Origin of the sequence: Chitinophaga tropicalis, assembly GCF_009758205.1 — a bacterium.
Classification (GTDB): domain Bacteria; phylum Bacteroidota; class Bacteroidia; order Chitinophagales; family Chitinophagaceae; genus Chitinophaga; species Chitinophaga tropicalis.
On the sequence record NZ_WRXN01000004.1, the window covers coordinates 57,672 to 173,014 of the forward strand.

A 115,343-nucleotide genomic window follows, 5' to 3' on the forward strand; every position below is an offset into this window, starting at 1 on the left:
TGGATAAATATAAAGAGATGAGTCAAATATGATACTCAGAAGGAATAGATCACATTTACGAAAATATTTCTGCCCATTCGTGGAATACGGTTCCAATCAGCAAATGTTGTATAGTTCCTGTCTAACAGATTCTCTACTCCTGTTTTCAATCTTAAACGCTGTCCGGAGAAAGAAAAACTCTTACCCAGGGATGCGTTCACCGTATAATAAGCAGCGGCAGGAGTTTCACCGAATGCCGGACTATAATCAGCATATGCTGCAGATCCCTGAACATTTGCTTCTGCGGTAAAAGTCTGTTTACGAAAGATTACACCCAACAGATAGCTGAATGGCTGCATCATCGGGAGCTTATCTCCCTGCTTACTGCGCCCAAATTTATATGAAAACCCTGTATTAGCTTCAAACATTTCTCCTAACCGGTAATTAGCTTCCAGTCCCAGGCTCAGGATATCAGCGGCAGAAAGCTGCTCATATACCTTTACTCCCTGAGCTCCTATAGTCATAGGTGCAAATTCAGCATCTACCCTGCCAATGATATAATCAAGTATATGAAAATAGTTAGCCTGCATTTTAACCGTTAACCGGGAAGACCGGTAGTTTGAAGACAGGCCTGCTTCCAGCGATCTTTCGTTTTCCAGGAAGGGGTTGCCGATATAATCAAAGCGGTTAGCGCTATTGAACAGATAAAACCCATATCCTTCAGACACAGAGGGAGCCCGTTCACCATAGCCAATGCGGAGTGTATGTAACCAGGAAATGGTCTTACGGTTAATACTGAAAGACCAAGCAGGCAAAAAGCGGTTTTTCCCTTTGTCCATAGCCGGGTAAAAGATCCTGAGGCTGCTCAGTCCGAACTCACTTCTGACAGTATTACGTTGAAATCCCAGTCCGCCGGAGAACTCTGAGTACCATGCTGCTGACCATTGCAATCGATCTTCAACGAACAGGTTACCATATACTGTATTGACATCAGGCCAGGTAAGCATGAACATATCTTTTTCACCGGGAGTATCTGAGAACATTGTCATTTCAGCCAGCGAGCTATTGATATGTGCTGATACTCCTGTATTCCAGCTATGACGGCCAAAGCGCCCGTTTATCTTTGAATAGAAGCCCGTTGTTTTTGTCCAGCCAGGCATATCCATTCTGATGGGGACATCCGGTCTTTTGCTGTCATCCATAATATGCTTAACAGTATTATAGTAGATCTTTGTTTCCCATTCCGATATTATACTTTTTACCGGATGATAATAATACGAAAGAGAAGCGATCAGGGCCTGTGCCAGCGATACATCCATTGGCAAAGCGGGATAACCTACGTTGGTAGCTTTATCAAATATGAGGGAGGTCTCTATATGCCGGCTACTGTCCAGCTTATACCCTGTAGTTGCAGAGAGATTATATTTAGTGAACTGCGACCATGGTACTTCTTCTCCCCCGCCGGTTTTATAGTTACCGGCATCCCGGTAAATAAAGTCCAGGTCGCTGAAGAAGCGATTTGCTGAATGGTGGATGGAAGCGCCGGTAATTTTCTGCATATTGGAAGATTCCAATCCGGTAAAGATATTACCTGCCAGTGGCTCTTTATCAAACCCGGATTTCTTACGCATAAAGTCGATACTGCCTGCAATTGTGGCTCCGCTGGCAGCTCCGGCTTGTCCATGGCTTATTTTTGCCTGTGAAAGATTGGTAATGTCAACATAGGAAGTGACCGGGTCCATTTTATCGGTACAGGCGCCGTAGATGCGCATACCATCGATCGTGATCACGCTCCGTTCTGTGGTCATTCCGTTAAGCATTGGCTCCCAGGCGTAGGCCCCTCTCTTTACCATGTCTATACTGACAGATTCATCGAGATAATTATCGAGCGAGGACAGCACTCTCATTGTCTTCGCTTTGTTTGTGCTGAGCTGTCCGATAACCACCACTTCTTTGAGTTGTTGATTAGCGATGCTATCCTTATGTTCAGCATGCTGTCCCATGAGTTCTGTCATGCCTGTCAATAAACTAGTCAGCACCAATAAAAGATATTTCATTGTACTATTATATTGCCGCAGCCTCTTTCAAGGCTGCGGCGGGACATTAAAATTCAATTTCAAACCAGATGCTGCTGCTTTCGTTAGTCTCTGTAACCGGTTCTCCTTTCAGCAGGTTGCCCTGTGCATCTTCCAGCTGGAGGTTGATCTTCCAATAACCTGTCATAGTAAGGCTGAGCGCTCCTTTGTAAACCCCGCCGGTATTGCTCTGAGTAAGGGCCTTATTATTGGGAGAAGTATGATTGTTCATTCCCGGCATACGGGGATCTATCTTTATCCTGAAGTTGTCTGCTACCGTAAAGGCCGACATGCTCTCCATTTTATAAAGCACTGCTGTCATGGTATTCACTGCTACTTTGGGAACAGCAGGTTCAATCATAGCAAGGATATATTTTACTCCGTCAGTACCGGTGAATACATTCAAGGTCCTTTTTTCAGATTGGCTGACGTTAATCCGGCCCTGAACTGAAAAGTTCTTTCCACCGATAGTGTAATTGATGGTCAGCTCCCAATATTCTGATTCATTTCCTGCCATCTGGAAAATAATATAACCGCTGTAAAGGGTCTGTGTGCCTAGTACACGGGTTATTGCAGAATATGGACAGGAATGGCTCATGCTCATCATATGCATTACGGGATTCCATTCCAGGGAAGCGTTATTGATATATGTACCTGCGTTATCTTTAATCCTTACAAAGATCTCATTATAGCCGTTATTCAGCTGTCCATTACTGTTATATATTTCTACTTTGTGATTATTATTTATCAGGATGGTTACAAGTTCCAGGTTAGCAGTTTCATTTACATTCTGTTTATCTGTATCGTCTTTGCTGCAGGAAATGGTAAAGAGGCTGATAGAAAATACAATAAAAAGGCTGAGTATGTTACGTTTCATTATTCAATAATCAGGGAAATAAGATTCCGTTTGGCTGCCATGTAAAGCAGTCATTAAGCGGTTTTCAATGCATTATATAAGGTCAGATTTGCCGGGGTGGGCGGAAGATGCCTTTGGGAAATAAGAAGTAATATTTGCCTGTATTGTAACTACAATACTCTTTGATTACGGTAAGAGGATATAAGGATAACCAGCTTAAAACTGATGGGAAATATGGTATAAACAGATCTGTCCCGGACTTTTCGGTCTCTGCTTCTTTCTGTCTCTCCTGTTCTTCTGCAGTTGCCAGCTGCTTCTTTAAATGACAACGCCCCTTACAGGTATTGTTGGGAAGATCTCTTTTAACACAGAGATGCCTGGCAATATATTCCTGTTTAAGTTCAAAATCTATGCAGATGAATATCCTGTTGAAATTCTGGAGGAGAATTCCGGTGATTATGAGTATGAGGATAGGATGCTTCATCTACAGTGTACTGGCTTACGGGCCCGAAATTAGAAAATACGCAGATGAAAAAAGCTGATAAAAAACAGGATTGTTGATGATCTTATTACTTAATGTCTATTCTGTACGCAGGCTTTTTATTGGATTCGTTGTTGCCGCCCGTAGCGCATTCAGACAAACTACCAGCAATGCTAACAGCAGAACCAGGACGCCAACGGCAAAAAATGTCCAGGCACTGATGTCAACCCGGTAACTGTATTTCTCCAGCCAATTCTGCATAAGCCACCAGGTAAGCGGTACGGCCAGAATGAAGGAGATAGCCACCAATCTCAGGAATTGTGCAGATATCATAAGGAGTACCTGGTTTACTGTAGCTCCTAACACCTTCCTGATACCGATCTCCCTGAATCGTTTCTCTACCGTAAAAGAGGCCAGGCCAGCCAATCCTATACAACAGATGAAAATAGCGAGTCCGGCGAAAATATTAGTTATCTTACTGATCAACTCTTCACCCAGGAATTTCCTGCCAAATTCATCATCTGCAAACTGGTAGCTGAAAGGATAAGCCGGGTTGTATTTTTTAAAAACCGATTCAATGAAGGGTAATGCTTTCTGCGGCAGGATCCCCTCTCCCAGCCTTAGGGATATGATACCTGTAGCGCGTGGATTATAAAAGGTCAGCATGGGATCGACCGGCTGATAAGGCGACTCCATAATGATATTCTCTGTGATTCCTATCACATTGTATTTTTCATCGCCAAAACGCATTTCCATACCTATAGGATTTTTTAATCCCATGGCTTCTACAGCTGCACGATTTAGCAGAACGGAGGAGGAATCTGCCGGCAATCCCACAAAATCGTGTCCTTCAAGCAATTTTATGCCCATCGTCTTCGTGAAATCCACATCTGTACGAATACCCGAAATAATAAGGGACATATCTGCCGGCTTACCATTCCAGTCAGGAGCGCCCGATTTCCACCAAACCTGTGTAATAGGTGAACTGGAGCGGGTAACCGCCTGTACTAAACGGCTCCTTATCAGCTCATCTTTAATGATATTAAAGTTTTTCTCCGTATCATCTGTACCAGGTATCATGAGTAAATTATCTGGTTTGTAACCCATATCGCGGTTCTTCACATATTGTATCTGCTGGTATACAATAATGGTAGCAGAGATCAGCAAAATAGAAATGACAAACTGCCCTACTACCAGCACGTGCCTGGGCAGTACTGTAGACCTGCCTGACAATACGCCCTTCATAACTTTCACGGGGTTGAAGGCTGAAAGGTACAATGCGGGATAGCTACCGGCAATTATCCCGGTGAAGAGTATAATGACAAGAGCTCCCAGCCAGAGATAGGGTTGTCCTATATCGAAAGTCAGTTCTTTGTTAACTAATGTATTAAACGAGGGCAATAAAAAAAGAACCAGCATGATTGACAGTAAAAAAGCGAAGCATACCAGGATGGTGGATTCACTGAAAAACTGGAATATAAGTTGTATTCTTCCACTGCCTAAAGCTTTACGGATACCTACTTCCTTTGAGCGCTGCTCAGATCTGGCGGTAGAAAGGTTCATGAAATTCACACAGGCAATCAGCAGAATTATTACAGCTATGACAGCAAACAGCCTTACATATTCAATCATACCGCCAACATTTTTCCCGTCTTTGAATTCTCCGTACAAGCGCCACCTGCTCATCGGAAATGTAAAATAAGTACTGATCTTATCGTTGGGATCATGTTGTTTTTTAACAGCGTTAATGGTTTTATCGACCTGCCGTATGTCTGCTCCAGGTATGGTCTGTACATAAACACGCCAACTTGATGAGCTCCAGTTATCCATCATTCGCCTGGTATCTTCTTCCGAATAATTGAAAGGCCGTACAAAGTCAAACCGTAAACTGGAATTACCGGGAGGATCTGCAACAATGCCTGTTACTTTCAGCGCCCTGTTTTCCTCTACAATCCTGATAGTCTGATTAATGGGATCTTTCTTTCCAAATATGGCTTTAGCTGTTGACTCGGTAAGCACAATTGAAGAGGGGTCCCGGATAGCTGTAGCTGCGCTGCCCTGTATAAATTTCCAGGAGAACATATCAAAAAAATGTTCGCTCACAGTCATCCCATTTTTTTGAAACAGGATGTCGTTACTGCGCATAGTTATGTCGTAATCCTGCGTGGTAACCACCGCATTTTTTACTTGCGGACTGGCTTTCTCCAATGCTGCGGCAAGCGGTAATACCATGTTATAATCGGTGAATACCCTGTTATTAAAATCACGGTTAGCAATAACGACGTAGGTCTGATCATAGTTTACCTGGAACTTGTCATAATTAACTTCATCCCGCGCCCAAAGCAGATAAAAGAGTGCACAGGTCATACCGATGGTGAGACCCAATATGTTTGTAAGAGCGAACCCTTTACTTCTGAGCAGACTGCGCCAGGCTGTTTTTATGTAGTTACTGATCATAACTCCGGGATTAGTTGTGTTTGATGCAAACAACAAATCTGCCAGAAGGGAAATGCCTGTGGATGAAGGGATGTCTTTTAATGTCTGTACGATTCCGGACATTGTATTGTACGATTCTGAACGGCTATAAACGCCTTCCCTCTTCGGCTTTAACAAATCAATATAAGAATTATCTCTCATGTCATAATCACCTATCTATAAAGTCACAAATACCCCCTAAAACTGATATAGAGAAGTGCTAGCTTTATATAAAATCCATATCAATATGCCAGATATCCGTCATAAACTTCTTATAGAAGTCCCGGTTGAGAAGGTATACGATGCCGTCACTACCCAGAAAGGGTTAGCTGGCTGGTGGACGCCTGAAACAAAAGCAGAACCGGAACAAGGCAGTATTGCCCGTTTTCAATTTGGCCCTACTTACTTCAAGGAGATGAAAATTGATGAACTGATACCCAACAAGCGGGTTAAATGGACCTGTATCACCGGCGCTGAGGAATGGCTTGGAAGTACTGTCTCTTTTGACCTTCAGCCCCATGATAAAGGGACGATATTATTCTTTCATCATGATGGCTGGAAGGACTATACCACAGAGTTTGCCACCTGTAGTTATCATTGGGCGCTCTTCCTGAGAAGTATGAAGTTATTGTGTGAAACCGGCAAAGGGTTACCGTACCCGGATCACGAAAAATAAGATTGATCTGATTAAAGTAATTTTACTGCTGCATTTATTTCCGGCAGTTTAAAGGGTTAGTGATAAAATGTGACATTTAAATTAACCCTTTAAACTGTTGAAGCAGATCAGAGCTATTACATGTTATTAGCTATTTCAAACTTCTGTAAAGCTTCCTGAAACACCGCTTCTTTTTTATACACTTCATTATATAGCTTTTCTTTATTTACACCCAGCCGGTAGAGGCTATCCTGTGCTTTAAGCTTGATTTCCCCGTCAGGTCCGAAGCTGATAGTTTGTTGCTCAATTTCTTTCCGGGAGTAAGCTTCCAGTTCTTTAACTGCAGTATAGTAGTCAACTGCAGCATTTTTTAATTGCTCACCTTGCTTTACACCTTCTGTTGATAATATCTGTATATCCCTGATGAGACTATCCAGTGCCCGCTCTTCTTCATCAGTAGCCAGAGCAGCCCCCTTGAAATCATTTTCAACCAGGCTGTAACGCCGCTTTTCTGCCGGGCCTTCCTTTCCTACAATAATAGCAAAGGCAGTACGCTCTTTTTGCACAATTGCTTCCTTGAATTTAATTGCTTTTTTGGGTTTACAGGAAGAAAAACCAACCAGTACCAACACTATAAGAAAAGTATGCTGTTTCATTTCCTTTGCATTTATGCCTTTCTAAATTTAATAAATATAGCATCATTACATATAGCTGTAGCTCCATTGTAGACGTCTGTCTTTATTTTTGTAGTCTCCGTGTAGTAGCCCGATGTCACTTTACCAGGTGAAAGAAAGCGTATTTTTGTGATCTACACCGGAAAAAATGAGCAGAAAATGAGATTACTTTTTATCTATCTGATCTTTATAATCAGTACTTCCCGGCTATTTGCCCAGGCTGCAGACAGCTTATACTATTTCAGCAATCCAACTGATTCATTGGTGGGTGTTAAAACCGGTAGCGGCAAAATCATTATACCTGCCCGTTACAGGGATTTTGGGCTGACTGATGGTTCTTCTTCTATAAAAGACGATATCATAATTATGATGGACTTCAATAAGAATGATTCTTCAGCTGCCTATAGCTATGGTGATGCTTTCAACAGGCAAGGCACCTTCCTCTATCATCCTTTGTTTTTTGACAACGGACCGGACTACTTTTCAGAGGAGCTAGCCCGTTGTGTAACGGACGGTAAAATCGGCTTTGTGAACCACCAGGGTGAAATCATGATTAAACCGCAATGGGGCTGGGCTACACCATTTAACTATGGTTATGCACTGGTAGGCACCGGTTCCTATTACTGGGACCTGACCAAGGATGAAGAACATCCTCCATTAAGGCCCCGGGGAGCGACTGAAGAGTTTTATATCAATACAAAGGGTGAAAGAGTAACGCCTACTGATAAGCCTTCTTCCGATAAGGATCAATTGGCAGATGGAAAATACCTTCCTTATCCCTTCCACTATTCCCGTCATGAACAGCAGCTTGTTGACAGTTTCAACCGAGTGGAAATGCTCAGCAAAATAGCTTTTGCAAACTATGCCAGTCCACTGAAAGGCAGGGAGGCCCGGCTTCAGTTTGAAATAACCGGAAGACCTTCTGCGGGGTTTCCCTATTACAGACTCTTAGCCTATGACTGGAACAATGGTTATGATCCACATGATGATATGACCTTCCTGGTAAATGAAAAGGGAGAATGGTTTCACATAGATTTTTTTGATGAGATAAAGCCTTATCGCATATGGCTAAAGGAAAAACTGGAAGCATGCAGGGACTTCCTCACAGAACATCCGGATATGCCTAACCGGTTTAATGTGGAGGAATATCTCACCAAAGATGGTAATCTTACCCCAAAGTCTTTATAAAATTATCCAGGCTGTCGTCTTTTCCAAGTCCCAGTTTTTGCTTGAGCCTGTACCTGGCCATCCTGATGCTTTTAGGTTCAATATTAAGGCGTGTTGAGATCTCTTTATTGGATAATCCCATCAGGATGTATGAACAGTACTTCATATCCAGTCTCGTAAGCGTATCTCCTGCATGCTGCTGCAGTTGTTCGAAGAAAGCGGTATGGACTTCCACGAAGTCTGTCTTATGGTCTTCATATTCTTCATCCAGTTGTTGCTGACGTTTGATAAGCCGTCTGATCTGTTCGTTGCCGATAGTTTCCTTGTCTGCCAGCATTTCCATCAGCTGATTTTTTTCTTCTTTCCGGAGCTGTTCTGCCAGTAGTTCCTTCTCCAGGCGTTCCTGTCTTTCCCTTAACAATAACTGTTCTGCCAGTAACTGGCTGGTTTCAGCCTCTTTTAGTTTCACTTTCAGAATGACCTCTTCTTTTTCTTTATCTATCAGTTCCTGCTTACGCATAGACGATTTTAGTCTGTAATTATAGGACACGAGCAGGAAAGAGAGTGCGGCCACTCCTGTTATACCGAGACTTATGTAAAGGAGGTTACGTTTTTCACGGAAAGCTGCTTCCTGTTCCAGCAGGGCTATTTTCTGTTCCTGCTGTGCTGTCCGGTACCGTGCGTCGATCTTCCGGGCATTGCTGATCTTTTCCTGGCTAAAAGCCTCTTCGTTGTTTGATACATAGCTTTTCAGATACGCCAATGCTTTCTTTGTATCATTTCTCTGCTCTGCTACCCTGGCCAGCGCACCATATATACGGGATTTGGTCAGCGGCATCGTGACCTGGGAGATGTCAGCCTCACTGAGGGCCGTCAGCAGGATCTGTTCAGCTTCTTCCGCGTTATTGTTTCGCAATGCATACTCGCTACGCATGCCGTAACAATTGATCAGTATTTCCATTTGCCGGGTTTCGGTGGCAATTCGTTCTGCAATATCCAGGTAGTGGAACACACTGTCTTTGAAGGATGCAGGATAATGCTGAAAGTAGATGTTGGCAATATTCAGGGCAACGGCTGCCGTGTTGCTTCTTATCAATATGCGGCCCCGTTCACGGTCACTGAGTAAGATCGATCTACTGTAATAGGATAAGGCCGAATCCAGCAGATAATGTTGCTCCCTGCTTAGCTTATACCGGTCATAGAAATACTGTCCCATAGTATAATATCCTGTATTCAATACATCCGGCTCTCCATTTCTCAGCGCATGGGCATAACTTTTTTTTGCGTAATCTGCCTGGCGGCTGGTATCTGTGCCATAGGAATAGATACTGGCAAGATAATGACAGGTAAGTGCAGCATATGCACTGCCGTCATTTGTCTTAAAAAACTCCAGCGCTTTCAGCAATTTGGAAACGGCAAGGTCATTTTCATTGTCTATCAGGTCTAACCATCCGTTCCTTAGCCAGACCATCCCTCTTGCCAGGGGATCTTTAGCCATTCTTTCGCAGATCAGCGCACTATCCAGGGCAGCATACGCTGCCGGTTTGTTCTTCTTTTGTACAAGCAGGTGTACCCTGGTAGCATAGAGCCATGCTTTTGCATCTGCACCGGGAGCGTCGGCTGCTGCATCAGTAAGCGAGAGCGCCTTGTCAATGTTGGTTTCAAAACAGGCCCTGGTCAGTTTGCACTTCGCCACTACTTTTTCGTAAGCAGACAAGTTGGCGTGGCCTAGCCTTTCCTCAAGAGAGTCTATATATCGTTGCTGTGTAAACGCAAAAAGGGGAAAGAAGGTCAATAGTGATATGGTAAAAGCATTACGTAACATTATTCCAAAAATATGGAAAAGAATCTGTTTTTTAAAAAGATCAGAATATCAACAAATTAATAATCAAATCATTAGGCCTTGCGGTAGACGCTTTGTAGACGTCTGATGCTGTTATTGGTATTATTATCTTTCCTTAAAAAATAATAAATCAACACTTTAAAATGTAACTTCGTTGCAATTTAAGAAATTAAGTTATGGCAAAGGAAACCGGTAAACCGGAGTTTTGGGAATCAGCCTTTATAGAAAAGCAGGAAATGTGGGGCTTCGCTCCGGCCAACTCGGCAATATTGACAAAGGATCTTTTCCTTCAAAAATCTGTGAAGACTATTCTTATTCCCGGAATTGGCTACGGCCGGAATGCGAAAATTTTCAGGGATAATGGTATGGCGGTAACCGGGATTGAGATATCTAAAACTGCCATTGAAATGGCGGAAAAACATTATGGAACAGATATCACTATCTACCATGGTTCTGTCACTGATATGCCTTTCGATAATAATCAATATGAGGGGATATTCTGTTATGCCTTAATTCATTTGCTGGACAGCAACGAAAGGGCAAAACTGATACAGGACTGTTATAATCAGTTGACGAATGGCGGTTATATGGTATTTAGTGTTATTTCAAAGGCAGCTTCTACCTATGGTAAAGGGAAATTGGTGGGTAAGGACCGGTATGAAATGTTTGGTGGTGTTAATATGTTCTTTTACGACAGAGAGTCTATTGACGCAGAGTTTAGTAACGCCGGATTATTTGAAGTCACAGACATTACTGAGAATTACCCGTTTTTCTTAATTAAATGCAGAAAATAACTTTACCACTCAAAATTAAATTAATGGTTAATCCTGTGCATTTTACATAACTTATAGCGCTAAAACGAACCCAACAGCATGATACACTTAGATGAGATCAGTGCCCGGGAGATCATACCCGGTTTTTCTGCAAAATTTATTCATACCCCTTCTATGACCTTGAGTTACTGGGATGTAAAAAAGGGAGCGGTGTTACCGAATCATAAGCATGTTCATGAGCAGGTAACACAGGTAGAAGAAGGCGAATTTGAACTGACGGTTGGCGGTCAGACGAAAGTATACACCAAAGGAATGGTTGCTATTATACCTTCATGGGTAGAACATAGTGGTGTAGCGCTTACGGATTGTAAGATATGTGATATTTTCACTCCTGTGAGAGAGGATTATAAGGCGATGGGATAAAAGATGTTATGTATGCTATCCGGATAGTTGACCATATAACATACACAACATCTTCATAGTATTGTAAAGCGTTCTTTATAGCCCCTGCTGACGTAAATTAAGTAGCCTGATACATAAAGGTATAAGCCCAATTGAAACTGCGATAAAAATTGCTACCCTGATGTAATTGAGTGTTTGCCAAAGAGATGTCTTATCTACCAAACCTTCTGCCAATGTCTGCGTCTCAGCTATTTTCTGAAAATTTATAATGTTAGGTGCGAAAAAGGTAAGTGTCCAGACCCTTACTGCAAAGTGAATGGCAAATAAAATGAGCAACCAGTTCCTGGCAAAGCCAATTTTCCAGCAAAATATGATAGCAAGTATGAATGTAATTTCATGTAATGAATGGAAGATTATCCAGAAAAATTTCAGGCTTGCTCCATGTCTATCCAATAACAGTTTGAAATTCACCGGCGGGGCGTCTGTCCATTTAGGAACAAATACAAGGGTTTCAAATATCTGCGCCCCGTTCATCAGAAAATAGATCAATGTTGTGATGTATAGCCATAACTCGGCCCTGGTAAGGTAACTAGTTGTTATATTATCCATTTTAATCATTTTACTCTTTTATCGTTTTCGTTTTATTTTAAATTAATAAACATCTGTTCCGATGCAAAAATAGGGGTAAAATTGGTTTTAACAAGTTATTCCTTCTTTTTTCGCTACATTTACCTCGAATTCGATGTAAATTATGAGTGAACTTGTGAAACTAATCTCTGCCTGGGAAGAATACGCTCAGAAGAATACGGCAGTTTCTGCAACGGAATTTTGCATGTATTTTTTAGCAAAAGAAAGTAATAGTCAGTTGTTTAGCGGGCTTACTCCTCCTGACCTGAATACTGTATTTACAAAGCTGATTGGAAGGCTGGCAGGTATGCAGACGGCTTATTCAAAAATGGCTTTGCAGGATATACCGGGGTTTGAACTGGAGTGGTTCTACTTTCTAAGCTCCATCTACCATTTAAAAGAAGTAAAGAAAACACAGATCATACAATACAACTTCACAGAGCAAACTACCGGGATTGATATTCTTAACAGATTGAAAAGCCTGGGATATATAGCAGAGAGAAGTGACCCGGACGATAAGAGGGCGAAACTTGTCAGTATAACAGAAGCAGGGGAAAAAATCCTGTTCAGATTATACCAGCTTTTATACAAACCTACGCTGTTGATGTATAATGATATAGATCATAAAGACAAACAAGTTGTTATTAACATCCTTAAGGACACAGAACATAAACACCAGGAATTATTATCAAATTCCAGGAATAAATCTATAGATGATCTGCTTTTAGAGGTATTGGGAGAGGAAAAGATTGTCCAGATAGAACTAGAACAGAAAAATAGAATTGCTAAGTTTTCGGAGTCAAAACATCACAAGGATAATTCTTAAGATGGGAGGATCTGAGAGTGATAATTTATAAGTAAAATAAGAAGATGTATAACCTGAAAGAACTGCTCAAAAAGTAGGGTTTTGCCGAATGAAGGCAAAACCCTATTTTTTGAGAGAAGGCCGGTCTGCGGCCAGCCGGAGATAAAGGGAAAACCTTTTTTTAGAGGAAAGTTTAACCCGTCTACAGCTATTCTATTTTGACGTTAAATATAAATGTGACCTGGGCTTTTTTCCCTGTCTCATATTCATAAACCAGCGCCTGCCGGATGGTATATTTATCTCCAACAGCACTGTGCCCCGGATACTGCCCTATAGAGAAAACATGCGCGGAAGCATCATATTCGGAGAATACACGGGCATTGGTCCCCCAGCTTATGACATTTCCCTGTGCATCGAACCAATGACCATAACCATTTGCAGTTGTGGTGGCATTCAATGTTCCATTACTTTCAACAGCATAGAATTTAATTGAGCTGCCCATCAGTTCTGTGATCTTAGCAGGTTGCAGTACAAAAGCGGTAGCCAATTTTGCCTGATCGACGGAGACTGATTTTCCTGTGTAAGCATTCAGATCCAGGGGAAAGCTAACGTCAAAGACAAAACTGGTATCCTTAGGCGTTAAATTTCCATCCAGGTTAATGTAACCTAACAGATTAGTACGACTGAATTTTACCTTATATGGCCATTGCTCATCATTGCTCTCATTATCATCCCAGGCATGAGGGGAATAGGTTGCAGGAGCACCAGTTACGACGAACCATAATTTGCTGCAACCGGCAGGTACGGTGAATGAGGCAGTTCCTGATGTACCTTTAGACATACTACTATATACCCTTGTGCCATTTTCAAGTAAGGCTACGTAACCATAACGCCATCCCGCCTTAGCTGCATCGACCTGGTTGTAGCCTGCTGCATTGGGAAGCCCTGTAAAAGCAGCTGATATCTGGGTCCCTCCTGCCGGAACGTTTAAAGGAAGAACGTTATAGCCGGTTGTGCCCGGGCAATGATCGTAAGCTACCTGGAAACTGCCGTCTGACAGTTGGTTCATTTTATAAGTATGTTTGCCGATATAATCTTTGCCGTTCTGCCTGATGGCATCCATATCAAAAGTCGTTAACCTGGCAGCTGCATCATAAATCTCGTCGTTGAACTGCTCTGTTGTTATACCGTTCAGCCGCATATATGCCTGGGCAGGATCTTCCGGTTGCCTCGCTCCTCTCCAGAGTTTACCGATCATATCGATACCACGCTTATGGGTCCAGTAATAGTGTATGAAATAATTGGCATAACGGGGTAATTCATGAATGATATGACGATGGTAATTCTTTACATACTCCCCAAAATAATAGGATGTAAATGCTTCTTTTGGATAGCTCTGAAAGGACTGCCACTGTGCTGTTTGCTCCCAGAAGCCGTTACCGCCATTTCCACCGAAACCATACCGAAAACCGGCGCCATTTTTCAGATCGCAGTAGACCTGGTACTGGAAGCTATGTCCTATCTCATGGGCAATGGTAGATCCTACAGGCTGACATGTATTCGGGCTCACCCAAAGCGCCCCGATAACATCATCATAACCGGAGCCTGTAGCCAGCCATTGGTCCTGGTAGTACAGGAAGATCATCAGTTTATATTTGTCCAGGTTGGATTTTCCTGTGCCCACTTCCGCAAACTTGAGCTCTGTTACATTATGCTCGTAGAATGATTCGGCCTTAGCCAGCAGATCATCAATATTTACACGGTATGCAGCGGGAATGCTTGTAGATCCCGGGTCATAGTGCTGGTATTTTTTATCCCAGAAAACAATAAAGTGAGTTGACTGCCGGCTACGTTTGTAGCTCCAGGTGCTTGTGCTGTCATTGTAATCCATACTACCAAATTCATTCGGCTTGTAAATGGACAAAGCCTGCACTTCCAATTTCTTAGGTGCGCCGGAATCTTTAACCAGTGCATCTTTTTTACATGAAGTACAGAATAAAAAGAGGCAGGATAGCACAGCTAACAAACCATTACAGAGGAAACCATGCCCTCTCCGGTTGATAAAAACGAGGTTAGTTTTCATAAACATTAAATTGATAAGGGTTTTATATTAAATACTACAGTACGATCTTCCAGGTTTTTCCGGGGGATAACGATCCATTATTCACTATACATCCAGACAGATGTAACTACAGGTCTGTATTAATTAAATGTCACAACAACACTTGATAGGCATAAAAGTAAGAATATAAGGATATATCTGTCAGCCATTATTTTAACGCTTATCAACTATATCTTAACACTTTTCTGATAAAACGAAGAGGTAGTTTTTATGGTTCGATTGAATTTAAGAATGTTCTGGCAACAGCAGCAAAGCGTTCCGGTTGGTCCAGATGGAGGCTGTGGCCAGCGTCGGTGATCTGTTCAACCTGCAATCCAGGATTAAGATGTTGTAGTTCTTCAGCAACGGCAGGTGAGACCACGCCTTTATCACTGTTGCCTCCGGTCCTGGTATAGTGTATATTAATATTGTTTGTTTTGCAGATTGCTGTATTCCAGTGGGTCATTTATTGTTTTTTCCGGGTGTAAAATTCATGGTAAAGTTAATAGTTATGCAGAACTGTCATTTTTTCCATACCGCGATTTGTCCTATTATTACCTTGATCCTGTCATACATCTCCAGGAGGTAATTCGTTCCTTTGTAAGAAAATAAATTACTACGGAATAATGGGTAAAATAAGCCAAATCCCTATCCGCACTCTGGAGGAAAGAGGAAAGTCTACTTTTGAGATAAGCAGGATAGAACCTTGCGTTAGAGATTTTAGTATTTATCTTTCAAACATCAAGCACCGGGACGACTATTTTGCATTTATTTACCTGGAATCCGGGAAATGTACTATCACAGTAGACTTTCAAGCTATTACTTTAACACCCAGTTCTATTTTTTGCATTCAACCCGGACAGGTACATTCCGGCAATTTTACGCCTACTATTTCTGCGTGGATACTATTGGCAACAGCAGAATGGATTCCGGCAGAATTTCGCAATTTGCTGATGAACACAACTATTTTAAGCCGGCCTGTAGGCATAAGTACCGATACAGACGTGTTATTGTTCCGGGATGCCCTTCGTCTTCTTCAGACGTTTGAAGACCGAAATGATTTTTTGACAGAACAAGCAATCAGGTCAATGTTTGACGTCTGTCTCCAGCTGTTTATACAACTATTTCAACAGGCTACAGGCAATAGCTGCCAAAGTAATTTAAGACCGGTATTGATCACCCGACAGTTTAAAAGTTTATTATTCTCCAATTTCAGGCATATGAAAAGCCCTTCAGAATATGCATCCATCTTAAATATTACTCCTGCTTATCTTAACGAAGTTGTAAAAGGAACAACCGGATTTCCAGTTAGCCATTGGATACACCAGGAAATTATTTTAGAAGCCAGAAGGTCTCTTTTTTATACCAATACCACGGTAAAAGAAATCGCTTACGCATTAGGATATTCAGATCCTGCATACTTTATAAGACTGTTTAAGAGGGTTACGGGTATTTCACCTTTACAGTTCCGTCAAAAGTACCTCAAATAGTCCTGTTATTCCCCCTATCCTACCATTGTTTACCCTTCCGGTTCCTGGTTTCTTTGTAAAAGAAAATTCAGGAATCAGATGGAAGGTAAAAATACCAATTCAAAAAAGTGGATCCTTGTCATTACAGCAATGGCCTGTTCTTTAATGGAATTGATTGATACGACAATTGTCAATGTCTCTCTAAGAGAGATCAGCGGTAACATAGGTGCAAGCGTTGCTGAAATAGGATGGGTTTCTACTGCCTATGGTATAGGAAACGTGATCGTAATCCCACTTTCAGCCATGTTGGCCACCTTATTTGGGAGAAAGCGCTACTATGCTGTTTCTGTGCTTGTATTCACCATTGCTTCGCTGATGTGCGGCATATCATCGGGGCTTTCAGAGCTTATTTTGTGGCGTTTTATCCAAGGTGTGGCAGGTGGTGGATTGCTGGCTACCTCTATGTCGATTGTGCTGGGTGCTTTTCCTCCGGAAGAAGCGAAGACAGCGATGCTGATTTTCGTTCTTGGTGTTTTGTTAGGCCCTATTTTCGGGCCGGTACTTGGTGGTTTCATAACAGATACATTGTCCTGGCATTGGATATTTTTTGTTAATGTTCCAATTGGTATCGTATGTACATGGCTGGCATGGACTTCTGTTTCCGACCTGGAAGATGCAAAGAGGCCGCCAAAAATTGACTGGGCAGGGATCTTGTTCGTTGCGATTGCATTGGGATGCTTACAATTCGTTCTGGAAGAAGGCCCCTTACATGATTGGTTTGACAGCAGGAAAATATGTTTCTTCTTTACCGTATCCATGTTGGGTTTTGTTGCTTTTATATGGCGCGAACTAACAACGGATTACCCTGCAGTTGATCTGAAGCTTTATAAGAATTTCAATCTCTCGATGGGAAACATCATCGGATTGCTTTATGGTATTATTGCTAACAGTACCTTGTTCATTTTTCCTTTGCTGGCTCAGCAATCCTTAGGGTGGACAGCTACAAAAACCGGTGCATTTATGATATCGGGAGGTATTGCCGGGGCACTTACAATGATCATAGGCAAAAAGCTGTTCCCTGATGCTAATCCAAAGATACTTATCACATCAGGGCTTATATTGATAGTTGTCTCATTAATCCCCATGGGGTATATTTCCCCGGATGCCAACGAGACGCATTTTTTCTGGTTGTTTATTATACGGAATGCAGGTGCATCACTTCTTGCTCCGAACATGATGAGTCTTTCCGTCGGTACTTTACGGGGAAAAGAACTTGCGCAGGCATCAGCGCTTTCCACTATGACCAGACAACTGGGAGGTGCGCTGGGCATCGCAATTATCAGCATTTACACAACCATCAACAGTGCCACAGTTCGCTATCCTCTGGTTGAAAATGTAACGGAATATAACTGGATGGTACAAGAGCGTCTGGTTTATCTTGAACAAAGTTTTGCAGATGCCGGAATGTCTTCTGACGGCGCTCAGCTGGCAGCCCATCAGATGCTTGAAAATACTGTGGCAGGTCAGCAGATTTTCGTTACTTATATCAATGGTTTTTTGGGTATGGCATTTTTATTCATCTTCTGTATCCCGGTGATTTTTTTAATAAAGACGCCGAAAAAGGATAAAGAAAATGTTGCAGCCGATGCGCATTAAATGCGAATGATAAATTTAGCGAAGACCGGTAACTATACCAGGCTGAGGCAGCAGAAAATCCAGTAACTGATATAAATATTAGCTGCTAACCTTTAGGTAACAACTCATATTCTGTAAGTAAATATGGGCTAATATTGCTATTACAATTGAGCATTTTCTAAAGTATAAAACAAAGAATCATGACACTGGAAATCTTAAAGACCAAAGAAGAATTAAGGAATTTAATAGATGCCTATGCATATTTAGGCGATGAAAAGAAAATCTCTGAACAAATGGGGTTATTTACACCGGATGCTGTATATAAAGTTTATATGAACGACTTTTTAGCAGCAAATGTTTCCGGAACAGATACCCTGGAAAAAGAGTTTAGCGGGCATGCTTCCCTGGTAAAAACTTATTTTACCCTGAATGGCCAGCATACAGTAAAAATAGATGGGGATACTGCAACAGGCGTTTCTTTTTCCCAAATCAAAATGATAAGAGAGTCTGAAGGAAAGAATATTCTTACGGACTATAGCGTCAAATATGATGACAAATACGTTCACCAAAATGGGAAATGGTTAATAAAAGAACGTATTGGTTATTTTTTAATTGTAGAGGCAAGACCGCTGAATAATTAGAGTGACTATTAATTAAGCGCGCCCTATCTAAGCAGTAGTTCTCTTTCTATCGTATCTGTAGGCATCTCCTGCAGATACGATAATTGTACACTGGGTATAAGGGAACCAGAATTACCAAAGCTTACGATTCAGATTGGGATGAGCGCCCGGAAAATGCTCCACTTCTGATCTTCTGACGATGCTGAATGCCCCATTTGGTCATTGCGCCTACGACTTCCTCAAGTGTTTGACTGTAAGGTAATAATTGATATTCGATCAGTACAGGATATCCGATCGATACTTTCTTTTCAAGAAAACCAAGTAGCTCAAGTTCTTTCAGCTCACTGGAAAGTACTCTTGCAGAAATACCTTTAACCTTTTTTTGAATATCAGTAAATCTATTATTCCCTCTTGCGATGGCAATAATTATCATTAATTTCCATTTGCCCCCGATAGCATATAAAGCATCACTGACAGCAGACAATATCTTTGTGCATTCATCAGTAAATTCTTTGTTGGTTTCTGCTTTTTTGCTTACCTCTTTCATATACCCAGTTTTATGAAATTAGCTGCCAGCCTTCAGACAACAGCTAATAAATTGTAATCAAATGTAACATAATTCCGTCTTCAATTAAAATAACAAGCCATCTTCCCGGCTGTGGCAGGGTTTTATTGGTGTAAAGCATAAATACTCTTACTTTAGACGAATTAATTCAATAAAATGAAAAAGGTTGGAATTATCGGTTGCGGCTGGCTTGGTTTCAGAATTGCCAAAATATTGTCGGAAAAATTCCTGATTTATACTACAACAACTACTACAGAAGGGAGTGAGCGATTGAGAGCTGCAGGGTACCACCCCACCGTTGTCAACTTTTCGGATCACCAGTTGCCAGGACAATCTTCTAAATGGGAACTAATTGACGATATTGATGCATTGATCATAACTATTCCAATTTCAGAGAAGAATTGTGATGCCAGTTCCCTGTATAACAGAATTCAAAATTTAGCTTCATTTATAGGTGATTTCAAAGGACAGATGTTTCTAATGAATTCAACCGGTGTTTATCCTGATGCAGAAAAAGAATATTCAGAAGAGGACCTTTCCATTGATAACGTTTCGGGAGAAAGAATGATGAAAAACAGATATCAGCAGGTAAATATTCTGAGATTAGCGGGGTTAATGGGTGATGGGAGACTTTTGAGCAAATATAATGTTTCAAACCTGGATGCTGTGGTTAATCACGTTCATTACCTTGATATTGCTGCTATAATAATGAAAATGATGGAGCTAGGTTTGGAAGGTAAACTTTACAATGTGGTTGCTCCACTTCATCCTACAAAAGCAGCAGTGATCAATGCCCAAAAAAACATTCCGTATTCTGAAGAGGGTTTACCTGAAGGAAGAAGAATTTCATCAGCTAAATTGATTTCAGAATTAGGCTTCGTGTTTAAATATCCCGATCCCAGATACTTTCATTTAACAGATGGATTTGAACCGGGAGCAGGGGGAAATAAATAGAGGAAAACTCAAAAGTAAAAATAAGCGCTGAGAATCGCTTAAATGGCTACCCGACTCCATCAGGTACCCGAATAAAAAGAGCCTGTATCGAACTTATGATACAGGCTCTTATTTCATTTCAGTTGTGCAATGCCGGATATTTCCACAGAAGCACCGACAGGCAAATCAGTAACAGCAATACAGGTCCTTGTCGGGTATGTGCCGTTAAAATAGCTGCCATATACATTATTCAGCTCAGTATATTGCTTCATATCCTTTAGATATATTACCGTGCTAACCAGGTCCTGAAAAGAGAGGCCATGCGCTTTCAACTCTGTCAGCAGATTATCCATTACCTGTCTTAACTCAGACTCAAAACTTTCATTTTTAAGTTTTGAGATGGCCGGATCAATACCCACTTGTCCGGAGATAAATAGAAGATCGTTTGTTTTTAACGAAGGACTGTACGGAATTTTGTTACTCATGTTTCCCTGTGCTTTAGATGAAGAACTTTAATTGTAATGAAATGAACTGCTTTTTTGCAGCTGCACGTAATTTGTTCTTCAAAATTACGGACATGGTTTCATTAGACACAGATACAGATAAGTGTTTGTCTCAGGGTACAGATGAAGAACCCTAATCAAGACTGATCATTGCTTTTACAATACCTGCATCAGCAATCAGAGAAGGAAACCTTTCCACTGTATCATCAAAATGTATTTTATGAGTAATGTAGCTATCCGGGCTTATCCTGCCGGTCCGAATATTCTCAAGCACGTGATCAAAGTCTTCTCTGGTAGCATTGCGGCTGCTTAACAACGTCCCTTCCCGCTTATGGAACTCCGGGTGACTGAATTCTATTGTTCCTTTCTGTAATCCCACCAGCACATATCTGCCTGCATGCGCCATATAGCGGAAAGCATTATTAATTGCATTCCGGTTACCAGTGGCATCAATGACAACAGCAGGCATATCTCCATTCGTTACTTCCCTGAGTTGTTCCTCCAGGTGATCATCCAAGGCATTGAGGACAATTTTCACCCCGGCAATCTTCTTTGCCCAGGCAAGCCGGTTGTCATTTACATCGATGGCCAGCACATTCGCCCCTGCAATTGAGGCCATCTCCATTGTAGCCAGTCCAATGGGGCCAGCGCCAACAACCAGAACATTTTCACCGGGGAGGGCTGCAGCGCGTCTGACCGCATGTGCTGCAATTGCGAAGGGCTCCACCAATGCTAACCTGTCAGGATCCAGTCCTGCCGCTGGCAGCAAAAGGTGGGAAGGAACCATCAGAAATTCTGCCATTCCACCGTCAATATGCACCCCTATGACCTTCATGTTCTGGCAGCAATTGGTATGACCTCCGCGGCAGGCGATACAACTGCCGCAATATTGATAAGGAGTAACGGTAACAATATCTCCTTTACGTAATTGCTCTGCATCACCTTCCACAAATTCTGCGGCTAATTCATGCCCCAGGACCCTCGGATAACTAAAATAAGGCTGTGTTCCTCCAAAAGCATGGATATCTGTTCCACAGATACCAATGCGGCGTATTTTTATAATGGAATGGCCAGGGAGGCATACCGGTTTTGGAACATCTCTATATTCGAGTTTTCCCGGTTCAATACAAGAAATAATCTTCATGACTCTTTATTATGTAACATCTCTAATAGACCAGTATAAATGAACTTTTATTCCTGGTGTAATGCAACTTTTCAATTGACATTCTCTATCAAAAGTACATATAGCATCATTTTCAGACTTTCCTTATATCGATAAAAAAAATGCACTTTATCGATATTTATTCCTTAGGCATATCCGATATCTTCAACCGCTCCTTTAAAAGGAGGCCGGGAAGATCTTCACAGCATAAAGGAAGTACACCGTCAACATTTAATTTGCTGTAATTGCTTTTAAGCTGCATTACTATCTGACCACTGGTGAATAGTATTCAGGGGACACACCACGGTCACGCAAAACCAGCGTATCTGCCGAGGTAATTTGCATCATAGGATGATCGATGGTATATGACAGATAAATAGCATCCCTGTCCTGCGCGCCCCAGCTGTTCTTCTCTCCTCTTTTCACGAACTTTCCTGTACCGGAAGCTGTATACCCGCTGCCTGCGGCTGAAATACTGCATGTATTGTCCTTTGGATCAAATGTCAGCAACAGGTTCATCGGAATATTACCGCCACTACTGTTTGTAAATACCAGTGGCAGCTCTACTACACTTAATGACCTGGTGGTCATTCCTTTTACCTCGTCCTGTTCAACGTATATCTTTCTCCTGAAAACTGTACGGTCAAGCTCAGTGTAACCGGGTTTGCCCACAATGACATCTTTCCCCCTGCGAAGGTATGAACCATGCCATGGGTTTACGTACTTTACGGCATAAGCAATAAAGTCCCTGGGTTTCACCGTCCAATGCGCATCTATGCAACGGTTAGGATTACTGACCGACGGAGTTCCACGCAGAATAGAATCTGCGTTTTCCACGTTCTTCATTGTTAGCGGAATCACATAGGTATTGACAAGCGACAGCGGATCAGCAAAAAAAGCGTCAGTCAGCTGCACCTCCACTCCTCCGAGAATACTGCCGGCAGGAATGGTGATCTTATCAGATACCAGTTTATAGTAGGCTGATGGCATAGGGACCACTTTAGGCCCTGTGCCTGAAAAATAGAGGTTGCTGCAAAGAGATTCATCAACCTCAAAGTTTATTATAACGTCTTTCCTGTTATCACGGGTACCTCCTATGGTTGCTTTTATATTTACTTTATGTTCGTTATCCAGTGAGTTGTCAATCATAAGATCTTCACCCAATACTATGGTCCTCACAGGAAACTGGCTGGCAAAATAAACGGTCTGATAGTCGAAATCAGGATAAGCAACATCCTTATTCTTAGTACAGGAAATAAGCATAGCGGTCATTAACAGACCTGCAAATATTTTCTTCATATTATGTATGATAAATAGTTTTAGAAATCAATCCAGGAATTACCTCCACCCTTTGTTCTGCACCAGGTTACTATATTTCAGCACCTCTGAAAAGGGGACCGGCCCGTAATACATGTAGTTTTCATAAGACCGGTTCTCTACGTCGAAAGGGCGGTACACACCGGCATTTACATCCATACCACGAACCGTTTCCCTGAGGTTCGCCTTCCAGCGGCGGAGGTCCCAGAAACGGAAGCTTTCGAAGCAGAGCTCCAGACGCCGTTCATTACGGATCAATTCACGCATCTTCTCTTTATCGGTCTTACATTCTTCCAGATAAGGATCTCCATTGCCCAGACCAAGACCGGCTCTTTTGCGAATGACCTTAATAACATCATAAGCAGAATAAGGATGGCCGCCAGCTCCCATGGGGCCCCATGCTTCATTGGCAGCCTCTGCATAGGAAAGGAATATTTCGGTATAGCGTATACGTGGTATATAATGATTCTTGCCCGTTGTAGAAGCAGGATTACGGTTTACATCCATACGGAGACGCTTTTTCATATAGTAGCCTGTCCTGGTGGAAGTTGATCTTACATTGATCCCGTTATCGCTGCCAGATGCGCTACCGGTGTATATCACCTGGTTACCAACACCTGCCGTACTTCCGTTATAAATGATATAGCGGGCAAAGCGGGGGTCTCTTCCAACGTAGGGATTTGCAGCATCATAATTGCTGTTTGCATTGCTGACCGGATATCCATTTGCCATAGGGAAAGCGTCTACCAGATTCTGTGTTGGGTTCATATATCCGTTACCGAATAGTGTTGGCGGGAAATTCTGGGCTTCCTGGTCACCGTTGCTGGTAAGGATATTTTCTCTCCAGATGATCTCATTGGGATTGTTGCCCCCGCTTAATCCGTCAATCTCACTATTGTTATCATAGAAAGTACTTCCATTTGCGGGAAGCGTGCTTATGCCTCCTTTATAGTCAATCACAGCTGCCGCAAAGTCTGCTGCATTGGCCCAGGTGGTGGTATTGGAGGCATCCTGAAAAGCAGGACTGGCAGCCAGCAAACCAACCCTTGCACGGAAAGAGCGAGCTATCAGCCCATTATACAACTGCCGGGAGTACTGGCCCATCACACGGTTATAAACTTCCGGTCTTTGTGTGGCTATTCTGAACCGTTCAGGGATCTGGCTGGCGGAACTTACGTCTGTGTATTCCAACGGTAAATTAAATTCAGCACTGTCCAGGTCTCTGAATACCTGTTTTACACAGGCATCAAAGCTGGCGCGGGGTAGGTTTACATCTGAATTGATTGTCTGGAATTCTGTGATGATGGGAACTCCTGCAAGCTTGCCGTCGTCTGTAAATCCAGCATGTGCACGAAGCAGAAAATACATGTAGAGGGCTCTCAAACCATAGGCTTCGCCTTTCATTCTCATATTGAACAGCTTTGCTGCTTCCGGATCTGCAGCCCACTTTACCTTTTCCGCGTTTTCCAGAAAGAGGTTGATATACTGGATGGCGCCATAAGCCGGGTTCCATACTGAAACAGGGTTGTTCGCGGCCGTCCATGAACCTGTAGCCATCTGTAAGTAGCCATTATTCAACTGGTTGGTCACAGCGTCATCTGTAGCATAATCGGTATTATCATAATAGCCGGGAATGGACCGGTATGCATTTATAAGAAAGCCCTGTGCATAATTCGCATCTTTATACATCTGGTCGATCGTCTTCAGGTTTTCTTCGTCGGGTGATAATATCTTCCTGCAACCGGCTGCAAGAAGGAGCACTATCCCTATAATTAAATAGTTTATCCTCATAAATAATGTTCTTTATTGGTTCATTTAAAAAGAAGCCCTGGCGCCAATATTAAAATAGCGGTATTGAGGGGCTGTCCCTATATTGGTTTCCATGAGCTTGCGTTCTTTGGATATAACAAGCAGGTTATCGCCCAAAAGGTAAATGCTCAGGCCATGAACAAATGAGTTCCTGAAAATATGCTGGTCAAAATCGTATGTAAGCTGTACCCTGGTAAGGTTAAACCTGCTATTTCTGTACATCCAGAAAGTGGAGTTCTGGAAATTATTATTGCCGGCAGTGGTGGTAAGGCGTGGATATGTGGCCGTATTCTTTGTAGCCTCTGTCCAACGGCCCTTTACCACATCTGAATATTTGCCGGCACCTCTCACCCAGAAGTAAGAGCTGTTTTTGAAAGCGATAGCGCCGGCTTGTCCGTTCCCCATAGCAAAAAGGGTGAAGTGTTTCCACTTTAATGTAAGATTAAGGCCGTATGTGAATGGAGCTGCGGCCCAACCGTTACGTCCCAGGTCGACCTGGTCCCTGCTGTCAATAATGCCGTCATTGTTAATGTCTTTATACCTGATATCTCCCGGCCTGACCGTGCCACCAAATGTTTGCCTGGCATGGCGGTCAATATCATCCTGGCTTTGGAAGAATCCTTCGCTGATATATCCCCAGTATGCGTCAAGGTTACGGCCCGTTCTGTACTGGTATTGTTCTGCCTGGACTTCGTCCCTGCGTGTGGCTTTTGAGGAGAAGAACATACCACAGGCCCCAATGGAGTATTCTACCTGTCCTATTTTGTTGTTCAGGTTCACTGAAAAGTCAGCTCCTGAACGTCTGTCGTTATTGAAATTCAGCCAGGGGCGGAAATCACCTGAACCCGTAAAATAGGAAGGATAAATGGTAGTTCCCCTGGTAAGCAGCCCTTTGGTATCCTGTAAAAAGTAATTGGCTTCCAGGGTTATCAAACGGTTAAACATTGATGCATCTATCCCTGTCCTGTATTCCTGCCGCTGAATGAAGGTGAGATAAGGATTATCTCCCTGCCCTGAAAGTGTTGTCCATCCTCCGGCAGCACCATCGCGCCATTGATACCATCCGCCTAACGTACTATTGTTGCCATAATACCCCTGGTATAAATAATAGTCGGTAGGTGTACTACTATTAGGTCTGACACCGGTAATATCCAGGTCTTGCTTTATGGATGCGTAAGAGGCTGAAATCTTCAGGTTGTCAATGAAAGAAATATTCTTCTTAAAAAAATCTTCATCACTGAGGCGCCAGCCCAGTGTGACAGCAGGCGATATGGCCTTACGCTTCCCGGGAGGGAGTTTAGCGGAATGGACCAATGCAGCGGAAAAGTCGAGATAATATTTCCTGCGGTAGTCATATCCGGCCTGGAACCCGAGGTTTGTGTTCCTGATGGGATGGTAATCGCTTCCGCCCTCATTATCGGGGTCGCTGGAGATCTGTGTGAGGTACCACCATCCCAGTAAGGCTGCTGTCACATGGTGATCACTCGCAAATGTTCTTTTATAATTGAACTGTGCCCTGGACGACATTGTTTGCGTGTAGGTAGTTCTTCCGATGGTTTCATTGGTGGAATTGAGATCATTATTGAACTTTTGCAGATCGGTGATCATGTCCTGTCCGTTTACTGTTGACCAGGCAGGTCTGTAAACTGCATAAGGTAGCTGATACGCCTCGGAATAAACAGCAGTATAATCCATGCTGAATGCTGTCCTGAAGGATAATCCTTTCATAATGTTTCCCAGATCAGCTCCTGCATTCATATTATACATAAAGGTGCGGTACTTTGTTTTAATGTATCCGGCTGCCAGCATATCTGAAAAAACATTGGTTAGATTGGTAGACTGACCGCCAAGCAGGTACTTTCCATCAATGACATGATTACTGTTGTTCACATATGTTTGCAGGTTCTTATTAGCCGGGTCAAACATGCTGATGGGAATGAGCGGGGAAAACCTGTTAAAGTTGGGTGCTATCGTTGAGGATGCTCCCCAGAAATCGCCCCGTCCTGCGTAATTGTCGGAAACATTAACCGCCACATCGCTGGAGGCGGTGAGCCAGCTGTTCAGGTTCATATCCACATTGCCTCTTATGCTGAAACCGAAGTCGTTGTTCTTTTTCTGTTCCCCATAATTCATGATGCTGTTATTATAGGCCAGGCCTATGTTGGTATAATAGCGGGCACGTTCATTACCGCCGGAAATTTCAGTTGTAATATCCGACCTTGAGTATGCTTTTTTCAGATAACCTGAGCTGAAAAAATCAATATCCGGATACCTGAAAGGGTTTGTTCCTGCTCTTGTATTATCAATTTCCTGCTGGCTGTATCCTGCACCGCTGGTAGAAATGCCATCATTGCCCAAGGCCTCGTTGTATAAGGTCATGTAATCAGCCGCATTCAGGTAGCCGGGATATCGCCTGGGAAAGTGAAGACCTGTGTTGGCACGTACGTCAATGCTTAATGGCTTTATGCTTCCCCGTTTGGTAGTAATGAGGATAACACCTTTGGCGGCATTGCTTCCGTATAATACCACTGCGCTGGCACCTTTCAGTACAGTGACAGATCCTATTTCCACCAACCGGACATCGGAAGCACGGCGGGGTATGCCATCTACCAGGACAAGCGCTTCCTGGCCCCAGATATTGCCTGTGTATCCACCTACGAAACTCTGAAGATTATCCAGGCTATAGGTCCCGTAGCTTTTTTTCAGTAAACCGGAAACGTTGACAGTGGAAATACCACCCAACAAATCTTCTCTGGCAACTGTTCCGAAAGCGACGTTTATAAGACTGTCATTTTTTTCCTGTGCCGCTAATCCTGTTGAGATGAGTACAGAAATGACCAAAAGAACACAGGAGAACATTATATTTTTTCTCTTCATTTTTTAAAATTTTAATGGTTTACCAACCTGGGTTCTGTTTAAACTCCCTGTACATATTTACATCGCTTAAGAGGAATGGAAACCAGTAATGCCGTTGTCCGAGCTGCCTTTCAAATAAAACAGTCTCTCTGAAGTTCTTAACATGACCGTTCTTAGGATCTGCATATAAGACACTGTTGGGTACATCTCCTGCGCGGTCAAACTCTACGGCTTTCTTTAATGTATAGGGCCGTTCTGTCAATAGCAACCATCTGCGCAGGTCAGTAAAACGATGGCCTTCAAATGCCAGTTCCACGGCGCGTTCCCGTCTTACTTCACTCATAAAGACATCTGTACCTGTAAGGAACTTTGCAGCTACATCTCCTACTCCCGCTCTTTTGCGCACTTTGTTGACGGCTTCTTCTGCAGAGAGGGTATACCCTTCGGCCCTGCTTTGAGGCGAGCCATAACCTGTTGCCGTAGCTTCGGCATATAACAGGTAAACATCTGCCAGCCGCATGAGGCTTAATACCAGGGTATTGTTCTCTTTATAGCCATCAAAATCATTCATTAGTTTGGAAACGAATTTGGAATTCATATAGCCTGTCCACACCTTTTTGTTTCCATTAGCAGTTCTGTACAATCCGTTGGTGTAAAGGCTTGCATATTGCCGGTATTGGTCATTGCCGACCCTTGAAATGTCCAGTACACATTTTTCGCCGTCTATTACAATATCGTGGTAGAAGCGCGGGTCCCTGTTTTTCCAGGGATATTCGGGATCATATCCTGATTCAGGGTCAGGTTTTTCAGGATCTGTAATGGGCAGTCCGTTGGCCATGCCGTAGTAATCCACATAATTGGCAGTGGGATAAACCTTAATGCCGGAACCGTTGATGGTCATTGGCCGGTAATCGTTCACCTGGTTCCAGCGCCAGCGGCCGGCTGCTTCTGCCAGGTTCTCCATAAAAATGGATTCTTTCAGTCCCGGAAGCCGGCCGTTCTGGTTAAAGGTGTAGAACAACCGGGTATATTGTGAGAACGGGGCTAACTCGTAGCGGCCGGTAGATTCAGTGATCTGTAAGGCCTGAGCAAAGGCGTCAGCGGCTTTTTTGCAATAGTCTGCATTGTAGGAACTGTTACCTGTAGATTCCCTGTTCATTAAAGGGCTACCGGCCCAGAGAAGATTTTTCCCGAGGTAGGCCAGGGCCATGATCTTATTGATGCGCAGGTTATTGTTCCCTATTGTTTGTTGTCCGACGAGGGTCTGGTCCCAATCAACAGGAAGCAGGTCTGCCGCTTTCTGTAAGTCAGCCGTTACTTTATCGGCCGTAGCATGATAATTTAACCGGGGCAGTTTAAGGGATTTATCTGAGGGTAATACCTGGTCAATGTAAGGCAGTCCGCCCCAATATTCCATCAATACAAAATGAAAGTACCCTCTGAAGAAATACAGTTGGCCAGCTATCAGGTCCTTTTCTTCGTCTGTAGCTTCTGTAAGCAGGTCCAGGTTGGCCAGTCCGATGTTTGCTTTGCGGATGGCGTACCAGGACAATCCCCATAGTTTCCCTTTATCGGTACGGCTTGCGGTGGATGCATTGCCACCCGGTTTGAAAAAGTTGTAAAAAGCGCCATTCCAGGCCCAGTAATCCCCCTGGTCAACATTATAGGAAAACAGGCGGGTTTCACCTACTTCCCAGAATTCGTCTTCACCCAGGTTAAAGCAGTTATGAAATTCTACTGCACTGATCAAAGGAATGCAGTTGTACAATTCCTCTGTAAATCCCTGGAAGTTCCTGAAGTTCTTGAAGGCGTCCCCTTCTGCTATGTCAGCAAGCGGCGATCTCTCCAGGTACTTCCTGCAGGAGCTCAGCCACAGGGTGGCTAATACTATTGTTAAAGGCAACAATATGTTCAGAAAAAATCTCTTCATCTCCCGATAATTTTATAAGGTGATATCAATGCCTAAGTTGAAACGCCTGACCGTGGGATAGGCTCCCAGGCTGGAACCACCACTGAAATTAGATTCACGGTCATCCGGCATCTTTGTCCACAACAACAGGTTGTTACCGTTTACGTATATTTTACACGTCTTTATGCCCATCTTTTTTACAACGCCGCCAGACAGCGTGTAGCCTATTTCTGCATTTTTTAACCGTGTGTAAGATCCGTCAAACAGGTAGCGCGTGCCATTGCCGCCGCCACCTTCCAGGTTTGACCAGCGGGGCAAGGGAACATCCCCGCCACCATTTTGTTTCAGCCAGTAAGCGCCTTCCACATAAGCTACATTGGATGATGAATGGAAGGTGGGAAATGTAACTTCGCGGGTTACGTTGTTCACACCATAGAACTGCAGGAACAGGCTCAGTCCCCTCCAATCTATTCCGAGGCTGGCGTTGTAAGTATTTTGCGGAGTGCCGGCGTATCCGTAAGGGGCGGTGTCGTTACCATCAATAATGCCGTCACCATTAAAGTCAATAATGTTGTAATCTCCCGGAAGCTTGTTCTGGTTATTGGTTGAACGTTGGGTACTGCCGTAAATATCATCCCAGCTCTGCAGGTATCCATAGTCAAGGTATGTCCTGGTCTGACCGATTGAGTATCCGGCCTGTTTCTGATAGGCAAGCCGCAGTTCGGGATCGTCACGGAAGATGGTTTTATTCGTAGCATGAGTCATGTTGGTATTAGCCCAGATATGGATCCCGTTTTTGAATGTATGGTCCAGTCTGAGCTCAATTTCATAACCTTTGCTGGTTACCCTGCCAAGATTGGCGCTGGGAGCGCTTACCCCGAAATAGGAAGGGATGGCGCGTGAAGCCCCATTGATAATGATATCGGTCCTGTTGTCGCTGAACACATCTACGCTACCTGCAATTTTTCCCTGCAGGAAAGAGTAATCAATGCCCAGGTTACGTTTTTCCACTTTTTCCCAGGAGATATTAGGATTACCGAGGCTACTGACCCTGTAAAATGTATAAGGCGTATTAGCCGGAGGGCTTCCCATCTGCGCATTGCCGCCAAATGCCCATTGGTCTCTGAAGGGCCAGCGGCCAACAGCTACGGCATCGTCACCGATCTTTCCCCATGAGGCGCGTATTTTCAGGACATCGAGAAAATTCAGGCTGCTCATCAGGTTTTCATTGCTCAGCATCCAGCCTGCGGAGAAAGAAGGAAAGAAGGCAAAGCGGTAATCGGGGCCAAACTGCTCGGAGCCATTATAGGCGCCGTTGGTCTCAAAAAAGTATCTTGTGTCATAATTATATGTGGCACGAAAAACCCAGTCTTCACGGTAACGGGCAAACTGACTGCCTGTAGCTACTTTTTCGCGTTGCAATAGTCCCATGGCTGTTACGTCATGTTTCCCGAAACGGCGGTCATAGTTTAACTGGAACATGTAGTTCTGCCGCCGGTAGGTTGCGTCTCTGTCTACTGATCCTGGCTGGCCTGACCAGCGGATGCCATCAGAATAGTCCAGCTGTGTTCCGGAGTTGATCGGGTATTCAAGGAATACTGTACCTGTTTCCGGATCTACCCATTTGCGCTGGGCATAATTGAAAGCATCGTTGATACCCCGTTGTGTTTCCCTGAACGTATTGTCTAACGAAATACTGCCTCTGACGCTGAGACCTCTTGTGATCATATCCAGTTGTTGCTGAAGAATGAAGTCTGTAGTAAGCTGTGTATTTGTCCGTTTCTCTATGCCGGACATAGCCAGGTTGTACACGGAGTTTGGTACATCTGCATTCCTGGGCTGGAAAAAGCCCCATGTGCCATCTGAATAAATGGGGCGCATGGCATCGGGGGATGTTCTGTAAGCGGAAGCCCAGTAGCCCTGATCATTATCAGCAGCCCCCCAGGGTACTTTACGTACGCCGTTGGAACCAAATAGCTTTGTTGAAAACCTCGTTGTTTTTGTAAGGTTGAAGTCCAGGTTGCTGCGTACATTGATGCGGTTGTAGCCATACCCGGATTTGTAGCCTCTTCCATTCTGGAAGGTTTTAAACAGGTCTCCTTCGTATACAAAGTCGGCCCCTGCGAAATAGGTAACAAACTGAGACCCTCCTGATACGTTAACAGCTGTGCTGTAAGACATTGCCCTGTCTTTGAACAGCTCCTTTGTCCAGTCTACATTAGGATACCTGTCCCAATCTTCTGCATTGAGAGGGTTCCGGTATTTGTCTATGATCTGTTGTGGTTTATAGGCAGACCATCCGTTTGCAGAAAGCATAAGTTCCCGCTGAATAGCCAGATTCTTAATAACAAAAGCATCATAGGAATCATATTTCTCCGGCAGCTTCGAGGCTACTTTTGTTGTCATATTAGACCTGATCTGAATAACTGCTTTCCCGGTAGTGCCTTTTTTAGTGGTGATCAGGATAACTCCATTGGCGCCTTTTACCCCATAAACGGCAGTAGCTGAGGCATCTTTGAGAACGGAAATACTTTCAACAGAAGAAATATCTATTGTACTCATTGAGCGTTCAATACCATCGACCAGGATCAGGGGCGCGCTGTTATTCCACGAGCTCTGTGCGCGGATCAATATCTGCGGATCTTCTGCGCCTGGCATGCCGGTAGAGGCGCTGGTAATAACGCCTGGCAGGTTCCCGGTCAATGCCATACCAAGATTGGTAACGCCTCCTGTTCGCTCAAGTACCTTTCCTGATGTCTGTGTAATGGCGCCAACGACACTGGCTTTTTTTTGCCGGCCGTACCCTACAATAATCACATCTTCAAGTACGGCTACGGCGTCTTTCAGTGTAATGATGATGTTATTGTCCTGTATTCCTACTTCCACTTCCCGGGTGGTTTTTCCTACATGGCTTATTTCAAGGACCTGTTTACCGGCCGGGAGTAACAGGGAAAACTTCCCGTCGTTACTGGTTTGTGCGCCGTTACCACCTTGTTTTATTTTGACTGATGCACCAGCTACGGGCATATTTTGTGCATCCAGAACTGTTCCCTGTACGGTACGTGAATTTTGCGCCAGTGCGGGGAAACAGCAAAAGGATATAGAAAGCGCTGCTGCCATCAGGGCAAGCGCACTCCGCATGATTGAACTGAGAATCATGATAAGCTTTTTTAAAATTGCTGAATATTATTTGGCAGAAAGGAGAGATATGGGCGTCCCGGTGTCCCATCGGGCAAAGCCTTCCAAATAACCGGAGCTATTCCAATACAGGAGTGAAGCACCCTTTAAATAGAAAGGGTGCTTCAGCAGCTCAATAATTGTCAATGTCACACTTGTAAAAATGAGACTGCGAATGTCTCCGCTTAAGCGTTGTAGTTTTGTTTTCATATCGTGGTCGTTTTGGTTTACAGTGGAATTGGAAAGGAGTTAACGAGTTACCGCCATAACATACAGTCAGCGGTCTTTACAGTCAAAAATATAGGCGTCCGAAAAAAGGGGATGCTCTGAATCTCTAAATAAGTAGTATGAATGTCATTTTTGCGTTATTGTCCAATAATCATCATGGTATCATTATATCGTTTGCAGATGTGGCGTACAGTCCGATCAAAGCGCCGGTAAAGCCCCCAGCCACATCGGTAGACAGTATATCGCCGGAGACGGTACCTCCTACGCTTTTAAACTGTTGTCCGTCTGTGGAATAGCTAAAAGTATATGCGTCTCCCCTGGCTGTCACTCTTAGCTGTATAGTATCTCCCAATGTTAATTTTTCGCTGCCTGCCAGTGTAGATTTACCATTATCGGTCCTCTCCAGTAGAATATAGTGATCATTTCCTTTTTTAGATATGCCAAAAACGTAATTGAATGTTTCTTTCTGGTAGCAGACGATGCCCGCGAGGTCTTTTTCGGACTGAGGCGTATACCTGATCGTCACCGTTGCCTGGAAGCTGGCATGCTGCTGCCTGTAAAACAAAGTGGACGTAGGTGCAGCCGCTTTGATAGTAACCGGATAGGGATTGATCCTGAGCCCTTGCTGAGAAGTGCTGATGAAGTTTTCACGGAATTCCCGTACACCGATCCATCTGAAATCTGGCCGGGCAGCAGTGAAGTTGTCAGTGAAAGAGAAATTGCCGTTAGGCAGAAAGCCATTTTGACCGGTCTGGTTCTTTACGCCGGCCGGCATTTTAATTTTTGCCTTTATCGGCACAAGCCCATTCTCAAATACGGGGAATTCGCCGCTCCAGTCGACCGGCAACATAAATGTTTCCCGGCCGGTGTTCACCCTGTTTTTGTCGTTGGGGCGAACGGCCAGGAAAACGCCATAATATTTACCGCCAGGTCCTTCAACGAGATCGGCATGTCCAGCCCAATCCACTTTATTGGCTCTGTCTTTAGGGAAATGGCGTTGTGTAAGGATAGGATTATTGCCTGCAGGGGTAAAAGGTCCTTTGGGATGATCGCTGACAAAGACAACCTCGCTGTGCCAGCCGCCGGTGCCTCCTTCAGCGCACATGAGGTAATAACGCCCGTTTTTCTTGTAAAGGTGCGGACCTTCTATCCAGATAGGTTTCTGTGTTATATCCACGCCGCCGTCTACGATGATCTTGTCTGTACCTTCTATCACCTGGTCTCTGGCCAGGTCATATTCCCATATTTTTATTACCCTGTGACCATTATAGAGCGTTTTTCCTGCCGGGGGAGCATCATTGTGCACCAGGTAGGCCTTACCATTATCATCAAAAAAAAGTGCGGGGTCTATGCCATCAAATTTTAATTTGATGGGGTCACTCCAGCCTTTTGAAGGGTCCTGTGTTTTTACCACCATATTGCCGATACCTCCGGCTATCTGTGTGGTGATCATATAAAAAGTGTTGTTATAGGGGTTATATTTAATATCCGGGGCATAGATGCCTGCGGAGATACCGGCTTTTTCTACCTTCAGTTGTGAAGGCCTGTCCAGTACGTGCCCGATCTGTTTCCAGTTTACAAGATCTTTTGAATGAAAGATGGGTACTCCCGGTACCATTGAAAAGGAGGAATTGACCAGGTAATAATCATTTCCCTTCCGGGTAATGCTGGGGTCAGGGTAGCATCCTTGTAATACGGGGCTGTAAAACTCCCCTTCCTGCAAAGGATTGTCAGTGTAAATGTGATCGTTCCCCTCATAGGTAAACCGGGTGAATAAAGGTTGGGCCTTCTTTTGCGAAAAAGCAGCAATGCCTGATAATATACTTATCATCAGCGGAAGCATTCCTGCGATAGTCTTAACTGTAACTTTCTTCATTATTATATGCTTGTTTTATCTTCCTCGTAACAGTTACCGGAACAGGGCGTGGTAAAAGCTTTCAGGCGCCGGTACATAGCAGGTGATACTTTAAATTGCCTGAGAAAGGATTTTCCAAAACTGCTCTGAGAGGTAAAACCGACTATGCGTGCCACTTCGAAGGCCCGGTACCTACCGTCTGCCAGCAACTCTGCTGCTTTTTTCAACCTGATTTCGTTGATCAGCTCATGGGGTGTTAATCCGGTTATTTCTTTCAGCTTGCGGTATAAGGTTGGGCGGCTCATATACATTAGCCTGGCCAACTGATCAACATCGATCCCGGGATGTTGGAGGATGGCAGCCTGACATTCGTGAAGTCTTTGAATACTCATGGCAAAATCGCTTATAGGAAATATTTTGGTTGCTTCAGGATTTCATCCTGTTTCATATTATCAAAGTAACATCCGGGAGCAGTGATACTATGCTCCATTTGTAGAAATTCCTGTCATAAATGTCATTCTGCTGGTTGTGTTCCTGGGGCAATGGCTAAAATGTCTCAATTTTCAACGAAGAGGATGGAATAAAGCAATGATTGTCTATCTTTTTGTTATTTGGTATTCAATTAACTATCAGATTATCATGAATAAAGCATTGCAGTTTGCGTTTTGTATGGCTATCATATTGCTGGTGTGCAGTTGTGTTACGAGGCGAACAGCGACAACGCCGGTTGCGTCACTTAAATCGACTTTCAAAAATGATTTTCTCATTGGCACAGCGCTCAGTATACAACAGATCTCAGGGAACGAAATGGCAATTGCGAAATGGGTACCCGGGCAGTTCAATGCCATTACGCCGGAGAACCTGATGAAAGCCGCTCTGATCCATCCTGAATGGAACAGGTACAATTTTGAGGCTGCAGACCGGTTTGTTGCTTACGGTACCCGGTACAATATGAAAGTAAACGGCCATACACTTATCTGGCATAGCCAGTTGCCCTTCTTTATCAGAAGGGTCAAAAATGCGGATTCACTCCGCCATTTTTTTACAGAACATATTGATACAGTGGTGAGCAGGTACCGGGGGAAAGTATATTCCTGGGATGTGGTCAATGAAGCGCTGGAAGAAGATGGTAGTTTGCGCAGGTCCATCTTCCTTGAGCTACTTGGGGAAAATTACATTATTGAAGCCTTCAGACTGGCGCAACAGGCAGATCCTGGTGCAGAGCTGTATTATAATGATTATAATATAGAACAACCACAGAAAAGAGCCGGTGCTGTTGCCCTCATTAAAAAGATACAGGCAGCAGGCGTTCGTATTGACGGTGTGGGTATACAGGGCCATTGGCATGCCAATGATGTACCGCTTGAGAAGATAGAACAAAGCATCCTTGCCTATGCTGCGCTTGGGATCAAGGTGATGTTCACCGAACTGGACCTCACCGTGCTGCCCAATCCCTGGGATTCCAACACTGCCGATGTAAGCGCATCTGTAAACGGGAAGCGGGCAGGTATGGACCCATATCCCAATGGTTTGCCTGACTCTGTACAGGCCACTTTAAGCCGGGGATATGCAAACCTGTTCCGTTTGTTCCTGAAGCACCGGGATAAAATAAGCCGTATTACTTTCTGGGGTGTAAATGATGCCTATTCATGGTTAAATAACTGGCCCATCCGTGGCAGGACAAACTATCCGTTACTTTTTGACAGGCAAAATCAGCCTAAACCAGCTTTTTTTGCCGTTATCGGCGCCAAATCAAAAAAGGCCAATATCAATACTGCGTACTAAAAGGCTGATTTTCTTTTTAAAGCAGCATATTCAGAGGGGGACATGTTGAACCTGGCCTTGAAAACACGTGCGAAGTAATTAGGCGCGAAAAAGCCTACTGAATAACCGATTTCGGCGATGCGCAGATCGCTTTTTTCCAATAAGACGGCGGCCTTGTTCAGCCGGACGGAACGAATGTATTCAACAGGAGTTTCCCCGGTTATATCTACGACTTTATTGTAAAGTGTTGCCCTGCTCATGCAAAGATGTTTAGCCAGTTGTTCTACCGACAGTTTTTCATCATCAATATTTTCCTCAATGTAAGTGGTCATTTTCAACAACAGTTTTTCATTTTCATTTTCTACTGTTACAGGCTGTGTGTTCACCTCCAACCGCCTGCTATAAGCTTCTTTAAAACTTTGGTTGAGTGATACGAGATTCTGAATTTTCACTTTAAGTATGTCTGTGCTGAAGGGTTTGGTCAGATAGTCGCTCGCGCCTGTCTGCAATCCTTTTAACTCATAGGCGTCGCCTGTCAGCGCAGTTAAGAGGATGATCGGTATATGGGCAGTCCGTTTATCCGCTCTGATCTTTTTGCTAAGGGTAATACCATCCATATAGGGCATACTGATATCACTGACAATCACATGGGGATGTGCAGAAAGTGCTTTTTGCCATCCTTCTCTTCCGTCTGCCGCTTCAATTATCCTGTAAAAGGGCCGGAGGGTGTTACGCAGGTAAGCACGAAAGTCTTCATTGTCTTCAATGAGCAATACGGTCAGGTATTCTCCTTCCTGCGGCTCATGTACCGGTCTTCCCGGCTCTTCTTCCGGAATCAGCAGATCATCCACAACCTGTTCTGCCGCTGGTTGCTCCAGCTCTTCAAGCGGCAACCTGATAATAAATTCGCTGCCCTTTCCGTAAAGGCTGTTGACGTGAATAGAACCTCCATGCAACCTGACAAATTCCCTGGTAATGGATAACCCTATACCGTTGCCCTGGTTCATGACACCCGGATGGGTCTCTCCCTGAAAGAAACGGTCAAAAATGCGCCGCTGATCTTCTTCTGACATTCCGATGCCGTTATCTTCAATACTGATAATAATTCCCGGATCGCGTTCTTCTCTCCGTATATGCATGGTTACTGTCCCATCGCGGCCGGTGAATTTAAAGGCATTACTCAGCAGATTAAAAAGTACACGTTCGATCTTATCTTTATCGAAAAGGGTATAATAACTTTCAAACGAACTGCTGAAGCTAAAGCTGATGTGCCTGCGGTCTGCCAGGTCCCTGAAAGATTCTACTACTTCCTGTACAAAAAGTACAATATCTCCAGGTGTGGCGTTTAACCGGAGCTCCTGTTCCTCCAGTTTACGGAAGTCTAATAACTGGTTAACGAGATTGAGTAGTCTTCGGGTATTACGTTTGACCATAGACAGCTGTCCTTTTTTCTCCTGGTCTGTTTCACTATCAAGCAATGTCTGTACCGGGCCGGCAATCAGGGAAACCGGAGTACGGAATTCATGGCTCAGGTTGGTCAGGAACCTGATCTTCACTTCATCGAAGGCACGTTGGCGCTCTGCCTCTTTTCTTTCTTCTTCGATCATTTGCCTGATATGCTGACGTTCCTGTTCAGCTGCAAATTTTCGCTGCAGCCGCCGGATACCCCGGTAACGCAGCCCCCATAGCATAAAGGCGGCTAACAGGAAATAAAATGCATAGGCATATCCTGTTCTCCAAAATGGTGGTTTAATATAAACGGCTATGGTGGCAGCTTCGGTGGTCCATTCGCCGTTTGGATCGCTGGCTTTCACCAGAAGTGTGTATCTGCCGGGGTCGAGGTTTGTAAATACAGCTGTTTTGTTGGCACCAATATAGTTCCAGCTGGTATTGAATCCTTCCAGTTTATAAAGATACTGGCATTCGCCGGAGCTGGTAAAATCAAGGGTGGTAAAATCGATGGAGAAATTCTGTTTATAACCAAGCCTGATTTGCCGGGCTACGGCTATATCAGCGTCAATAATTCCCTGTTTGCCGGGTATTACAGTATTATTATCCACCTTCAGACCTGTAAAAACCACAGCCGGTGTGTTACGATTGAAATGAAGCGCTTCCGGTAAGAAATAATTGAAGCCTTCCAGTCCGCCGAAAAACATTTCCCCGTCGCTTGTCAATAAACCGGCCCCCAGTGTAAAGGCGCTTCGCTGTAACCCGTTTCCGGAGGTAAAATTTTTAACCCGGGATTGCGAAGGGTCCAGGCGGCTGATCCCTTTGTTGGTACTGAACCACAATTTGCCTGTACTGTCTTCCAGTATTTTCCAGATCACTTCATTGGCCAGGCCATCGCTGGCTGAATAGATCTTAAAGCTATCGTTCTTAAAATCCAGGCGGCATAGGCCTCTACCGGCGGTGCCACCCCACAGGCTGCCGTCTTTGCCTGCCAACAGACACTGTATTTCATCGATAGGCAGGCCTTTGGCCTGGTAACGTCCATACAGGCGATAAGTATTGGTTACAGGATCATACATATCCACACCACGGCCGGGCGCTGCTATCCAGATCTTTCCTTCCCTGTCTTCTTCAATAGCGCGGATAAATCCTATTTCAGGCACCTTATCACCATTCACATCAGACAGATGATCTTCCAGTTTGCGGAATATACCTTTAGCGGGAATAAACACCTGTACTCCTTTCCCGTTAGTACCTATCCAGATCTTACCGTACCTGTCTTTACGGATACAAAAGATTTCATTGCTGGCAAGTGCGGAAAAGCCGTCATCCTTAGAATAATGTTTCACCGCGCCGGAGCTCATGTTAAGTACATAAATACCCTGCAGATAGGTACCCATCCACAGCTCATCCCCTACCCGTTCCGTAGCAAGGATGGTAAGTGGTTGCTGTCCTATAGCTACCCTGTCAAATAACCCTGTCTGCCGGTTGTAAAGGTTCAACCCTCCCCCATCTGTACCTACATAGACATTCCCGTTGCGGCTCTCTGCAAAGGCGGTAACTTTAGGCGCACTAAGCCCATAGGGATCAAACGGATTGCTCTCTTCCAGGTTGAAAGCAGTGAGGTTCCTGTCATATTTATTAACACCACTCTGAAAGGTGCCTAGCCAGTAAATGCCATGCTCATCGATATACAGGCTTCTTATCGAGTTTCCTTTCAGGCTGTATTTGTCCCGTGCATTGGCAATAACGTGCAGGACCTCACCATTTGCGGGGTCCAGGATATTTAACCCTTTTTCAGTACCTAACCAGAGTTTTCCACTTTGATCGTAAGCAATTCCGTAAATGCGGTTGCTGCTCAGGCAATTGTTCCTGCCGGGTGTATACTGATAATTGTGAAAGCCGCTGCCCCCATACGGTAGTTTATTCAATCCGCCATCGGGCGTACCTACCCAGATATTTCCTGCGTGGTCTTCACTGATGATCTTTACTGACAGATCGGTAATCATGGAATCAGGTTGCTGTCCAGAGAACAATATAAAATCGTCAGTAGCAGGGCGATAGAGATGTAAGCCTGCATTAGTGCCTATCCACAGTCTATGCTGGCTGTCTTCCAGCATACTGATAATCATGCTGGAAGATAAATGGTTCTTCCCCCCATGTTCTGCTGAATAATATTTTGAAGCTCCTGTTGCAGGGTGATATCTGAAGAGACCGGAGTAGCCGCCAATCCACAGGTTTCCGTGGTGATCGCCGCAGAGTGATCTTACGGAAGCTCCACGGGTTACATCGGGATTACGGAAAGCGTCCCGCTTCCTGTCATACAGGGAAAGGCCTTTGTGGGTACCTATCCACAGGTTGCCTTGCGGGTCTTCATACAACGCCATGATATTATTGGAGCGGATGCTGAAAGAGTCTGCGTCATTGTGGCTGTAAACGATGAACCGCGATCCGTCAAAGCGGCTAAGTCCGTCGTCTGTACCGAACCACATATAGCCTAACCTGTCTTTCAATATTACATTTACTGTGTTTGAAGAGAGGCCGTCTTTGCTGCTGAAGTTAATAAAGTGGTATCTGCTTTCCTGGGCCTGGGTTAAGTAGGGCCAAAAAGCTATTATGAAAAGGAATATCTGGCGGCAAACAGTCATTCATTAAACGTGTTTCTTTACCGGTATAGGTAACCGGAATATCTGTTAGTAAGGTAGTGTTCTGCTAAACTACGAAAAGTCGCTTTCTCTTCATGGGTTAGAATTTCTTTTTGATGCAGAAAGTGAGAGGATTGCTCAGAAAATGGGTTTTACCTTCGGCTAAAAGGCAAAGCCGGTTTTCTGAGAGAGGACCTTTTGGCTGTGCGCAGAAGCTTTTTTTAGCGTGTTCAACATTTGTGCTATTCATTTTTACAAATCGAGCAGTGTTGGCTATACGGTCCTTCTACATTTGGGATCACCATACATTTATCCAAAATACGCATCATAATAATGAGATATTTCAGTAAAGCGATCATTTCAGCATTTACCCTGCTGACAGCCATTCACAGCCAGGCGCAGCTTGCCCGGAACCCTATCATTTTTGCGGATGTACCTGATATGTCAATGATCCGTGCAGGCAATACCTACTATATGAGCAGCACTACTATGCATATGAGCCCCGGTGTCCCGATCATGAAATCCAAAGACCTTGTCAACTGGGAGACCGTATCCTATGCTTATAACACTCTTGACGATGTTGATGAACTGAACCTGGCACGGGGAAAGAGTAGCTATGGACGAGGGTCCTGGGCCAGCAGCCTGCGTCACCATAACGGTATATATTATGTAAGCACCTTCTCCGGTACTACCGGCAAGACATATATCTATTCTACAAAAGATATTGAAAAAGGACCGTGGAAAAAGATCAGTTTTAAACCTTCCCTGCATGATCATTCGCTCTTCTTTGACGAAGATGGTAAAACTTATATGCTTTATGGTAATGGGAAGCTCATGATAGCTGAGCTGGCAAATGATCTTTCAGGTATTAAGCCTGGCAGCACTCCGCAGGTGCTGATAGAAAATGCCAGCGCACCCGCCGGCCCCAATATAGGTTTACCGGCGGAAGGCTCGCAGTTGTTCAAGGTTAACGGCAAATACTACCTGTTTAATATCTGCTGGCCTAAAGGAGGTATGCGTACTGTAATAATACACCGTGCAGATAAAATAACAGGCCCCTGGGAAGGACGGGTAGCGCTACAGGATCTAGGTGTGGCACAAGGCGGGCTTATCAGCACCCCGGAAGGCAACTGGTACGCCTATCTATTCCGCGACTATGGTGCGGTTGGCCGTATCCCTTATTGGGTACCTGTTAGCTGGGAAGCTGGCTGGCCGGTATTGGGAGTGGATGGCAAGGTACCTGAACAAATGAACCTGCCTGTAAGTAAAGGTTTGGACCCGGGCATTGTAAGCTCTGACGAGTTTAAGGGAACAGTTCTTCCGCTGGCCTGGCAATGGAATCACAACCCGGACAACCGCTACTGGTCCCTGAACAAGCGCCGTGGCTACTTACGCCTTACCACCGCGCGGGTAGATACTTCTATATTATTGGCACGCAATACACTTACTCAACGCACTTTTGGGCCGAAGTCATCCGCTGCAACAGCTATAGATGTATCGGGGATGAAAAATGGCGATTGTGCCGGCCTGCTTCTGCTCCAAAAAAGATTTGGCTGGGTAGGTGTAAAAATGGAAGCGGGAACAAAGTACCTGGTGATGGTCAGCGGAGAAACGGGCATACCTGTTGAGCTGCAACGATTGCCGCTGACAAAAGACATTGTATATCTCCGGGCCGATTGCAATTTCGAATACATGGCAGACAGCGCCAGCTTCTATTACAGCGAAGATGGGAAAAGCTGGAAAAATATAGGCAAAGCGCTGAAAATGGCTTATACCATTCCCCATTTTATGGGCTACCGTTTTGGATTATTTAATTATGCAACGCAATTAACAGGCGGCTATGTAGATTTTGACTATTTCCATATAGGTAAGGAACCCCGGTGATCACTTCCCGGTATCCCCTACCTTGAAAAGCAACTGGGAGAACAGGTAAAGATCATTCTTCCATACTTTAAAATCATGGACTCCGGGCTCTATATGATAAATATGGGGAACGCTTTTTTCGTTGAGATAATCGTGTGTACGTTTGCTGAATGTAATGAGATTATCCTTATCGCCGCAGGAGATCCATAACAGCTTTAGCTGACGTTTTGCAGCTTCCGGATCCGGCACCAGCAACTCTGGTTTCTTTGTATTGGGAGCACTTGAGAAGCCTCCTATCCATGCAAACTGATTGAGATTGCCAAGCCCGAAGTTCAGCGACTGACCGCCTCCCATTGACAGGCCTGCAATGGCGCGATGTTCCCTATCTGCCAATACCGGGAATTCTTTCTCAATGAAGGGAATAAGATCATTCAGCAGGTCCTGTTCAAAGGTGGCAAATGCTTCTACTTTATCCGGCGCCATGATATTCCCTGTGGCGCGGTCGTCCTTCATAGCACGGCCATTGGGTAATACTACGATCATTGGGACCAGTTTACCTTCCGCATAAAGGTTATCCAGGATCACCTGTGGTTTTCCATGGGTGTACCATTCTTTCTCATCTCCACCAATGCCATGCAAGAGGTATAACACCGGGTATTTATTCCCTGTTGTGTATCCGGGCGGAGTATAAATGAGCGCCTTCCGGGTAGTACCTACGGTCCGGGAAGTATAACTGATAGTATCTATGTTGCCATGCGTGATATCGCTACGTTCTGTATCAAAACCGGGAGGCGCTTCTTTGGATGTTGACTGGGAAATAGCAGGGAAACTAAACCCGATGAGGGTAACCAGTAAGATAAGTCTGTTCATAGTGGTAAATAAATAATGATCAATGTAATTATTACAGGGTTAAAGGTATCCAGGAGGTGCCGTGAGATAGGATCCATTTGTCAAAATCCCGGATACTTTTGTCTGATTGCTTATGTTTAATATAAGCATTCTGTGAGTTTGACAATAATAAAGTTATCCCTGCTTTGACATTTGTACAAGTCTTTTAAAGGAATATGACATTCTTCCCGCTTTTAATGGTGAAAATTTGCTCCCTGATAATATTCATTATTAACTCAAATTAACTGAAACCCATCACTATGAAACCTCTCCGATTAAAAGCACAACTTCTTTTTGCCACAATGATTGTTGCTTTATCGTTAGTCTCCGGGCTTGCTGCTGTTGCCCAGTCCGGGACGCCTTTACGCAGGCCTATTTCCCCTCAGCAACCTATGTGGCTCATTCACATCGATTCATGGAACCAGGCAGATCCTCAAAAGATCATAAATATGGTACCGGCGGATATCCGGCCTTATGTGGTGTTTAATATTTCCATTTCCATTAATCATGACCGTCTTACCAGCAAGTGGCTCCAGGCAGAATATGGTTATGAAGTTGCCAAATCCTGGCTGAGAGTATGCGCTGAAAATCGTGTATGGGCTATGATACAGCAGTCCAGCGGTGGATTTCAGCATTTTTCAGAAACCGATCTGACGGTATATGAAGAGTTTTACCGGGACTATCCTAACTTCATCGGGTTCAACTACGCAGAACAATTCTGGGGATATGACGGCAGTCTGCAAAATCCATCTTCCAGCAGCTGGGACCCTATTTCACCTCCGTGGGCCAGCCGGATCGCTCTTTTTGCCAAACTGCTGCAACTGAGTAACCGTTATGGCGGATACCTGGTAGTCAGCTGGTGTCCAAACCAGTGGAACCCCAATATTAACCCGATAGGAATGCTGAAAAGAAATCCTGACTTTGCTTCCGCCTGCAGGAATTATACCGAAAACTATATTCTGTGTGAAAAGTATACACAGCAAACATATCAGCATGACATGGAAAGTACCTGCCTGGGAGCGTATCTTTCCGGCTATGCAGGGCAATACGGTATCCGCTATGATGAAACAGGATGGACAGATTCTACCGGAGTGAATGCCAACTTTACCTTAGCCACAGGTCTTGCCCCTCACCTGGAGCATGTTATGCTGACCGGGGAAACGGTGATTGACGGCCCGGAAACGATCCCCGTAAATTCCTCAAGGGAAATCAGTACAGCGACAACAGCTGACGGATTTACTACAAGACGCTGGGAATTTTATCCGCAGTTTCACAACGTCAGCATAGATCTCTTCCGTAAAATATTGGATGGGACTGTTCGTATCCCTACCAGGAGAGAGGTGATTGACCGGACCAAAGTTGTCATTGTCAGTGATGTTAACAGTGGTACTAACCAGGACAGGTACAGTACTCCTCAGACCTTATTTGAAGGGCTCTACCGAATGGATGGCGACGGCAACTATGAGCTCAATAAGAGCTTCTTCAAAAAAACCGGCCGCTATCCGTCAATTCCAATTGTTTATCAACTGGATGATATGGATGCTAACTCTTTCCAGCTGAAGGTAAATAAATCATCCTATGCCAGCCGCTGGCCAGGCGTCACGTCCAAAGTAAATGAATTCAACAGTTTATTTCCTTCTGAATATACCGGGACAATGTATGCGGGGCGACATGAGAATGGCTGGGTGACCTACAATCCGTTTAAGACGAACCGGACGGCAAGCGCCTCGATCCCCTTTAAGTATAATACCTGTAGTTTCATGGAATTAACCTATTCACAATATTCTGCCGGAATTATAAAAGAGTACCAGAACCGGTTGAATGTTTACCTGAACAACTATGATAACCGCCTCAACACAGGTTTGAAAACGGATATAATCAGGATCTATGGCGCGTCAGCGCAGCCCACCTGGTCTTATACGGACAGAGGCAGTCACCAGGCCAGTTCTTTATCAGCCAACTGGTCAGACGGCGTGTTTACTTTAACCGTACAGCACAACGGAGCGCTGGACATTGCTATTAACTGTTCCGGCAATGCAACGGGCAGGCTGACCAGCTATACTCCGGCTGTATTAACATCCCCCGCTCCTCCGGTAGTTTACCAGGGACCATTGCAACATGAAGCGGAATGTTTTGATTATAAAAGTATCAATGGCAATACACCTAACGGTGTGAGCGGCAGTGTCCGGAATTATACAGGCCAGGGATACCTGCGATTCGGCACCAATGCGGCAGCCAGTATCCGGGATACGGTCTATGTTCAGAATGCAGGCACTTACCAGTTACAGACCAGGTATTCAGTAACCGGTGGAAACGTAAATACAATCAGACTGTATGTAAATGGCAGCAATGTGGTTACACCTGTCTTTAACAGAACAGACAGTAACAGTGCATGGGCTGTAAACTCTCAAAATATTACACTGAATGCGGGTTATAATGTCATTGAGTTCCGGGCAGGCGCTACGGCTTCTAATTCCGTCTATTTTGACAATATAGTACTACTCCCTGTTAACAGTGCCCCTGCCGATTCCAGCCTAAGCGCTGTTATTGATACCACCACTCTGCATGCAAACAAAAAAGCGATCCTTTCCGACAGTAAAACTGTAGTTCTGTCTCCAAATCCCGCGCAGGATAAAATTACAGTAAAGCTGGGTAATTCCTGGAAACAGGGCGATCAGCTTACCATATATGATGCAATGAGTCACCCTGTTATCAGTAAACGTGTTTCCGGTAATACAGAGAATATAAGCCTGACGGCCTTACCCGCCGGCGTTTACTTTATACGTGTAGTCAACAAAATGGGGGAACAGGTAACATTGAGGTTTATCAGACAATAAATTTCTTAATGAAGCGGTTAAGTTCTTCAAATACGTTAAATAGGACCCGCCAAGGCGGGTCCCTATTTAACGATTGCATTCTCCTGATTCAAATCAAAAATCCTTTCCATCTTTACCCATTTCTCACCTTGTGATGCCCAGGGCAATGGTTGCTGGAATTTCCACATGAGAGCCTCCCATTGCTGCACCACGGGATTGGCTGCATCCATCTGCTCTTTTTTTCCCGGATCGAAGTCATCATCAGCTTCCACGATCATGAACAACCGGTTACCTGTCCGGAAAATTTCCATTCGCGTTATACCTGCCCCTATGATGCTTTCATTCACCTGCGGCCAGCTATTTTCACTACGATGCCATCGCTCATATTCTTCTATTAATTCATTGTCATCTTTGAGATCTGCTGCAAAACATAATTTCTGCATAAACACTGCCTTTAGGTTATAAAACAGGAAGATGCGGAGCATCTATTTATAAATAAGGATAATCGGGTTTAAGAAGCGCTATTTCTTTCATTTCCCTCCAGAAGGCCGGCGGTATCTCTTCGTGCACCATTTCGACGTTGCTTTTTGTACGTTGTGGCGAGGTGCTGTTGAGTGCTATACTGGTTATACCTGGAATATGTTTTGCGAAATAAACACAAGCTGCTGCTGGTTTAATATTGAACGCGCTGCATAAGGAATAAAATTTGTCACGCCAGTCAAAAAGTGCGCTGTCCGCCTGGTTGTTTCTCGATACGGGCCGGTAATTGAAGAAATTACTTCCGGTCAGGAAGCCTCCATGAAAGACGGCAGAATTGATCACTGCAACACCATTTGCTGCGAGATCGTTTACAAACGACAACAGTTTACCGGGATGCTGGTAAATAGTAAGGCTGTTGGCAAACATCACCCAGTCAAGTGAAACATCTTTGCTGATACGTTCTATAACCCTCCAGTCTTTTGCCCCCACCCCGACCGATTGAACATGTCCCTGCCGCTTCAGGTCATGCAGCGCCCTATAAGCCTGCAGGATATCCGAGTAGCGCTGCTGACCATCCTGTTCATCTGCAGATGCGGCAAGGTATTCGTCAGGATCATGGACGGAAACCATTTGCGCTGCATAATCTCCCAGTAATTTATTGCCCTGCTCAAAGCATTCCATAATGCCATTGTAACTGATCCGCTGTATGGCGTCATATTTCAGGTCTTTCCAGATACCGGGCTCAAATGTCGGCTCTGCGCCAGTGAGTTCTGTCCGGAACCAGCCCAGTTTGTTGCTGATCGTTACCTGCTGCGGACCGACGCCCAGTTCATGCAGGCATTCTGCCAGGGACTCCAGCGCAAGACCTGCGCCATACTTGCCTGCGCTGTCAAATACGGCATGGTTACCTGCAGTTGTAATGTATGCATTGACGATTTGCTTTTTTTGTTCAAAGGGCAATGCTTCGTAAAGATTACCCAGGCTGCTGGTACCGGCAATTACCTTTGGCAGTTTTATCATAGATCCGTTCGTTTTATTGATCCGTTCTAAAGTTGTGTATCAGTTTGGTCTTTCTGAGCGTACAAAATAAGATAACAGGAATTCTTACAATCGTAGAAACAAAACTAAAAGACTGAGAGCAGAAAAAAATATATAAATTCGACCGTGTCTTATACAAATCCGACATTCCGTTATGTCAAGAAGAATGGTGAAACATTCCTTTATCCTGTTAAATGTAGATTATGTGGAACTGGGGGACAAATGGAACTATAAAAATGTGCTGAGTCCTTATTACAGGATGTATTACATAGATAAGGGCGAAGGCTCTATATCCGATCAAACTGCAACGTGGGTGCTTGAGCCCGGGTATCTGTACCTGGTACCAAGCTTTACTTTGTGCAATCTTAAATGCACTGGTTTTATAGGCCAGTACTTTGTTCATTTTTTCGAGGATGCGCTTGATGGGCTCTCTCTTTTTCACAACAGCCAGACAGTATATAAAATCAAAGCGACCGAGATGGACATCGCCAATTTTAAAAGGCTGCTGGAAATTAACCCTTTCAGGAAAATTAACCGGTCGGACAATCCACAGGTATATGAGAAGGGTATTTATTACCGCGAATATGAAGAGCTTAACAACAAGCAGAGTTATGAATTATTCATGGAGACCCAGGGTATCCTTTTACAGCTTATTTCCAAATTTATAAGTACTGACCAGTTACGGCAGAAAGATACTACAGCAATACCTTCCAGGATAGTTGACCTGCTGGGATTTATCCAGCTAAATCTCTCCAATACAGTAACAGTTAAAATGCTGGCAGGAATGGTCAACCTTCATCCGGACCATCTTTCCAGGCTTTTCCTGAAGCTGACAGGAGAAAGGCCATTATCTTATATACACAGAAAAAGAATTGAAAGGGCACAGTACCTGATGATCACCACAGATATGTCACTTTCCCAGATTGCAGCAGCAACAGGGTTTGACAATGTGGCTCATTTTTCCAGGGTTTTCAAAAAAATAACAAGCCTCACTCCTGCCAGGTATCGGGAACAAGATCATTCGAATAATATGTTGTAGTGCATCTGTTTTACATAAGCATCGCTGGATGCTACCTATAGGCATACTACTACTATCCATACAGTAACATACCAGTAAACGTGGAGTTGATGCGATGATAACTTTGAGCCATGCAGTAGCAGGAAAATGTATGGAGAAAGAAGGAGAAGGTATGTTATGGCAATGAAAAAGCCATCACAGTGTATGCCTGTAGTGGAAAGATTGTCAGTTATGTAATTCAGAGGGTGGGATTATTTACTAATATACAGCTATCAGGCAAGATGACTATTCCCGTTGAATGATGAGTGGAAGGCAATGAGCGTTGGTAGTGACAGATGTCCCGCCAGGTATGTGATGTTGCAGGTATGTGGGCTTATGAAAGACCTTCAGGGTTTGAGGCGGTTGTACTTCAACGATATCTGCCGCCAGGTATTTCCTGTTGCCGGAAAGGATGTTATCTTTCATACCTCTTATCTGCAGGGTTACTATCAATGTTCCTTTACCGGGTACATCTACAGGGAATGATGCTCCGTTGAAGGGTTCCCTGGTATCTATGATAAGCACATCGCTTTGTGTATCAATTACCTGGTGTGTGGTAAAATTGATACGGGTTGCGATCACTTTCACTTCCAGCATGTTGATGTCTCTGAACGCAGGCAAGGTTTGCGCGGGGATGTGCAGGATACCGTCTGCAGAAAGCCGGACCGGCCGGGCAAAGAACCTGTCTGTTCCTGCGTGTTGATTAAACCGGAAGCCTGTTATGCTCTTCGTATTATTTCCTGCTGAGGGAATGAGCGCTTTCGTCAACCGGTTGACGTGGGTACTATCGGAGCGTACATCCAGTTCGTTATAGAAAGCGTTGCGAATAAGCGCACCTTTTTTACTGGCTGTACCGAAGCGCAGGGCAGCCCGGCGGGTAGCCCTGGTTTGCCGGACAACTTCGGGCATGCTGCGCAAGTAGTATTTTCCGTGACGTCTGTAACCGATCAGGTTACCAAGTTTGCCGGTAAAGCGGATCGGGGAATTTTGGGTAGCCATTTGCTATATATTAGTAATACTTAAAAATAAGATTATTTGCTGAGGGTATTTTGCAGTAGGGTTAAAAACTATCTAAAAGCAGGAAGAAGAATGCGCCGGAACGCTTGTATTAGCATCAAGCAGGCAAGAATTATATTAATAATTTTCATTTTTGCATTTCACAATACTTCGGCTTGAAAGAGTTCTATCCATTAAGATGCTTGATGAGCATTTTCCTCCGCACAAAATGACATTGGAACAGTTTATTGAAGACTATAAAAGAAGGCGGGAGAATGGTGAAATTCAGTAAGGGCGGATAATAATAGTCTTCCCTCCGCCAGCATTGAGTACAAACGGAAGCCTATCTCCTTTCTTCACGGCCAATGTCCTCTGATGAATACCTCCCTGCTCATTGTCTTCATATACTGTAGCAATATAAGTTTTGCCTTTATTGAGGTCAAGGTATGCTGCCAATCTTCCAGGCCAGCTGCAAGCCCCACATACCATGTATTATCCTTTCTGCGCGCTACTGCAATGTTTTGCCTTATCTCACCGGCTGTATAATGAGATTCGTCCCATACCATAGGTACATACTTAAAAAATTCGATCTCATCCTTATTGGTGTAATCAAGCGGCTGGCCATACCAGAAGATAGCCTGAAGCGGACTAAAGTATATCACTGTCAATGCCAGTTGCTGAGCCTTGCTCACCTTGATATTCTTACTGAAACTAACTTGCGGGTTGGGATAACAGAAGGTGAAATCCGCCGGACCCGCCAGGAAGCGTGTAAAAGGCAGTACAGTATTATGAATAGCTTGAATTACTTTAAAGTCGTTAATTATAAGAAAAGTTCCTCTTTGCAGTTGTTATCTTGTATGCACAAGGACAGGATATCTCCAGCCGGTTGATACTATTATACCTTTCCGGCCGGACACTCCTGTAACATCGATGTTATATACAGACTATTTAATGATCTGCGGCTTTTATTAAATACTGACCTCCCTTTCTTGTGGCAAACGTGAGCGTATAAATACCTCCGTTTTTCAAGAGTTGTCCCTTTGTACCCTGCACCTGCAAGGGCTGGGCAGATCTAAGTGTACAGACATTCCCACTTAACGATCTCATCCTGCCAGTAGTCAACCGGCCATCTCTCCAATGCATATCCAGCACAAACCCTCCCCTGGCACACAGGCCGGTTACATCACCGCTTTTCCATGCGGCAGGCAACGCAGGCAGGAGATTTACAAATCCTTCATGGCTCTGCACCAACATTTCGGCCATACCGGCAGTGCCGGCAAAATTGCCGTCGATCTGGAAGGGAGGATGCGCATCAAAAAAATTAGGATAGGTACCACCACCGTTATGCATTTCCGTCTCGCTTGTATTGGTATACTGTAATAGCTGACGGATCAGGTGATAAGCATGATCTCCATCCTGTAAACGAGCCCACCAGTTGATCTTCCAACCGCGGCTCCAGCCGGTTCCTCCATCACCCCGTATTTCAAGTGTTTTCCTGGCTGCATCAAAAAATGCAGGTGCATTGCTGACAGTGATCTGTCTGCCAGGATGCAAGCCGAACAAATGCGACACATGACGGTGCCGGGGATCTGTTTCATCAAATTCTTTGCTCCACTCCAGCAACTGCCCCTTACTGCCTACCTGCATAGGAAACAATTGCTTCTTTTTAGCCAACACCGAATCACGAAATGCCTTATCTGAACCAAGTACCTGTGCAGCATCTGCCACATTGGTGAATAAGTCCCATATGATAGCCATATCCATGGTGGTAGCCACGGAGACAGCCTGAGCCTTGCCACTACTATCTCTAAACTTATTCTCGGGCGATACGGAAGGTGCGGTTACCAGGTGGCCATGCCCGTCTTCCACTAACCAGTCAAACATGAAACGTGCAGCTGATTTCATCAACGGATATGCAGTATCGGCCAGGAATTTTTTATTTCCGGTAAAGGCATAATGCTCCCACAAATGCTGACTAAGCCAGGCGCCGCCCATAGGCCAGTTGGCCCATACAGGATCACCTCCTCCATAGTCGCCCACCGGGTTAGCAAGTGCCCATATATCGGAGTTATGATTAGCTGTCCAGCCCCTTGCATTAAAAAATTCCGTTGCTACACGCGTACCTGTTATTGACAGTCCTTTCAAAAAGTTGAGCAAAGGCAGGTGCATTTCGGAAAGATTGGTGGTTTCTGCCGGCCAGTAATTCATCTGTGTATTGATATTGATCGTATAGTTGGAACTCCAGGGAGCCCTGAGTTCTTTGTTCCAAATACCTTGTAGATTTGCAGGCGGCCCGCCAGGACGGCTGGAAGAAATCAGCAGATAACGGCCAAACTGGAAATAGAGTGTTTCCAGGAACGGGTCATAAGCTCCCTTAGAATATGCTTTCAACCGGCTGTCAGCAGGTAATTTTTCCTGGGGGTTTTGATTTCCGAGACTATCTGCAATATGGAATGTCACCCTGTTGAAATAGCGTTGATAGTCGGCAATATGCTGGCTGAGTAATTGAGTGTAGCCGGCCTTCATAGCGTTATCCAGATATGTTTTCGCCAATGCCTTCTCGTCCCGGCCCTCACTATCGGGACATTTATCGAAACCATTGAAACTGGTAGCTGCTGTCAGTAAAATCAGCGCCTCGTTAGCCCCGGTCACCGTAATTCCGGTGCTGTCAGTCACTACCTTACCTCCCTGGTTTACTATCTTCATGCGTACCTGAAACCGCATACCATTACAGCCCGTCGTGTCTTCATAGATCACATGCTGCCTGTCTCCAGGATTGTAATAACTGGGATCTACATGCGCAGGCGCTTTGCCATTTAACAACAGTTCACCGGTTCTTCCAGTGGTAACAGAAAAGCGTAACTGGCTTCTGGCGCCGGCCCTGAAATTCAGCGTGCCTGCTTTGCCTGCTGTAAGCCTGACCACTAGTACATTATTCGGGGCGGAAGTAAATACTTCACGGCTATAGGTTATATCGCCCACATTGAAGCGGGTAATGGCTACCGCTTTAGAGATATCAAGTTCCCGGTGGTAGTGTGAAGCCTTACCGTTGCTGTAAGATTGTCTGATGATCAGGTCTGCCAGCGGCATATAGGACTGCGTATAGGGTCCTTGTATTTTCCGGGTGAGCGAATCTGCCTTATTATAGTTGCCTTCTTCCAGCAAAGCCTTTCGGATAGCAGGAAGATAGCCGGCAACGCCCGGGTTGAGAACCTTATTCACAGGACCACCACTGTATAGTGTACTTTCATTCAATTGCAGTAATTCTTCTTCCACTCCGCCAAATACCATTGCACCGATTTTTCCATTTCCTACCGGCAGGGCCTCCACCCACTGAGCAGCAGGTTTATCATACCAGAGTTTAAGGGCCGGCTGCTGCGCAAATGCTTTGCTACTTAATAACCCCGCAACCAGGATCAGCCGGGCTTTCAGCCTACCATAATTTTCAAATAACATCATTCTATTCTTTTTATAAATAATAATTTTCCAATGCTGCCTCAAACGGCATACTATTCCAATACCTTACCCATTACCTCTACTTTCAGGCGACATAAAAAAAGGAATACTAAATGAATGCGGAATACCAACGGTTTCCCATTGTGTATCATTGAAACCTACTTCATGCGCACCTTTAACGTCACCCAGTTTAAACTTCCAACTACGGTTGATATTAAGTGTAACCCGGCTTACATTACCAGCTAAGATCAAACGTTCCTCTTTAAATGACTGTGCAATGCCTGTTAATGAGGTAACACAACCAAAACAAAACAATATTTTTCCCTGTCAACATGTTGTTCATTTACCGATCTGAATGAATGTTATTATGAAAAATCAGTCAATTTAAGTGTTACTTCTCCTGAAGGTTTTACATGTATTTCCTTTACTTTATCTCTGTACCTTACAGGAATGTTTCCACCTGTTGCAGATCTGATAACAGTTTTCAGCAGCACTCCTTTCTTCCAGTATATGTCGACCTCAAATCCTCCTCTTGCTTTAAGACCTTTGACATAACCGGCAGCATATTTTGAAGGCAATGCCGGTAAAATGGAGATTTCTCCTCCCTGGCTTTGCAATAACATGGCAGCTATAGCTGCAGTAATACCCAAATTGCCGTCAATCTGCCAGAAACCAGTAAAATTGCAGGTTAGATTGGGGAACAGAGCAAGGTCGAAATGTCTGTCTATGATCATCTGAACACTATCGGCCTCCTCTAATCCTGCCCAGAAGCTGGCGGCAAAAGCACCTGTCCAGCTGCCGCTGTTGGCGCCGTAACCCGGTCGGCGGGCTTCCACTGTTTTACGAAATGCCCTGGCAAGTTCCGGTGTCTTCCTTACATGTATTAAATCGCCGGCCACTAACCCCCAGCCTTGAGCTACCTGATCATTATGAGGGTTCTCAGGGTACCAATCGTCATTCCATTCCTGTAACTGTCCGGTAACAGGACTTATCTTCATAGGGGCTAAGCGATTGTAAACATGTAAGACCCCGGCTTTAAAAGCCTGATCTTTGCCAAGTATATCCACAGCCTCCATAGTATGCTGGAACAGAGAACGAATAATCTGCATGTCCTGCGATGCACCCATACATGCCCAGCCTTTTTCACCATTAGGTTTCTTATAATTATTCTCAAAAGAAACTGCAGGATTAGTGACAAGGTTTCCGTTATTGTCCTCCTGTAAATTATCAAGGTAGAAGCGGGTTGCCTCCTCAAGAACAGGATAATACTCATTCAAAAAAGCCTTATCCTGCGTGAACAGGTAATGCTCCCAGATATGCTGGCACAGCCATGCTCCACCTACCTGGTATATAGCCCATAGGCCATTTCCACCCACAGGCCAGGTGGTTCTCCAGATATCGATATTATGATGTGCCACCCAACCACGGGCATTATATAAGTTCTTTGCAGTTTTGCTGCCGTCTACTGTTGCTTCACGTATTAAATCCATTAACGGCAGATGGCATTCGGACAGATTAGCCACTTCTACCGGCCAGTAATTGATCTGGGCATTACAGTTCAATGTCCAATTGGCGCTCCAGGCCGGCTGCAATAAATCATTCCATATTCCCTGCAGATTAGCAGGTTGGGAACCCGGACGGGAAGATGAGATTAACAGATAACGTCCAAACTGGAAATACAGCGCCGTTAAAGCAGGATCCGATCCGTTCCTATAGTTCCTGATCCTCTGATCAACAGGCAATGCTGCATCAGAATTGATACCCAGATCAATAGTTACCCTGCCAAATAACTGTGTATAGTCATCTACATGTCTCTTGTACAGCTCCCGGAAGTTTTTGCCATTCAGTCCGGACAGATAAGCCTCACATAACTTCCTTTCGTCTTTCCCTTCCTTAAAGGGATCTTTATCAAAGCCGTTGTAGCTGGTTGCCGCTACGAAAATGAAGGTAACGGCCGACGCATTTCTCAGCTCCAGCTTATCTCCTCCGGTCATTATTTCGCCATCTGTTTCTTTGATCATCAATCTACCCTCGAAACGCATGCCATGCCCTTCTTCATAAACAGGAGCGTGAACACCCTGATAATTTGGCTCAACATGTTTGGGAGCCTGACCACTGATGATTAACTGATCCTTTTGGGCAATAACATTGTTTTTAATTTTGCTTTTTAGTTCGGCTATTATATTGACCGACTTCTTTTTATCTGCTGAAATCCGAATAACAATGGTCTGATCCGGGTAAGAGGAAAAAATTTCTCTCTTATAATTTACGCCTGCCTGCCGGTAAGAGATAGTAACAATTCCTCTGGACAGATCCAATTCCCGCCTGTAATCTGTTGCCGTGCTATCTCCCATTGTAAGCAGGATGTCAACCAGCGGCATATAACTTTGATTCCATGGTCCCAGCATATGCTTATTGATCAATTGTCCGGCTTCGGCATTTTTCCCCTCGCGTATCAGCTTTCTTATTTCATCAAGGTATCGGTAGGTGCCAGGCTTTTGCAGATCACGGGGTTCGCCGGACCAGAAAGTATCATCATTCGTCTCTATTTTTTCCTGTCCAATGCCTCCGGAAACCATTCCTCCCAGCCGGCCATTACCGATGGGAATTGCCTCTGTCCACCGGGAAGCAGGGCTATTAAAGTAATAAGACAAAGAGGATGCAGCTTTCGTCTGTCCCCGGGCAAAATCCGGCCTAAGGAAGATAAGTGCACAAAAAGCAACAAGAACATGTTTCTTCATAAATGGTTGGTTAAATATTCTGTCTTGTCAAAAACATTCATTTTACTGTTTGTCTGACCAGACATTTATTGTGATTCTATTGAGACCTTTACAGATTTAATTAACCAAAGCCTTAACTGCAATTCTTTTCTTCAGTTTACTACTGATTAACATTTTCATTCTCCTGAATATTTCAATTCAGACATACCTCTATTAGCGTGCAATGACCAGTTTTCCCGCCGGCAGATCATTCACCTGTAAAAAACAGATACCGGCCACAAGTTGTTTGTTTATTTGAAGTTTTACCACTCTGTTAATGTTAACAGCCCTGGTCTGATAAACGTTCACGCCAGCAGCATTAATAATCCGTACTGATACAATCTTACCTGTCAGTGAATAGGGCATGTGTAAGGTAAGATTACCATTCCTCCATGGATTAGGGCTGATTTGCAGTTCATCATATACAACGTCTGCCTTGGTTTCCTGCAGGGCATGAGCGCTTTCCCGCATCAATAACCCGTCTGCTGGCGGTTCTTCTCCGAAGATCAGATGCCCTTTATAGTATACTGTAATATTCTCATTTTCCTGCATACCGGAGCAGGACGGGAAGGAATGAACATTAACCTGATTAAAGGCGGACCAGTCTGACCTGGTAATCCGGTACTGGATATTGAGCTGAAAGGTTGATCACAGACTGTGCGATAACAATATTCCAGGTAAATATCCAACATATAACCAGCAGGAATATTTGCTTAAGGATCATACTTTCTTCTATTTTAATGATGTAAAAATCTATGTGATGAGTTTATTGATAAGCCCCAACATTTAACTCTGTTATATTGGCAAAAGGAGGTCTGTTGCTGGCAGTTATGGTGAGCCTTACATACCTTGTACTGGCAGGAAAGAAAGCAAGTGACGCGGAACTGTTTGCGTCAAAATCAGACAGCGCACCCATCGTTCTGAAGTTAACACCATCACTGCTTAATTCGAGCATCACTGTTTTGGTATCCTGATTTGCAGAACGCCTGTAAACCTGTACAAATGCTACTTCTTTCTCATTTTGCATATCTACCAGCAACCAATGGGGTAAAGGGGCATCAGGTCCCCACATACTATGCCACCAACTATTGAAATTACCGTCCAGGATAGCATCCTTACCACCGCCATCGCTTGCCTTTTCACTGGAAACGGTTACCGTCCATCCCGTACGGTCAAGAGGTTTCAACTGCATATCAACATTGATAAGCAGGTCTGCTTTTACACCGGTGCCATCTGCAGCTGTAGCGGTAACGGTGGCCAGTCCTTTTCCTCTGGCCTCAATCCATCCGGTAGCATCAATACTGACTACGGCCGGGTTTGAAGATGACCAGTTGATAGTTTTGCTGGTGGTATACATGGGTAATACAATGGCTCTTATACTGGTGGTATCTCCTACTTTCAGGGTCGTTTTATTACCAGGATTAAATACTATGCTTTTTGAAAGATTAGATGCAGGTCCCGAAGTATCCTGCAACTCCGCATTAATCTGCCCTCGCACTATGCCGCCGGGGTTAAGTGAGGTAGAAATCAGATAGTAACAATTACTCTCAGTCAGCCCGATAATTCCTTTTTTACCCAGTTCGTTCTTACCAGACAGACTAAAGGTATAGCTGCCTGTTGCATTTGTGCTTTGCAGTGCTGAGGAGGTGAGCAGCTGCCCGTTGGTACCAGCACCAGCAGGCCCCCACACCTGGATGCTTTTTATGGTATCTGTCACGTTGGTCTCCCAAAGATCCTTCCAGCTTACGGTAGCTGTTACGGTCCTTACATCTTCATCCAGCCAGCCTGAAAAAACAGCAGTACCTTTATGAGCAAGAGCCGGCACTAATTGTGCTGCATCTCCATCTCCACTTAAGAGATAAACACAGGAGTTACTGCTAGTGAGGTCGCCTCCTTTTGTGCAGGCAACCAACAACAATGGCATATATAGCCAGGTAACTATTCTTTTTACTGATCTTATTTTCATCAAAAAGATTTTCATTTCATGATTAATTTTCTCTGGCAAAATGTTATGGGGAACAGGATGAAAGGCCTGCAAAAGACAATTACTGATCAATAACCGGGATTCTGCTTCAGTGAAGGGGACTTTGTCAACTCAGTTTGCGGAACAGGAAAGAAATACATCTCATCCCTGAACACGTGGCTGCGAACAACTATCAGCCGGTAGCTGAAGACACCATTAGCGGCCCTTGTGATCTCCATGCCGTGCATATCCCGGTTCTCTGTCTCCGACGCGATCTTCCATCGGCGCACATCCCAGAAGCGATGTTCTTCAAAAGCCAGCTCTACTCTGCGCTCCGCCTGTATAAAAGCCCGCATTTCCTCCTTATTCATACCCGCCCTGATACCGTACATATTATCGACGCCAGGTTCTATCCCAGCTCTGTTACGGATATCCTTCAGCCACCCGATTATCTGTTCAGAAGGACCATAGGCTTCATTGTAAGCCTCAGCTGCATTGAGCAATATCTCGGCATAACGAATAAGAATACCCGGACGCATCAGCAGGCTACCACCTCCTATTACTGTATTGCTAAGCATTTTATAGCAATAGTAGCCGGTACGCGTTGCATTGTTCTTATAGATACCATCCAGGTTAGCACTGGTTTCATTTGCATTACCCGCTGGTATAACGCCGGTGTATGTACGTACAGGCTGATCACCAGAAAAGCCGCTAAAAGCCCGTAATGCGCCGTTAAACGTGACGGTATAATAAAAACGAGGGTCCCGGTTTTTGTACATATCATCTCCTATCCCGGAATATCCTGATGCAGGGTCAGTAATAGGAAGTCCGTTTTTCATGCCAAAAGCATCTACTAACTCCTGTAATGGAAATACGCTTACAGTTCCTATATACCGGGTGCCACGACTGGGCGGGTTCATAATTGTTTCCCGTAACATACTATTCCTTTCCGATGATGGGGTTTGATAAGCAAATATCTGCTCAGGCAAGGCATCATTAGGCTGGTATACAAGGAACAGGTTATAAAAGAATGGTGTGGAACCTCTGTAAAGACTATACGCATTCATATCAATCACCGCCTTGTTAGCCTCTGCGGCTATCCTCCAGCGATCAGGATCCGTATTCCCATAAGATACAAGGTGGTCAGGATCATCAGCCCTCTGCGTGTTGGTAAGCGGACTGGCGGCATACAACAATGCTCTTGCCTTGAGAGCCAGTGCAGCCCCCTTTGTAACCCTGCCGTACTCTTCACCAGGGAAGGTAGTATTGGGATAGCTGAGCGGAAGCATTCCAGCAGCTTTATCACATTCTGCAGCGATGTAGTTCACGCATTCTTCATAAGAACTCCGGGGTACATCAATCTTGTCTGTCTCATTGAACACCGTATCGCCAACAATCGGGAAACCACCAAAATGTTTCAGCATTGTGAAATAATACCAGGCTCTCAAAAATCTCAACTGTCCCTCGCATCGCATTTTATTCTCAACTGAAAGCGGAATGACAGGTCTGTTCCTGAGGAAAATATTGATAGCTCTGACCTGCGCATAGGTCGTAGACCAGATATTCTTGTCTGTATTACTGGGGTTGAGCGCTCCTCCGGAAATAATGTTCTGCAGGCCGGTTGGAGCGAGAGCAGACTCCGCCTCATCTATAGCGCATTCCAATCCTCCTGATCCAAAACGGTTGGGATCCCACGAATAGGTAAGATTGGAATAACGGGTATTAACATATTGAATTGCATATACGCTATCGCTGAATATTGCTTCTTCATTGAGGACCGAAAGTTTCTCCCTGTCCAGGAAGTCTTTCCTGCAGCCCGTTGCCAGTGTTGATACAGCCAGTACAATTAATACCGGCACAATTTTCTGCAGCCTGGTCATTCCATTGTATTTAAGTCTCATAGTCATATCATTTAACTACATTCCCAATTGTATTCCTAATATATAGTTGGCCATCATGGGATAGGCCTGTCCCTGGCCCGAAGCGATCTCCGGATCAACATCAAACCGACCTAATTTGCGGAACGTTGCCAGGTTATAGCCAGCAGCATATATCCGGGTATTTTTTATAAATGAGCTTTTCCGCATAAACTTTCCAGGTACCTGGTATCCCAATTCCACCGACTTAAGCCTCATATAGCTGGCATCTACAAACCAGAAGTCAGACACGGTTTGCCAGGATATGTTATTAATGTTGGTGTTACGGCCTATGCGTGGATAGGTAGCAGTCGCTGCCGTTTCAGGCGTCCATCGTTCCAGGTGCCAGGGACGCAGATTACTGTTGAAGGCATCGGCCCCTTCTGCATTGATCTGAACAGCATATCCGAATGCCCCCTGTAACAGAGCACGCAGATATAGCCCCTTATAGTTCATGGTAAGATTGATGCCGTAGGTAGTTGTAGGCAGATTGGGTTTGGACAGATAAGTCATGTCAGCCGTAGTGATCACTCCATCACCATTCAGGTCAGCATACTTCAGATCACCAGGCTGTAATGTACTCCACAATGGTTTGGCTATACCCTCTTTTATCTTACCGTTCACATCAAACTCTTCCGGTTGGTAAAATCTACGATTTACATATCCCAGCGTCGTCTGCCCGATCGCTCTTCCGGTCCTTGCCTGGTGAGGATAATCGGGCGCTTCACTGATATATATTATCCTGTTCTTGGCATACGATACGTTAGCGCCGATTGAAAAGTCAACCTCTCCAACCTGGTCCTGGTAAGTGAGTATTCCGTCAAAACCCCTGTTTTCTGTAATGCCGATATTCTTTGAAGGCAGGGTTTGCCCAATCAGGACTGGTACATCTCCCTGTGAAATCAACTGATCGTAACGATAGTTATAAAAGTAATCGGCGGTTAATGATAACTTACTCTTCCACAAGTTCAGATCAACACCAACATTGGTCTTTCGCTCCTTCTCCCAGGTTACATTAGGGTTTACCAATGCTCCTTCAGTAGCGCCGGCGCCAAAAGGACCTGTGGGTAAACTGTACTGAATTTCGGTACTGATAACGGTGGGGGCATTTACATCGCTGCCCACCAGGCCATAAGAACCTCTGACCTTGAGCAGGTCAACAAAGGGAAACAGGTCTTTAAAAAACTGCTCTCCGCTGATATTCCATCCAGCAGACAGTGCCGGGAACCAACCATACCGTTTAACGAACTTGTCTGATCCATTACGGGCTATATTAAACTCCAGCAGGTATTTCCTGTTAAAATCATATCCTATTCTACCGGTGAGCCCCCTGAAATTAGTGGGGATATTACCACCATCTGCATAACTGTTCTGGTTGAGCAGTGCCAGTCCATAGATATTATGTACACCAAAGCTCCGGCTGTAGTTAACTGATAGCTGGGTAATCAGCCGGTTATTGAAAGCCCCGCTACCTGTAGATAGTATATAAGCAGGCATTTTGTAATTACTTGCATTCCTGGGTGTATATGTATTGTTTTCGGGATTATAATAAAATACAGGCAGGGAACCAAGATCCCTTGTTAAATTCCTGTTTTCGTTAATATTGGTAGCATACGATACATTAAATTTTGCAGAAAGCCCGTTTGTGATAAAATCCAGCTTTTGATCGGCTCCTATTACGATGTTGAAGTTATTCTTAAAGTTGCGGATATAGCCACCATTAGCCAACCTGGTGATAGGGTTAGCATAGCCATTTCCCCACGTTTGATTGGCATATCCATAAGAACCGTCAGGATTGCGCAAAGGCATTACAAAAGGAGCGAATGCCCGGAAGGCCTGTAACTCCTTAAACAAACCTCCTGCATCCTGAACGCCACCGGGATTGTTCACCGTTTCAAACCGGCCATTGATATCAAACCGTATTTTGAGTGTATTCGTTGGTGTTATATCGAGATTTGAACGAAAATTGAAACGCCGGTAATAGTAGTTATTGTTCACATCGTCGCCCGGCAGTGTCGGAGCGAATTGTTTCAGGATACCATTCTGGCTGTAATACCCCAGTGAGGTAAAGTACTTCACCAACCGGTTACCTCCTGTAACATCAACATTGTAACGGCTCTGGAAAGTGGTCTTATTCAACAATACGCGCTGCCAGTTCACATTCGGATGTCCGTAAGGATCGGAGCCATCCCTGAACTTACGCAAATCTTCTTCTGTCCAGGGCAATGCAGGAGTAATGGATTGGCCGTAGGCGTCATTCAGTGTGGCCTCGTTCATCAACAAGGCAGTCTGATAGGAGCCAAGATAGGTCGGCAACCTGATAATACGGTTCATACCATATTCTGCGGTCACATTTATCTGCGGTTTCCCCTCCGCCCCCCTGTTAGTAGTCACCACTAATACACCATTGGCTCCCCTGATACCATAAACGGCTGTGGTGGCTGCATCTTTCAGAATGGTCACACTTGCTATCTCATTTACATTTATCTGGGCCAGCTGCTCATAGGTATATTCGATGTCATCCACAATGATCAGCGGTCTGTTGTCATTACTCAGCGAGTTCACCCCACGGATGAAAAACTCTGCTGCATCAGATCCCGGCTGTCCACTCCTTTGCTGGGAGAAAAAACCGGGTAACCTTCCTACCAGCGTATTCTGGATGCTGGAAGTGGGTATAGATTTTACCTCTGCCGCTTTGACTGTACTTACAGCTCCCGTATTAGTGATCCTGTTCTGGCGGCCGTAGGCTACCACGAGGACTTCTCCCAGATCCTTCGCTTCTTCAGAAAGTGTGATAACCTGTCCGTTCACAGGCGCTACTGTATTGGGAAGATAACCTACAGCAGTAATAACAAGCTTTGCGTTGGGGGTAGATAACCTAAGTTGAAAATAGCCATATTCGTCCGTCGCAATCCCATTCCTGGAGTTTCCCATCTCACTGACTGAGGCTCCGGCTACCGGTTCTTTCTTATTATTAAGCACTCTCGCTTTTATGAGCTGTTGGGCGATAACTCCCACAGGCAGAAGAATAAGGAACAAAAGCAAGGATATTCTTCTCATAAATATCATTTTAATGTCATTCAATTAGTAATTAGGGTTCTGCTGCATGGATGAGTTTACCAATATCTCCTTGTTGTCTACAGGGTAGAGATACATAGAAGCCTCATTGAAATAAGGAGAGGCAACAGTCTTCCTGGAGTAACTGAGTGATCCGTCAGTATTCTTTATAATGGACACTCCATGTAATGGCACTCCATATACCTGTTTGGCAATCTTCCAACGCCGGATATCGAAATACCGTTGTTCCTCAAAGGCGAATTCCACCCGTCGTTCATTCCTGATCACCTCGCGCATTGCATCTTTTGACAGACCGGCAGGCAAGGTAAAAGGAGAGAGACCGGCTCTCTTTCTGACTGCTTCTACTGCACTGTATACAGAAGCATCAGGTCCTCCGTATTCATTCTGTGCCTCAGCGTACATAAGTAATATGTCGGCGTAACGAATAAGACAGAACGTAGAAGTAACTGATGGATGGAACATTACAGTGGTAAAACCTGCATTACTGGCATCATTGGCCAGACCTTTTTTCAGGTAATATCCTGTCTGTGTTTGTATACCGTTGGCAACTGCTGCTGAATTGGGTTTATCCCGTCCCCCTTCAAATATTTCTACTTTCCGTTTCAACCAGGTAGCGCCATCATAAAAAACAGTCTGATCCAACCGGGGATCGCGATTGTTGTAAGGCTTTGCGGGATCGTAACCGGATGTCGGATCGGTAATAGGCAAGCCGTTCTTCATGGGGAAGGCATCCACCAGTTCCTGTGTAGGGCTCACCTGCCCCTCACAGGCCCGGTTATTAATACTGTTATAACCTACAGGACTCATCCTGTAGCCCCATTCAGATTGATAGCTGGCTCCGTACCGCGTAAATATAAATTCCTTATTTACCCTTGTATAATTAAGCAGGTAACGGTTATTTTCCAGTGCAAACAGGTTCAGGTCCATTACTTCCCTGGCAGCATCTGCAGCAGCTTTCCAGCGTTCCGTGTTTCCTTCCGCATATCCTGTATAATCAAGCGCTGGTGTTGAGGATGGATTGAACAATGGGCTTGCCGCCAACAGCAGGACTTTGGCTTTGATAGCCAGTGCGATACTTTTACGGATCCTGCCTGCTCCCCCATCAGAACCTTCTCCATTTCCATTGCCGCTGCCGCGATTAGCCAGCGTTTCATCGGGGCGCAGGCTGTCCCTCACGGCATCCAGTTCATTCACCACATATTGTACACAACTTTCAAAGCTGCTTCGGCGCTGACTAAAAAGAGCCGGATCGTCAGCTTCGAATACCTGATTATCCAACAAGGGTATACCTCCATAACGTTTCATCAGATCATAATAAAAGTATGCCCTCATCACCCGCACTTCCGCTCCCAGCCATTTGGGTAAGAGGGAATCAATCCAGGGCACTCTACGATAGTTTTTCAGGAAAATATTTACTCTCCTGATAGCAGAATAAGCGCTACCCCAGTTATTATCGAAAGTATTCAGGGGATCATAGCCACTGTTGATCATATTCCAGGTAGCGTTGCCGGGATTGCTGGGAACTGCGTCATCTGACGCACATTCCAGGGGTAAGCCATTTATCCTCGACCAGCCAGTAGGCAATTGGGAGTATATTTTATGTACCCATTGCTGTGCGAAATTGCCCGTTACATCTGTCTCATCCCATATATATTGTTCTGAGACGAAATTCAGTGGACGATCTTCGAAACTCTTTCTGCACGATATCACAGCTACCAACAGCAGCAGGCAGGCCCATGCTTTTCGTTTTATCATAACGTTTATTATTTTTTTGATCACGTACTGTAGAAGAATATTAGTTTGAACCTTTTCCAAGAATAGTCTGGCTGTCTAAAGGAGGTTTAATAAAAGTACTATCCGTACTGTCAGAATTTTGCATTGACGCCAAAATTCACAACCCTCATAATAGGGTATGCGCCACCCCATGCCTCAGGATCTACATCATCCCTGATACGGAACAGTTCTGACCAGGTAAGCAGGTTAAGTCCATTAGCAAAGAAGCGTATGGAAGGGAAGCCAATTTTCCGGGTAATAACAGGCGGGAATGAGTATCCTATCTCCGCACTTTTCAGCCGGATGAAGTCGGAACTGCGTATCCAGAAGGTGGAAGTTTGCTGGTTGTTTACATTGGAGCCGATCCATAGGCGTGGCTGAGTAGCCGCAGACGCTGTTTCAGGCGTCCAACGGTCCATATTATACTTGTAGGCATTGTTGAGCCCATTGTTGGCAAAACCGTAGAAAAAATCGCTTCCCAGGTAAGAAACCCTGTTAACGGAGCCCTGCACCAGCAGACTAAGATCAAAGCCTTTGTAACTGAAACCAGCAGTGGCACCGAAGTAGATCACCGGTTTGCCGTTTCCAATGGCTCCGTTATCATCATTATCAATTACACCATCCCCATTGCGGTCAAGATAGCGTATATCTCCCGGTCGCAGACTTGATCTCGGAGTTGATGCCAGTACAGCTGTATTGGGGTCATTGATCTCTTCGTAGTTCTGAAAAAGCCCTGTGGCAATGTAACCATACTGCAGCCCTACCTGTTTTCCAGTACCCATCTGGTAATCATAGGGTCTTGGCACTTCATCGTTGAAGATCACCTTTGACTGCACCAGAGAAAAATTACCGGAGAAGAAATAGTTAAAGTTCTTTACATGATCCTGCCAGGTGAGCGAAAGATCGGTGCCCCAATAATTGAACCGCTGCAGGTTTCTGACAGGGAAAGCAGTACCGAGCAATGCTGAGGTCCTGCCCGGTACACCTACCAGGTCAAAAAAGCGGTTCCTGAAATATTCGCCGGTAAACAACAACCTACTGTTAAAGAGGCCGAGGTCCAGAGCGAGGTTCAATTTATACGCCTTCTCAGGCCCCAAGTCCGGATTTGCCAGCCCATTTTCACCGGTGCTCCTTACTATACCGCCTCCCTGACCGAAATAATACGCATCATTGTTGTTGATGTTTGTGTTAGGGGTCCAATAGGTCTGGATATAGGTATAATATCCACTTTTGGCAAAGCCGGTAAGACCGTAAGAACCTCTTAGTTTAAGCCGGCTTATCCAACCAAGCGCCTGGATGAGTTTTTCATTATGAGCATTCCATGCAAGCCCCATGGCCCAGAAATCAGACCAACGTTCAGGCGGTGCAAAATAATTGAACCCGGCATGACTGCCAGCTGCTTCCAGCAGGTATCTATTGTCCCAGTTATAGGTAAACCGGGCGGCAAAATCGGTATAGTTCTGCGGCAGATTACCAGTATTATATACAAGATTACTTTGCTGATCTGCCAGCACCAATATTCCCGCCTGATGTTTGCCGATCACCCGTTCATAACCTGCGGCAGCTTCCAGGTAGGTAACCCGGTAACGATCATTGGGTGTACCGGAAGTAGATTGCTCACTAAACTTGCCATACTGGGTATAACTATGCAGACCGGGGTCATACTGAAAAACGGCAAAATCCTTGGCCCTGGCAGTAGTATAGGTGGATGAATTATTGTAGGAGCCTTGTACCCGTACATACAACCCGGGCACTACAAAATCAAGCAACTGTTTTAGTTGCAGGTCTACGGCCATATCCCGTCCATCCTGGTATTGATATCCGCGGTAAACAGCCTGGCCGTAAATACTCACGTTCTGACCATACTGGCTGGTGCCTCCCAGGGAGCCATCCGGATTCAGAACGGGATAAGCATTGGCCGGAGTATTTGCCAAAGCACTGAAGATGGCCGATGTACCCCCGCCAGGCTGATTGATACGCTGCATACGTCCAAACAGGTTGAGCTGCATAAGGGTGGTCTTTGTTACATCTACTCCTACATTTGATCGTACAATAAAACGGTCCAGCTGTACATTTGTGTTATATACATTAGTATCTGCAGTTTTCAGCAATCCACCCTCTTTCAGGTAGTCCACATCAACGAAATAACGGAAGCCCCTCCCGCTGCCCTGCATATTAACATTATAACGGTTAAAAGAAGAATTCTTCCGAAGTACTGTCTTGTACCAGTCTACATTTGGATAGGTATAGGGATTGGTCCCTGTCTTATAGGCTTCTATTGCCTCAGCACTATAAAGGGGAGTTACAGTAGTACCAGGGGCAGCATCATTCTGCCTTGCCTCGTTGAACAATGTGGCATATTGCCAGGCCTGCAATGGTTTGGGTAAAGCAGTAGGTGTACTGATACCAGCATTGGCAGTAACAGAGATCCTCGGAGATCCAATGTCCCCTTTCCTTGTAGTGATAGCAATAATACCATTAGAAGAGCGCTGGCCAAACATCACTGTTGAAAGGGCATCCTTCAGAACAGTGATGGATTCAATCTGATCGGGATCTATAGAGGTATAACCACGTTCAACACCATCAATGAGCACTGTCTGCGCCGTTGAGCCCCGGATGTTAAAGCCTGCACCAGCACCATCCAATCCGGGCATACCGTTGCTGAACGTAACCTGCAGGCCTGCGATCCTTCCAGGCAACGCCTGGAGAAGCTGAGCAGCAGGAGTAGTCATCAGTTGGCTATTTTTCACCCTGCCTATGGACTGAATGACCTGTTCTTCTCTTTGCGCACCGTGTAATACCTCTACCACCCTCTCACTATTTTCAAACAGGCTGTCTGCTACCGGCTTATCCTGGGGTAAGAAAAGGAACCTGGGAAAAAGCTGCACCTGCACTTCACGTCCATGTATAACTCTCTCGCATACATAAAAACCTGGTGCTGAAAACCTTAAACGATCACCAGCAGCAGCCATCAGAGAAAAACTGCCTACGTTATCTGTCTTCACCACGGGACCTCTTCCTAAGACCTTTACAGAGACAGCAGGAAAAGGTTTACCTGTATTGTCCCTTACAACACCTTTTATCAAATTCACTTGTCCCCAAACCTGCAACAATGGTAACAAAATCAGCAGTAAGCTCGCTATCCCGGATTTGATATAGTCTGAGCCCTCTACCTTTAACGACAATAAATAGTTGGTTGAATGCTTCGCATTACAGGAAGTTTTTTTCATAACGGGTATTTATTCTTAGATAGATCTGGTCGTTAGCCGGGAATACATCATCCCTATTATATATGTCCTGCTCAATAGATCGAAGATTTTCGAAAAAGGGAAACTTCTCCTCATGGCAGCAATCCTGATTACACCGGTTTTTGAAAACCGGGCTCACAATATTGGTCATTAAAACAAGGTTACAGGATACACAGATTCTTAAAAAAGGGACACATTTTACAAGTTAGGGGTGAAAATCTCCCTATTATCCTCCATTTTGGCGGCACGGGATGGGAATATGAGATCCGGAAAAACTACCGGAAGGATTTTTTGTTGATGGAATAACTGTCGTTTAACCGCGACCTATACTTTTTGGCATATTCGGAAGGGGTCATACCAAATAATTGAAGGAAACACTTTCTGAAATAATGCAGGTAGTTAAACCCGGTATTATAGGCAACTTCATTAATTCTCATGTCAGTCTTCAGCAGCATTTCAGCAGCTTTACGCAGTCGCAGATAACGTATAAAAGCGTTCACAGACAATCCGGAAACTGCCTTGATACGGTTATAGAGGGAAGAATGGCTCATTCCCATCTCTTTTGCAAAATCTTTTATGGCAAATGTCTCATCATTCAGGTGCCTGCCGACTACCTCAATACATTTTTCCAGAAACAGGCGATATTCCTCTGATATTTTCAAATTGTTGTTCTGCAGGGTTACTTCATTCAGGAAATGTTGCTGCAACCCTTTTCTTGCTTTAATAATATTAGTCACCTTAGCCAATAGCAGAGATGTGTCAAACGGCTTGGTAATATAGTCGTCAGCACCGCCTTCAATCCCTTCCAGCCGTAACGAATCCGACATACTTCCTGTCAATAGGATTACTGGTATGTGGGCGGTATCGGGAGTCTCCTTTAGGGTGTGACAAAGATCTATCCCACTCATTCCTGCCATATGTATGTCTGAAAGAACCAGGTCCGGCATATATGTCCTGGCCATTTTCAGTCCATTATTGCCATCCCCGGCAACCTGGACCTGGTATTTGTTACTGAAAATATTACTAAGGTACCCGAGCATATGGCTATCATCATCTATTAATAAGACGGTATGTTTAGGAGATGTAAGCTCTTCCACAGACTGGGTTCCTTCGGTCATTAATTCGTACCCGGGGGGTGCTTCCTCCGGGCCAAACAACTCTGCCACCCAGCTCTCCGTTTCCCCATTATGCTCAACTGTTTCGCTTTCATCGAAATGTGCCTTGCCCTTTTTAAGGACAAGATGAAAATCAGTTCCCTTTCCTGGCAGGCTATCAAATCCCAGACTGCCTTTATGTGCTTCAGCAAAAGATTTTGCCAGATACAGTCCAACACCAAAACCAACTTTTCGTTGGCGGCCTCCTTGTACAGCCTGTCCGAATTTCCTGAACAACTGACCGGCTTGTTCCGGAGAAATCCCATCTCCAGTATCGCTGACACTTATCCGAAAATCGTCAGTTGTCTCTTCCACCCTGAACAACACTTTCCCTCCGGAAGGCGTAAATTTGATAGCGTTGGATAGCAGATTAAATAAAATGATCTCCAGTTTCATTTTGTCTGCATAAACCGGTAATCCGGCAGAAGGGCATTCCATGATGAAATCAATGCTACCTGCAACTGCCTGGTTGGAAAAGCACCCGAATACTTCCCGGCAGACAGCTACCAGGTCCAGCTTTGTTACCTGTAAGACATCAAACCCGCTTTCTGCCTTATTGAACAATAATAGTTGGTCTACGAGGCTGAGCAGGCGTTTTGAATTAAAGTAAATGGTATTTAAACTTTCCTGTTCTTCAATTGAACAATCACTCTCACGGAGTGTTCTGGCAGGATTTACAATCAGGGTAAGTGGTGTACGGAACTCATGAGAGATGCTGGTAAAAAAGTCTTTTCGCCTTTCATTTGTAGCACGTTCATTCTCCATCAACAAGCGTTCCTGTTCTCTTTCCGCCTTTTCCGCAGCATGTTCCGCTTTTTCCTTTTCCAGCTCCGCCTGTCTCTTCTCCTTTTCTGCTCTTTCTGTATCAGCTATCAGCTTTGTTATCTTTACTTCATACAACAGCCGTCTCTGTCTTATTTTATAGGACACATACCAAAAAATGGATGATAGAACGGCCAGTGCATAGAGAGAGTAAGCCAGCCATGTGCGGTACCAGGGTGGCCATATGGTAATCAGCAAAGGCGTCATTTCTTTCTCCCACCGGCCATTGACTGTGCTGGCCTTCAATCTTAATCTGTAACTGCCCTCCCGCAAACCTGAATAAGTGAAAGTTTGCTGCGCTCCCGCATCATTCCATGTCTTGTCCCATCCTTCCAAATAATAACTGTATCTCAGCTGAGCAGGAAAGGTAAATTCCGGCACTGTATAACCGATTGTCAGGCTGGCGCTTGCAAATGGCAACTCCAACCTGGAAATGCTGCCGTCGTTATGTAGCTTCCACGTAACACTGCTTTTCTGAAAGAGCTGGCCGGCTACCTTTATCATAGTTAAAACAGGCGCCAGTGGCCTGCCCGGTGGATGTATGTTCAAAGGATCGAAGATCGTTAATCCTTTTGCTCCACCAAATGCCATTTTTCCATCAGAAAGCCGGTATGCAGCGTGAAAGCTAAACTGGTTGGCGGGTAGTCCATCTTCAAGGTAATAATTCTCAAACAGGCCTTTATCGGGCGAAAAGCAGGCCAATCCATTATTAGTTCCGATCCATAACCTGCCACGGGCATCCTTTAATATATTCAGCACCGCATCGTTGCATAGACCATTAGCTGTAGTGTATCGCTTTAGAATATGCCCCGTAGTTAAATTCAGCAATAACAGACCTCCGCCTTCGGTCCCTATCCAAAGCTTGCCAGGCCCGGCGTCTGTAAAGCACCTTACAATATCCCCTGTTTCATAACGTCTGTGCCGCCTGCTTCCTGTCTTATCTATTAATACAGCCTCATGTAAAGCGCCTCCCCAGAAGCTGCCGTCAGGTAATTCCGTCAGCACCATCATGTCAGATAAAGTGGTGTCAAATACCTCAAAGCGGTTGGCCAGGGCATTGAACTTATACAACGCTCCTGAACCGGACCGGTTTTTCAACGTCCCCGCCCATACCTCGCCATCTGATGTGGCAGCAATGGTGAATACGCTGTGCTGTTTCCCGGACACAGGGCCTGGGCATTTATATTGACGGAACCTGCCGTCTGCTTTACCGTATCTTGAAACACCGTTTTGATAATTGGCGAGCCAAACATCTTTGCGAAAATCTATGGCAATGTCACAGATAGAATTTCCAGCAAGGTGGCCGTTTTCACCCGGCCGGGCAAAAAAATTGTCAATTTTTCCCAGGCCCATGTTCCATCTGCTCAGGCCAAAACCGTCCGTCCCTACCCATAATACACGGTCAGCATCCTCCTTAATGGAATAAACAAGATTGTCAGCAATGGTATTGGAGCGGGAAGGATCATGCCTATATACCTGAAAATCATTCCTGCCCGGATCGAAAAGATAAATTCCCCCTCTGGAGGTCCCCATCCACATTCTTCCGTCCATATCCCGCTCCAGGCAAATAACGGACTCACTCTTTCTGTCCAGCGGCTGTGTAACGTTTGCAGCACTCACTTTCCCTGATACAGGATCCAACAATAACGGACCGCGATTATTCGTAGCAAACCACAATTTTCCTTCTTTGCCTGCCTTAACAGCCATTACACGTTCCCCTCCCCCGCTGACAACGGCCTTACTATACAACCTTTGGAGCCTGTCCTCAATTATATTATATGCTGTGATCCCTACTGTATCTCCTATCCATAGTTTGTTGCCTTCCACTTCAAGGCATCCTGTTATAACTGAGGGGTCTTTCAATACCAGGCATTTCTTTTTTTTGTCCAATACAAATAATCCTTTTCCCGGCAGCATGGCCCAGAGATTGCCAGTGCTATCTTTAGCGATATACTGTACATAATAACTATCTCCATCTTTCCCGGAGCTTTCAATAGGTATGCAGGAGCCAAGGCTGCTTTGATTTAAAAAACCGATCAGCCCATCTGCTTCTGTGGCCACAAATACATCCGTACCTATAGCAACAACGCCTGTTGCCAATCCCAAAGTACGTTTATCAGCAGCCAGCAGGGCAGGTTTAAATATTCCTGTAAGTTTATTAAGGATGCAGATACCATTACGTGTGGCCACCCATATTCTTCCCTGAGCGTCCTGATCCAGTCCGCTGATCCAGTTACCTGTTAAAGAACTGCTATCTCCTGACTGATGTCTGTAAATGGTAACATTTTTTCCGTCAAAGCGGTTAAGGCCGTCGTTGGTACCTATCCAGATAAATCCCTGGTGATCCTGGAAAACAACCCGGATCGAGTAACTTGACAGCCCTTCAGATATGCTGATATTGGATACAGCAACCGGCGCCTGCGATAAACAACGCACAGCACATAACCCAACAAGGCAAAAAAACAATAGAAATTTATTTCTTATTGACATACTATTAATAGAGGCCCGGATAATGGGAATCTACTGAATGAAATGATCAGCGTGAAAAAAGCTTTTCCCGAAGAGAAGCGCTTTTTAGAACGGTCTGGTATGGAGATCAATTTTGTATTGTCTGTAGTTCTCAGGAAGACACATCATCCTGATCAAGATTGATCATCGCTTTTACAATACCCTCGTCGGTAATCAGTGAAGGGAATTCTTGCACCATATTATCAAAATGTATTTTGTGAGTAATGTAGTGTTCCGGGTTTATTCTACCTATCCGGATATTCTCAAGCACATGGTCAAAGTCCTTTCTGGTAGCATTGCGGCTGCTTAACAATGTACCTTCCCGTTTATGGAACTCCGGGTGGCTAAATCCTATAGTCCCCTTCTGTAGTCCCACCAACACGTACCGGCCTGCATGCGACATAAACCTGAAAGCATTATTGATTGCATTCAGGTTGCCAGTAGCATCGATGACAACAGCAGGCATATCGCCATCTGTTGCTTCCCGTAATTTTTCATCCAGGTGATCATCGAAAGCGTTGATGGCAATCTTCACGCCAGCTATCTTCTTTGCCCAGGTAAGCCTGTTATCATTCACATCTATAGCTAATACATTTGCCCCTGCAACTGAGGCCATCTCCATTGTGGCTAACCCAATAGGGCCTGCGCCAATCACCAGTACATTTTCGTCCGGAAGAATGGCGGCACGTCTGACCGCATGTGCAGCAATTGCGAAAGGTTCTACCAATGCCAGCATATCAGGGGCCAACCCGGCAGCTGGCAGTAAAAGGTGAGAAGGGACCACCAGAAATTCTGCCATTCCACCATCTGTATGCACACCAATAACTTTCATGTTCTGGCAGCAGTTGGTATTACCGTTGCGACAAGCTATACAACTGCCACAATGCTGGTAGGGAATAACGGTAACAATATCTCCTTTGCGTAGCTGTTGGGAGTCACCTTCCACAAATTCTGCGGCTAATTCATGTCCCAACACCCTGGGATAGCTAAAATAAGGCTGCGTTCCCCCAAAAGCATGGATATCGGTTCCACATATACCGATTCGCCGTATTTTTATTATGGAATGCCCCGGTGGACATACCGGCTCCGGAATATCCCTATACTCCAATTTTCCCGGCTCAATACAAGAAATAATCTTCATGACTTTTTATTTAATAATACTCTGTTTCTTTTATAGGATACCGGCGGTCTTTCCGGGTAGGAAATGTATGGCTATAGCCCCTTTCTCCAAGTGAATTTAAAATTCATTATCAGTTTACATATTACAAGCCATATATCTTTTCTAAATACAATAGGGGGCAACTCTCAGGAGTTACCCCCAATGGACTGATCATCATCTACCAAACATCGAACAGCTATAACCGGAGAACTGATTCGAGCTTAGTGTTCACCCAGGATATTCAATATCCCTGATTCTGGATCATATCCGGTTGATTACGGTCTATTTCTGTCTGGGGTATTGGCCAGAATTCATACTTATCATCGTATTGTGTTTTTATATTCGGGAAAAGCGGGTTCTGCACAAAGCCATTCAGTTTTTCTTTGGCAATGCCCCATCTGCGTAAGTCGTGATAACGAAGGCCTTCCATTGCGAATTCTACTCTTCTTTCATGCCTGATACGGTCTCTCATCTGTTCTCTTGAAAGGCCTTGTGGTAAAGCCGGCATATTTATACCAGGCCTTGCACGGACCTCGTTTATCTGTTGGTAAACGGAGGCATCTGGTCCTGCCACTTCATTCTGCGCTTCAGCATACATAAGTTTTACATCGGCATATCTGAGCAATACAAAATCATTATCATCTAAAGCGCCATAATCAGGGTTCACCAAACTGGGAGTAAGCCATTTCTTCACACAGTAGTAGCCAGGTATCCAGCTATCCTTTCCTGGTGTTGCCACCAGCAAGTCCCCGGTAAATGGCCAGCCCTGCGCCTGGGTATCTCCTGCAAAGAAGAATGTCATAGTCTTCCTCGGATCACCTGGTTCATATTCATTAATGAGGTCCTGCGTTCCAAGTTCTCCCTTCCAGCGCTGCAGGTGAACTGCCAAAGCGACGTCCTGGTGCTGTCTGTTAGGCAACTGGTACTTTACCGAAAACATGATCTCCGGGCTTGAGTTCTGATCCGGTTTATAAAAATTGGAGGGATAATTTGGGTTGAGTGAAAATTTTCCTCCATCTATTATGGCTTTAGCAAGGGCAGCTGCATCGCTCCATTTCTGCTGAAGCATTAACGCTCTGAGTTTGTATCCCATAGCGGTGGCTTTAACAGCATGACCATCGCCATATGCTTTGTCAGGCAGTCCTGCTATTGCAGAATCAAGGTCCGACTCTACCAGCTTCAGTACATCGGCTTTAGGAGATTTAGCCTTGGTTGCCCTGAAGTCTTGAGAAAAAGGATCTTCAGTTGTAATGGGAACATTACCATATAACTGTGCCAGCCACAAATAGTTAAATCCTCTTAAAAAATAGGCCTCTGCCTTATACTGCTGCAGTTTCTGACCGGAAAGCACTTTCCCTACATTAGCCAGGAAATTGTTAATGGCAGCAATAGACTGGTAGCAGTTCGCATAATATGCATAGACAAAATCCCCCGACTGAGGTGTAATGCCGGCAGTAAGAGCTGTTGTTCCGCCACCGTAGTTGTATTGCCCGTATGAATCGTCGCTAAAATTATCCCAGGCCATGACGGTATACTGTGAAGTAGCATATCCTCCGGAACTGGCATACAGGTAGTTATAAATACCTGTCAGTGCGAGGTCAGCATCGGATTCATTTTTCCAGAATACTGACGTGGACAATGATGATGGAGGTGTACGATCCAGGAAATTTTTACTGCAGGATACAAGACCTGCCGCAAGTGTGATAAAAACTGATATATTGAAAAGGCACTGTTTCATATGTTCATAATTGAAGAAGGTTAGTTAAAACTGTATGGATGTCCCGAACGTGAATATTTTATTTTGCGGATAACCAACATACGTTCCGCTTGCTGATGCACGTTCCGGATCAAGGCCGGGAAACTTGCTGATGGTAAATACATTATCTGCCGTAAAGTAGAACCTTGCTACCTTCAAACCGATCAGTCTAACCAGGTGTGTTGGCACAGTATATCCAAGTTGTATATTCTTTAATCTGAAAAATGAGGCATCTTTCAGGAAATAAGTTGAAGGGTAGTTCTGAACCGCCGGGTAGTTATCAGCTACATAGATCTTAGGCATTGTGTTGGTGTGATTGGTTGGCGTCCAGCGGTTCAACCAATCAGTGGTTGGTACAGAACCCTGTCTGAATGGTTCAATTCCCCAACCGTTCACGTAGATCTTCTGTCCCTGTGACCCAAAGAACTGAGCACTCAGATCAAAGCCTTTGTAACCTGCACTGAGATTAATAGCATACTGATAAGCAGGATAACGGCCACTGGTATACGTACGATCATTAGCGTCTATCTTATTATCACCGTTAACGTCTTTAATTTTCAGATCGCCCGGCGTTGGTGTGACGGGCTGAACGGGGGACTTGTTGATTTCATCCTGACTCTGGAAAATTCCATCCCACTGATACAGGTAAAATTCATCCAGGGGATGTCCCTCCTGTCGGATGGAATTATAGCTGATCTCTGTTTTACCATAATGTTCCAGCTTATTTACATACCGCTGAATGTTACCACCAATACTCCATGTAAAAGATTTGCCGATCATGTCTTTATACAGGGCGCTGACTTCAAATCCTTTGTTTCTTAATGCACCATCATTAATTGTCGGGGCATTTAAGCCAAGCCAAAGCGGTACCTGGGATGAACGTAAAATGTCAAAAGTATATTTATTGAACCAGTCGGCAGAGATATTTAACCGGTTATTCATTACTGTAAGATCGAATCCCAGGTCAATTACACGGGTTGTTTCCCATCTAAGTGAGGGATCCACCAGGGTGCTGCTTGAAAAGCCGGGGAGTACAGTCCCTCCGAAGGCGTAACTCCTGTTGTCCAACGTTGGCTGATAAGGATAGTTACCAATATTCTGATTACCCAGTTGTCCCCAGGACCCACGAAGTTTCAGATCGTTCAGCCAGGAAACATTCTCCAGGAAGCTCTCTTTTGAGATACGCCAGCCACCGGAGAAGGAATAGAACAATCCCCATCTACTATTACTGGGCAACCGTGAAGTACCATCATATCGTAAGCTACCACCCAGTAAATATTTGTCCTGGAAATCATAGTTGACATTACCGTAATAAGAGCGTATTGCCCATTCTGAGGAAGTGCCGCTGTTTGTCTGTCCATTAGCAGGCCCTGCGTCAAGCTCTCTTAATACATTGGTAGGAAACTGGGTACGGGAAGCGTTGAGATTGCTTCCATTATTATATTCCTGCTGATATCCGGCAAGGGCTGAAACATTATGATCGCCAAACTGCTTTCTGAAATTCAACTGGCTATAATAGACGGTATAAAAATTATCTGTCCTTCCAACGTTCAAACCTGGTGTACCAACATCCAGCAAACCGGCTGAACTCATGTCGCTATAATAATACATTTGTACAGTTGGTCTGAAGTCATTGAACTTATAGGAGTCATAGTTTATACCGGCCCGGTTCTCCCATTTTAAGCCATCAATGATGTCGACATCGAGGGAAAGGTTTCCCTGTGTATAATAATCTTTATAACGGATCCGGACATCTTCATCTACGATTGCAACGGTATTTTTATTACCCAGCTCATTGGGATAAGCTCTCTTGATCCATCGCCCGTCTGCGCTCCGGGGTGGATATAAAGGGGACTGGGCCAGTGTTGACAGGAACATATCAGTGCTACCATTTTCCGGGGCTTTCCTATCGCTGTACCGCATCTGGATGTTGGTACCGATCGTCACTCTTTTATTAACTTTTGAAGAAAGGCCGAAATCGACGGTATATTTCTTTTCTTCAAAGCCGATCATAATTCCATCCTGATCAGACAAGCCGATTCCCAGGCTGTACGTTGTATTATCACGTCCGCCACTTGCATTCAGGTAATGGTTTTGTGTGGTAGTGGTTTTGAATACATCATTCAGCCAGTTGTGGTTCGGGTATTTTACCCTGTCAGTTGCATTGCGGTACTGGTCAATCTGATCCTGTGTATACAGAGGCTGAAGTCCTGAATTTAACCTGGCTTCGTTAGACAACTCCATGAACTGAGCAGAGTTGGTGATAAGATCCGGTAATGCGGTAGCAGACTGAATACCTATGTTATAGTTATAACTGATATTAAAGCCACCTCCTTTTCCCTTCTTTGTCTTTACCACTATAACGCCGTTAGCGCCCCGGGAGCCATAGATTGCTGCAGAAGCTGCATCCTTCAGGACTGTAATGGATTCGATGTCGTTGGGGTTGAGAATATTCAGGCTTCCGGGCAGGCCGTCCACAATGACCAGCGGATCATTACCGGCTCCACTAAAAGTTCCTACTCCCCTGATGCGGAGCTGAACGCCTTCATTGCCGGGTTCTCCTGAGTTTTGCGTTACCTGCAATCCTGGCAACTGTCCCTGGAGCAAGGTAGCCGGATTTGGAGCAACCCTCTTGTTGAGATCTTCGCCGGATACGGTTACAACAGCGCTGGTAATCTTTCTTTTACTTTGTGTGTTGTATCCTACAACAACCACCTGGTTAAGTTCAGCGGTCTGAGATTGCAGTACTACATTGATCTGAGTTTGTCCTGCAACCTTAATTGTTTGTGGCAGAAAGCCTACCGAGCTGAAAGTGATGAAGGCGTCATCGTCAGCAGATATAGTAAACTCTCCTTTGGCATTGGAGGTAGTTACAAATACCGGTTTGTTAACGTTGACTGTTACATTTTCCAAAGGATCTCCTGTTGCAGATACGACCTTCCCCGAAATTCTCTTAGGGGCAGAAGTTTGTACCTGGGCTAATACATAATTAAAAGATAAGAGAAACAGAAAAATGGTTGGCATTAATGACCGGGTGAGCGGCTGCACCACTCCCCTTGGCGAAAATAGATTTGGTTTTGATAACATGACTGTTCTTTTAAAACGTGGACACAATAATTGTAGATTCCTTACAGATTAAAGTTATAATTTTTCAATCGATTTAATAAACTTTCATAAGAAAGTCCATAAATAAATGTTCTATCGATTTAAAAAAGTTGAAATTCAAGCTATTTGTAGATATAAGTATTTAATATCTGATAGCTAAATGTGGCAATTCAGGATTGAGAGGGATCTTTAGAGGAGCGTACGGAGCTTTGATTGGTAATGAGGCTGCATTTTACGACTTCTGTTTTATAGTTCCCGGAGGTCCCGGTCTCCTCTTTATTTTGCAGATTGGAGAAATAAAGCCTGGCAGAAAGCGCACCCAATTCCATACTCTTCTGATCAACAGTAGAAAGCGTGGGAGTCAGATACTGGGTAAACTCTTCATTCTGGAATCCGAAAATCCCCAGTTTTCCCGGCACAGGGATATTTAAGTCCTTGGCAGCCTGCATTACCCCCAGTGCGGCAAAGTCAGAGGCTGTGAAAAAGGCGTCAGGGGGATTAGGTCCATTAAGTAATTCTAACGCAATCTTCCTTGATTCCTCTCTTCTTAATGAAATATTGCAGGTATATTCATAAGGTATGGAGATCTGGGCTTCCCGTATGGTATCGATAAATCCCTGTTTTCTTTCTATGTAAATTCTCAGATGCTCAGGGCCTCCTATGTATGCTATTCTTCGATATCTCTGGTCAAGCAAATGCTTTACAGCTCTTCCGGCAGCTTCCCGGTTATCATTTTTAACAATATAACTCAGGATTGACTCATCATAACGATCAAACTGGATCAACGTAATACCATTGGCAAGTACTTCCTGCAGGTGGTTGCTATTTTTTGTTTCAAGGGAGAGAGAAATGATGATACAATCCACATTCTGCCTGATCAATGTCTCTATTGCCTCAACCTCTTTTGTATATGACTCCAGCGACTGACAAATAATCAGATGATGTCCATTCTGAGCACAAACTTCCTCTATTCCTGCTATAGCATTTGAGAAAAAGCTCTCATTGATCTTTGGAACGATCACTCCACATGTCTTTGAATAACTTGCCCTGAAATTAGCGGCAGAAGAATTATGACGATACTTCAGCTCTGCGGCCTTCTTTTTCACCTTGTCTATCATCTCCTGGCTAATATTAGAATGTTCATTAAGGGCTTTGGAGACATAGGTTGCATGGATATTCAGTGCTTTGGCAATATCGTATATAGTTGTTCTCTTCTGTTTCATAAAAGAATATTCAGTGCAAAAATTCAACTTTTTCAACAAAATTGCCAAATATAGTTTTGCAGCACTTCTATAAAATCCGAATAAATATCGCGATATTGAAATCGATAGAATTTTATTGTTTCTTTGCCAGATATTTTAAATGAATAAAACCATGTTATATAACCCGTATGATAATCAATATAAAATAGGGCCAATACTTTCCAAGAATGGGGATTTTCCCGGCAGTACTTCAGCCATTTTAACTCTTCCTAAGATAATTTGTGGCACAAGCAGCCTCGGCAATCTTTATGAAGAACTTCCCTTTTCAGATAAACTTATCCTGATCAAAGCCTATTTAGAATGTTATCCTGCCGGAGGCATTTTCGATTCGGCGGGTAAATATGGAGCCGGGCTGGCCCTGGAAGTTCTGGGTGAAGCGCTCATGCAACTGGATATTGGACATGATAATATTCTTATCAGCAATAAATTAGGATGGTTCAGGACACCATTAAAGGAAAAAGAGCCCACGTTTGAGAAAGGCGTCTGGAAGAATCTAAAGCATGATGCGGTACAAAAAATCAGCTATGAAGGTATCATAGAATGCTATGAACAGGGCAATCAGTTCCTGGGGCCATACCGCCCTCAACTCGCTTCCGTTCACGATCCGGATGAGTTTCTCGCCGCTGCCCAAACTGAAAGAGAAAAAGAAGAGCGGTTTCAAAATATCATAGGGGCCTATAAGGCATTAGAGGAACTAAAGTCAGATAAAAAAGTGTCTTACATAGGTGTCGGAGCAAAAGACTGGCGAATTATTCAAAGAATTTCCAGGCAGATCGAGTTGGATTGGGTCATGCTGGCTAATTCCCTTACAATCTATCAACATCCTGATGAATTGCTGGAATTTATCGGGGAATTAACTCAAAGGAAAATAAGAATTATAAATTCTGCCGTTTTTAACGGAGGCTTCCTGGTTGGCAGCAATTATTTCAACTATCGCCCGGTGCAGGAGACGGATGCTCAGGACCGAAAATTGCTGCTATGGCGGGAAGCATTTTTTCAACTTTGCAAACAGTTCTGTTTGAAACCTGCCCATGTATGCATACAGTTTGGAATCACTATTCCCGGTATTGACTCACTTGCACTCAACAGCACATCAGCAAGTCGTATAAAGCAGAACATGGAAATGATCTTATCTCCAATACCTTCTGCATTCTGGGTGGCTATGAAGGAGAAGGGTCTTATGAGGAAAGATTACCCTTATCTTGGTTAATGAGAAATCTGCTAAAAGAGATGGTCAATATGAAAAAATTACTCTCAAAAAATGCCTTCTCTTTCGGGAAAAGCATCTTTTGAGAGCGAGAACAGGCTGCCTCTGGCAGCCTGTTAAGGTTATTGCTGAATGAACAATGTTTTAGTTTCTACGGTTTCCGTGCTGATTATCTGAATATAATACAATCCTGGTGTAACCAATCCTGCATTGAGAGCTATCTTTTGAATATCCCCGGTTATAATGACCGGGAACTGCCTGATCAGCTGACCGGCGCGGTCTGTTATATTTATAACTGCTTTACCGGGCCTGAAATGGGCCAGCTGTACAAAGAACGATCCTGCTGATGGATTGGGATAAATTTCCACAGATCTTACAGTAACAGATAATCCTGACTTTTCCTGCACGGCAGCAATCCAGTCTTCACAGGGGCAGATACCCAGAATATCTCCATGATTTAAATGTTCCGGTACAGCTGATGCAACTATACAGATTGTAAACCCGTTATGGCAGACAGTGACTTTATTATTAAAGATGCCACAATCCGGTGTAAACACCTGTAGCCTACGTACTGTTGGAAGAGCAGGATAATATTGTGCATTACCGTTCTGATATGCTGTTATATCTGCAAAACCGGCGCCTGTTATATGTATTTTCCCATTAGCTGTCACTACCGCAACTGTTGTATCGGAGCTGCTGTAATCAACAGGTAATCCTGAGGAAGTAGTGGCAGTAGGTACAAAATCCGCATCGCCGGTGGACTTACCGGGAATTGGAGGGAAGGTAATCACCTGGTTCTTTCTGATAACTAACACCACTGTATCCGAGGTTGTTCCCCATGCATTGGCTATTGTAAGTGAAACAGGAAATGTACCTATAGCGGCAGGTGCACCTGCAATTACCCCTGAGCAGGTATCCAGGTTCAAGCCATCAGGCAGCCCGCTTACGGTATAGTGTCTGGGCCGGTTAGCAGTCTCAATGGAATAGCTAAAGGAGGAGTCATATGCCAGATACAGTGTATCCGCCGGGAGTAATAATTGCGGCACTCCACCTGACAGTCCATAAAATTCTATTTCAGCAGCGTTCCCGAAGCCATCAGATGGCGAGATATAGCGGATATACCGGAATGGTATCATGTTTGAAATGGCCTGTTCTGTCAATGTACCGGTAACGGGTGCAGTGGTGATTGTAAACAGTGTTACAGGATTAGTAAAAGCGGAATCTGTAGAGCCCTGGAATCTACCGCCCGCCATTCTGCCGCCGTAACCCGGCCGGGGTGCATATCTAACCTTATTCAATATCAAACCGCTGTCTGCACCAAAATCATAACCTACCCAGGCAGTACCTACCGGACCGTCAAAGTAAGTATAGATATTACCATCTACTGCTGCTGCACGGGTAGTACCGGCATTATTACCCCAGGAGCCGGGAGTGCCGATAAGCCGGCCGGACTGTTTGCCACCTGTTGAAAGCCCGGCAACAGCGCTATTATTTCCTTCCCCCCTGCTGTTTACCGCGGCAACCACATAAAAATAGTCGGTGCAGTTAAAAGCGGTGCTATCGACATAAGCGTTCGTGGTTACAGTTGCAATAGTAGTGAATGGTCCGGAAGCAGACGTTCCTCTTTTTACGTGATAGCTGGTAGTTCCTGCCGGTGCTGTCCAGTTCAGGGAAACAGTGTTGTTTCCTCCTGTTATGCTTAATGAAACAGGCGCCAGAGGAGGTACGGGTAATATGCTCAGATCATGCGCTTCAGTGGCGCTTAAAGCCCTGTTGTAGATCCTGACTTCATCCAGTACACCTGTCAGTTCAGGATCTCCGGAATATTGGGAGCGGCCAAACCAGTTCTGGATGGTAGCTCCAAGATCTGAGGGTTTCAGGGACATATTGTCGTTTCTGCCCACTTCTATTCCATTTATGTACATGATCCCGGTATTTTTCTTCCAGGTCACCACGACATGCCTCCATTCCCCTACAGGAACCGCTATGCTGCTGTTAATCCCCTGTTCACCGCCGCCTCCGCCGGAGGTGATAGCATAACGTAATCCACCTGTATTACTTCTGCCCAGGAACATATAAGATGATGTGCCGTTGCCAAAATCAAATATCCTGGCCCAGTTGGCAGCAGCATCTATTTTCACCCAGGCAGCAAAAGTAAAGTCATTGATACCACTCAAAATGCCTGCAGGCAGGGTTACAAAAGCGTTTCCTGAGCCATCCAGCTTTACACCACTGTTGATAGCACCAGTGGTCCACGCAGCGCCTGAAGAAAGCTGGCCATCATAATCATTCCAGGAGTCGGTGGCTATGATACCGTTGTTCTCATCAAACTTCCAGTAGCCCACACACCCTGGTGTGGCTTTTACTTCAGTTGAATTTGCAGTTTCCCCCATGGGATTTACGGCCGATATGACGTAGTAATAAACCGAATCAGTAATCACAGTGGTATCGCTGTAACTGGTCCCTGCGACACTGTCTATAAGATAAAAAGGGCCTCCACTGGTGGCGGCCCTCTTTATTTTGTAACTGGTTGCACTTACGCTGGCTGTCCATTGCAGGTTGATCTGGCGTTCTGATACTGAAGTAGCGCTAAATCCTGTTGGCACAGGAGCCAGGCTTAGCACAGGAGTGGCGTTTGCCTCGACAGAACCAGGCCCTTCCCCCATGATATTTGCAGCTGTTACTACATAGTAATAAGTGTGTCCGTTTACCAAACCGGTATCCAGGTAACCGGAAGAGGTGATCCCGGTGGCTATTGCAGTATAAGGCCCACCACTGGTATCTGCACGTTTTATATTGTAACAGGCGGCCTCACTCACAGTATCCCACTTTAATGAATCCTGCGTGTTGCCAGGGGTTGCGCTAAAACCTGCCGGTGGTGGTGGTACGGCACTTCCTCCACCCGAAGCAGTTAAATTATCAAAGGTAACGGTAGTGGTTATGCCAAAGGTTGAAGATCCACTGTTGGCATACATGCCTACATAGTAACTGTTGGGCATGGCAATAGTAGTTGTCCCTACGGTGAACCAGGTTACACCATCCAGGGATTGATATCCTGTAAAAGTATTTCCCGAACGTTGTAGTCTGAACCACACAGGCAGCCAGGTATGTGTATCTCCACTTACCCACAAAGTATTAGCACCGGTGGCATGTGTAGCAAACCAGACCTTACGGAACCCGTTATCTGCCAATCCTATAGAGGCAATTGCTGCATTAGTGCTAAAGGACTCCCTCATTACAAGACCGGCCCTGTCTGCATTTGTGGTTGAAAGACTGGCGTCAGATAAGCGGGTGGTAAGTGTAAAGTCGCCTGTAACCCGTGTGTATATATATCCATAGGCGTCATTACTGCTTCCGAAACCATTTCCGGAGGCCTTAAGAACAAATGTTTTGTTGTTCACATCTGCATACGTTGCAGTTCCTGCTGTACCGACATTACCAATATTCCTCAGTGCCCAACCAGCCGGCAATGCAGGTTGAGCACTGACAGGCTTTGCGCTGACTTCAGAAGAATTAGGGCTGGCGCCGGACTGATTATTTGCAGATACTCTGTAGTAGTAAGTAGTTCCATTCGTTACGGCTTTATCAATGTACTCTGTCGATGTATTGCTATTCCACGACGCTATAGTTGTATACGGCCCTCCGGAAGCAGTAGCGCGTAACACATTATATCCGTTGGCAACCTCTCCCACGGGCTTCATCCATCTGAGCTGTATATTGGAAACACCCGGAACGGCTGTAAGACCGGTGGGCGCCGGTGGAATAGGTTTAGGCTGAAAGATGGTAGTTGTATCTGAAAGGGTATATGTCAGTGCACAATATCCCAGGTATTCATTAGGGGTACCGAGCAGGCCTCTCAGATTGACCATAGCCCTGGTATACGGCGCGCTTAATCCTTTCTTAATTACGTAATAATTGTAAATCAGTTCATATACCGGGCTTACATTAATACGATACTGAAAGCGCATGGCCGGATAGTAGAAATTATTGTTTGCACAATCATTGTATGGTATCCAGCTTACCGGATTATTGAGGCTGAATTTGCAATAGTACTCAAACCCTGACAGTAACCGGTTATTAGCATAACTGAATAAATCCACCCCCTGGTTCAATGCAGTCTGGCACATTTCTGCAGCGAATTGCGGGCCTATTTCAGCATGCGGTTGATCACGTCCCATTTCAGAAAGCTGTCCGGAGAGCTGGACCACATTGTTCAACAGGTTGCCGCCACCTACACCGTTCTTATAATAGTCAACTGCTTCATTGAATTTAGCCTGATCCTCACATAATACACCTATGTATAAAACTGCTGCCAGTGCAGGGGCATCCCAACCGGGCCAGCTGCCGCATTCACCCAGAAAGTCATGACAAGCCGGATAAAAATAATTCAGGCACATATTTTTGAAACGGGAAAAGTCTGCTGACGTCCAACCGGGATATATACGTAATATCTCGGCAGCCTGTACCATCAGACAGATGGGGATCTGGAATAACTCCCCGGATACCACCTGATTAACAGAACCGGACCAGGCATTGAGTATTCTCATTGCACAGTTGGCGTAAGCTGTATCTCCGCTGATATACCATTCCAATGCGTTGAAATAAGCGGCAGTAGCATCTTTCGCTGCCTGTTGACGGATACCCGAACCACCAATGTTAGAGGAAGGTTTTGCTACATAAGTCTTCTGTGCCTTCGGTTCCTGTCTCAATAAATTCCATCCGTCAATCCAGGGATAAGCGCCAGCAGCCACCTTTTCCTTCATACGATCAAGATCTGCCCGTGTATGTACACCTCCCGGATGCACAAACGTTTGTCCTCTGGTAGTTTTAACTACCAGGAAAAACAATACAAAAATTATAAGGTTACTGAAACCTTTTAACTGAAAAAAAGTGTCGGGGGGAAGAAAGAGCCCCGGCAGGTTAGCAATAAATTTTTTCATAACGAGAATTAATCAGTGGATAAATATTTACTGCTTATGGCAGTCTGAGGATAAAAAATAAATCAATTTACTAAACCGGTTTAGTACACAATTTATTACTTTTTTTATTTTACGGCTTCTCCCCTTTCATTTTTTTTTCAGCGATAGCAATTAAGAATTATTATATCATTAAATAATTAATTATCAATAGATAATGATTTTATAAAAATTACAGTTATGCTCAAATAAACTATAGCAATATCTATACTGCGCATAAATTACGAATAAATGCAAGAGAAGTATTTTACTGTTATTTTATTAAACCGATTTAGTTATCCAGAAGGATAAAATTGCAGCTATCCGGTTTTTTCGTATTTTAAACGGTGACTTTTCAACCTGTCACTGCCAAAAGGTATTTTCTCTTAATGAAAAAGAAACTCTCTATCAAGGATATAGCCGAGCAACTGAATGTTTCCAAGACAACAGTTTCATTTGTGCTTAACGGTAAAGCATCTGAGAACGGTGTCAGCCAGGCAATGCAAAGGAAAGTGCTTAGCTACATTGAGAAAGTAGGATACCGTCCCAATAAAATGGCCCAGGGATTACGTACCGGTAAAAGTAAAACCATCGGTATGATGGTGGAAGACATATCGGATACGTTCTTTTCAACCATTGCCCGTAAGTTTGAAGAGATACTGACTACTAAAGGCTACAAGATCATTTATGGCAGTACGGAAAATAATACAGACGTTACTAAGGAGCTGATACGGGTATTCCGAAACCACCAGGTGGACGGTTATATCATTGCGCCACCTCCCGGTATTGAAGAAGACATCAAGGCATTGATTGAAGATGGCGTGCCTGTTATTATCTTTGATCGCCCTCTTACGGAGCTGGATGTAGACAGTGTACTAGTAGATAATTACAGAGGAGCATACAAAGCCACACAGCACCTGCTTGCCAATGGCTATAAGAATATTGTGATGGTCACTTTGTTGTCAGAACAAACACAAATGAGGGAACGGGAACGTGGCTACAGGCAATGTGTAGAAGAAGCGGGAGGAAAGCCGGCAATCCTGAAGATCAGGTATCATGAAAAAAAAGAAAAGGCCATTGCTGATATAGAACAATATCTCAAAAACAACAGAAAAACAGATGCTGTTTTTTTTGCTACCAATTATCTCGCGGAAAATGGATTAGAAGCAATTGCCAACTGTAAGTTGGCAATTGCTGACCGGATCGGCGTTGTTGTTTTCGATGACAGCAATTGGTTCAGGTTATTTAAACCATCAATAACCGCTATCTCCCAGCCAATAGAAGCCATCTGCACAGAAGTTACCAACCTGTTAATGGAAAGATTAGAACAAAAGAAGGAAATAGCCCCCAAAGCAATTGTACTTCCTACTAACATGATTATAAGGAACTCATCTGTTCCGGTGAAGAAGGCAGGAAGGACTTAACTGCGCCTACCTTTCTTAAAGACCGCTTAGCGATGAAGTAAAAGGGATTTAACCAGTATACCTTCTGAAGTGACCAATTTTATAAAGTACACACCATTTGCCATTCCGCCAAGGTTCACTGGTATCTTCTGTCTTTCAGACAATATTGTAACAGGGACTCCCTTTACCAGTCTGCCAGCTTCATCTATAATATTGATCATTCCCTTTCCATATTTGAATTTCTGTAGCTCTATTGTGAAGGCTCCGGTTGTAGGGTTAGGATAAATATCCAGCAATCTTACTCCAGCGACTGGTCCTGCAGGCCCGGGATTTACGGGCGCTTCTGCTATAGTATCTTCCCCTATGACCATAGTTAAATGATCAAATGTAACAGTAGTTGTTATACCTGCGGTTGCAGATCCACTGTTAACATACATTCCCACATAATAGCTTTCAGGCATGGCAATGGTAGCGGAACCAACTGTAAACCAGGTTACATTGTCAAAGGACTGGTAACCAGTGAAAGTATTACCTGTGCGTTGTAATCTGTACCAAACAGGCACCCATGTATGACTGTCCCCACTTATCCATGAAGTTTTTCCACCAGTAGCATGCGTAGTAAACCATGTTCTGCGAAGGTCTCCATCTCCCAGTCCTATAGCCGCAATCGCTGAATTGGCATTAAAGGATTCACGCATTAACAATCCGGCCCTGTCGCTGGTAGCAGTGGAGAGCTCCGCAGCAGATAAGCGCATAGTAATGGTAAAATCTCCAGTAACCTGTCGGTATAAATAACCGTAACTATCATCATTGCTACCAAAATTGTTTCCCGAGGCCTTAAGGATAAATGACTTTCCGTTTATATCTGAATAAACTGCACTGGCCGTTGTAGCTACGTTACCGATATCTTTCACAGCCCAGCCTGAAGGTAATTTTGGTACAGTGCTAACAGACCTGGCGCTGGCTTCGGAAGAATTTGCGCTGACGCCCGACTGGTTAGCTGCTGATACCCTGTAATAATAAGTGGTACCATTAATTACTGATGTATCACTATATTCCGTTGACGTATTATCTCTCCACGATGCAATGGTTGTATAAGGGCCACCGGATGTAGCAGAACGTAAAACATTATATCCGTTGGTTACATTTCCACCAGGCTTCGTCCATCTGAGCACTATCTTAGAAATGTCCTGAGTCGCTATCAGGTTAGTGGGAGCAGACGGAACAGGCTGGGGTTTAAAGATAGTAGTTGTATCAGAAAGGGTATAAGTTAAGGCGCAATATCCTAAATACTCATTAGGTGTACCTAGAAGCCCTCTTAAATTAATCATGGCCCGGGTATATGGAGCGCTGAGCCCTTTTTTTACTACATAATGATTATATATCAGTTCATATACAGGGCTTGAATTAATACGGTACTGGAGGCGCATAGCAGGGTAGTAGAAATTGTTATTGGTGCAATCGTTATAGGGTTTCCATTCAACCGGGTTATTCAGACAGAATTTACAGTAGTATTCGAATCCTGCCAGTAACCGGTTGTCTGCATAGCTGAACAAGTCTACCCCCTGGTTCAATGCAGTCTGACATATTTCCGCTGCAAATTGAGGTCCCAGCTCTGCATGCGGTTGATCACGCCCCATTTCAAAAAGCTGACCGGAGGGATTTATTACATTATTCAACAGATTCCCGCCTCCGGCGCCATTCTTGTAATTGTCAACAGCTTCATCGAACTTTGCCTGGTCGTCGCACAATATACCAATGTAAAGGATCGCTGCCGTTGAAGGTCCATCCCAGCTGGGCCAGGCCCCACACTTACCGAGGAAATCATGGCATGGGGGATAAAAATAATTCAGGCACATGTTCTTAAACCGGGTAAAATCGGTTTCTGACCAACCGGGATAAATCCGTAACAGTTCACCGGCCTGCACCATCAGACAAATAGGGATCTGGTACAGTTCACCGGACACTACCTGGTTAACAGAGCCAGACCAGGCATTGAGTATTCTCACAGCACAATTGGCATAAGCCGTATCTCCGCTAATGTACCATTCAAGTACATTGAAATAGGCCGCAGTCGCATCTTTCGCAGCTTGCTGACGCACATCCTGTCCTCCCACATTTGGGTAAGGCGTCGCTACATAAGTTTTTTGCGCTTTCCAACTTCTTCTTAATAAATTCCATCCATCAATCCATGGATATACACCTGCAGCAACCTTTTCTTTCATGCGATCAAGGTCTGCTTTTGTGTGTATTCCTCCGGGATGAATGAACTGGGCATTAAGATCTCGCGAGCCATTCAGCATTAACAGCAATAATGCAATCCTGAAGAAGAAAAAGGTAGTAGGTTTCATAGGTATATATTTTTTGGTCCAATAAAGACATATAGATAAAAGCAGGTTGTTTACCTGATCTTAAACAGGCATTAACATCCTGACAGGATAAATAAGAGAAGTTATTAAACCGGTAAGTAAGGCCCTTCTACAATAAAAAAAATTTCTATCCTATGTCATGCTCCTGACACTAAAGCTCAAACTGTCCGGACTAAGTGAATTTTAAATTGCTTTTAAGCTGGTTTTAACATGCAGAACTAACACTTGGTCTAACTTAGGTCCATTAATCATTAAATATGAAATTCAGACTTTTATTATTCGCAACTGTTTCCTGTCTATCGGTTTGCTGCAGCAAAAAAGAAAATGTCCAACCGGTTTATGACACATCCAAGACATATATCATTACAAATTACGGAGCATCAGGAAACCTTCCTGACAACTCCGCTGCCATCCAAAAAACCATTGACACATGCGCTGCTTCTGGCGGAGGCACCGTTATTGTTCCCGTGGGAACATTCCTGTGCGGCCCTGTTAAAATGAAAAGCAACATTACTCTCAAAATTGAAAACGGAGCAGTATTGAAAGCCTTACCATATCAGTCCTATCCGGGAGCAGGCACACCAACTTTTAAGCCATTTATTGAATGTACCGGTATCAGCCACGCTACAATTACAGGACAAGGTATTATTGAAGGCCAGGGCTCTGATTGGTGGACAGCTTACAGAAATGACAATACGCTTCTGCGTCCTGCAATGATCCGTATGACCAAAAGCACTCATATAACTGTGTCAGACATCACTGTTCAGAATGCACCTGCAGCTCACATTGATATCGATCGTCTTTGCGACAGTGTAAACATTACGCATGTCACAATTAACTCTCCTGCCAATTCCCCTAATACGGATGGTATTGATACCTGGTCTTCCAATATAAATATCACTAATTGTAACATCAATTGCGGAGATGATAATATTGCGATGGACAGTTACAGTGTCAATGTTCATGTTAAGAACTGCATCTTTGGAACAGGGCATGGCTGCTCAGTAGGCAGTTATACAACAGGCGTACATGATCTTTCAATAGACAGTTGCACTTTTAATGGAACCACTAACGGTATCCGTCTAAAATCAAACCGTGGCAGAAGCGGAATAGTAGAAAACATCAGCTACTCTGACATTACTATGAAGAATGTAACTAATGCCTTCATAATAGTGTCTTATTATCCTAAAACGCCCACAAGTCCAGCCATTGACCCTGCTCAGGATGTTACAGCCACAACCCCAGACTACAGGAACATCATATTTAAAAATATAATTGCAGAAGGCAGCGACAGGGCAGGCACCATCTGGGGACTACCTGAACTGCCAATCGGCAGCGTAGTATTTGACAATGTTACTATCAATGCAGGTTCCGGAATGAAGATATATTTTGCTCCGGCAATAGTATTCAAGAACGGGTCTCATATCACAACAACCAAAGGAGACGCCATCATAACAGATAACTCTGCGATTCCGGGTATTAACATAACAACTGGCTCAGCAGAATAAATATAACAGAGGGCATTAAAAAATGCCCTCTTTCTTTTCTATGGCTATGAAAGACTCATTAACACTATGCGAGTGGAACTGCTGATCAATAACAAAAAGACGTTGCAAACATTACCGGGAAGCCAGTCCGACAATCAGAAGCTGCGATAATTTACTTTCATATCTATTTTCTCTGTTACCGGGGGGAGACACATTTCTTCATTACAGGTCTGATATTGGATCATTACTCCAATAACGTACTCTCCATATGGAAGGGATTTTCCATTGGAGCTGAATGCAACTCTGAATTTTTGCATAAACTTTACGTCATCTCCATTGAAAACTTCTGTGGCTCCTTTGGGATGTGAAGGCGGAATAATCGGATCTCCTATCAGTTCAAATCCTTTTGGCAACGTGTATTCTACTTTAGTAGGTATCCATCCTGCAGCTATATTACCTTCCGTATCAGCATAACCATACCATCCCTCTTTAAAATGCAGGTTTACTTCGATCTTTGCTTCCTGTACAGGCTGTATTAGTGCAACTGTCTTTGCTTCATAAGATACAGGGCCTTTCCCCCCTCCTGTTTTAAAGGTTTCATTAACGGGTTCTTTAATTTCTTCTGCAGCAAGCACACCTTTCCGGGCTATCGCTCTTTCCGGGTTCTTTTTGCCGGTCATAACATAAAAGTATCCCCTATGGCGCAAGGTCAGGTATTTATAATCATTCAGCTTGCCGAGATAGAAGCCTTTCATTCCGGGATCAGCATCCACCTTCTTTTTAACAGCCTCCAGGCTTCCCGCCCACTCTATTGCTCTCCCTGCATCCTTCCCGGGAGATTCCAGTTTCAGATCATGCAGATAACTCCAGCTTACAAGAGAATCAATATTAAATCCGTTAATTGTTGGCAGGGAAAGACCTATCACCAGGTCAGGCACTCCGTCATGATTATAATCTGTAACAGCAATATTAGGTTGGCAGCCGGGGAAAGTCTTCTCAGCATCTGCTGCTGTAAACAATGGTTTAGCATCTTCAAAACGTAATCCTTTGTCTGTTTGTACCCCCCGGAAAAAAACTACCGGGTCTTTGGTTTCACGCCTGTCATACAAATGGGTCACCAGCAGGTCCAATACGCCATCTTCATCCCAATCCACAGGGGTAATAAAACTTTTATACACGCCTGAATAGTGAGGGAGCTTATAATTTCTCTTTGCTTTTTCAATTTCCTTTTCTCCTGGTTTCACGACCGATAAAGGTAACCCATCCAGTCCAAGCAGAAATTTTCGCAATCCGAATTTCGGTGCATGTTTTGTGCCAATGTTCAGCGCTACCTTCAGTTCACCGAAGCCGCCCACAAAGAGATCTGCAAGCCCATCTCCATTGAAGTCCGCAAAACCGGCAGAAGTATAATTCCAATACCTAGTGTCCCTGGGATCGAGCTCTGAGCTCCCCATTCCATTATTATCATGGGGATCTTTCGCCAATCCCTCCTGGTCCACAAACTGCCTGGGCTCAAATCCCTTCTTACCACCTCTCCACCAGTTGATCAAGCCCGGGTTATACTGACCGGAGAGCATATCAACATACCCATCGTTATCCAGGTCCACAAAACGTGGGTGAATACCGATGCAACACCACTGATGGGCAGTCATGGTATCACCCTTTATATCTGTTGCGTAAAAATATTTACCTGAGTATTTTGGATGCTTATCTGAACCTTCATTAAGATAGACTTTCACGTATGAACCTTTTTCACCGGTCTCAAACTCGCCCAGCAACAGGTCTGTTTTCCCGTCATGATTCCAGTCATAAAAAGCCGGGTATGCCAACCCATGTTTTTCAGTACGTATCTCCTGTTGCGAGCCTGTAATCAGCATAGGCTGGTCTAATAGAGGCGCACCGGGAATTATATTATTAGTGATTTGCGGAAACTCTGGAAACCCTGTAGATTTCGTATTATCTTCCGGCTTTTGCGCCAGTAATATAAGCGGCAGCGCAGATGCAATAGCTGCAGATACTATCTTTCTCATTTTTTAAGCGGTTTCTTATCTGACAATTGTTGTTGTATTATTATTTCCCGTTATCATTTCCAATATACCTTCGTTCTGAATGATCATCATCCCATGACGATCACTTGTAATGCCAGCTGTAAGTATATAGGGATACCGTGGCACATTCCCTTCCATTAATGTAGGCAGATAAGAGAACTGCAGGTTGGTATGATCCTGAAGAGCCTCTCCTACTTCGATAATATGTGTTGAGATAACAAAGATGCAATTGAGATATTTCGAAAAAGCCGATGTAACGGCTAACGTAGCATCAAATGCGTCTTTTACATTCGTACCTTTGAACAGCTCATCAAAAATGACCACCATGTTCTTTCCATTGCTCACTTCTTCAGCTGCCTGCCTTACGCGGAGCACTTCTGCATAAAAATGACTGTATCCCATATTCAGATTATCAGCAACGTTGATAGAAGAATATACACCGTCCCTGATTGAGAACTCCATATTCTGCGCTGCCACGGGGAAGCCCATATGCGCCAGGTAAACAGCTATACCCAGTGATTTCATGAAAGTGGATTTACCTGCCATGTTAGCCCCGGTAAGGAAAAGGACGTTCTTATCACCATGCAATGAAACAGGATTGCCTACTGCCTTTTCCAGGGCAGGATGCCGTAAAGCAACGGCCCGTAGTATATTTTGCGAAGCCGGCAATGCCTTTGCAAATGAAAAGTGCCTTTCTGCCGCTACGCTTCCGACAGTGGTATATACATCCAGCTCATAGATCCCAATCAGTACCTTCTCCATTTCATGACGGAGCGAATGTCTCAGTATGAAATCGTATTTAGCTACTTTCATCGCAGAGAGTTGCTGCCCCTTCTCCTGACTCAGCCAGAACAGCCTGGGATCTGCCAGTATATTTTTAAGCTGTAAAGCCTGTTCATAATAAGGATCTCCCGGCTTACCATCTAATTGCCGGAGTAATTCTGCCAGCTTAGCGAGCATTTCAATAGTAGCTTCCAGTCCTGAGTAAATAGCCGCAAATTGTTCGTCACGCAGAAATGCTTCCAGTGCTTTCTTACGGAACACCGAAAAGGTAGCCTGTATCCTATTACCCGGTATAACAGCACTGAGATAATCTTCTGCGATGCGGCACACTGCAGGCTGGAATGGAAAAACAAGGTCTTTCTCCCTGAAATACCTGAAAATATCACTACGCCGGTTAATGATATCCGGATCAGTAAGCGGATGCTTAAACATAGCATCAAGCAATCGTTCACCACCTAATGTCTTTACCTTGTTGAAAATACTATAGATGGATTGCGGTTTGTATTTCCCCAACAGGTTCAGGTCTTCTATTGTCTGTTTATCTGCTGCAAAACTCATACAGTTGTTTTTATAACCTCGGGGTGCAATCCGGCCTCCAGCATTTCCAGTATCTTTTCATTATTGACAATGACCATACCGTGCCTGTCGTCAGTGATACCCTCTTTTAACATATAAGTATATACTGGTTGTGTGCCATTCATCCGGGTAGGGAGATAAAGAAAATAAATGTTCCTGCATTTTTCCGCCAGCACACTGCCAGCCTCAATAATATGTGTCGAAATAATGAATATACTATCCCGCTTCGTTGCGAATGCCGATGCAACAGCAATGGTAGCTTCAAAAGCGTCTTTGACATTTGTACCACGGAAAAGTTCGTCAAAAACAATGAAGAGTCTTTTCCCCTGGCCCAGTTCATGCGCTATTTTTTTTAGCCGCAGCACTTCTGCGTAAAAATGACTGGCTCCCATGCCGAGATTATCCGGGAGATTAATAGTGGTATATATACCGTCCAATACATGGAACTGCATTTCAGCAGCTGCTACCGGGAATCCCATGTGAGCAAGCAACAATGCGATACTCAATGATTTCATGAAGGTTGATTTCCCTGCCATATTGGCTCCTGTGAGAAAAACAACATTATTCTCCTGTGTTATCTGTACTGAATTGGGAATTGCATTCTTAATCAGGGGATGATAAACGCCTTCCAGCTTCAAGCCCTGGTTTCCTGCAGGCAATGCTAAGGGGAAAACAAAATTCCGATCTCGCGCAACGCGGGCTACAGCAAGATATACATCCAGCAGATAAACATAATGTAGCAGTTTTCTCATGCTCTCCCGGTAACGGAAGCGAAAAACAGCATCATACTGAGCCATTACTGCATGAGGCAATTTTGCTTTATCGTCCTCCCGTAATACCAGTTCCAGGGCAGGTTCTGAAAGCAATGCTGTTATCTCTTCCCTGTCCGGCCTGTATAATTCAAAGCCGGTTATTTCCGGCGAGTTAATGAATGCGGTTATTCTTTTCAACAAAGATACAAGAGCTATTATCCCTTTATGGATGGCGGCTGTTTCTGCATCCATTGCAATCATATTACTTAATTTTCTGGCTACGGAGTCTTCCTGGGGTAGTAATCTGGTTCTTTCATCCACATTATCCAGGTAAGGCTCTATAGCGTCAAACAACCCGCTTTCCAGAGGGAAGTCAACCTGCTTTTCTGTAAAATACCGGATAATGCCAATTCGCCGGTTAATGGCGTCACTATCAGACAGGGGGCGCCTGAACATATCCTCCAGGATTGCTGCTCCACCGCGTGTGGAGCAGCGATTGAAGATATTGTATACGGCATCTGCTCCATGCCTGCCAAATATGTTTAGATCTTCCAGCGTTTGCTTGTCAGTCGAAAATAACATACCTATTTTCTTTTACGTCTTATCAGCAGAATCGCTCCAAATGCAAGTAATATTACAGGCATTACCCACAAGTAAATGATCCGAAGGAATCCAAGCTGTGCCAGCGTAACTTTCACCCGTTTATCCTGTGGATCAGGGCGACTTGCATCTATGGGGAACTCTCCTCCGCTCATCCAGCGGAACAGGGAAGTACTGAACACGAAATTGATAGTATGGTTACGTCTGAGCTCTTTGTTGCTGAAAAAATCAGCATCACCGGATACCACAATACGCTGCTGTTTTCCGTTGACTGTCCTGGTAAGGGCTGCTATAGTGGTAATGGGACCTATTACATCCCCATCGGCTGCTGAGAACGTAACAGTTCCCATTGTATCCCGTTTTCTTCTGCGCAAAATATCCTCCGCAGAAGCGCCTGTCTCCATCATCTCTTCCATCACCTTATCCATGTCTGCACCGGAGGCTGTGGCATTTACCACATTGTCAACATCCAGCGGTTTGATCCTGTTCCAGGAAGTTTTTGCCGCTGTTTTAGCCAGTGGCTGAACAGCAAATGCTCCATCGGAAGCCCAGGTAATTCCTGCCACGCCGGATAGCGTCAGTTGCTGACTGTCTGCAATGGCTTTTTCAAGCGGTGTATAGAAACTACCAGCACTTTTCTCTACATAAGTCTCCACAAAATTTGGCGCATTATCCTTGCTTTCCTGGATAACAGTGCCATTCATGATCTGTATGCCCAGCTCTTTCAACAAAGGGTTCAATATAGCTTGTTTGCCCGGTTCACCCGCAATAAGCAGGTTACCTCCATTACTTATATATTGTCTCAGCTTATTCATTACAGTATCTGACATCAGGACCCTGGGATCAGCCAGTACTACAGCTGCAATATTCTTTGGTATATCCTGGTATTCCAGTTCAACACTGACAACGTCAAACCCCTGGTTTATCAGCGAATAACGGAATGAGGGCAGGTTGGTAAGTGTTTTATAATCCCGGTCTCCCGTTTTATTCACTCCCCGTTCAAGGTTACCTGTTAAAAAAGCGATCTTTGGTAAACTTACCTGTTGCAGACGCTGTAATGCAGCCGCTACTTCTGTTTCGGTGGGCCAAACTATCATATCGTCGAATACCCGCAGGAAAGTTGTGTGGTCTTTCCATTTCAGCTGCATGACATAACGGTTATTCTCCGGCCTGAGGTCAATTATCTTACGCATCTGCTGAGGTGATAATATTCCTTTTAGCTCCACATCCATTCCTTTTGCATACTGTTCCGCAACATCCCGAAGATTCTTTCCAGGATATCTGTTCCTGCCGGAAATCTCCTCCGTACTATCATAGTAAGTGACTTTTTTAAGAATGATGTTATCCTTAAAACGTGTGTAGTCTTCCCACCTTGCTTTATTAATGTTATAGGAACCGGGATTACCGAGATAAAAATAACGGTCAAGCAAATTAACATAGGCGGTTACCTCTAACGGTTCATCGCCTAAGCCGGCCAGAATCTTTTGTACGCGCGGTGTAAGGGTATTGGATTTATTCAGTGTTGTATCATAATAACCAATCAATCCGGGAATAGAGGATACATAGCCAATAAGTAATGCCGAAGCCATTACAGCTGCATATCTGCTGGCTTTTACAATAGCAGGTTTGGATTCCATTCCGGCCTTCAGTTTATAAATACTGAGGCCCAGGAAAATGTATACGATCACAATGAAGTAAATAACATCTTTAGTGGTGATCAACCCACCTAACATGCTTTGGGTACGGCCATTAATGGAGAAATAATAAGTAAGTTCACGTACAAAATCCACCCTCTGCCAAAGACTGCCGATATAACTAAGAATACCTATCATTACAAAAGTGCTGATAGCTGCTACTACCTGGTAACCAGTAAGACAACTCATAAACAGGCCGATGGCTGAATAAGCGCAAAGCAACAGGTAGAAACCAAACATAGCAGACGTCAGCATCCCCGTTTCGGGGTGCTCTATATGAAACATACCGGATAACAGAAATACACCTACAATGCCAACCAATACAAGACTGTATACCATCATGGCGAGGTATTTCCCGAAAACTATCTCATATACTTTTATAGGAGAGGAATACAACAGCTTAATAGTACCGCTGCTGATTTCGCGGCTAATAAGGCTCATTGTTAACAGTGGTACATACAGGTAGAGGTTCTGCATGATCTTTCCAAAGAGACCTGGCTGGCTCAGATATACCCAATTGGTATAACTCATGAAAAATCCACTTCCTGTACCTGATATCTCCTGCTGACGAGCAAGCATCTGTAGCTGCCCCAGGTATACACTGCCACATTGGATCAGGAATACGATCATCAGGAACCAGGCAATGGGCGAGTAAAACAAAGTACGCAGCTCTGTTCTGGCTATTTTCAGTATAACTTTCATTTGTTTATTGCACTATATTTTAAAATGGGCATGGAGATCTCCGGCATCTTACTGTAAAGGCCGGGTCCACCCTGTTCCGTTTGCCTGCTTAATTGTTTTTGGAAGACAATTGCTTGAAAATCTCGTCCAACGCAGTTTTGTCGAGGGATATTTCACGCAGGCGCCAACCCTTGTTTACACTGGCAGTGATCAGCCGTTCAGCTATCTCCTGATCGCCGTTAAAGTGCACACGTATCTGCCGTTCAGTAAGGAATTCAACCCTGGTCACACCGCTCACCTTCTCCACTTCTTCTACAGCCGGAGGATTCTCCATGTGCATGATCAGACTATGTGGCTCAACATAATTATTGAAAGCATCCATAGTATCAGAGAAAACTATTCGGCCGCTTTCAATCATTTTAATTTCCTTACAAAGCAGTTGTACTTCTGACAGAATATGAGATGAAAAGATCACAGCACGGTCCGCAGCAATCTCCTTAATAAGAGCACGTACTTCTATAATCTGGTTCGGATCCAGCCCGTTGGTAGGCTCATCCAGCACTACCAGTTTAGGGCGGTGGACAATAGCCTGGGCAATACCAACACGTTGCCTGTATCCTCCCGAAAGATTACGGAGTAACCGATGGCCGAAATGATCCACTCCACAACGCTCCTTGGCTTCTTTAACAGCCGGTTTGATCCTGTCTTTCGGCATTCTGCGTAACCCGGCACAATAGTGTAGGTATTCGTCCACTGTAAGGTCCAGGTACAGGGGTGGATTTTGCGGCAAAAAACCTATTTCCTGCTTTGCGAGTTCCGGCGCCTCCCGCATATTGATACCATTGATATAAACACTTCCCATTGTCTGGTTCAGTGCACCACAGAGGATGTTCATTGTAGTGGATTTACCGGCACCATTGGAACCAAGCAATCCCACTATGCCTCTTTTTCCTATTTCCATATTAATGTCACGGATGGCCCAGGAACTGGTATACCTGTGCGACAGCCCTTCGATTTTAACGATCGTTTCCTGCATTTGCTGAATATTGGTTGGTTATGATATCTCTTTTGTGCTATTCTTTCCTGTACTCTTCCAGGCTACTTCTGATCTGTTCGATCATGGGGCCGGCGTTCTTACCTGATTGCCGGGCAATCTGTAATGCCTTCTCCGCATTTTCAACTGCAGCCTTCCTGTTACCAGCTTTATAATAGTTGCCGGCAACCAATTCATAAATGAGGTAATTCTTTTCCTGCCCTGCCTGCTTCATCAATTCTTCAAACAATTGTGTCCTTGTGGCAGATGGACTGATCGTATCATTGCCAAGTAATCTGTTTGTAAAAGCTTTATAATCTGTAATTGTATCCAGGACGAACTTTACCTCTGTCAATGCCTCCATTTTGGACGACATTTTCATCCGCGCATTATATTTTATTGCTGCAAATTTTCCTGTTTCAGCCGGGTATGTTGCCATAAAGAGATCGCACAGATGAATGGTTTTAAGGTATTCCTTCTTTTCATACGCTTTGTTAACATCTGCCTCAGTGATCCTTGGATCTTCCAGCAGTGCCCATACAAGCACAGAGATCTCTTCAGCGGTATGAGGAGTCCAGGCATCCCATTTACCTCGCATAATGCCATCCTTATCTACTACTATTACAGTAGGATTACCTGCATTAAGAGACTTCCCATATTCATTATTATTCAGCGTCATGGGAAAACCGTACTTATGTTCTTTCCAATAAGCAGCAGGGCTTAATCCTTTATTTACCACTGTTTCATTATAGTCCATCCCAATCATCTGGAAATCTTTCCTTTCCTGATATTTCTTCAGGGAGCTGTCCAGCTCTGCTGTAAGCTTACGACAGGGGGCACACCAGGTAGCCCAGAAATCCAGTACCAGTACTTTCCCTTTCATGTCTGCACTTCTTAATATCCGGCCGTCCGGGGTGGGCAGGCTGAAAGCAGGAAGGCGCTCATTCTTATGGGACTTTCCTTCAAAAATATTGCTGGTACAGTATTCATTAAACCTTTTATCCATAGAAGGCCTCACTGTCCTGCTTTGTGCGAATAAAATAACAGGTGCAAGTACTATAGCAATTGCCCAACTGGTAATTTTCATCTTCTTACTATTTAAATTTTGATTTGGCAGGCATGAGATTTCCAGGCAGCCTGCCTGGCAGGCTACCTGAAAATGGTTATGGTGTATGTTGGCTTACTGATCTTTGACAGACATATCATAGATCTGCCCAAAGCCATCAAAGACTTTTTTCAGTGTTGTGGCTCCTGTTACTGTATTTACCGAAAAAGCATATACTTTTCCTTTGCCTTGCTGGTCGACAGTGGCAATTACCATTTGTTTGTTGGAATATTGGTAAGTGGTAGAAGTGGCTGCATATTCATACTTAATAACCTTTACTCCCGTAATTTCCTCGCCGGATGGAACGGTATAGATCGCACTCGCAGTATTTCCACCCTGGTAGAGATACTGATAGAGAGTATTGCCTGTAGCATAATAGACCATATTCAACTCCCTGCCAAAAGCATAAAACTTAATAGAGCCGTATCCAGGCAGATTTTCCATAGGATATTTTCCTACTGAAACCTGTGATGCGTCTGTAGCCCAAAAGTTGAATTCAGCCAGGTAGTCATTGCCAGTTGTTGCATCTTTCAACACAGCAAGTGTGTTATAGGTCCTGCCCCGGATATCCATATACACCAGCTTTGCCTTCATATTATTTGGTTGCAGATCCACACCTGAAACAGTATTATCCGGGAACTTATTAATATTTGTTGTTCCGCTTCCATATGTAGAATACAGGAAAGCCTTGCTGATGGTGTCAAACGCAACTACCCCTCTGCTTGGCCCACCGGTAAAACCTGCGCTTCCAACCAACGCCACATAAGGAGCGGCATAATAGGTAAAATCGGTATTGGACAATGGTCCTACAAAGTTACCGTAAAACACACGGCCATCATCCACCATTGCCTTAGACTGATTGGTACCGAACTGCGTATAATATCCTGGTTTTCCTGAAGCCAAAGAAGGGAGAGCAAACAATGCAGAATAATCCCCCAACTTCTCCATCCGCAGGTAAGCGGTCCTGATATTCACTTTATCAGTAAATATGTATACGTTGCTTGTACCAAAAATAGAGGAGCCAAATGTGGAGACAACCCCCACCTTTTCAACCTGCTTTCCAACGCCTGGAATCTTCTCTCCATTGTTAAATGAAGAATAAAAACCCGGGGTTACTTTAGTGGTAACTGTTTGTGTTGCCTTAGGCATAAAGAAATTATCTTCAATCAGACCAACATCACACTGAGTACCATCCCCATGTAATACCATAAGACCTATGTAATTGGCTGTTACCACTGTCATGGTGACAATACGGGAATAGGTCATTGCTGCATCAGGATCTGCTGTATCGCTTTTAAGGGACCTATTGGAAACTCCCAGCCGAAGGTTGTAAATACCTGTAGCTTTTACATATTGATCCGCCCCTACCTTATAAGCAAGTCGCTTGCCCTGCTGAAAATGTACGAACCTTCCAACGGAATTATCCCACATTTGCCACTCATAGGACAGGTCTTCTATGTTTCCGCTGTAAGAAATAACCGGATCAATAATCAGGCTGTCTACAGTATAGACCTTGGTATAAGAGGTTAAATACGAATTTGTATCGATTACAACTACAGGTGGAAGCGGTGCATAATCATAGTTCCCTTTATCTTTATAACAGGCCTGAAGGGTCAGGAAAAAGAGACCTGCCAGTAAAAGATATTTATATCTGGACAAAATTGTTGTCATGAGCTTATCATTTTAATCTGTTTGTGTATACAATTAACCATCAATCCAGCTCACATCCCAGTTAATGGGGCCATACTCATCGGACAACGGTTCTGTATGGGTTTGATTATATTCTATGGTCGCCGCTTTAAGCAGATAGATCACAACGGAAAAATCAAGCCCTACTCCACCAGTATATTGATTTGGCGCCAGGGTGGAACCCATTACATCAATATAAAATCGCATCCTGGTATCCGAGTAATTGAACAAATAGAAATAAGAGTCCCACCAGTCCGGCTTTTCCACCTTATCGGAGAATGTCAATTTGTGCTGAGTGTGCGGAGGGAAATCGGCTGCTTTGATATCATCAGAGTTCTTCAAACCAAGCCATATTTTTTTATTCTTAGTAAGGAGATCAGTAGTACGATTCAAAACCACCTTTACAGAAACAAAATTGGAATCCTTCTGCAGCACAACAGGCTTCAGAACAGTATAGTCTTTACCTTCTACCGCATCACCACTGTCAACTGTCACATTGAGCGTTCTATCCTTCTCTGATAACTTACCGATCAGTTTCACCCTGACAATGACGGTATCTGTTATAACACTACTTTTCTTATCTACAAAAGTATAGTTGGTGCTATCTTCAGTAAAATAGACTGAATCTTCCGATCCATACGTCATAATGTCCTTTTTACAGGAGCCCAGCAACAGTACAACAAGTAATGCCGTGGATATATATCTTAATATTGACTTCATATGACTATCTTTTTTTATTAGTTACTATCTGCCACCATAGATGTATTCATTATCCGGCATATCAAATACATACCAGGCAATATTGGTAAACCTGGGAGAATAAGGCAATACTGAATAGTTCAGACGCTTATAGAAATACCACAGTTGTCCTTCGCCTATAAATTCTTTTTGATATTCCTTCTGAATCTCGGCCATCAGGGTTGCGGGAGTATTGATGGCATCCGCTGTTAAAGGGCTCAGTTTGCGCGCCTGCCTCACAACATTGAGCCAATTCAGTCCTTCCGAAACACCAGCCTCACATTCGGCGGCTATATAATACATCTCGGATATGCGGATCACAGGAACCTGGTATTTGAACCATGTTGATGTTGCATCGTCCTGGTACAATTTGGTAGTAAAAAAACTGCTGTTATATGTAGTAAACAAATACTGATTACGAGGATCTACCGTGCTGTTCTCATAAATCTTATTCCTTACCGTATTGGTTGTAACAAGCAGGTTACCAGGAGTGGCTGCTCCTGCAGAGGAGAGATAAAACGGTACATCATTAGCAAGTCCTCTCACATTTAGTGCAAATATGTGCTCTGTCGTAAATGTTCTGTCTTTATTGGCAGCACCTGCAGTGTTAATGGCCGTCAGGTTTGCATCCAATACCCAAGGGAACCGGGATGCCTGTTCTGCGATAAGTTCTTTTGCATATCTGAGCGCATTAGCTTTATCCCCCTTCCATAAATATGCCCGGGCTAAAGCTGCTTTCACAGCATAATAGTTAAAATGGTATCTTCTGTTATGATAAGGCGCCAGCGCTGCTGTGGCAACGGACGAAGCCAGTATCGGCGAGGGGGTAGCGCCTGTTCTGACAGGATCGTTTTCCAGCAATACCAACGCCGTTTGTAGTTCGTTGATTATCCTGTTACTTGCTTCTTCTACAGTTAGAAGCCGGCTTACCAGGGATGAAAGTGTATCAACAAAAGGTATGGATTTGCTGGCAAGGCCTACCTGAGCGCTGGAACCGTAAAGGCGTAACAGATCCAGATGTAGAAAGGCGCGTAATCCTATTGTCTCTCCTTTCAGTACAGCATAATTATCGCCGGAGAATATCGATTTACTTCCGTCGATGTAATCGAGGATGCTGTTCAGGTTCGCTACCTGGTTATACATGCCTATCCACATTGAATCGACAACTGCTACACATTCATCACTCCTGCTGGCATTATCTCTCTTATACGGAAAGTTGTTGTAAAAACTATAATACAATGTGCTTCCTACGGAAGCAGGGTTATAATATCCTGCCAATACATCCAGCGTACCGTAGGTCATTTCCCTACCATAAAGCGCAGGAGTGGTCAGGTTCCCGTATACACCAGCCAGGGCATCCCTGTACCCTTCTTCCTTCTTAAACAGCTCTGCACGATCCAGGCGGGTAGATGGTTGCACATCCAACCACTTCTTACATGAAGGCATGCCGAAGATTATCAGCAACAGCAGTATTGTACCAGATATATTGAAGTTTCTGCTTTTCATTGTATTCTCCTTTAAAAAGTGGTTTGTAACGAGAATGAGTAATTACGGGCAAAGGGATAAGTAGTTCCACGTTCTGTTGTAATAGAAGATATCCTCAACAACTCATTAGTATAGAAAGTGAATCTCAGCCTGTCCATACCAAGCTTCTGAAGCAATCTTCTGTCTAAGACATCATAACTGAGATTGATGGTTGAGAAATAAAGTTCACTGTTCTCCTGTATAAAACGGGAAGTAGGTTTGGTATAAGATATCTGATTAACAGCAGAACTTACCTGCGGCTTTCTATAAATGGCTACATCACCTGTTTTTGTCCAGGCGTTCTTAATGCGTCTGTCAAGATTCATTCTTCCATTTATATTCTCTACCCGTTCTACCAGTGTAGAGTTATACAACTGCCCCCCTATCCTGTAGGAACAGATCAATGAAAGATTAAACCCTTTATAACCTGCATTAATACCATATGTTCCGTATATTTTGGCTTCAGTATCTCCGGCAATAACAAGGTCGTTGGCAGACCAGGTATATGTAAGCTTACCATCTTTGGTCATAAAGAGCTCATTTCCTGAAGAAGGATCAATACCCAGCGATTTCATGGCCCATATGGCAGTCATAGACTGCCCCTCATAATAACGTGCTACTGGCCTGGTATAAAGCACATTTTCATCAGTCACTTTACTATCTTGTGTTTCATTGTAACTCCTGAAAGCATCGGCAATATCCTGCAGTTTATTTTTATTGCGGGTGCCGGTTACAGAAACGTTCAGATATGCCCTGTTCTTTGCGTTATTGAACACCTGGTACCGTAGGGCAATCTCGGTACCTGTATTAACTGTTTTACCAATATTAGCCCTAAAGGTGTTGAACCCAAATGAAGGAGGAGCTGAAATGTCCTGCAGAAGATTGGAAGTAACCCTTCTGTAAACATCTACCCGAACGGAGAGTTTATTTTTAAAAACAGCCAGATCCACCCCACCATTATAATCCAGGTTCTTCTGCCAGCTCAGGTTCGGATTGGGCAAAGCCATTAGTGTGGCACCTTTGATACCATCATATACAATGCCTGAATAGTTGTAAGTAGCAAGTGTCAGATAAGAATCTGCATTCTGGGAACCTGTATATCCCATAGACCCTCTGAGCCTGAATTGCTGAAACAATCCGGACCTTTTCAGGAACAGTTCATTATGAAGATTCCATCCTATACCGAGAGACCAGAAATCTCCCCACCTGCTGTTAGCCCCATAAATAGAAGAGCCGTTAGTTCTGTAGGAGGCATCAAATAAAAAGCGGTTGTCATAAGCATAGTTCATTATTCCAACCACACCTATGCTTCGGGTATGATTATCGTTCCCTCCGGGAGCAGAAGCCCTCTGATAATAGCTGGCCATGGAAATGTCAGATACGTTATCGCTGCCGAATCCTTCTGCGACGAATGTATTGATATTGCTTTTAATATCGTTTATGTTCATAGTGACGTTAGCCAGGAGGAAGTGTCTGCCGGTAATATAAGTATAGTCTGCTCCGATATTAGATTCAATAGACTGGCTGGAACCATAGCTCTTAATCCATTGCCCTTTATAGTTGATCAGTCCATTGTCCTGTGTATAGCCAGTAAAGTCTGTATGACCTGGCGGACGGAAATTGTCGGATCCGTTTTTCTGATAGGTATAGCCGATACTTCCTTTGAATCTAAGACCTTTCCTGGCGTTCCATTCAACATAAAAATTATCTATCACCTGGGTATAGCTGTTCTTATTAATTACATTCAGCGTAGCATTATAGAGGGGATTATAAGTAGGGTCCCAGTAAGTTGAGTCTGCTGCAGTTGGATAGAAACCTGCAATTCTTTTAACATTACCATTTTCATCATATGGTGTCCAGTAAGGATTCAGTTTAATATAATCGGAGAAGTTACCGTATGGAGAATTATGACCTGTATTCTGGGCTATGTCCATAGAGTTTCTGAATAACAGGTTCCTGTAACGATATGACAAGGTAGTATTCCCGGAATAGGTTTTACGGTCAGAACCTTTCATTGCCCCGGTTATGCCATTATAAAAAAAAGTGGCGCCATAACGCATATAATCATCGCCACCTTCCAGGAACACAGAATGCCTCTGACCAACACCGGTTTGTAACGGTTTGGACAACCAGTATGTATTGACGCCTCTTAAATAAACATCCTGGTACCGCTGATTATAAACTTTTTCCCTTGCTGTGGCTGTAGCTGCATCCCAGCCAGCGATATACATATCATGGTCCTTCTCAAATTGCAGTTTCTCTTTGGCATTCATGAGGTTATAGCCGGTAAGATCTGGCGCTTCTATGTTAATGTTACTGGTATAACTCAAACGCAGCTTTCCTCTTTGTGGTTGTATTGTTTCAATAACCACGACACCGTTACCTGCTTTAGCTCCATAAATGGCCTTGGCAGCCGCATCCTTTAACAATGTGATGCTTTTGATGCGGTTCATATCCAGGTCATAAACCCTTTGTAAAGTAGTCTCAAAACCATCCAGGATAAAAAGCGGTTGGTTGGGATTACCGCTGTACGTACCGGTCAGGTCCGGCATAGCAGACCGTCCTCTCATTACGATCTCAGGCATCCTGTTAGGATCAGAGCCCATTTCCAGGTTCTCCACCAACCTAAAAGAGGGATCAATATTTTTTAAACTCTGCAGAACATTCTGGTTACCTGCCTTGAAAAGCTCCTCTTTGGTCACTGTAATGGCGGAACCGGTAAAACTTTCTGCTTTCCGGGTTACAATACCCGTAGCAACAACGTCTTTCAAAGCTGTAACACTTTCCTTCAGCTCAATTAAAATACCGGCAGATGACCGTACGCGATACTGCTGCTTCTCATAACCTATTGAGGTTACTTCCAATACATCACCAGCATTAACCCATAATATAAAATTTCCTTTCTCATTGGTAGTAACACCTTTCCCGGAACCTTTCACAATAACTGTTGCCAGGGCAACAGGCTCTCCGTTTGCGTTCACCACCCGACCAGTTACCCTAAGATCAGAAACAATGGTATCTCCATCAGACAGCTGGCGTTCAGAAGGAATAACCGGCGTTTTTTTCTGTTCCAGTACAATAGTTTTACCTTCAATGGACCAGTTAAATGGCTGATCTTTAAATGCCCTGGAAAGAAATTCGCGGATGGACATATCTTTAGCCTCCACGTTAATTCTCCTGGCATCTGCCAGGACACGTTTCTGGTAAAGGAAAATATATCCCGTTTGCTTTTGTACAGAAGATATCACATCTTCAACAGGTGCACTCTTTGCAGATATAGAGACAGTTTGGGCAGCTGCCAGTGTAGTAATAATACACAGCAGCGCTGTCAAAAACGTTGCAGGAAATCGCATAGACGAATAAATTTTGGTTGCCGGTTCAGGTCTTTTGATGCCTTCCCGGATAGCATAGCGATCCTATTTCAGGACCCAGATAATAATGTTGTTGATATTCATCAGAAACTTTGAATGGTTGATATTCATGTAAGCATAAATGAAAAATTTAAAATGAATGAATTGGTTGATTGTCCCCCTGATGCCTGTTTAAGGCTTTTGATAATGGTTGGTTTTTGGTTTTTACGCAATATTAATGTTGAACGTTTCAGGCAAAAGGAACCCTCTGCATACACGACATATGCAAACAATGCGGGCAAAAGATCCCTTGTTCAACTAAGAAACGTTGAACCGGTTGCTCACTTTTCCTGAAACTTTCCAGTAATTATGTCCCCTCTCCTGTACTTTATCTCACACCATTGGTTAATCCTGTTCCTGACGAATGCATTTATTTTGTTACAATCAGTTTCCTGCCTTCTACCCGGCAGTTTATATTAATCTTCTTTAAGATATTGATAACCTGGGGAAGCGAGAGATTCCTGTCTAATCCACCCATTATCTCACCAGGTTCAGGTATTGTCTCAAACTCCACCTCCAGATCGTACCATCTCCCTATTTCACGCATGATTGCTGATACTGAGTGGCCACTAAAATTAAACAAGCCATTCTTCCATGCAATTACCTGGTCAATATCGGCATCTTCAATTACTTTTATCCTTGTTCCATGATCAATCTTCGCCTGCTGACCAGGTTTTAACAAATAAGAGGCAGTATTTGCATTTACCTGGATAGCTCCTGATAACAATGTTGTTTTCACATATCCATCATCATTATAAGCATTGATATTAAAATCGGTGCCTAGTACCTTTATCTCTGATTTATCGTTCACTTTAACTATAAAAGGCTTCTGAGCATTCTTAGCCACCTCAAAATACAATTCGCCTGACACAGACACTTCTCTCATACTTCCCACGAACGCTGTGGGATAAGTAATGGAAGATTCAGCATTGAGCCAAACATGTGTCCCATCCGGCAACACCAGCGTAAATACTCTACCGCGGGGCGTGATAATAGTATTTTTGCTGGAAATGCTTGCGCCAACGGCATTATAAGCCAGCTCATCATTATTTAATATTACCTCAGCTCCGTTCTGAACTGCAATTCGTCCCTTGGCTAAACTATCCAATTGTATTTGTCTACCATCTGCAAGCGTCAGAATGGCGCCCTTTTTCCCCGGAACAATATCCGGGGATACTAAGGTTTCACCCATTTGCCTATCTTTATTCTTATTTAACGTAAAGAGGTATAAACCTGCTCCTCCCAGCAGAAGAAAAACTGCTGCATAGCGAAGCCAGTATATATAACGGCGGGGCTTTAAATGATGAAGGACTTCTATCTTTTCAGTATTGTCCTCATCCAACGCATTTAACTCTTTTTCAAGTTTATCACGAAAACCAACTGTTATCTCTCCCAGATTTTTATATTTTTCCGGGATATTACGGCAGGCGGCAATAGTTTCCTCAAACTCCTCTACGTCCACTCTCTCCAGCCACAGGTTCAGCTCATCACTCTCCTTCTGGGCTATTACCCCATTCAAATGTTGCTCAAGTAATATTACTATTCGTGTCCGTTCCATAATAGCTGTATAAATAAGAGACGTTCCTAAAAGGAAAAAGATACCCCCCCTTTAAAAAAAAACAAAAAAATAATGATAGCTCCTTAAAATGGACCTGTCAAATGCAAGGTATAACAGAGTAGTATTAACAGAATATCGCCATGGGTATTGAGGAAATTCCTGATAAAATGGTTCGCTTCATAAAGTTGCTTCTTAACTGTGGTTAAACTTAACTGCATCCTGTCGGCAATTTCCTTTGCTGTTAATTCTTCTTCAGCGTTTAATAGAAAGATCTTCCTTCTCCGTTCCGGCATAGCATCAATGGCTTTGCGGGCAAGGTCATGGTATTCCTTCAACAATACGTCCTGGAAAATATTGTCTGAAGATATCTCATTATCCAGCGCCTGTTCATTCATAGATATTATCCTGTCCCTCTTTCTTATCGTATCAATAAGCCTGTTTTTAACCATACGCAACATAAAGGACTCAAGGGATTTTATCCCTACCAGGGTGTGCCTTTTGATCCAAAGCTTTACAAATACGTCCTGGAGGATTTCTTCAGCAACGGTCTCTGAGCGGGAAGCAACCAATAAATAGCGGAATAATCTGGGGTACAGGAAAGTATACAATGAAGCAAAAGCATCTCTATCATCCGCCGCAATCCGCTCAAGTAAATCTCTGTTGCTATTTGGCTCGTTGTTAATCAACTGACAATATAATATTATATGTTTAGGAGAAAAGACAGTTTACAATCCTCAATCTAATAGAGGACTCAACAGTTTAGGCAGGGTGTAAGATAACATTTTTTTACTGTAATTCATGCTTAGGGATAGAGAATCAGCCTCTATCCAAAACAAAGAACGTAACAATAACCGAGAGGTTTTTTAATCCAGATTAAAAAATGCGGGGGTCAGTTCATATATGGCAGTCGGTTCTATTTTTCCTTTTAATGACAGTTCTGCTGTAAGATCTGCTCTGTACCTGTCCGAATCCTGCAACCAACCGGCAACCACAGAAGAGATCAGTACATCTTTATTCAGTGAGCTGCATTGGCCCATAATACGGGCACAGGTGTTTAACACATCTCCATGGTAAACGATATCCTTTTTTATAGTACGTATTTCTGTTACAGTGACAAATCCGCTGTGAATAGCTGCTTTAAAACGGGGTGTTTCTCCAAACTCATTTAAAAAATGGGGTTTATTATGCTGCAATCTCTCCTGGAAATCAAAATAAAAATGAACGGGAGCAAGCGTTTTCCGAGCACCTTTTGAAGGCCATAGTAATACCGCTTCATCGCCCACAAACTGGTATATAGTTGCGTTATATTTATATATACTGTCTGTTAGTATCTGAAAACTATTTTCAATAAAACGGCTGTATTGAATATGCCCCATTCTTTCTGCTATAGTAGTAGAAGAACGCAGGTCTATAAAAAGGAAAGTGAGATCTTCTTCTGCCGGTTTATCATATCTGCCTAAAAGCGCTCCTACAATGGCCTGCGCTCCAAGATATTCATATACCGTTATAAACATGTTAAGCAAAATACTGAACAGGAGAAGATAAAGTAATATAGAAAGAAAAAGTTCTGTTTCGAGAAAATCCGGAATCGTATGTAAAGCTGTCATTAAGGCCAGCTTCTCTACAAACAACTGAAAACATACATATACTAATACACAACCTGTTATTATCAGCAAAACAATAAGGGCGTACTTACAGATCACAAATTGTACAATGGAATAGTTTTTCCATTTACTGAAGACCTTCAGCTCTAACAACGCGATACCCAAGGCCGTGATAACTCCCATACTGACAGATAATGGCAACAGGGATTCCTGTGCATCAGCATTTACTTCATTCAGCTCTTTTAATCCGAGTAATTTCAAAAAAGCAAAGGCTGCCATACCTATCACATAGGCTACGATAAGGGCTATTAAATAGACCCTGTTCATTTTCCTGGAATATTCGTTCATTTATATAATTATTCATTCCAGGGGCGAAGAAAATAATTGCGGAGGATTTTTTTTTTAATCTGGATTAAAAAATCGGGTATAAACTTATCTTCTTCCTCTTATTACACTAAGAGTTTGCTGTGTTATTCCAAGATAAGAGATAAAATAGCCAAGCGGAGCTCTGAGCAGTCAAGGATGAAAAATACTACTGAAAACGTTGGCTCAGACACATAAGAAACACCGGTACAAGAATATACCGGTGTTAACCTAAACCTACAACTGTTAACTGGCAATAGAAAAATCCATTGCCTTCTATTGTGTTTATTGATTTTACTATCGATGTGCCTGCTTCCAGGCTAACCTTCAACCATTATTTGGCGGTTAGAATTTTTTTGTCAACGAGCACCTGAAAGGCATCTTCCATTGTTTCTTTCATTGGTCGGAATGTAATACCCAGTTCCCTCTGCACTTTGGAATTATCCGCTTGCCAGAGAATATCCACATTGTTCCGGATAAACCGCCGGGTAACCAACTTATTGGCCATGGGCCCAACGAGCATCAGCAACCATTTTGGAACAGCCCTTCTGGGAAGTGGGAATCTATCTCCGTATTTCGGTAAGAGAGATTGACCTATTTCCAGTAAATTTGTGTTATGAGCAGAAGTAATATAACGACCCTTTGCTTCAGGTAAAAAGCCTGCTTTGAAATGAGTTTCTGCCACATCTCTCACATCAACAAGCCCCATCCCAACTTTAGGTGCACCCATTTTCATTGTACCATCCCCCATTTGCTTTAAAATATTGAAACTTTCAGAGGTAGTATCACCAGGGTTCAGAGGTGGTCCAAGTATCAGGCTGGGATTAATCGTAACAAGATCAAAATGAGATTGCCTGTCTGCGATTTCCCATGCCTTCTTCTCTGCCAGAGTTTTAGAATAGGAATATGGTTGATAATCAAGTGAGGAAGTGGTATTCCATATCTCCTCTGTCAAAATTCCGTTGGGCGCATTTACGGTATCAATGGCATCTGTGTAAATGGCTGCGCAGCTGCTTGTAAGCACAACCCTTTTCACTGAAGAAATCCGGGATGCAGAGAGCAAAACATTCTCGGTTCCTTTCACAGCCGGATCAATCAATTCCAGTTGAGGATCTTTCACACTCGCAATAAAAGGAGATGCTGTATGATAAACCAACTCACACTCCTTCATTGCCTCATCGTAAGATCCCTTTTTTAATAAATCAGCTTTAAAGAATTTAATAGTACCAGTTGTCCGCAAGGCTATACCTTTCAAATGCGCATTTTTCTTTTCATTCTGAGGATCACGTACTGCAGCATGAACTGTTAAACCCTCCTCCAGTAATCGTTTCACCAGCCAGCTGGCAACATATCCATTGGCACCGGTTACAAGAACCGGTTTAGTCTTATTGATTTTTGTCATCTTTCTTACTTGTTAATTGTCACTGAAAAATTGTGTTATCTTACAGCGGTCAATTGGCTGTTGCATAACGATGCCACACTACTGTTTTTCCAAGCATTGAGAATCCAAGGTATCCCCGTAGATGAAGCTTATCCTTTTCTATCCATGCTTTGCAGTTATAAGTCTTTCCACTAGGTGGATCATAAATTTTTCCGTCGGTGTATTCACCATCATCCCATTTCAGTCCGTTCAGACTTACTATACCTATAATATTTCTCGCACGAAGATTTTTATCAGGATTCTTCACATCCTTCTTTGAAGTTTTGCCATCTGCTTCTACTATCTGATTTCCCCACAATAACTTTCCTTTGTATTCATTTCCATCTTTAAAGAATTCCATCCTGACATCCTTTTCATCGGATTCCCAGGCGCCTAAAATTGAATTTTGATTCGTCTGAGCCCTGAGACTGGCAATTGCCATTAACACCAGGATAAATGTGAATTTTAACGCTTTCATATTTATTTTTTTTAATTAACTAACTGATAAAAAAGCAATACATGCAGGTTCCTGTTCCGCTTCATAAGTAGCGAAAAGGTTAGCCAAATTGATAGATTATTTATTTTCCTGAATGACTTAGTTTACTCTCCGATATTCCTGAGGAGAGAGCCCTGTTTTTGACTTAAACAACCGGCTGAAATAGTGAGGATAATTAAATCCAAGCTTGTAAGCAATTTCGCTGACAGAATCAGTCTCTCCCAGTAACATGGTCTTAGCTCTTTCTACAATGAAATTATTGAGATGGTCCTTTGCCGTGTAGCCTGTTTCTTTCCTAAGCAGATCACTCAGGTAACTTTGTGAAAGGTGTATTAACCCGGCAAAGTATTCAATAGTTGGAATACCTGCCTCAGCGAATTTACCGGAAGCATAATAATCTTTCAACAAAAACTCGAATTGAGATATAACGTCTTTATTTTCTGCACTTCTTGTATTAAACTGACGTTCGTAAAATCGTATACAGTAGTTGAGAATAAGCTCTAGTGAAGATACGATCACTCTTTGGCTATGATTATCGATCCTCTGATTGATCTCTGATTGAATAAATTCTATACATTCGGTAACAGTTCTTTGCTCTGCATCTGACAGATGAAGCGCTTCATGCACATCATAAGAAAAAAAATGATAGTTCTCAATATTTTTTCCCAGTGGTGTATTCCGTATCAGGTCCGGATGGAAGAAAAGCATCCAACCACTGATCTCCCCGATCATTTGCGCCTTGCGTGTCCTAACTACCTGATTTGGTGCGGTAAAAATCATAACCCCTTCACCAAAATCATAACTGTTCCTGCCATATTCCAGGCCGCAACTCTTATCTTTCAGCCCAATAGTATATAAATCAGAAGTAGCTTTAACACCCACCCATTCTTTTCCTATTTCCCATTTAGATGTATCTAAAATAGATATCAATGGATGTGTAGGTTTTGTAAAACCCATCATCTCATGTAATTGAGAGATTGACTTTATTCTTATAATATCCTCCATCACTTTTTATCTTTATGATTACAACACAAAAATACTTATAGTCCTATAATCCATCTAACATAAATCATGGATAAACTAACACTCTTTCCGGCATCTATGGCTGGCCTTTAGCCAGAATCCGCCTGAGGTTAGCCTCCGCAATTCTGCGATCAATTTTTGCATTTATCATATTACTATAAGCCCGCTGCCATATTGTTTGCGCTTCCAGCACATCCCGTCCTGTAATAGTCCCGGCTTTTAACCGGTCTTTACTTAACCTGAGATTCTCTTCCGCCTGTTGCAGGGAAACACCTGAAAGCTCTATCCTCTTTTGATCCTGGTTAAGTTCCAGGTAAGCCTGCCGGGCTTCTGTAGTAATTTCGCCCATTCGTTCCTTTAACTGGAAGGATTGTGCATTAATCCGAAACTGTTGCTCCTGTATCCGTCGTTTCCTCACCCCCCAATCAAAAATTGGAATGCTCACGTTAAGCATACCGAAATAAGTCGTAAGAACATTACTGTTATTAGCAGGATTGATCCCTACTTTTCCTGCAGACATAATTCCATTTACTCCCAGGCTCACTGCCGGTCTGGAATCTGCCTTCATCAGTTGCTGCTGAACCTTTTCTGCTTCAATAGAATTCTTTAGTATACCAAGTTCCGCGTTGTCAGAAATCAGCTGTCGCATATTCTCCGCAATTACCGGAACTTCAAACTGCTCCAGCAAAGTGTCCACTATTACAACCCTGGTGGTATCCTCCAGGCCAATGATCTGGAGGAGGCTCTCCTGAGCAATGGTTAAAGCATCCTCTGCACGTTTTAACTCAAGCTCATTTTCAGTTAACTGTACATTGGCTCTAAGCACATCATTTTTATAAATAATTCCCGCTACATACTGGTTGTTCAAATCATTATACAAAACATCCAGCTGCTTTTTGTTCTGCTCTGCTAATTTAAT

The 115,343-nt window shown here is 44.0% G+C and carries 73 protein-coding genes (1 of these 73 only partly in view); 16 read left to right on the forward strand and 57 right to left on the reverse strand.

Features of this window, described 5'->3' with window-relative positions; translation table 11 throughout:
- Window positions 1-35 precede the first annotated feature (35 nt).
- The 4 genes from GO493_RS10790 to GO493_RS10805 form a co-directional block, all read right to left on the reverse strand.
- Window positions 36-2,036: a TonB-dependent receptor plug domain-containing protein gene (locus GO493_RS10790; protein ID WP_157306175.1), complete on the reverse strand. Its 2,001-nt coding sequence runs from the start codon at window positions 2,034-2,036 to the stop codon at window positions 36-38.
- A 46-nt stretch (window positions 2,037-2,082) separates the two neighbouring features.
- Complete coding sequence (locus GO493_RS10795) at window positions 2,083-2,931, reverse strand: FixH family protein (RefSeq protein ID WP_157306176.1); 849 nt, start codon at window positions 2,929-2,931, stop codon at window positions 2,083-2,085.
- Window positions 2,932-3,013: 82 nt separating this feature from the next.
- Window positions 3,014-3,394, reverse strand: coding sequence for a hypothetical protein (locus GO493_RS10800; protein WP_157306177.1), 381 nt, complete (start codon window positions 3,392-3,394; stop codon window positions 3,014-3,016).
- Window positions 3,395-3,490: 96 nt separating this feature from the next.
- Window positions 3,491-5,950: an ABC transporter permease gene (locus GO493_RS10805; protein ID WP_232538812.1), complete on the reverse strand. Its 2,460-nt coding sequence runs from the start codon at window positions 5,948-5,950 to the stop codon at window positions 3,491-3,493.
- 163 nt (window positions 5,951-6,113) lie between these two features.
- Here GO493_RS10805 and GO493_RS10810 point away from each other — a divergent pair, with 163 nt between their 5' ends.
- Complete coding sequence (locus GO493_RS10810) at window positions 6,114-6,542, forward strand: SRPBCC family protein (protein ID WP_157306179.1); 429 nt, start codon at window positions 6,114-6,116, stop codon at window positions 6,540-6,542.
- Between the two features lie 116 nt (window positions 6,543-6,658).
- Here GO493_RS10810 and GO493_RS10815 read toward each other — a convergent pair whose 3' ends face one another.
- A complete protein-coding gene (locus GO493_RS10815) occupies window positions 6,659-7,177 on the reverse strand; it encodes a hypothetical protein (RefSeq protein ID WP_157306180.1) in 519 nt (172 codons plus the stop codon).
- A 177-nt stretch (window positions 7,178-7,354) separates the two neighbouring features.
- On the opposite strand from GO493_RS10815, the gene GO493_RS10820 reads away from it, so the two are divergent.
- A complete protein-coding gene (locus GO493_RS10820) occupies window positions 7,355-8,383 on the forward strand; it encodes a WG repeat-containing protein (RefSeq protein WP_157306181.1) in 1,029 nt (342 codons plus the stop codon).
- Here the strand turns inward: GO493_RS10820 and GO493_RS10825 are convergent.
- Window positions 8,364-10,187 (reverse strand): LuxR C-terminal-related transcriptional regulator, encoded by a 1,824-nt coding sequence (locus tag GO493_RS10825; protein WP_157306182.1) that lies wholly within the window; start codon window positions 10,185-10,187, stop codon window positions 8,364-8,366. The two genes, GO493_RS10820 and GO493_RS10825, sit on opposite strands and share 20 nt — an antisense overlap.
- A gap of 194 nt (window positions 10,188-10,381) precedes the next feature.
- Between GO493_RS10825 and GO493_RS10830 the strand changes: the two genes are divergently transcribed.
- The 3 genes from GO493_RS10830 to GO493_RS10840 all read left to right on the forward strand — a co-directional run bounded on the left by GO493_RS10830 (window position 10,382) and on the right by GO493_RS10840 (window position 12,833).
- Window positions 10,382-10,999: a class I SAM-dependent methyltransferase gene (locus tag GO493_RS10830; RefSeq protein ID WP_157306183.1), complete on the forward strand. Its 618-nt coding sequence runs from the start codon at window positions 10,382-10,384 to the stop codon at window positions 10,997-10,999.
- A 78-nt stretch (window positions 11,000-11,077) separates the two neighbouring features.
- Window positions 11,078-11,401: a cupin domain-containing protein gene (locus GO493_RS10835; RefSeq protein WP_157306184.1), complete on the forward strand. Its 324-nt coding sequence runs from the start codon at window positions 11,078-11,080 to the stop codon at window positions 11,399-11,401.
- Between the two features lie 730 nt (window positions 11,402-12,131).
- Window positions 12,132-12,833: a MarR family winged helix-turn-helix transcriptional regulator gene (locus GO493_RS10840; protein ID WP_157306185.1), complete on the forward strand. Its 702-nt coding sequence runs from the start codon at window positions 12,132-12,134 to the stop codon at window positions 12,831-12,833.
- 187 nt (window positions 12,834-13,020) lie between these two features.
- Here GO493_RS10840 and GO493_RS10845 read toward each other — a convergent pair whose 3' ends face one another.
- Window positions 13,021-14,895 (reverse strand): DUF4859 domain-containing protein, encoded by a 1,875-nt coding sequence (locus GO493_RS10845; RefSeq protein ID WP_157306186.1) that lies wholly within the window; start codon window positions 14,893-14,895, stop codon window positions 13,021-13,023.
- A 247-nt stretch (window positions 14,896-15,142) separates the two neighbouring features.
- Entirely contained in the window at window positions 15,143-15,379 is a 237-nt protein-coding gene (locus GO493_RS10850) for an alpha/beta fold hydrolase (protein ID WP_157306187.1), read from the reverse strand.
- A gap of 160 nt (window positions 15,380-15,539) precedes the next feature.
- Here GO493_RS10850 and GO493_RS10855 point away from each other — a divergent pair, with 160 nt between their 5' ends.
- From GO493_RS10855 to GO493_RS10865, 3 genes are all read left to right on the forward strand, one after another.
- On the forward strand, window positions 15,540-16,403 hold the full coding sequence (locus GO493_RS10855; RefSeq protein WP_157306188.1) for a helix-turn-helix domain-containing protein: 864 nt from the start codon (window positions 15,540-15,542) through the stop codon (window positions 16,401-16,403).
- Between the two features lie 78 nt (window positions 16,404-16,481).
- Window positions 16,482-18,038: a DHA2 family efflux MFS transporter permease subunit gene (locus tag GO493_RS10860; protein ID WP_157306189.1), complete on the forward strand. Its 1,557-nt coding sequence runs from the start codon at window positions 16,482-16,484 to the stop codon at window positions 18,036-18,038.
- A 179-nt stretch (window positions 18,039-18,217) separates the two neighbouring features.
- Complete coding sequence (locus GO493_RS10865; RefSeq protein WP_157306190.1) at window positions 18,218-18,658, forward strand: nuclear transport factor 2 family protein; 441 nt, start codon at window positions 18,218-18,220, stop codon at window positions 18,656-18,658.
- 121 nt (window positions 18,659-18,779) lie between these two features.
- On the opposite strand, the gene GO493_RS10870 is transcribed toward GO493_RS10865, so the two are convergent.
- Window positions 18,780-19,184, reverse strand: coding sequence for a winged helix-turn-helix transcriptional regulator (locus GO493_RS10870; protein WP_157306191.1), 405 nt, complete (start codon window positions 19,182-19,184; stop codon window positions 18,780-18,782).
- 174 nt (window positions 19,185-19,358) lie between these two features.
- On the opposite strand from GO493_RS10870, the gene GO493_RS10875 reads away from it, so the two are divergent.
- On the forward strand, window positions 19,359-20,156 hold the full coding sequence (locus tag GO493_RS10875; RefSeq protein WP_157306192.1) for a Rossmann-fold NAD(P)-binding domain-containing protein: 798 nt from the start codon (window positions 19,359-19,361) through the stop codon (window positions 20,154-20,156).
- A 113-nt stretch (window positions 20,157-20,269) separates the two neighbouring features.
- Here the strand turns inward: GO493_RS10875 and GO493_RS10880 are convergent, their stop codons facing one another.
- The 10 genes from GO493_RS10880 to GO493_RS10925 all read right to left on the reverse strand — a co-directional run bounded on the left by GO493_RS10880 (window position 20,270) and on the right by GO493_RS10925 (window position 35,343).
- Window positions 20,270-20,620, reverse strand: coding sequence for a RidA family protein (locus tag GO493_RS10880; RefSeq protein ID WP_157306193.1), 351 nt, complete (start codon window positions 20,618-20,620; stop codon window positions 20,270-20,272).
- A 151-nt stretch (window positions 20,621-20,771) separates the two neighbouring features.
- Window positions 20,772-21,782: a zinc-binding alcohol dehydrogenase family protein gene (locus GO493_RS10885; RefSeq protein WP_157306194.1), complete on the reverse strand. Its 1,011-nt coding sequence runs from the start codon at window positions 21,780-21,782 to the stop codon at window positions 20,772-20,774.
- Between the two features lie 282 nt (window positions 21,783-22,064).
- Window positions 22,065-23,099: a DUF5627 domain-containing protein gene (locus GO493_RS10890; protein WP_157306195.1), complete on the reverse strand. Its 1,035-nt coding sequence runs from the start codon at window positions 23,097-23,099 to the stop codon at window positions 22,065-22,067.
- Between the two features lie 39 nt (window positions 23,100-23,138).
- Complete coding sequence (locus GO493_RS10895) at window positions 23,139-24,908, reverse strand: RagB/SusD family nutrient uptake outer membrane protein (protein ID WP_157306196.1); 1,770 nt, start codon at window positions 24,906-24,908, stop codon at window positions 23,139-23,141.
- Between the two features lie 24 nt (window positions 24,909-24,932).
- Window positions 24,933-27,803 (reverse strand): SusC/RagA family TonB-linked outer membrane protein, encoded by a 2,871-nt coding sequence (locus GO493_RS10900; RefSeq protein WP_157306197.1) that lies wholly within the window; start codon window positions 27,801-27,803, stop codon window positions 24,933-24,935.
- Between the two features lie 19 nt (window positions 27,804-27,822).
- Window positions 27,823-29,712: a RagB/SusD family nutrient uptake outer membrane protein gene (locus tag GO493_RS10905; RefSeq protein WP_157306198.1), complete on the reverse strand. Its 1,890-nt coding sequence runs from the start codon at window positions 29,710-29,712 to the stop codon at window positions 27,823-27,825.
- Between the two features lie 12 nt (window positions 29,713-29,724).
- Window positions 29,725-32,850, reverse strand: coding sequence for a SusC/RagA family TonB-linked outer membrane protein (locus GO493_RS10910; protein ID WP_198315679.1), 3,126 nt, complete (start codon window positions 32,848-32,850; stop codon window positions 29,725-29,727).
- Between the two features lie 27 nt (window positions 32,851-32,877).
- The gene (locus GO493_RS31065) at window positions 32,878-33,078 is read right to left on the reverse strand and encodes a hypothetical protein (protein ID WP_157306199.1); all 201 of its coding nucleotides are present in this window, start codon (window positions 33,076-33,078) and stop codon (window positions 32,878-32,880) included.
- Window positions 33,079-33,250: 172 nt separating this feature from the next.
- Window positions 33,251-34,972: a glycoside hydrolase family 43 protein gene (locus GO493_RS10920; RefSeq protein ID WP_157306200.1), complete on the reverse strand. Its 1,722-nt coding sequence runs from the start codon at window positions 34,970-34,972 to the stop codon at window positions 33,251-33,253.
- A gap of 2 nt (window positions 34,973-34,974) precedes the next feature.
- Window positions 34,975-35,343: a helix-turn-helix domain-containing protein gene (locus tag GO493_RS10925; RefSeq protein ID WP_157306201.1), complete on the reverse strand. Its 369-nt coding sequence runs from the start codon at window positions 35,341-35,343 to the stop codon at window positions 34,975-34,977.
- Between the two features lie 247 nt (window positions 35,344-35,590).
- Here GO493_RS10925 and GO493_RS10930 point away from each other — a divergent pair, with 247 nt between their 5' ends.
- The gene (locus GO493_RS10930) at window positions 35,591-36,736 is read left to right on the forward strand and encodes an endo-1,4-beta-xylanase (protein WP_232538813.1); all 1,146 of its coding nucleotides are present in this window, start codon (window positions 35,591-35,593) and stop codon (window positions 36,734-36,736) included.
- Here GO493_RS10930 and GO493_RS10935 read toward each other — a convergent pair.
- Entirely contained in the window at window positions 36,733-40,812 is a 4,080-nt protein-coding gene (locus tag GO493_RS10935; protein ID WP_157306202.1) for a hybrid sensor histidine kinase/response regulator transcription factor, read from the reverse strand. The genes GO493_RS10930 and GO493_RS10935 overlap by 4 nt on opposite strands.
- A gap of 330 nt (window positions 40,813-41,142) precedes the next feature.
- Between GO493_RS10935 and GO493_RS10940 the strand changes: the two genes are divergently transcribed.
- Window positions 41,143-42,693 carry a glycoside hydrolase family 43 protein gene (locus GO493_RS10940; protein ID WP_157306203.1) on the forward strand — a complete coding sequence of 517 codons (1,551 nt, stop codon included), beginning with the start codon at window positions 41,143-41,145 and terminating at the stop codon, window positions 42,691-42,693.
- On the opposite strand, the gene GO493_RS10945 is transcribed toward GO493_RS10940, so the two are convergent.
- Window positions 42,694-43,542, reverse strand: coding sequence for an alpha/beta hydrolase (locus GO493_RS10945; protein ID WP_232538814.1), 849 nt, complete (start codon window positions 43,540-43,542; stop codon window positions 42,694-42,696).
- A 278-nt stretch (window positions 43,543-43,820) separates the two neighbouring features.
- On the opposite strand from GO493_RS10945, the gene GO493_RS10950 reads away from it, so the two are divergent.
- Complete coding sequence (locus GO493_RS10950) at window positions 43,821-46,397, forward strand: glycoside hydrolase family 98 domain-containing protein (RefSeq protein WP_157306204.1); 2,577 nt, start codon at window positions 43,821-43,823, stop codon at window positions 46,395-46,397.
- 62 nt (window positions 46,398-46,459) lie between these two features.
- On the opposite strand, the gene GO493_RS10955 is transcribed toward GO493_RS10950, so the two are convergent.
- Together GO493_RS10955 and GO493_RS10960 are read right to left on the reverse strand one after the other, a co-directional pair.
- Complete coding sequence (locus tag GO493_RS10955; RefSeq protein ID WP_157306205.1) at window positions 46,460-46,819, reverse strand: L-rhamnose mutarotase; 360 nt, start codon at window positions 46,817-46,819, stop codon at window positions 46,460-46,462.
- Between the two features lie 46 nt (window positions 46,820-46,865).
- A complete protein-coding gene (locus tag GO493_RS10960; RefSeq protein ID WP_157306206.1) occupies window positions 46,866-47,876 on the reverse strand; it encodes an aldo/keto reductase in 1,011 nt (336 codons plus the stop codon).
- 172 nt (window positions 47,877-48,048) lie between these two features.
- On the opposite strand from GO493_RS10960, the gene GO493_RS10965 reads away from it, so the two are divergent.
- Entirely contained in the window at window positions 48,049-48,933 is an 885-nt protein-coding gene (locus GO493_RS10965) for a helix-turn-helix domain-containing protein (RefSeq protein WP_157306207.1), read from the forward strand.
- A gap of 264 nt (window positions 48,934-49,197) precedes the next feature.
- On the opposite strand, the gene GO493_RS10970 is transcribed toward GO493_RS10965, so the two are convergent.
- From GO493_RS10970 to GO493_RS11040, 15 genes are all read right to left on the reverse strand, one after another.
- A complete protein-coding gene (locus GO493_RS10970; RefSeq protein ID WP_157306208.1) occupies window positions 49,198-49,950 on the reverse strand; it encodes a hypothetical protein in 753 nt (250 codons plus the stop codon).
- Window positions 49,951-50,303: 353 nt separating this feature from the next.
- Window positions 50,304-50,792 (reverse strand): glycoside hydrolase family 97 C-terminal domain-containing protein, encoded by a 489-nt coding sequence (locus GO493_RS10975; RefSeq protein WP_262885961.1) that lies wholly within the window; start codon window positions 50,790-50,792, stop codon window positions 50,304-50,306.
- Between the two features lie 103 nt (window positions 50,793-50,895).
- Window positions 50,896-53,406, reverse strand: coding sequence for a glycoside hydrolase family 95 protein (locus GO493_RS10980; RefSeq protein WP_232538815.1), 2,511 nt, complete (start codon window positions 53,404-53,406; stop codon window positions 50,896-50,898).
- Window positions 53,407-53,768: 362 nt separating this feature from the next.
- Entirely contained in the window at window positions 53,769-56,144 is a 2,376-nt protein-coding gene (locus tag GO493_RS10985; RefSeq protein ID WP_157306210.1) for a glycoside hydrolase family 95 protein, read from the reverse strand.
- Between the two features lie 192 nt (window positions 56,145-56,336).
- The gene (locus tag GO493_RS10990; RefSeq protein WP_157306211.1) at window positions 56,337-56,714 is read right to left on the reverse strand and encodes a hypothetical protein; all 378 of its coding nucleotides are present in this window, start codon (window positions 56,712-56,714) and stop codon (window positions 56,337-56,339) included.
- Between the two features lie 214 nt (window positions 56,715-56,928).
- Window positions 56,929-58,128, reverse strand: coding sequence for a discoidin domain-containing protein (locus GO493_RS10995; protein WP_198315681.1), 1,200 nt, complete (start codon window positions 58,126-58,128; stop codon window positions 56,929-56,931).
- A gap of 86 nt (window positions 58,129-58,214) precedes the next feature.
- Complete coding sequence (locus GO493_RS11000) at window positions 58,215-60,026, reverse strand: RagB/SusD family nutrient uptake outer membrane protein (protein WP_198315682.1); 1,812 nt, start codon at window positions 60,024-60,026, stop codon at window positions 58,215-58,217.
- 15 nt (window positions 60,027-60,041) lie between these two features.
- A complete protein-coding gene (locus tag GO493_RS11005; RefSeq protein WP_157306214.1) occupies window positions 60,042-63,101 on the reverse strand; it encodes a SusC/RagA family TonB-linked outer membrane protein in 3,060 nt (1,019 codons plus the stop codon).
- 24 nt (window positions 63,102-63,125) lie between these two features.
- Window positions 63,126-64,874, reverse strand: a complete 1,749-nt coding sequence (locus tag GO493_RS11010; protein WP_157306215.1) for a RagB/SusD family nutrient uptake outer membrane protein — start codon at window positions 64,872-64,874, stop codon at window positions 63,126-63,128.
- A 110-nt stretch (window positions 64,875-64,984) separates the two neighbouring features.
- The gene (locus GO493_RS11015) at window positions 64,985-68,122 is read right to left on the reverse strand and encodes a SusC/RagA family TonB-linked outer membrane protein (protein WP_157306216.1); all 3,138 of its coding nucleotides are present in this window, start codon (window positions 68,120-68,122) and stop codon (window positions 64,985-64,987) included.
- A gap of 293 nt (window positions 68,123-68,415) precedes the next feature.
- Window positions 68,416-72,552, reverse strand: coding sequence for a two-component regulator propeller domain-containing protein (locus GO493_RS11020; protein ID WP_198315683.1), 4,137 nt, complete (start codon window positions 72,550-72,552; stop codon window positions 68,416-68,418).
- 184 nt (window positions 72,553-72,736) lie between these two features.
- Entirely contained in the window at window positions 72,737-73,765 is a 1,029-nt protein-coding gene (locus GO493_RS11025; protein ID WP_157306218.1) for a zinc-binding alcohol dehydrogenase family protein, read from the reverse strand.
- Between the two features lie 259 nt (window positions 73,766-74,024).
- Window positions 74,025-75,521: a RagB/SusD family nutrient uptake outer membrane protein gene (locus GO493_RS11030; RefSeq protein ID WP_157306219.1), complete on the reverse strand. Its 1,497-nt coding sequence runs from the start codon at window positions 75,519-75,521 to the stop codon at window positions 74,025-74,027.
- Window positions 75,522-75,545: 24 nt separating this feature from the next.
- The gene (locus GO493_RS11035; RefSeq protein ID WP_157306220.1) at window positions 75,546-78,626 is read right to left on the reverse strand and encodes a SusC/RagA family TonB-linked outer membrane protein; all 3,081 of its coding nucleotides are present in this window, start codon (window positions 78,624-78,626) and stop codon (window positions 75,546-75,548) included.
- Between the two features lie 188 nt (window positions 78,627-78,814).
- A complete protein-coding gene (locus GO493_RS11040; protein WP_157306221.1) occupies window positions 78,815-79,867 on the reverse strand; it encodes a LacI family DNA-binding transcriptional regulator in 1,053 nt (350 codons plus the stop codon).
- A gap of 151 nt (window positions 79,868-80,018) precedes the next feature.
- Here GO493_RS11040 and GO493_RS11045 point away from each other — a divergent pair, with 151 nt between their 5' ends.
- Window positions 80,019-81,116 carry an aldo/keto reductase gene (locus tag GO493_RS11045; protein WP_157306222.1) on the forward strand — a complete coding sequence of 366 codons (1,098 nt, stop codon included), beginning with the start codon at window positions 80,019-80,021 and terminating at the stop codon, window positions 81,114-81,116.
- Between the two features lie 119 nt (window positions 81,117-81,235).
- Here the strand turns inward: GO493_RS11045 and GO493_RS11050 are convergent, their stop codons facing one another.
- Complete coding sequence (locus GO493_RS11050; protein ID WP_157306223.1) at window positions 81,236-86,053, reverse strand: LamG-like jellyroll fold domain-containing protein; 4,818 nt, start codon at window positions 86,051-86,053, stop codon at window positions 81,236-81,238.
- A 404-nt stretch (window positions 86,054-86,457) separates the two neighbouring features.
- Between GO493_RS11050 and GO493_RS11055 the strand changes: the two genes are divergently transcribed.
- A complete protein-coding gene (locus tag GO493_RS11055; RefSeq protein WP_157306224.1) occupies window positions 86,458-87,492 on the forward strand; it encodes a LacI family DNA-binding transcriptional regulator in 1,035 nt (344 codons plus the stop codon).
- 26 nt (window positions 87,493-87,518) lie between these two features.
- On the opposite strand, the gene GO493_RS11060 is transcribed toward GO493_RS11055, so the two are convergent.
- Window positions 87,519-89,822, reverse strand: coding sequence for a T9SS type A sorting domain-containing protein (locus tag GO493_RS11060; RefSeq protein ID WP_157306225.1), 2,304 nt, complete (start codon window positions 89,820-89,822; stop codon window positions 87,519-87,521).
- Window positions 89,823-90,097: 275 nt separating this feature from the next.
- On the opposite strand from GO493_RS11060, the gene GO493_RS11065 reads away from it, so the two are divergent.
- Window positions 90,098-91,348 (forward strand): glycoside hydrolase family 28 protein, encoded by a 1,251-nt coding sequence (locus tag GO493_RS11065; RefSeq protein ID WP_157306226.1) that lies wholly within the window; start codon window positions 90,098-90,100, stop codon window positions 91,346-91,348.
- A 134-nt stretch (window positions 91,349-91,482) separates the two neighbouring features.
- Here GO493_RS11065 and GO493_RS11070 read toward each other — a convergent pair whose 3' ends face one another.
- The 17 genes from GO493_RS11070 to GO493_RS11155 all read right to left on the reverse strand — a co-directional run.
- Complete coding sequence (locus GO493_RS11070; RefSeq protein WP_157306227.1) at window positions 91,483-93,357, reverse strand: FG-GAP repeat domain-containing protein; 1,875 nt, start codon at window positions 93,355-93,357, stop codon at window positions 91,483-91,485.
- Window positions 93,358-93,372: 15 nt separating this feature from the next.
- Window positions 93,373-94,716: a MutS-related protein gene (locus tag GO493_RS11075; protein ID WP_157306228.1), complete on the reverse strand. Its 1,344-nt coding sequence runs from the start codon at window positions 94,714-94,716 to the stop codon at window positions 93,373-93,375.
- A complete protein-coding gene (locus tag GO493_RS11080; protein WP_157306229.1) occupies window positions 94,713-96,068 on the reverse strand; it encodes a MutS-related protein in 1,356 nt (451 codons plus the stop codon). The genes GO493_RS11075 and GO493_RS11080 overlap by 4 nt, the downstream gene beginning before the upstream one ends.
- A 2-nt stretch (window positions 96,069-96,070) precedes the next feature.
- A complete protein-coding gene (locus GO493_RS11085) occupies window positions 96,071-98,482 on the reverse strand; it encodes a Gldg family protein (RefSeq protein WP_157306230.1) in 2,412 nt (803 codons plus the stop codon).
- Between the two features lie 88 nt (window positions 98,483-98,570).
- A complete protein-coding gene (locus GO493_RS11090) occupies window positions 98,571-99,497 on the reverse strand; it encodes an ABC transporter ATP-binding protein (RefSeq protein ID WP_157306231.1) in 927 nt (308 codons plus the stop codon).
- 37 nt (window positions 99,498-99,534) lie between these two features.
- Complete coding sequence (locus GO493_RS11095) at window positions 99,535-100,581, reverse strand: TlpA family protein disulfide reductase (protein WP_157306232.1); 1,047 nt, start codon at window positions 100,579-100,581, stop codon at window positions 99,535-99,537.
- A gap of 93 nt (window positions 100,582-100,674) precedes the next feature.
- Complete coding sequence (locus tag GO493_RS11100) at window positions 100,675-102,270, reverse strand: PKD-like family lipoprotein (RefSeq protein WP_157306233.1); 1,596 nt, start codon at window positions 102,268-102,270, stop codon at window positions 100,675-100,677.
- A 33-nt stretch (window positions 102,271-102,303) separates the two neighbouring features.
- Window positions 102,304-103,008: a DUF4843 domain-containing protein gene (locus GO493_RS11105; protein WP_157306234.1), complete on the reverse strand. Its 705-nt coding sequence runs from the start codon at window positions 103,006-103,008 to the stop codon at window positions 102,304-102,306.
- Window positions 103,009-103,032: 24 nt separating this feature from the next.
- On the reverse strand, window positions 103,033-104,532 hold the full coding sequence (locus tag GO493_RS11110) for a RagB/SusD family nutrient uptake outer membrane protein (RefSeq protein ID WP_157306235.1): 1,500 nt from the start codon (window positions 104,530-104,532) through the stop codon (window positions 103,033-103,035).
- An 11-nt stretch (window positions 104,533-104,543) separates the two neighbouring features.
- A complete protein-coding gene (locus tag GO493_RS11115; RefSeq protein ID WP_157306236.1) occupies window positions 104,544-107,903 on the reverse strand; it encodes a SusC/RagA family TonB-linked outer membrane protein in 3,360 nt (1,119 codons plus the stop codon).
- A gap of 427 nt (window positions 107,904-108,330) precedes the next feature.
- A complete protein-coding gene (locus GO493_RS11120; RefSeq protein ID WP_157306237.1) occupies window positions 108,331-109,518 on the reverse strand; it encodes a FecR family protein in 1,188 nt (395 codons plus the stop codon).
- A gap of 83 nt (window positions 109,519-109,601) precedes the next feature.
- The gene (locus GO493_RS11125) at window positions 109,602-110,204 is read right to left on the reverse strand and encodes an RNA polymerase sigma factor (RefSeq protein WP_157306238.1); all 603 of its coding nucleotides are present in this window, start codon (window positions 110,202-110,204) and stop codon (window positions 109,602-109,604) included.
- Window positions 110,205-110,381: 177 nt separating this feature from the next.
- The gene (locus tag GO493_RS11130) at window positions 110,382-111,470 is read right to left on the reverse strand and encodes an adenylate/guanylate cyclase domain-containing protein (RefSeq protein ID WP_157306239.1); all 1,089 of its coding nucleotides are present in this window, start codon (window positions 111,468-111,470) and stop codon (window positions 110,382-110,384) included.
- 349 nt (window positions 111,471-111,819) lie between these two features.
- On the reverse strand, window positions 111,820-112,887 hold the full coding sequence (locus GO493_RS11140) for an NAD-dependent epimerase/dehydratase family protein (protein WP_157306240.1): 1,068 nt from the start codon (window positions 112,885-112,887) through the stop codon (window positions 111,820-111,822).
- Between the two features lie 49 nt (window positions 112,888-112,936).
- The gene (locus GO493_RS11145) at window positions 112,937-113,383 is read right to left on the reverse strand and encodes a DUF2147 domain-containing protein (protein ID WP_198315684.1); all 447 of its coding nucleotides are present in this window, start codon (window positions 113,381-113,383) and stop codon (window positions 112,937-112,939) included.
- Window positions 113,384-113,500: 117 nt separating this feature from the next.
- A complete protein-coding gene (locus tag GO493_RS11150) occupies window positions 113,501-114,406 on the reverse strand; it encodes a helix-turn-helix domain-containing protein (protein ID WP_157306241.1) in 906 nt (301 codons plus the stop codon).
- A 94-nt stretch (window positions 114,407-114,500) separates the two neighbouring features.
- Window positions 114,501-115,343, reverse strand: the 3' portion of a protein-coding gene (locus GO493_RS11155; protein WP_157306242.1) for a TolC family protein. The gene runs 459 nt beyond the window's last position; only the last 843 of its 1,302 coding nucleotides appear in the window; its start codon lies off the right edge, out of view — the gene reads right to left on this strand; the stop codon is at window positions 114,501-114,503.

Excerpts from the sequence above, each read along its gene's own strand:
- GO493_RS10790 (WP_157306175.1), bottom strand. The coding sequence starts at position 2,036 with ATGAAATATCTTTTATTGGTGCTGACTAGTTTATTGACAGGCATGACA.
- GO493_RS10795 (WP_157306176.1), bottom strand. The coding sequence starts at position 2,931 with ATGAAACGTAACATACTCAGCCTTTTTATTGTATTTTCTATCAGCCTC.
- GO493_RS10800 (WP_157306177.1), bottom strand. The coding sequence starts at position 3,394 with ATGAAGCATCCTATCCTCATACTCATAATCACCGGAATTCTCCTCCAG.
- GO493_RS10805 (WP_232538812.1), bottom strand. The coding sequence starts at position 5,950 with ATGTCCGGAATCGTACAGACATTAAAAGACATCCCTTCATCCACAGGC.
- GO493_RS10810 (WP_157306179.1), top strand. The coding sequence starts at position 6,114 with ATGCCAGATATCCGTCATAAACTTCTTATAGAAGTCCCGGTTGAGAAG.
- GO493_RS10815 (WP_157306180.1), bottom strand. The coding sequence starts at position 7,177 with ATGAAACAGCATACTTTTCTTATAGTGTTGGTACTGGTTGGTTTTTCT.
- GO493_RS10820 (WP_157306181.1), top strand. The coding sequence starts at position 7,355 with ATGAGATTACTTTTTATCTATCTGATCTTTATAATCAGTACTTCCCGG.
- GO493_RS10825 (WP_157306182.1), bottom strand. The coding sequence starts at position 10,187 with ATGTTACGTAATGCTTTTACCATATCACTATTGACCTTCTTTCCCCTT.
- GO493_RS10830 (WP_157306183.1), top strand. The coding sequence starts at position 10,382 with ATGGCAAAGGAAACCGGTAAACCGGAGTTTTGGGAATCAGCCTTTATA.
- GO493_RS10835 (WP_157306184.1), top strand. The coding sequence starts at position 11,078 with ATGATACACTTAGATGAGATCAGTGCCCGGGAGATCATACCCGGTTTT.
- GO493_RS10840 (WP_157306185.1), top strand. The coding sequence starts at position 12,132 with ATGAGTGAACTTGTGAAACTAATCTCTGCCTGGGAAGAATACGCTCAG.
- GO493_RS10845 (WP_157306186.1), bottom strand. The coding sequence starts at position 14,895 with ATGAAAACTAACCTCGTTTTTATCAACCGGAGAGGGCATGGTTTCCTC.
- GO493_RS10850 (WP_157306187.1), bottom strand. The coding sequence starts at position 15,379 with ATGACCCACTGGAATACAGCAATCTGCAAAACAAACAATATTAATATA.
- GO493_RS10855 (WP_157306188.1), top strand. The coding sequence starts at position 15,540 with ATGGGTAAAATAAGCCAAATCCCTATCCGCACTCTGGAGGAAAGAGGA.
- GO493_RS10860 (WP_157306189.1), top strand. The coding sequence starts at position 16,482 with ATGGAAGGTAAAAATACCAATTCAAAAAAGTGGATCCTTGTCATTACA.
- GO493_RS10865 (WP_157306190.1), top strand. The coding sequence starts at position 18,218 with ATGACACTGGAAATCTTAAAGACCAAAGAAGAATTAAGGAATTTAATA.
- GO493_RS10870 (WP_157306191.1), bottom strand. The coding sequence starts at position 19,184 with ATGAAAGAGGTAAGCAAAAAAGCAGAAACCAACAAAGAATTTACTGAT.
- GO493_RS10875 (WP_157306192.1), top strand. The coding sequence starts at position 19,359 with ATGAAAAAGGTTGGAATTATCGGTTGCGGCTGGCTTGGTTTCAGAATT.
- GO493_RS10880 (WP_157306193.1), bottom strand. The coding sequence starts at position 20,620 with ATGAGTAACAAAATTCCGTACAGTCCTTCGTTAAAAACAAACGATCTT.
- GO493_RS10885 (WP_157306194.1), bottom strand. The coding sequence starts at position 21,782 with ATGAAGATTATTTCTTGTATTGAACCGGGAAAACTCGAATATAGAGAT.
- GO493_RS10890 (WP_157306195.1), bottom strand. The coding sequence starts at position 23,099 with ATGAAGAAAATATTTGCAGGTCTGTTAATGACCGCTATGCTTATTTCC.
- GO493_RS10895 (WP_157306196.1), bottom strand. The coding sequence starts at position 24,908 with ATGAGGATAAACTATTTAATTATAGGGATAGTGCTCCTTCTTGCAGCC.
- GO493_RS10900 (WP_157306197.1), bottom strand. The coding sequence starts at position 27,803 with ATGAAGAGAAAAAATATAATGTTCTCCTGTGTTCTTTTGGTCATTTCT.
- GO493_RS10905 (WP_157306198.1), bottom strand. The coding sequence starts at position 29,712 with ATGAAGAGATTTTTTCTGAACATATTGTTGCCTTTAACAATAGTATTA.
- GO493_RS10910 (WP_198315679.1), bottom strand. The coding sequence starts at position 32,850 with ATGATTCTCAGTTCAATCATGCGGAGTGCGCTTGCCCTGATGGCAGCA.
- GO493_RS31065 (WP_157306199.1), bottom strand. The coding sequence starts at position 33,078 with ATGAAAACAAAACTACAACGCTTAAGCGGAGACATTCGCAGTCTCATT.
- GO493_RS10920 (WP_157306200.1), bottom strand. The coding sequence starts at position 34,972 with ATGAAGAAAGTTACAGTTAAGACTATCGCAGGAATGCTTCCGCTGATG.
- GO493_RS10925 (WP_157306201.1), bottom strand. The coding sequence starts at position 35,343 with ATGAGTATTCAAAGACTTCACGAATGTCAGGCTGCCATCCTCCAACAT.
- GO493_RS10930 (WP_232538813.1), top strand. The coding sequence starts at position 35,591 with ATGAATAAAGCATTGCAGTTTGCGTTTTGTATGGCTATCATATTGCTG.
- GO493_RS10935 (WP_157306202.1), bottom strand. The coding sequence starts at position 40,812 with ATGACTGTTTGCCGCCAGATATTCCTTTTCATAATAGCTTTTTGGCCC.
- GO493_RS10940 (WP_157306203.1), top strand. The coding sequence starts at position 41,143 with ATGAGATATTTCAGTAAAGCGATCATTTCAGCATTTACCCTGCTGACA.
- GO493_RS10945 (WP_232538814.1), bottom strand. The coding sequence starts at position 43,542 with ATGAACAGACTTATCTTACTGGTTACCCTCATCGGGTTTAGTTTCCCT.
- GO493_RS10950 (WP_157306204.1), top strand. The coding sequence starts at position 43,821 with ATGAAACCTCTCCGATTAAAAGCACAACTTCTTTTTGCCACAATGATT.
- GO493_RS10955 (WP_157306205.1), bottom strand. The coding sequence starts at position 46,819 with ATGCAGAAATTATGTTTTGCAGCAGATCTCAAAGATGACAATGAATTA.
- GO493_RS10960 (WP_157306206.1), bottom strand. The coding sequence starts at position 47,876 with ATGATAAAACTGCCAAAGGTAATTGCCGGTACCAGCAGCCTGGGTAAT.
- GO493_RS10965 (WP_157306207.1), top strand. The coding sequence starts at position 48,049 with ATGTCAAGAAGAATGGTGAAACATTCCTTTATCCTGTTAAATGTAGAT.
- GO493_RS10970 (WP_157306208.1), bottom strand. The coding sequence starts at position 49,950 with ATGGCTACCCAAAATTCCCCGATCCGCTTTACCGGCAAACTTGGTAAC.
- GO493_RS10980 (WP_232538815.1), bottom strand. The coding sequence starts at position 53,406 with ATGATGTTATTTGAAAATTATGGTAGGCTGAAAGCCCGGCTGATCCTG.
- GO493_RS10985 (WP_157306210.1), bottom strand. The coding sequence starts at position 56,144 with ATGAAGAAACATGTTCTTGTTGCTTTTTGTGCACTTATCTTCCTTAGG.
- GO493_RS10990 (WP_157306211.1), bottom strand. The coding sequence starts at position 56,714 with ATGCAGGAAAATGAGAATATTACAGTATACTATAAAGGGCATCTGATC.
- GO493_RS10995 (WP_198315681.1), bottom strand. The coding sequence starts at position 58,128 with ATGAAAATAAGATCAGTAAAAAGAATAGTTACCTGGCTATATATGCCA.
- GO493_RS11000 (WP_198315682.1), bottom strand. The coding sequence starts at position 60,026 with ATGAGACTTAAATACAATGGAATGACCAGGCTGCAGAAAATTGTGCCG.
- GO493_RS11005 (WP_157306214.1), bottom strand. The coding sequence starts at position 63,101 with ATGAGAAGAATATCCTTGCTTTTGTTCCTTATTCTTCTGCCTGTGGGA.
- GO493_RS11010 (WP_157306215.1), bottom strand. The coding sequence starts at position 64,874 with ATGATAAAACGAAAAGCATGGGCCTGCCTGCTGCTGTTGGTAGCTGTG.
- GO493_RS11015 (WP_157306216.1), bottom strand. The coding sequence starts at position 68,122 with ATGAAAAAAACTTCCTGTAATGCGAAGCATTCAACCAACTATTTATTG.
- GO493_RS11025 (WP_157306218.1), bottom strand. The coding sequence starts at position 73,765 with ATGAAGATTATTTCTTGTATTGAGCCGGGAAAATTGGAGTATAGGGAT.
- GO493_RS11030 (WP_157306219.1), bottom strand. The coding sequence starts at position 75,521 with ATGAAACAGTGCCTTTTCAATATATCAGTTTTTATCACACTTGCGGCA.
- GO493_RS11035 (WP_157306220.1), bottom strand. The coding sequence starts at position 78,626 with ATGTTATCAAAACCAAATCTATTTTCGCCAAGGGGAGTGGTGCAGCCG.
- GO493_RS11040 (WP_157306221.1), bottom strand. The coding sequence starts at position 79,867 with ATGAAACAGAAGAGAACAACTATATACGATATTGCCAAAGCACTGAAT.
- GO493_RS11045 (WP_157306222.1), top strand. The coding sequence starts at position 80,019 with ATGTTATATAACCCGTATGATAATCAATATAAAATAGGGCCAATACTT.
- GO493_RS11050 (WP_157306223.1), bottom strand. The coding sequence starts at position 86,053 with ATGAAAAAATTTATTGCTAACCTGCCGGGGCTCTTTCTTCCCCCCGAC.
- GO493_RS11055 (WP_157306224.1), top strand. The coding sequence starts at position 86,458 with ATGAAAAAGAAACTCTCTATCAAGGATATAGCCGAGCAACTGAATGTT.
- GO493_RS11060 (WP_157306225.1), bottom strand. The coding sequence starts at position 89,822 with ATGAAACCTACTACCTTTTTCTTCTTCAGGATTGCATTATTGCTGTTA.
- GO493_RS11065 (WP_157306226.1), top strand. The coding sequence starts at position 90,098 with ATGAAATTCAGACTTTTATTATTCGCAACTGTTTCCTGTCTATCGGTT.
- GO493_RS11070 (WP_157306227.1), bottom strand. The coding sequence starts at position 93,357 with ATGAGAAAGATAGTATCTGCAGCTATTGCATCTGCGCTGCCGCTTATA.
- GO493_RS11075 (WP_157306228.1), bottom strand. The coding sequence starts at position 94,716 with ATGAGTTTTGCAGCAGATAAACAGACAATAGAAGACCTGAACCTGTTG.
- GO493_RS11080 (WP_157306229.1), bottom strand. The coding sequence starts at position 96,068 with ATGTTATTTTCGACTGACAAGCAAACGCTGGAAGATCTAAACATATTT.
- GO493_RS11085 (WP_157306230.1), bottom strand. The coding sequence starts at position 98,482 with ATGAAAGTTATACTGAAAATAGCCAGAACAGAGCTGCGTACTTTGTTT.
- GO493_RS11090 (WP_157306231.1), bottom strand. The coding sequence starts at position 99,497 with ATGCAGGAAACGATCGTTAAAATCGAAGGGCTGTCGCACAGGTATACC.
- GO493_RS11095 (WP_157306232.1), bottom strand. The coding sequence starts at position 100,581 with ATGAAAATTACCAGTTGGGCAATTGCTATAGTACTTGCACCTGTTATT.
- GO493_RS11100 (WP_157306233.1), bottom strand. The coding sequence starts at position 102,270 with ATGACAACAATTTTGTCCAGATATAAATATCTTTTACTGGCAGGTCTC.
- GO493_RS11105 (WP_157306234.1), bottom strand. The coding sequence starts at position 103,008 with ATGAAGTCAATATTAAGATATATATCCACGGCATTACTTGTTGTACTG.
- GO493_RS11110 (WP_157306235.1), bottom strand. The coding sequence starts at position 104,532 with ATGAAAAGCAGAAACTTCAATATATCTGGTACAATACTGCTGTTGCTG.
- GO493_RS11115 (WP_157306236.1), bottom strand. The coding sequence starts at position 107,903 with ATGCGATTTCCTGCAACGTTTTTGACAGCGCTGCTGTGTATTATTACT.
- GO493_RS11120 (WP_157306237.1), bottom strand. The coding sequence starts at position 109,518 with ATGGAACGGACACGAATAGTAATATTACTTGAGCAACATTTGAATGGG.
- GO493_RS11130 (WP_157306239.1), bottom strand. The coding sequence starts at position 111,470 with ATGAACGAATATTCCAGGAAAATGAACAGGGTCTATTTAATAGCCCTT.
- GO493_RS11140 (WP_157306240.1), bottom strand. The coding sequence starts at position 112,887 with ATGACAAAAATCAATAAGACTAAACCGGTTCTTGTAACCGGTGCCAAT.
- GO493_RS11145 (WP_198315684.1), bottom strand. The coding sequence starts at position 113,383 with ATGAAAGCGTTAAAATTCACATTTATCCTGGTGTTAATGGCAATTGCC.
- GO493_RS11150 (WP_157306241.1), bottom strand. The coding sequence starts at position 114,406 with ATGGAGGATATTATAAGAATAAAGTCAATCTCTCAATTACATGAGATG.